At 75.6% G+C, this 111271-nt stretch carries 113 protein-coding genes (2 of these 113 running past the window's edge); 57 read left to right on the top strand and 56 right to left on the bottom strand.

Annotated features, from left to right (window positions below):
- From BLQ97_RS11280 to BLQ97_RS11325, 10 genes are all read right to left on the bottom strand, one after another.
- Positions 1-56, bottom strand: the 5' portion of a protein-coding gene (locus tag BLQ97_RS11280; protein ID WP_091365982.1) for an acyl-CoA dehydrogenase family protein. 1111 nt of this gene lie to the left of the window's left edge; 56 of the gene's 1167 nt are visible here — the first part of the coding sequence; its start codon is at positions 54-56; its stop codon lies beyond the left edge, outside the window.
- Positions 57-66: 10 nt separating this feature from the next.
- On the bottom strand, positions 67-1734 hold the full coding sequence (locus tag BLQ97_RS11285) for an AMP-binding protein (protein ID WP_091365983.1): 1668 nt from the start codon (positions 1732-1734) through the stop codon (positions 67-69).
- Positions 1735-1825: 91 nt separating this feature from the next.
- Positions 1826-2542: an ABC transporter ATP-binding protein gene (locus BLQ97_RS11290; RefSeq protein WP_091365984.1), complete on the bottom strand. Its 717-nt coding sequence runs from the start codon at positions 2540-2542 to the stop codon at positions 1826-1828.
- Positions 2526-3332, bottom strand: a complete 807-nt coding sequence (locus tag BLQ97_RS11295; protein WP_091365985.1) for an ABC transporter ATP-binding protein — start codon at positions 3330-3332, stop codon at positions 2526-2528. Before BLQ97_RS11295 ends, BLQ97_RS11290 begins: the two co-directional genes overlap by 17 nt.
- Positions 3329-4282, bottom strand: coding sequence for a branched-chain amino acid ABC transporter permease (locus BLQ97_RS11300; protein WP_091365986.1), 954 nt, complete (start codon positions 4280-4282; stop codon positions 3329-3331). Before BLQ97_RS11300 ends, BLQ97_RS11295 begins: the two co-directional genes overlap by 4 nt.
- On the bottom strand, positions 4279-5169 hold the full coding sequence (locus tag BLQ97_RS11305) for a branched-chain amino acid ABC transporter permease (protein ID WP_091365987.1): 891 nt from the start codon (positions 5167-5169) through the stop codon (positions 4279-4281). Before BLQ97_RS11305 ends, BLQ97_RS11300 begins: the two co-directional genes overlap by 4 nt.
- A 65-nt stretch (positions 5170-5234) precedes the next feature.
- Positions 5235-6443, bottom strand: a complete 1209-nt coding sequence (locus BLQ97_RS11310; RefSeq protein ID WP_175471689.1) for an ABC transporter substrate-binding protein — start codon at positions 6441-6443, stop codon at positions 5235-5237.
- A 308-nt stretch (positions 6444-6751) separates the two neighbouring features.
- The gene (locus BLQ97_RS11315; protein WP_217637155.1) at positions 6752-8218 is read right to left on the bottom strand and encodes an aldehyde dehydrogenase; all 1467 of its coding nucleotides are present in this window, start codon (positions 8216-8218) and stop codon (positions 6752-6754) included.
- Positions 8219-8245: 27 nt separating this feature from the next.
- Positions 8246-8692: a nuclear transport factor 2 family protein gene (locus tag BLQ97_RS11320; RefSeq protein ID WP_091365990.1), complete on the bottom strand. Its 447-nt coding sequence runs from the start codon at positions 8690-8692 to the stop codon at positions 8246-8248.
- Positions 8693-8700: 8 nt separating this feature from the next.
- Positions 8701-9822: an NDMA-dependent alcohol dehydrogenase gene (locus tag BLQ97_RS11325; RefSeq protein WP_091365991.1), complete on the bottom strand. Its 1122-nt coding sequence runs from the start codon at positions 9820-9822 to the stop codon at positions 8701-8703.
- Between the two features lie 292 nt (positions 9823-10114).
- Here BLQ97_RS11325 and BLQ97_RS11330 point away from each other — a divergent pair, with 292 nt between their 5' ends.
- Complete coding sequence (locus BLQ97_RS11330) at positions 10115-11056, top strand: alpha/beta hydrolase (protein WP_091365992.1); 942 nt, start codon at positions 10115-10117, stop codon at positions 11054-11056.
- A gap of 28 nt (positions 11057-11084) precedes the next feature.
- Complete coding sequence (locus BLQ97_RS11335) at positions 11085-12752, top strand: flavin-containing monooxygenase (protein WP_091365993.1); 1668 nt, start codon at positions 11085-11087, stop codon at positions 12750-12752.
- 125 nt (positions 12753-12877) lie between these two features.
- On the opposite strand, the gene BLQ97_RS11340 is transcribed toward BLQ97_RS11335, so the two are convergent.
- From BLQ97_RS11340 to BLQ97_RS11350, 3 genes are read right to left on the bottom strand one after another with little or no spacing between them, the layout of a single operon-like run.
- Positions 12878-13705, bottom strand: a complete 828-nt coding sequence (locus BLQ97_RS11340; RefSeq protein WP_091365994.1) for a mycofactocin-coupled SDR family oxidoreductase — start codon at positions 13703-13705, stop codon at positions 12878-12880.
- 35 nt (positions 13706-13740) lie between these two features.
- Entirely contained in the window at positions 13741-14784 is a 1044-nt protein-coding gene (locus BLQ97_RS11345; RefSeq protein ID WP_091365995.1) for an LLM class flavin-dependent oxidoreductase, read from the bottom strand.
- A gap of 27 nt (positions 14785-14811) precedes the next feature.
- Positions 14812-15942: an acyl-CoA dehydrogenase family protein gene (locus BLQ97_RS11350; protein ID WP_091365996.1), complete on the bottom strand. Its 1131-nt coding sequence runs from the start codon at positions 15940-15942 to the stop codon at positions 14812-14814.
- Between the two features lie 130 nt (positions 15943-16072).
- Here BLQ97_RS11350 and BLQ97_RS11355 point away from each other — a divergent pair, with 130 nt between their 5' ends.
- From BLQ97_RS11355 to BLQ97_RS11365, 3 genes are all read left to right on the top strand, one after another.
- On the top strand, positions 16073-17263 hold the full coding sequence (locus BLQ97_RS11355) for a thiolase family protein (RefSeq protein ID WP_091365997.1): 1191 nt from the start codon (positions 16073-16075) through the stop codon (positions 17261-17263).
- A gap of 16 nt (positions 17264-17279) precedes the next feature.
- On the top strand, positions 17280-18047 hold the full coding sequence (locus tag BLQ97_RS11360) for an SDR family NAD(P)-dependent oxidoreductase (protein WP_091365998.1): 768 nt from the start codon (positions 17280-17282) through the stop codon (positions 18045-18047).
- Positions 18048-18117: 70 nt separating this feature from the next.
- On the top strand, positions 18118-18888 hold the full coding sequence (locus BLQ97_RS11365) for a crotonase/enoyl-CoA hydratase family protein (RefSeq protein ID WP_091365999.1): 771 nt from the start codon (positions 18118-18120) through the stop codon (positions 18886-18888).
- A 3-nt stretch (positions 18889-18891) separates the two neighbouring features.
- Here BLQ97_RS11365 and BLQ97_RS11370 read toward each other — a convergent pair whose 3' ends face one another.
- Positions 18892-19650, bottom strand: coding sequence for a FadR/GntR family transcriptional regulator (locus tag BLQ97_RS11370; protein WP_091366000.1), 759 nt, complete (start codon positions 19648-19650; stop codon positions 18892-18894).
- Between the two features lie 188 nt (positions 19651-19838).
- Between BLQ97_RS11370 and BLQ97_RS11375 the strand changes: the two genes are divergently transcribed.
- Both BLQ97_RS11375 and BLQ97_RS11380 read left to right on the top strand, forming a co-directional pair.
- Positions 19839-21215: a threonine/serine exporter family protein gene (locus BLQ97_RS11375; protein ID WP_245692079.1), complete on the top strand. Its 1377-nt coding sequence runs from the start codon at positions 19839-19841 to the stop codon at positions 21213-21215.
- Between the two features lie 110 nt (positions 21216-21325).
- On the top strand, positions 21326-21952 hold the full coding sequence (locus tag BLQ97_RS11380) for a hypothetical protein (RefSeq protein ID WP_091366002.1): 627 nt from the start codon (positions 21326-21328) through the stop codon (positions 21950-21952).
- Positions 21953-22001: 49 nt separating this feature from the next.
- On the opposite strand, the gene BLQ97_RS11385 is transcribed toward BLQ97_RS11380, so the two are convergent.
- The gene (locus BLQ97_RS11385) at positions 22002-22718 is read right to left on the bottom strand and encodes a DUF4383 domain-containing protein (RefSeq protein WP_091366003.1); all 717 of its coding nucleotides are present in this window, start codon (positions 22716-22718) and stop codon (positions 22002-22004) included.
- A 322-nt stretch (positions 22719-23040) separates the two neighbouring features.
- Between BLQ97_RS11385 and BLQ97_RS11390 the strand changes: the two genes are divergently transcribed.
- Positions 23041-23244: a cold-shock protein gene (locus BLQ97_RS11390; RefSeq protein ID WP_073420333.1), complete on the top strand. Its 204-nt coding sequence runs from the start codon at positions 23041-23043 to the stop codon at positions 23242-23244.
- 133 nt (positions 23245-23377) lie between these two features.
- Here the strand turns inward: BLQ97_RS11390 and BLQ97_RS11395 are convergent, their stop codons facing one another.
- Complete coding sequence (locus BLQ97_RS11395) at positions 23378-23836, bottom strand: hypothetical protein (RefSeq protein WP_091366004.1); 459 nt, start codon at positions 23834-23836, stop codon at positions 23378-23380.
- Positions 23837-24005: 169 nt separating this feature from the next.
- Between BLQ97_RS11395 and msrB the strand changes: the two genes are divergently transcribed.
- Entirely contained in the window at positions 24006-24398 is a 393-nt protein-coding gene (gene msrB / locus BLQ97_RS11400; protein ID WP_245692080.1) for a peptide-methionine (R)-S-oxide reductase MsrB, read from the top strand.
- Between the two features lie 111 nt (positions 24399-24509).
- Here the strand turns inward: msrB and hemQ are convergent, their stop codons facing one another.
- From hemQ to hemE, 4 genes are read right to left on the bottom strand one after another with little or no spacing between them, the layout of a single operon-like run.
- Positions 24510-25226, bottom strand: coding sequence for a hydrogen peroxide-dependent heme synthase (hemQ, locus tag BLQ97_RS11405; protein ID WP_175471690.1), 717 nt, complete (start codon positions 25224-25226; stop codon positions 24510-24512).
- 7 nt (positions 25227-25233) lie between these two features.
- A complete protein-coding gene (locus tag BLQ97_RS11410; protein ID WP_091366007.1) occupies positions 25234-25695 on the bottom strand; it encodes a hypothetical protein in 462 nt (153 codons plus the stop codon).
- Positions 25696-25733: 38 nt separating this feature from the next.
- Positions 25734-27101 (bottom strand): protoporphyrinogen oxidase, encoded by a 1368-nt coding sequence (gene hemG / locus BLQ97_RS11415; protein WP_091366008.1) that lies wholly within the window; start codon positions 27099-27101, stop codon positions 25734-25736.
- On the bottom strand, positions 27098-28153 hold the full coding sequence (gene hemE, locus BLQ97_RS11420) for a uroporphyrinogen decarboxylase (RefSeq protein WP_175471691.1): 1056 nt from the start codon (positions 28151-28153) through the stop codon (positions 27098-27100). The genes hemG and hemE overlap by 4 nt, the downstream gene beginning before the upstream one ends.
- Before the next feature lie 104 nt (positions 28154-28257).
- On the opposite strand from hemE, the gene BLQ97_RS11425 reads away from it, so the two are divergent.
- Positions 28258-28896 (top strand): DUF3000 domain-containing protein, encoded by a 639-nt coding sequence (locus BLQ97_RS11425; protein ID WP_091366400.1) that lies wholly within the window; start codon positions 28258-28260, stop codon positions 28894-28896.
- Between the two features lie 207 nt (positions 28897-29103).
- Positions 29104-30255 (top strand): HRDC domain-containing protein, encoded by a 1152-nt coding sequence (locus BLQ97_RS11430; protein ID WP_245692081.1) that lies wholly within the window; start codon positions 29104-29106, stop codon positions 30253-30255.
- Between the two features lie 121 nt (positions 30256-30376).
- On the opposite strand, the gene BLQ97_RS11435 is transcribed toward BLQ97_RS11430, so the two are convergent.
- The 3 genes from BLQ97_RS11435 to BLQ97_RS11445 all read right to left on the bottom strand — a co-directional run bounded on the left by BLQ97_RS11435 (position 30377) and on the right by BLQ97_RS11445 (position 33684).
- Positions 30377-31663 (bottom strand): sugar ABC transporter permease, encoded by a 1287-nt coding sequence (locus BLQ97_RS11435; RefSeq protein WP_091366010.1) that lies wholly within the window; start codon positions 31661-31663, stop codon positions 30377-30379.
- Between the two features lie 2 nt (positions 31664-31665).
- Positions 31666-32472 (bottom strand): ATP-binding cassette domain-containing protein, encoded by an 807-nt coding sequence (locus tag BLQ97_RS11440; RefSeq protein ID WP_245692082.1) that lies wholly within the window; start codon positions 32470-32472, stop codon positions 31666-31668.
- A 102-nt stretch (positions 32473-32574) separates the two neighbouring features.
- Positions 32575-33684: a sugar ABC transporter substrate-binding protein gene (locus BLQ97_RS11445; RefSeq protein ID WP_091366012.1), complete on the bottom strand. Its 1110-nt coding sequence runs from the start codon at positions 33682-33684 to the stop codon at positions 32575-32577.
- A gap of 250 nt (positions 33685-33934) precedes the next feature.
- Between BLQ97_RS11445 and BLQ97_RS11450 the strand changes: the two genes are divergently transcribed.
- Positions 33935-35152: a thiolase family protein gene (locus BLQ97_RS11450; RefSeq protein WP_091366013.1), complete on the top strand. Its 1218-nt coding sequence runs from the start codon at positions 33935-33937 to the stop codon at positions 35150-35152.
- Positions 35149-37236: a 3-hydroxyacyl-CoA dehydrogenase NAD-binding domain-containing protein gene (locus BLQ97_RS11455; protein ID WP_091366014.1), complete on the top strand. Its 2088-nt coding sequence runs from the start codon at positions 35149-35151 to the stop codon at positions 37234-37236. Before BLQ97_RS11450 ends, BLQ97_RS11455 begins: the two co-directional genes overlap by 4 nt.
- Before the next feature lie 318 nt (positions 37237-37554).
- On the opposite strand, the gene dxs is transcribed toward BLQ97_RS11455, so the two are convergent.
- Positions 37555-39471: a 1-deoxy-D-xylulose-5-phosphate synthase gene (gene dxs / locus BLQ97_RS11460; protein WP_091366015.1), complete on the bottom strand. Its 1917-nt coding sequence runs from the start codon at positions 39469-39471 to the stop codon at positions 37555-37557.
- 188 nt (positions 39472-39659) lie between these two features.
- Here dxs and BLQ97_RS11465 point away from each other — a divergent pair, with 188 nt between their 5' ends.
- A complete protein-coding gene (locus tag BLQ97_RS11465) occupies positions 39660-40844 on the top strand; it encodes an ROK family transcriptional regulator (RefSeq protein WP_091366016.1) in 1185 nt (394 codons plus the stop codon).
- A 45-nt stretch (positions 40845-40889) separates the two neighbouring features.
- Here the strand turns inward: BLQ97_RS11465 and BLQ97_RS11470 are convergent, their stop codons facing one another.
- The 5 genes from BLQ97_RS11470 to BLQ97_RS11490 all read right to left on the bottom strand — a co-directional run bounded on the left by BLQ97_RS11470 (position 40890) and on the right by BLQ97_RS11490 (position 45538).
- Positions 40890-41258, bottom strand: coding sequence for a hypothetical protein (locus tag BLQ97_RS11470; RefSeq protein WP_091366017.1), 369 nt, complete (start codon positions 41256-41258; stop codon positions 40890-40892).
- Positions 41259-41324: 66 nt separating this feature from the next.
- On the bottom strand, positions 41325-41552 hold the full coding sequence (locus tag BLQ97_RS11475; RefSeq protein ID WP_091366402.1) for a DUF4177 domain-containing protein: 228 nt from the start codon (positions 41550-41552) through the stop codon (positions 41325-41327).
- 36 nt (positions 41553-41588) lie between these two features.
- A complete protein-coding gene (locus tag BLQ97_RS11480; protein ID WP_091366018.1) occupies positions 41589-42158 on the bottom strand; it encodes a histidine phosphatase family protein in 570 nt (189 codons plus the stop codon).
- A gap of 52 nt (positions 42159-42210) precedes the next feature.
- Positions 42211-43503 (bottom strand): class I SAM-dependent RNA methyltransferase, encoded by a 1293-nt coding sequence (locus tag BLQ97_RS11485; RefSeq protein WP_091366019.1) that lies wholly within the window; start codon positions 43501-43503, stop codon positions 42211-42213.
- A complete protein-coding gene (locus BLQ97_RS11490; RefSeq protein ID WP_091366020.1) occupies positions 43496-45538 on the bottom strand; it encodes an APC family permease in 2043 nt (680 codons plus the stop codon). The genes BLQ97_RS11485 and BLQ97_RS11490 overlap by 8 nt, the downstream gene beginning before the upstream one ends.
- Positions 45539-45703: 165 nt before the next feature.
- Between BLQ97_RS11490 and BLQ97_RS11495 the strand changes: the two genes are divergently transcribed.
- Entirely contained in the window at positions 45704-46369 is a 666-nt protein-coding gene (locus tag BLQ97_RS11495; protein WP_091366021.1) for a potassium channel family protein, read from the top strand.
- Entirely contained in the window at positions 46369-47037 is a 669-nt protein-coding gene (locus tag BLQ97_RS11500; protein ID WP_091366022.1) for a potassium channel family protein, read from the top strand. Before BLQ97_RS11495 ends, BLQ97_RS11500 begins: the two co-directional genes overlap by 1 nt.
- 3 nt (positions 47038-47040) lie before the next feature.
- On the opposite strand, the gene BLQ97_RS11505 is transcribed toward BLQ97_RS11500, so the two are convergent.
- The 7 genes from BLQ97_RS11505 to BLQ97_RS11535 form a co-directional block, all read right to left on the bottom strand.
- Positions 47041-47880 (bottom strand): DUF3159 domain-containing protein, encoded by an 840-nt coding sequence (locus BLQ97_RS11505; protein ID WP_245692083.1) that lies wholly within the window; start codon positions 47878-47880, stop codon positions 47041-47043.
- Positions 47877-48254: an OB-fold nucleic acid binding domain-containing protein gene (locus BLQ97_RS11510; protein ID WP_091366405.1), complete on the bottom strand. Its 378-nt coding sequence runs from the start codon at positions 48252-48254 to the stop codon at positions 47877-47879. Before BLQ97_RS11510 ends, BLQ97_RS11505 begins: the two co-directional genes overlap by 4 nt.
- Entirely contained in the window at positions 48251-49048 is a 798-nt protein-coding gene (locus BLQ97_RS11515; RefSeq protein ID WP_091366023.1) for an alpha/beta hydrolase family protein, read from the bottom strand. Before BLQ97_RS11515 ends, BLQ97_RS11510 begins: the two co-directional genes overlap by 4 nt.
- Positions 49045-49803: a DUF3710 domain-containing protein gene (locus BLQ97_RS11520; protein ID WP_091366024.1), complete on the bottom strand. Its 759-nt coding sequence runs from the start codon at positions 49801-49803 to the stop codon at positions 49045-49047. The genes BLQ97_RS11515 and BLQ97_RS11520 overlap by 4 nt, the downstream gene beginning before the upstream one ends.
- Position 49804: 1 nt before the next feature.
- Positions 49805-50260 carry a dUTP diphosphatase gene (gene dut, locus BLQ97_RS11525; RefSeq protein ID WP_091366025.1) on the bottom strand — a complete coding sequence of 152 codons (456 nt, stop codon included), beginning with the start codon at positions 50258-50260 and terminating at the stop codon, positions 49805-49807.
- Between the two features lie 50 nt (positions 50261-50310).
- Positions 50311-51204, bottom strand: a complete 894-nt coding sequence (locus tag BLQ97_RS11530; RefSeq protein ID WP_091366026.1) for a hypothetical protein — start codon at positions 51202-51204, stop codon at positions 50311-50313.
- 184 nt (positions 51205-51388) lie between these two features.
- Positions 51389-51691: a DUF4193 domain-containing protein gene (locus BLQ97_RS11535; RefSeq protein WP_091111521.1), complete on the bottom strand. Its 303-nt coding sequence runs from the start codon at positions 51689-51691 to the stop codon at positions 51389-51391.
- Positions 51692-51988: 297 nt separating this feature from the next.
- Here BLQ97_RS11535 and BLQ97_RS11540 point away from each other — a divergent pair, with 297 nt between their 5' ends.
- Both BLQ97_RS11540 and BLQ97_RS11545 read left to right on the top strand, forming a co-directional pair.
- Positions 51989-53035: a phosphotransferase family protein gene (locus BLQ97_RS11540; RefSeq protein ID WP_091366027.1), complete on the top strand. Its 1047-nt coding sequence runs from the start codon at positions 51989-51991 to the stop codon at positions 53033-53035.
- Between the two features lie 70 nt (positions 53036-53105).
- The gene (locus BLQ97_RS11545) at positions 53106-53642 is read left to right on the top strand and encodes a LytR C-terminal domain-containing protein (protein WP_091366028.1); all 537 of its coding nucleotides are present in this window, start codon (positions 53106-53108) and stop codon (positions 53640-53642) included.
- A gap of 58 nt (positions 53643-53700) precedes the next feature.
- On the opposite strand, the gene BLQ97_RS11550 is transcribed toward BLQ97_RS11545, so the two are convergent.
- Complete coding sequence (locus tag BLQ97_RS11550) at positions 53701-54510, bottom strand: inositol monophosphatase family protein (protein ID WP_245692084.1); 810 nt, start codon at positions 54508-54510, stop codon at positions 53701-53703.
- 61 nt (positions 54511-54571) lie between these two features.
- Here BLQ97_RS11550 and ppgK point away from each other — a divergent pair, with 61 nt between their 5' ends.
- From ppgK to BLQ97_RS11575, 5 genes are all read left to right on the top strand, one after another.
- Complete coding sequence (gene ppgK / locus BLQ97_RS11555; protein ID WP_217637156.1) at positions 54572-55318, top strand: polyphosphate--glucose phosphotransferase; 747 nt, start codon at positions 54572-54574, stop codon at positions 55316-55318.
- Positions 55319-55673: 355 nt separating this feature from the next.
- Positions 55674-57035 carry an RNA polymerase sigma factor gene (locus BLQ97_RS11560; RefSeq protein ID WP_091366031.1) on the top strand — a complete coding sequence of 454 codons (1362 nt, stop codon included), beginning with the start codon at positions 55674-55676 and terminating at the stop codon, positions 57033-57035.
- Between the two features lie 499 nt (positions 57036-57534).
- Positions 57535-57759 carry a DUF7455 domain-containing protein gene (locus BLQ97_RS11565; protein WP_091111865.1) on the top strand — a complete coding sequence of 75 codons (225 nt, stop codon included), beginning with the start codon at positions 57535-57537 and terminating at the stop codon, positions 57757-57759.
- A 137-nt stretch (positions 57760-57896) separates the two neighbouring features.
- The gene (locus BLQ97_RS11570) at positions 57897-60206 is read left to right on the top strand and encodes a VanW family protein (protein WP_091366032.1); all 2310 of its coding nucleotides are present in this window, start codon (positions 57897-57899) and stop codon (positions 60204-60206) included.
- An 83-nt stretch (positions 60207-60289) separates the two neighbouring features.
- Entirely contained in the window at positions 60290-61366 is a 1077-nt protein-coding gene (locus tag BLQ97_RS11575; RefSeq protein WP_091366033.1) for a YihY/virulence factor BrkB family protein, read from the top strand.
- 78 nt (positions 61367-61444) lie between these two features.
- On the opposite strand, the gene BLQ97_RS11580 is transcribed toward BLQ97_RS11575, so the two are convergent.
- Positions 61445-61672: a DUF3039 domain-containing protein gene (locus BLQ97_RS11580; protein WP_091366034.1), complete on the bottom strand. Its 228-nt coding sequence runs from the start codon at positions 61670-61672 to the stop codon at positions 61445-61447.
- Positions 61673-61763: 91 nt separating this feature from the next.
- Here BLQ97_RS11580 and BLQ97_RS11585 point away from each other — a divergent pair, with 91 nt between their 5' ends.
- Together BLQ97_RS11585 and BLQ97_RS11590 are read left to right on the top strand one after the other, a co-directional pair.
- Positions 61764-62714 carry a pseudouridine-5'-phosphate glycosidase gene (locus BLQ97_RS11585; protein ID WP_175471692.1) on the top strand — a complete coding sequence of 317 codons (951 nt, stop codon included), beginning with the start codon at positions 61764-61766 and terminating at the stop codon, positions 62712-62714.
- Positions 62715-62728: 14 nt separating this feature from the next.
- The gene (locus BLQ97_RS11590) at positions 62729-63589 is read left to right on the top strand and encodes a carbohydrate kinase family protein (protein WP_245692085.1); all 861 of its coding nucleotides are present in this window, start codon (positions 62729-62731) and stop codon (positions 63587-63589) included.
- A 3-nt stretch (positions 63590-63592) separates the two neighbouring features.
- On the opposite strand, the gene BLQ97_RS11595 is transcribed toward BLQ97_RS11590, so the two are convergent.
- From BLQ97_RS11595 to BLQ97_RS11610, 4 genes are all read right to left on the bottom strand, one after another.
- A complete protein-coding gene (locus BLQ97_RS11595) occupies positions 63593-63958 on the bottom strand; it encodes a DUF3099 domain-containing protein (protein WP_245692086.1) in 366 nt (121 codons plus the stop codon).
- Between the two features lie 173 nt (positions 63959-64131).
- On the bottom strand, positions 64132-64731 hold the full coding sequence (locus BLQ97_RS11600) for an HhH-GPD-type base excision DNA repair protein (RefSeq protein WP_091366412.1): 600 nt from the start codon (positions 64729-64731) through the stop codon (positions 64132-64134).
- Positions 64732-64766: 35 nt separating this feature from the next.
- Entirely contained in the window at positions 64767-66506 is a 1740-nt protein-coding gene (locus BLQ97_RS11605) for a hybrid sensor histidine kinase/response regulator (RefSeq protein WP_091366035.1), read from the bottom strand.
- 7 nt (positions 66507-66513) lie between these two features.
- Positions 66514-67209 carry a response regulator transcription factor gene (locus BLQ97_RS11610; RefSeq protein ID WP_217637157.1) on the bottom strand — a complete coding sequence of 232 codons (696 nt, stop codon included), beginning with the start codon at positions 67207-67209 and terminating at the stop codon, positions 66514-66516.
- Positions 67210-67825: 616 nt separating this feature from the next.
- Between BLQ97_RS11610 and BLQ97_RS11615 the strand changes: the two genes are divergently transcribed.
- A complete protein-coding gene (locus BLQ97_RS11615) occupies positions 67826-68542 on the top strand; it encodes a GAF and ANTAR domain-containing protein (protein WP_091366036.1) in 717 nt (238 codons plus the stop codon).
- 134 nt (positions 68543-68676) lie between these two features.
- Here BLQ97_RS11615 and BLQ97_RS24215 read toward each other — a convergent pair whose 3' ends face one another.
- Positions 68677-68799, bottom strand: coding sequence for a hypothetical protein (locus tag BLQ97_RS24215; protein WP_281181401.1), 123 nt, complete (start codon positions 68797-68799; stop codon positions 68677-68679).
- Positions 68800-68904: 105 nt separating this feature from the next.
- Here BLQ97_RS24215 and BLQ97_RS11620 point away from each other — a divergent pair, with 105 nt between their 5' ends.
- Positions 68905-70062 (top strand): amidohydrolase family protein, encoded by a 1158-nt coding sequence (locus BLQ97_RS11620; protein ID WP_091366037.1) that lies wholly within the window; start codon positions 68905-68907, stop codon positions 70060-70062.
- On the opposite strand, the gene BLQ97_RS11625 is transcribed toward BLQ97_RS11620, so the two are convergent.
- Complete coding sequence (locus BLQ97_RS11625) at positions 70035-71201, bottom strand: MFS transporter (protein WP_091366038.1); 1167 nt, start codon at positions 71199-71201, stop codon at positions 70035-70037. The two genes, BLQ97_RS11620 and BLQ97_RS11625, sit on opposite strands and share 28 nt — an antisense overlap.
- A gap of 98 nt (positions 71202-71299) precedes the next feature.
- On the opposite strand from BLQ97_RS11625, the gene BLQ97_RS11630 reads away from it, so the two are divergent.
- Complete coding sequence (locus tag BLQ97_RS11630; protein ID WP_091366039.1) at positions 71300-72241, top strand: NAD(P)H-binding protein; 942 nt, start codon at positions 71300-71302, stop codon at positions 72239-72241.
- Positions 72238-73008 carry a CPBP family intramembrane glutamic endopeptidase gene (locus BLQ97_RS11635; RefSeq protein WP_175471693.1) on the top strand — a complete coding sequence of 257 codons (771 nt, stop codon included), beginning with the start codon at positions 72238-72240 and terminating at the stop codon, positions 73006-73008. Before BLQ97_RS11630 ends, BLQ97_RS11635 begins: the two co-directional genes overlap by 4 nt.
- A gap of 30 nt (positions 73009-73038) precedes the next feature.
- Here BLQ97_RS11635 and BLQ97_RS11640 read toward each other — a convergent pair whose 3' ends face one another.
- Positions 73039-73371: a hypothetical protein gene (locus BLQ97_RS11640; RefSeq protein WP_091366040.1), complete on the bottom strand. Its 333-nt coding sequence runs from the start codon at positions 73369-73371 to the stop codon at positions 73039-73041.
- Positions 73372-73468: 97 nt separating this feature from the next.
- Between BLQ97_RS11640 and dtd the strand changes: the two genes are divergently transcribed.
- The 4 genes from dtd (at position 73469) to BLQ97_RS11660 (ending at position 76554) form a co-directional block, all read left to right on the top strand.
- Positions 73469-73900 carry a D-aminoacyl-tRNA deacylase gene (dtd, locus tag BLQ97_RS11645; protein ID WP_091366041.1) on the top strand — a complete coding sequence of 144 codons (432 nt, stop codon included), beginning with the start codon at positions 73469-73471 and terminating at the stop codon, positions 73898-73900.
- 236 nt (positions 73901-74136) lie between these two features.
- Positions 74137-75120: an RNA polymerase sigma factor SigB gene (sigB, locus tag BLQ97_RS11650; RefSeq protein ID WP_091366042.1), complete on the top strand. Its 984-nt coding sequence runs from the start codon at positions 74137-74139 to the stop codon at positions 75118-75120.
- A gap of 175 nt (positions 75121-75295) precedes the next feature.
- Positions 75296-75847, top strand: a complete 552-nt coding sequence (locus BLQ97_RS11655; protein ID WP_091366043.1) for a TIGR03086 family metal-binding protein — start codon at positions 75296-75298, stop codon at positions 75845-75847.
- 62 nt (positions 75848-75909) lie between these two features.
- Positions 75910-76554, top strand: a complete 645-nt coding sequence (locus BLQ97_RS11660) for a dihydrofolate reductase family protein (RefSeq protein ID WP_091366044.1) — start codon at positions 75910-75912, stop codon at positions 76552-76554.
- 37 nt (positions 76555-76591) lie between these two features.
- Here the strand turns inward: BLQ97_RS11660 and BLQ97_RS11665 are convergent, their stop codons facing one another.
- Positions 76592-79282 carry a bifunctional acetate--CoA ligase family protein/GNAT family N-acetyltransferase gene (locus BLQ97_RS11665; protein WP_091366418.1) on the bottom strand — a complete coding sequence of 897 codons (2691 nt, stop codon included), beginning with the start codon at positions 79280-79282 and terminating at the stop codon, positions 76592-76594.
- Positions 79283-79367: 85 nt separating this feature from the next.
- Positions 79368-80549: an acetoin utilization protein AcuC gene (locus BLQ97_RS11670; RefSeq protein WP_091366045.1), complete on the bottom strand. Its 1182-nt coding sequence runs from the start codon at positions 80547-80549 to the stop codon at positions 79368-79370.
- Between the two features lie 192 nt (positions 80550-80741).
- On the opposite strand from BLQ97_RS11670, the gene BLQ97_RS11675 reads away from it, so the two are divergent.
- Both BLQ97_RS11675 and BLQ97_RS11680 read left to right on the top strand, forming a co-directional pair.
- On the top strand, positions 80742-81449 hold the full coding sequence (locus BLQ97_RS11675) for an iron-dependent transcriptional repressor DtxR (RefSeq protein WP_091366046.1): 708 nt from the start codon (positions 80742-80744) through the stop codon (positions 81447-81449).
- 124 nt (positions 81450-81573) lie between these two features.
- On the top strand, positions 81574-83661 hold the full coding sequence (locus BLQ97_RS11680) for a S9 family peptidase (protein ID WP_091366047.1): 2088 nt from the start codon (positions 81574-81576) through the stop codon (positions 83659-83661).
- A gap of 6 nt (positions 83662-83667) precedes the next feature.
- On the opposite strand, the gene BLQ97_RS11685 is transcribed toward BLQ97_RS11680, so the two are convergent.
- From BLQ97_RS11685 to BLQ97_RS11695, 3 genes are all read right to left on the bottom strand, one after another.
- Complete coding sequence (locus BLQ97_RS11685; RefSeq protein ID WP_091366048.1) at positions 83668-84762, bottom strand: DUF4192 domain-containing protein; 1095 nt, start codon at positions 84760-84762, stop codon at positions 83668-83670.
- Between the two features lie 140 nt (positions 84763-84902).
- Complete coding sequence (locus BLQ97_RS23310) at positions 84903-85661, bottom strand: hypothetical protein (protein ID WP_091366049.1); 759 nt, start codon at positions 85659-85661, stop codon at positions 84903-84905.
- A gap of 54 nt (positions 85662-85715) precedes the next feature.
- Positions 85716-86009: a Dabb family protein gene (locus tag BLQ97_RS11695; RefSeq protein WP_091366050.1), complete on the bottom strand. Its 294-nt coding sequence runs from the start codon at positions 86007-86009 to the stop codon at positions 85716-85718.
- Between the two features lie 72 nt (positions 86010-86081).
- Between BLQ97_RS11695 and BLQ97_RS11700 the strand changes: the two genes are divergently transcribed.
- The 5 genes from BLQ97_RS11700 to BLQ97_RS11720 are packed head-to-tail and all read left to right on the top strand — an operon-like array spanning position 86082 to position 90912.
- Positions 86082-87335, top strand: a complete 1254-nt coding sequence (locus BLQ97_RS11700; RefSeq protein WP_175471694.1) for a glycosyltransferase family 4 protein — start codon at positions 86082-86084, stop codon at positions 87333-87335.
- A complete protein-coding gene (locus tag BLQ97_RS11705; RefSeq protein WP_091366051.1) occupies positions 87329-88087 on the top strand; it encodes a class I SAM-dependent methyltransferase in 759 nt (252 codons plus the stop codon). The genes BLQ97_RS11700 and BLQ97_RS11705 overlap by 7 nt, the downstream gene beginning before the upstream one ends.
- A gap of 49 nt (positions 88088-88136) precedes the next feature.
- Positions 88137-89162 carry a prenyltransferase gene (locus BLQ97_RS11710; protein ID WP_245692088.1) on the top strand — a complete coding sequence of 342 codons (1026 nt, stop codon included), beginning with the start codon at positions 88137-88139 and terminating at the stop codon, positions 89160-89162.
- On the top strand, positions 89159-90019 hold the full coding sequence (locus BLQ97_RS11715) for a glycosyltransferase (RefSeq protein ID WP_245692089.1): 861 nt from the start codon (positions 89159-89161) through the stop codon (positions 90017-90019). The genes BLQ97_RS11710 and BLQ97_RS11715 overlap by 4 nt, the downstream gene beginning before the upstream one ends.
- The gene (locus tag BLQ97_RS11720) at positions 90016-90912 is read left to right on the top strand and encodes a glycosyltransferase family 2 protein (protein ID WP_091366053.1); all 897 of its coding nucleotides are present in this window, start codon (positions 90016-90018) and stop codon (positions 90910-90912) included. The genes BLQ97_RS11715 and BLQ97_RS11720 overlap by 4 nt, the downstream gene beginning before the upstream one ends.
- A gap of 151 nt (positions 90913-91063) precedes the next feature.
- Here BLQ97_RS11720 and BLQ97_RS11725 read toward each other — a convergent pair whose 3' ends face one another.
- The 4 genes from BLQ97_RS11725 to BLQ97_RS11740 form a co-directional block, all read right to left on the bottom strand.
- Positions 91064-91390, bottom strand: coding sequence for a TraR/DksA family transcriptional regulator (locus tag BLQ97_RS11725; protein ID WP_091366054.1), 327 nt, complete (start codon positions 91388-91390; stop codon positions 91064-91066).
- A complete protein-coding gene (locus BLQ97_RS11730; protein WP_091366055.1) occupies positions 91387-91992 on the bottom strand; it encodes a class I SAM-dependent methyltransferase in 606 nt (201 codons plus the stop codon). Before BLQ97_RS11730 ends, BLQ97_RS11725 begins: the two co-directional genes overlap by 4 nt.
- A gap of 77 nt (positions 91993-92069) precedes the next feature.
- Positions 92070-93353: a YibE/F family protein gene (locus BLQ97_RS11735; protein WP_245692091.1), complete on the bottom strand. Its 1284-nt coding sequence runs from the start codon at positions 93351-93353 to the stop codon at positions 92070-92072.
- Between the two features lie 45 nt (positions 93354-93398).
- Positions 93399-93893, bottom strand: coding sequence for an STAS domain-containing protein (locus BLQ97_RS11740; RefSeq protein WP_245692092.1), 495 nt, complete (start codon positions 93891-93893; stop codon positions 93399-93401).
- Between the two features lie 131 nt (positions 93894-94024).
- On the opposite strand from BLQ97_RS11740, the gene BLQ97_RS11745 reads away from it, so the two are divergent.
- The 6 genes from BLQ97_RS11745 (at position 94025) to BLQ97_RS11770 (ending at position 98778) form a co-directional block, all read left to right on the top strand.
- Positions 94025-94516, top strand: a complete 492-nt coding sequence (locus BLQ97_RS11745; protein WP_091366056.1) for an Hsp20/alpha crystallin family protein — start codon at positions 94025-94027, stop codon at positions 94514-94516.
- Between the two features lie 118 nt (positions 94517-94634).
- A complete protein-coding gene (locus BLQ97_RS11750; protein WP_245692093.1) occupies positions 94635-95030 on the top strand; it encodes a MerR family transcriptional regulator in 396 nt (131 codons plus the stop codon).
- A 33-nt stretch (positions 95031-95063) separates the two neighbouring features.
- A complete protein-coding gene (locus tag BLQ97_RS11755) occupies positions 95064-95372 on the top strand; it encodes a metal-sensitive transcriptional regulator (protein WP_091366057.1) in 309 nt (102 codons plus the stop codon).
- A gap of 28 nt (positions 95373-95400) precedes the next feature.
- A complete protein-coding gene (locus BLQ97_RS11760; RefSeq protein WP_091366058.1) occupies positions 95401-95610 on the top strand; it encodes a heavy-metal-associated domain-containing protein in 210 nt (69 codons plus the stop codon).
- A gap of 25 nt (positions 95611-95635) precedes the next feature.
- Entirely contained in the window at positions 95636-96511 is an 876-nt protein-coding gene (locus BLQ97_RS11765) for a hypothetical protein (RefSeq protein ID WP_091366059.1), read from the top strand.
- The gene (locus tag BLQ97_RS11770) at positions 96508-98778 is read left to right on the top strand and encodes a heavy metal translocating P-type ATPase (protein WP_281181403.1); all 2271 of its coding nucleotides are present in this window, start codon (positions 96508-96510) and stop codon (positions 98776-98778) included. The genes BLQ97_RS11765 and BLQ97_RS11770 overlap by 4 nt, the downstream gene beginning before the upstream one ends.
- Positions 98779-98793: 15 nt before the next feature.
- On the opposite strand, the gene BLQ97_RS11775 is transcribed toward BLQ97_RS11770, so the two are convergent.
- Positions 98794-99576: a DUF899 family protein gene (locus tag BLQ97_RS11775; protein ID WP_091366060.1), complete on the bottom strand. Its 783-nt coding sequence runs from the start codon at positions 99574-99576 to the stop codon at positions 98794-98796.
- A gap of 230 nt (positions 99577-99806) precedes the next feature.
- Between BLQ97_RS11775 and BLQ97_RS23315 the strand changes: the two genes are divergently transcribed.
- Positions 99807-99944 (top strand): hypothetical protein, encoded by a 138-nt coding sequence (locus BLQ97_RS23315; RefSeq protein WP_175471695.1) that lies wholly within the window; start codon positions 99807-99809, stop codon positions 99942-99944.
- A gap of 151 nt (positions 99945-100095) precedes the next feature.
- Positions 100096-100320 (top strand): hypothetical protein, encoded by a 225-nt coding sequence (locus BLQ97_RS11780; protein ID WP_091366061.1) that lies wholly within the window; start codon positions 100096-100098, stop codon positions 100318-100320.
- Between the two features lie 16 nt (positions 100321-100336).
- Here the strand turns inward: BLQ97_RS11780 and BLQ97_RS11785 are convergent, their stop codons facing one another.
- Entirely contained in the window at positions 100337-100939 is a 603-nt protein-coding gene (locus BLQ97_RS11785) for a TetR/AcrR family transcriptional regulator (protein ID WP_091366062.1), read from the bottom strand.
- A gap of 217 nt (positions 100940-101156) precedes the next feature.
- Here BLQ97_RS11785 and BLQ97_RS11790 point away from each other — a divergent pair, with 217 nt between their 5' ends.
- The 9 genes from BLQ97_RS11790 to BLQ97_RS11830 form a co-directional block, all read left to right on the top strand.
- Positions 101157-102017 (top strand): ABC transporter substrate-binding protein, encoded by an 861-nt coding sequence (locus tag BLQ97_RS11790; RefSeq protein ID WP_217637158.1) that lies wholly within the window; start codon positions 101157-101159, stop codon positions 102015-102017.
- Positions 102014-103117, top strand: a complete 1104-nt coding sequence (locus BLQ97_RS11795) for an amino acid ABC transporter permease (RefSeq protein ID WP_217637159.1) — start codon at positions 102014-102016, stop codon at positions 103115-103117. The genes BLQ97_RS11790 and BLQ97_RS11795 overlap by 4 nt, the downstream gene beginning before the upstream one ends.
- On the top strand, positions 103114-103857 hold the full coding sequence (locus BLQ97_RS11800; protein ID WP_091366063.1) for an amino acid ABC transporter ATP-binding protein: 744 nt from the start codon (positions 103114-103116) through the stop codon (positions 103855-103857). Before BLQ97_RS11795 ends, BLQ97_RS11800 begins: the two co-directional genes overlap by 4 nt.
- Entirely contained in the window at positions 103857-104624 is a 768-nt protein-coding gene (gene ddaH / locus BLQ97_RS11805) for a dimethylargininase (RefSeq protein WP_091366064.1), read from the top strand. The genes BLQ97_RS11800 and ddaH overlap by 1 nt, the downstream gene beginning before the upstream one ends.
- A gap of 133 nt (positions 104625-104757) precedes the next feature.
- On the top strand, positions 104758-105927 hold the full coding sequence (locus BLQ97_RS11810) for an acyl-CoA dehydrogenase family protein (RefSeq protein WP_091366065.1): 1170 nt from the start codon (positions 104758-104760) through the stop codon (positions 105925-105927).
- Positions 105924-107978 carry an acetate--CoA ligase family protein gene (locus BLQ97_RS11815; protein WP_091366066.1) on the top strand — a complete coding sequence of 685 codons (2055 nt, stop codon included), beginning with the start codon at positions 105924-105926 and terminating at the stop codon, positions 107976-107978. Before BLQ97_RS11810 ends, BLQ97_RS11815 begins: the two co-directional genes overlap by 4 nt.
- A complete protein-coding gene (locus tag BLQ97_RS11820; RefSeq protein ID WP_217637160.1) occupies positions 107975-108790 on the top strand; it encodes an SDR family oxidoreductase in 816 nt (271 codons plus the stop codon). The genes BLQ97_RS11815 and BLQ97_RS11820 overlap by 4 nt, the downstream gene beginning before the upstream one ends.
- The gene (locus tag BLQ97_RS11825) at positions 108787-110400 is read left to right on the top strand and encodes a 5-guanidino-2-oxopentanoate decarboxylase (protein ID WP_091366067.1); all 1614 of its coding nucleotides are present in this window, start codon (positions 108787-108789) and stop codon (positions 110398-110400) included. Before BLQ97_RS11820 ends, BLQ97_RS11825 begins: the two co-directional genes overlap by 4 nt.
- A protein-coding gene (locus BLQ97_RS11830; RefSeq protein WP_091366068.1) for a Glu/Leu/Phe/Val family dehydrogenase crosses the window boundary here: on the top strand, positions 110397-111271 show its 5' portion. The gene runs 343 nt beyond the window's last position; the window shows 875 of its 1218 coding nt (coding positions 1-875); the start codon lies at positions 110397-110399; its stop codon lies off the right edge, out of view. The genes BLQ97_RS11825 and BLQ97_RS11830 overlap by 4 nt, the downstream gene beginning before the upstream one ends.

The raw sequence follows: 111271 nt of genomic DNA on the forward strand, positions 1-111271 counted from the left end.
ATCGCCCGGACGGCCTCGCGGATCTCGCGGTGGGTGGGGTCCTCGGTGAAGTCCACGGCGGTCTCCTCAGCGGGCGCCGGCCGCCGCGGGGGCGGCGGTCCGGTCGTGGGTGTCGGGGGTGACGCCGTCGGCGCGCAGTACGGCCTTCTGCACCTTCTCCGACGGGGTCTTGGGCAGCGCGTCGACGAAGCGGACGTAGCGCGGGACGGCGAAGGCCGGCACCCGGCCGGTGCACCAGTCCCACAGCTCGGCGGCGGTGACGCCGGGGCCCGCGGGGTCGGCGACGACGAAGGCCATCACCTCGTCCTCGCCGGCCTCGGAGTCGGCCGCCACCCCGACGACGGCGACCTCGAGGACGCCGGGGTGCGACAGCAGCCCCTGCTCGACCTCGTAGGAGCTGATGTTCTCCCCGCGGCGGCGCAGCGCGTCCTTGTAGCGGTCGACGAAGTAGAACCAGCCGTCGGCGTCCTTGCGCAGCGCGTCGCCGGTGTGGAACCACAGGTTGCGCCAGGCCTCGGCGGTCTTCTCCGGCATGCCGAAGTAGCCCAGCGAGCAGGTCCACGGGTGGCGCGGCCGGACGACGAGCTCGCCGACCTCGCCGTCGGGCACCTCGCGGTCGGTCTCGGGGTCGACCAGCCGGACGTCGAACCAGTCGGCGGCCTGCAGCCCGGCGGCTCCGGCGGGCCGGTCCTCGCCGTAGGGCGACAGGATCGGCGCGCTGGTCTCGGTGAGGCCGAAGACCTCGGTGAACGCCTCGATGCCGTAGCGGGCCCGGAACGCCTCGACGATGGAGCTCGCGGTGGGTGCGGCGAAGACGGTGCGCAGCACGTTGTCGGCGTCGTCGGGGCGCTCGGGCTGCTTCCAGACGAAGTCCATCATCACGCCGATGAGGTTGGTGGCGGTGACGCCGGAGTCGCGCAGCTGGTCGACCCAGCGGCTGGCGGAGAACCGCGGCCGGCAGACCAGCCGGGCGCCGGCGATGAGCGCCGGGTAGGCCGCCATGAACTGCGCGTTGCCGTGGAACAGCGGGGTGCAGGTGAAGTAGGTGTCCTCCGGCGTCAGCCGCTGCAGGCTGACGACCTCCTGGCCGAAGAAGTACATCTGCGCGTGCGGCATGGCCACGCCCTTGGACGGGCCGGTGGTGCCGGAGGTGAAGAAGATCGAGGCCAGGGAGTGCGGCGGCGGGGTGGGGAACGCCGCGCCCGGCCGGGCGCCGACGGCGAGGTCCTCCCACGGGTCGGCGGCGAAGCCGGCCTCGCGCAGCAGCGCCAGGGCCTGCTCGCGGCTGCCGGTGTCGACCACGAAGAACCGCTCGACCACCCGGGCGGCGTCCCCGATCGCGGGGAACTTGGCGGCGTGCACGTCGTCGACGACGGCGAACCGGGGTGCGGCGGTCCGCACCTGGTGCTCGAGGAAGACGCCCTCGTAGGCGGTGTTGACCGGCACCTCGACCGTGCCGCCGACGCCGGTGCCCAGCCAGGTGCGCAGGAACTGCGAGGAGTTGGCCGCCATGACGAGCACCCGGTCGCCGGTGCGCGCGCCGGCCTCGGCCAGCCGGTCGGCCACCGACTCGGCCTGCTCGAGCGCCTGGGCGTAGGTGAGGGTCAGGTCCTCCTCGGGCAGCTCGAGGAACACCGCGTCGGGACGGTGCCCGGCGTGGTGGCGCAGCACCGTCGCGAGGGTCCAGTCAGCCTGGTCCGGGAAGGCCGGCACGAGGTCCGTGTAGTAGCGCATCTCTCCCCTACCGACGCCGGTCCCGCCCCTCGGCGGGAGTGAACCCAGCTAATCATGTGCATGGTTGTTTGACCAGTGCCGGGCCGCCCGGTCAGTCGACCAGCGCCGCCTCGCCGAGGAAGGCGCGCAGCACCGAGGCGTGGGAGCGGGCCTGGCCGGCCGGGCCGGTGAACACCACCTCGCCGCGGGCCATCGCGACGACGTCGTCGGCGACCTCGAGGCCCATCTCGGCGTTCTGCTCCACCAGCAGCACCGACAGCCCGTCGTCGGCCATGGCACGGACCGCCTCGAGCACCGACTCGACCATCGTGGGGGCCAGCCCCATCGAGGGCTCGTCGAGCATGATCGCCCGCGGCGAGCTCATCAGCGCCCGGCCGAAGGCGAGCATCTGCTGCTCCCCGCCCGACAGCAGCCCGGCCGGGCCGCCGCGGCGCTCGCGCAGGATGGGGAACATGCCGTAGACGCGGTCGAGCGCCGTGCCGGACCGCTCGCGGGAGACCGTGTAGCCACCGAGGACGAGGTTCTCCTCCACGGTGAGCGGCGCGAACACCCGGCGCCCCTCGGGGACGAGCACCGTGCCCGCCCGCACGATCCGGTGCGGGGCCAGGCCGGTGACGTCGCGCCCGTCGAGGGTGACCCGCCCGGCGTGCACCTTCACCAGCCCGGCGGCGGCGCGCAGCGTGCTGGTCTTGCCCGCGCCGTTGGCGCCGAGCACCAGCGTGACCCGGCCGGGCGTGGCCGACAGGCTCACCCCGCGGACCGCCTCGGCCGTCGCGTACCGGACGTGCAGGTCAGCGATCTCCAGCACGGTGCCCCCTCTTGCCCAGGTACGCCTCCTGCACGGCGGGGTCGCGCACGACCTCGCGGGGGGCGCCCTCGGCGATCGGCCGGCCCTGGTTCATCGCCAGCAGCCGGTCACAGGTGTCGACCATCATCGAGACGTCGTGCTCGACGAGCAGCTGGGTGAGCCCCTCGTCGCGCAGCCGGCGCAGCAGGCCCGCGACCTCCAGCCGCTCGGGCTGGTTCATCCCCGCCGTCGGCTCGTCGAGCATGAGCACCCGGGGCCGGCCGGCCAGCGCCCGGGCGATCTCCACCTTCCGGGCGGTGCCGTAGGACAGCTCGCCGGGGCGCAGGTCGAGCAGGTCGCCGACGCCGGTGCGCTCGATCGCCTCCTGCACCGCCGGGGGCACGCTGCGCCGCACCAGCTCGCGGAGCCGGGCGCCGCGGCCCAGCCGCAGGTCGGCGCCGAGCTGGACGTTGCCCAGCACGGTGAGGTCGGGCAGCAGCCGCACGGTCTGGAAGGTGCGGGCGATGCCGCGGTGCGCCAGCCGGGACGGCGGGGTGCGGCCGTAGTCCGCGCCGTCGAGGGTCAGCCGGCCGCGGGTGAGCGGCACCAGCCGGGTGAGCGCGGCCAGCAGCGTGCTCTTGCCCGACCCGTTCGGCCCGAGGATGCCGAGGATGCGGCCGGTCTCGAGGGTGAGGTCGACGCCGTCGACGGCCTTGATGCCGCCGTAGTGCACGGCCACGTCGCGGCCCTCGAGGACGGCCTGCCCGGTGACCGGCGCCGCGCCGGCGGCCCCGCCGTCGACGGCGGTCACGACCGCACCTCCGCCGCCGGGCCGCCCAGGGCGGCGAGCTGCTGCTCGGCGTCGGCCGCCACCGGGGCGGCCGGCGCGGCCGCGCCCTCGGGCGGGACGCGCCGGCGGGAGGCCCGCAGCCGGCGCCAGCCGTCCTGCGCCAGCCCGAGCAGCCCGCCGGGCACCCAGACGGCGGCCGCGGCGACGAGCACGCCGTAGACGACCAGCTGCCAGTCGCCGACCACCTGCAGGACGCTGGGCAGCCAGGTGAAGATCACCGCGCCGATCGCCGCGCCGGCCCAGGACAGCGCCCCGCCGACGATGATCATCGTCAGCGCGGTGACCACGAGGTGGAAGCCGACCGTCTCCGGCGACACCGTCGTCCGCAGCAGGGCGTTCATGCCGCCGGCGCAGGCGCCGAGCGCGCCGCTGACCACGAACACCCGGCGGCGGACCCGGGTGACGTCGATGCCGAGGGAGACCGCCAGGTGCGGGTCCTCCCGGACGGCGTCGACGCGGCGGCCGTAGGCGCCCCGCTCGCTCGCCGCCAGCAGCAGCACCACGACCACGCTGATCGCCACGACGTGCGTGGTGGTCAGCGTGCTGATCGCGCCGAACAGGCCGGTGGCCCCGCCGGTGAGCTCGCCGCCGTTGGTGGCCAGGACGCCGAGGAACAGCGCGAAGGAGATGGTGGCCATGCCGAGGTAGAGCCCCGACAGCCGGGCGACCAGCAGCGCCAGCAGGTAGCCGACCACGGCCGCGAGGACCACGCCGGCGCCGATGGCCAGGACCGGGGCGAGCTGCGCGCGGATGGTGAGGATGGCCGCGGTGTAGGCGCCGATGGCGTAGCTGCCGACGCCGGCGAAGGAGAACACCCCCGCCCGCAGCGGCACCTGGATCGACAGCGCCAGCAGCAGGCTGATGAAGGTCGACTGGACCAGCACCAGGTGCGAGACCCACCAGGCGTTCACGTGCGACGGACCTCCTGTCGGCCGAGCAGGCCGTTGGGCCGGACGAGGAGCATGAGGAAGATGACGCCGAAGGCGATCGCCGGCGCCCACGTGCCCGAGGTGGTGACCAGCACCAGCGTCTCGATGCCGGCGAGCACCATGGCGCCGATGACGACGCCGGCGATGCTGCCGACGCCGCCGAGGATGATCGCGGCGAAGGCCTTGAGCAGGAACGCGTCACCGGTCTCGGGCGCGATCGAGCCCAGGTAGTAGGTGAGCAGCACGCCGGCCAGGCCGGCCAGGCCGCCGGCGACGGCCATGGTGAGCAGGGCCAGCCGGCGGCGGTCGACGCCCATCATCGAGGCGACCTCGGCGTCGACGCCGATCGCGCGCAGCGCCAGGCCGGGCCGGGCCGCGCGCAGCCACCAGCCGATGACGGCGGCCAGGCCGAGGGCGGCGACCAGCGTGACGAGCTGGACGTTGCTCAGCCGGACGAAGCCCAGGTCCCAGGTGCTCACCCGGAAGGTGCCGGCCGAGTAGCCGAAGGGCACGCTGCCGGTGAGGCGCTGGGCGACGGCGAGCGGGATGATCGCGATGCCGATGCCGCCGACCAGGATCTGCATCTCGGCCTTGCGGTGGTCGGTGGCCCGGCGCTGGATCGGCTCGAAGGCCAGCACCTGCACCAGCAGCGAGAGCACCGCGCCCACCGCGGCGCCGACCGCCAGCATCGCCGGCATGGGCAGCGCGACCTCCTGCACGAGCAGGTGGGCGGTGAAGGCCGCGAACACGAAGATCGAGCCGTGGGCGAAGTTGAGGATGCCGATCGTCCCCCACGCCAGGCTCATCCCGAGGGCGAACAGCAGGTAGAGCGACCCGAGGGTCAGCGCGTTGAGCAGGTCCTGTGCCATGGAGGTCCTCCCTCCCGGACCGGTGCCGGCGGTCGCGCCGCCGGCACCGGTGGGCGGTCAGCGGGTCAGGAGCCGGCCTCGACGGGGACCTCGGCGCTGCCGTCCCAGCGGACCAGCACGCCGGGGACCCGGGCGTCGTTGCCCTCGAAGGTGATCTCCCCCTGGGCGCCGTCGAAGCCCTCCTCGGCGACCGCGGCCAGGCCCTGCTGGATCGCGGCACGGTCGGCGCTGTCGGCCTCGGCCATGCCCCGGGCCAGGAACCACATCGCGTCGTAGGCCTCGGCGGCGTAGTTGTTCGGCGTCTCGCCGTCGTACTTCGCGCGGTAGGCCTCGACGAAGGCCCGGGTGCCCTCGTCGTCCTGGTCGGGGGTGAAGTTGGTCGGCCACACGAAGCCCGCGGCCTCCTGGCCGGCCGAGGCGAGGTTGCCCGCACCGGCCGCACTCATGCCGATCAGCTCGCCCTGGTAGCCGGCCTGCCGCAGCTGGGTGATCGCCACCGGGTACTGCGGGCCCTGCACCATGAGGAAGGCCGCGTCCGGGTCGGCGCCGGCGATCTGCGAGGCCGGGGTGGTGAAGTCCTGCTGGGTGGCCTCCACCCCGCCGGTGCTCACGACCTCGAAGCCGTGCTCGTCGGCCAGCTGCGGGACGACGTCCTCGCCGAGCTGCACCAGCGTCGGGTTGCCGCTGTTGAACAGCACCGCGGCGGAGGTGACGCCCTGCTCCTCGGCGTAGTCGCCGGCGATGTCGAAGTAGGACGCCGCCGGCGGGGTCAGCCGGAACGTGTAGTCGCCGATGACGACGCCCTCGCTGCCCGACTGCACGTAGACCGTGGGCATGCCGGCCTGGTCGACGATCGGCGACACCGCGGTCGACGACGCGCTCGCCGAGGGGCCGAGGATCGCGGCGTAGGACGGGTCGGCGATCGCCTGACTGGCGAAGCTGGCCGCCTCCTGCGGGCTGGCGGCGGAGTCGCGGTAGTCGACCTCGACGGTGGTGTCGCCCAGCAGGCCGTCGGCCTCGATCTGCTCGATCGCGAGGTCCACGCCCTTCTGCGCGTTCGTGCCGGCGAAGGACACCGGGCCGGTGAGCCCGTTGACCGACATGACCTTCACCGTGTCGGGCAGGCCGCCACCGCCCTCGCCGCCCCCACCCGAGGCGCTGCCGCCGGAGGACCCGGACCCGGGCGAGCTGCACGCCGCGACGCCGAGGACGAGCACGAGCGCGCCGGCGCCGTGCCCCACCCGTCGCCGTCCGCTCTGGAGCTCGCTGACCATGGACGCCTCCCGAAGGCTTGTAATCATGTGCAGGGTTAGCAGGACTGTAACGACGGCCACAGGGGCTGTCCAGACCCTGCGCACGGTTTCGCCGGCCTGGGGACGACGCCTCGCCCGCGCTAGGTGCACACCCGGCGGGTGTGGGGGTGCGACAGGCGCGAGGCGTGCACACACCGCGGCAGCACCCGCGCCCCGGACGCAGCGCGGCTCCGGTCCCGAGGGACCGGAGCCGCGTGACGGACTGGAACGGCCACCCTCCAGGGGCCCACGCCGAGCCTGCGAGGTGTGGGGGGGAGGGTGGTCCTTCCCTAGATGCCCTGGATCATCTTCGTCTCGAGGAAGCCGGAGATGCCCTCGGGACCGCCCTCCCGGCCGAGGCCGGACTGCTTGTAGCCGCCGAAGGGCTGGGTGACGCACATGCCCCAGTCGTTGACGTAGATCTGGCCGGTGCGCACCCGCCGGGCGATCGCCTCGCCGGCCTCCTTGTCCGCGGTGAAGACCGCGCCGGAGAGGCCGTACTGCGAGTCGTTGGCGATCCGGACGGCGTCGTCGACGCTGTCGTAGGGGATGACCACGATGACCGGGCCGAAGATCTCCTCCTGCGCGATCCGCATGGCGTTGTCGACGTCGGCGAACAGCGTCGGCTGCACGTAGTAGCCCTTGTCCAGCCCCGGCGGCCGCCCGCCGCCGGTCACCAGGCGGGCACCCTCCTCGATGCCGGTGCGGATGTAGCCCTCGACCCGCTCGCGCTGGCGCTCGGCGGCCAGCGGGCCGAGCACGGTGCCCTCCTCGCGGGGGTCGCCGACCGGCACCGACTCCATGATCGCCCGGACCTGCTCGACGACCTCCTCCTGCTTCTCGCGCGGGACCACGAGGCGGGTGAGCGCCGCGCAGACCTGCCCCGAGCTGCCGATGCCGGCGAAGGTGACCGTCTGCGCGACCGCGGAGACGTCGGCGTCGGGCAGCACGATGGCCGCCGACTTGCCGCCGAGCTCCAGGGTCACCCGGGCGATCCGCTCGGCGCACAGCGCCATGATCCGGCGGCCGGCCGCCGTCGAGCCGGTGAAGGACACCTTGTCGACGTCGGGGTGCTTGACCAGGTGCTCGCCGACCTCGCGGCCGCCGGGCAGCACGCTGATGACGCCGTCGGGCAGGCCCGCGGCCTCCAGCGCCTCGGCCAGGATCATCACCGACACCGGGCCCTCGGGCGCCGGCTTGAGGACGACGGTGCAGCCGGCCGCGAGCGCGGGCGCGATCTTCAGCGACGCCGTGGCGACCGGCCCGTTCCACGGGATGATCACCGCGGCGACCCCGACCGGCTCCCGGACGATCGTCGCCTCGCCGCCGCCGGCCACCTGCCGCCGCTCCTCGAGCTGCAGGGTGCCGGCCAGCGTCGCGGCGTCGTCCCACATGGCCGTGGCGTTGGCGTGGAAGGCCTTGCTGATCATGGCGGGGGCGCCGATCTCGATGGTGAAGCTGCGCTCCATCTCCGGGATCCGCTTGCCGACCTCCTCCCCCACCCGACGCAGTGCCGCGGCCCGCTCGGCCGGCGACATCCGCGGCCACGGCCCCTCGTCGAAGGCCCGCCGCGCGGCGGCGACGGCGGCGTCCATGTCGGCGGGGCTGGCGTGCGGGACGGTGGCGACCACCTCCTCGGTGACCGGGCTGACGACCTCGATCACCTCGTCGGTGGCCGGCGGGACCCAGTGCCCGCCGATGAAGAGCTTGTCGAACGAGCGCACGCCGGTGCCGGCGCGCTCCTCCACTGCGGTCACGGTCGTCCTCCTGGGGTGGCGGGGCGGTCAGGCATCGAAGCCCTCGAGCTCTGGCGGGGTGAGAGCGGAGATGCGCCGGCCGGCGATCCGCCAGCCCTGCGGCGTGCGGCGGTAGGTGTCCTCGTTGAGCGCGATCGCCTTGAAGGCCGCACCGCTCTTCGTGTGGCCCTCGGAGAACACGTAGTTGGTGCCGGTCGCCGTCTCGCCGTCGTCCGCGAGGTCCACGACGTGGTTGGTGATGACGTGGAACTGGTCGGCGATGGCGGCGGCGTCGCGCTCGAAGAAGCCGAGGATCGCCGCGCGCCCCTCGAACCGCTCGAGGCCGACGGGGGTGGCGTCCCAGACGGCGTCGTCGGTGAAGGCCGAGACGGCCTCCTGCGGGTCGAAGCGGTCCAGGCCGCGGGCGTAGAGGTGCGTCGCCCGCTGGATGTCGAGCACGTCGGCGACCCGGGTGTCGGGCCGGGTGAGGGTCATCGCGGGCCTCAGTCGTCGTAGACGATGACGCCGCGGATGTTCTTGCCCTCGCGCAGGTCGGCGAAGGCCTCGTTGATCTGCTCGAGCTTGTACGTCCTGGTGATCAGCTCGTCGAGCTTGAACTGGCCGCTCTTGTACATCTCGGCGATCAGCGGGATGTCGTTCTTCGAGTTCGTCGTGCCGTAGAGCGAGCCCTGCAGCCGCTTGCCCGACATCGCGAAGCTGAACAGGTCGAACTGCACGTCGCGCTGCAGCACCGGCGCGGCCGCCGTCAGCACGATGACGCCGCCGCGGCGGGTGAGCTGGTTGGCCTGCTCGACGATGTCCCCGCGGGCGACGTCGACGGTGATGATGACCCGGTCGGCGCCCTGGCCGTTGGTCATGTGCTCGATGACCTTCTGGGCCTCCTCGAAGGAGCCCACCGAGTGGGTGGCGCCGAACTGCTTGGCCTTCTCCTGCTTGAGGGGCACCGGGTCGACGGTGACGATGTTGCGCGCCCCGCGGTGCACCGCGCCCTGCACGGCGTTCATGCCGACGCCGCCGGTGCCGAAGACGACGACGGTGTCGCCGAGCTGGATCTCCGCGGCGTAGACCGCCGAGCCCCAGCCGGTGGGGACGCCGCAGCCGATGAGCGACGCGGGCATCAGCGGGATCGACGGATCGATCTTCACCGCGGAGTCGACCGGCACGGTCACGTAGGGGCTGAAGGTGCCCAGGTAGCTCATCGCGCCGACGCCCTGGCCGCGGGCGTGGATGCGGTGGGTGCCGTCGGGCGCGTACCCGGCGAGCACGCCGGCGCCCAGCTCGCACATGTTGCCCCGGCCGGCCACGCACATCCGGCACCTCCCGCAGGAGGGCAGGAACGACAGGACGACGTGGTCGCCCTCGGCGAGCTCGGTGACCTCCGGGCCGACCTCGGTGACGACGCCGGCGCCCTCGTGGCCGCCGATGATCGGCGCCCAGCCCAGCGGGATGTCGCCGGTGTCGAGGTGGTCGTCGCTGTGGCAGATGCCCGACGAGGTCAGCTTGACCATCACCTCCCGGCGCTTGGGCGGGTCGAGCTCGATCTCCTCGACGCTCCACCCCGAGTGCGTCCCGGGCTCCCACAGCAGTGCTCCGACGGTCTTCACGGCGCTCCCTCGAGTGGCTGGTCCCGGGGCGTCCTCGCACCCGGGGCGTGCGGTGGGCCGCGGCGGCAGGTGAGGCGCGGCGGGCGGCCCGGCGTCGTGACCGTAGCCACACCGCGCGGCCGGACGGAAGAGTCTCTGCGCATCTTTCGCAGGTTCACGGCAACGCGCCGTCGAGGGCTTGTCCCACTGCTAACTCTGTGCCTAGTTTGTGTGGCCTCAGTCACCCCGGCGACCCGACGGTCGTCCGGTCCCGCGATGCAGATCCGCGGTGCGCGGATCCCCTGGAGGCGAGATGGCCCTCGACGAGGCGACGACGAAGCTGCTCGAACAGCTGGCCGAGAGCGGCACCAAGCCGCTGCACGAGATGACCCCGCAGGAGGCCCGCGGCCTGACCGCGGCCCTCGGCGAGATGTACGGCCCCGGCCCCGACATGCACCGGGCGGAGATGACCAGCGCGCCGGCGGACGACGGCCACGCCATCCCCCTGCACGTGCTCGTGCCCAGCGAGTCGCCCCGCGGCGTGGTCGTCTACTACCACGGCGGCGGCTGGGTGATCGGCGCGCTGCCCGAGTTCGAGACCCTCGGCCGCACCCTCGCCCAGCGCACCGGGTGCGCGGTCGTGCTCGTCGACTACCGGATGGCGCCGGAGGACCCCTACCCCGCGGCGGCGGACGACGCCTGGGCCGCGCTGCGGTGGGTCGACGCGCACCTGGAGGAGATCGCCGGGGCCCGCGTGCCACTGGTCGTCGCCGGCGACAGCGCCGGCGGCAACCTGGCCGCGATCGTCGCGCACAAGGCCCGGGACGCCGGCGGGCCGGCGCTCGCCCTGCAGCTCCTGGTGTACCCGGTGACCGACGCGGACCTGGACAACGAGAGCTACCGGGACCCGGCCAACCAGCTGATGCTCAGCCGCGAGTCGATGGTCTGGTTCTGGGACCTCTACGCCCCCGAGCACGCCATGCGGCAGAACCCCGACGCCTCCCCGGCCCGGCTCCCCGACCACTCCGGCCTGCCGCCGGCCGTCGTCCTGCTCGCCGAGCACGACGTGCTGCGCCAGGAGGGCCAGGAGTACGCCGACGCGCTCGCCAAGGCCGGCGTCCCGGTGCAGTCCCGCGTCTTCGAGGGCCAGATGCACGGCTTCTTCACGATGGTCAACGTGCTCCCCGGCAGCGAGGCCGGGATCGCCTACGCCGTCGAGGCGATCGACCGCCAGCTCACCGCCCAGCCCGCCTGACCCGCCCTCCCGAGAGGAACACGAGCACATGTCCCAGACGCACGAGCAGCCCTCGCACGCGGTGAAGGGCGTCCCCGAGGTCGACGCGGTCGTCGTCGGCGCCGGCTTCTCCGGTCTCTACCTGCTGCACCGACTGCGCGGCCTCGGCCTGCGGGTCCAGGTGTTCGAGAAGGGCGACGGGGTCGGCGGCACCTGGTTCTGGAACCGCTACCCCGGCGCCCGCGTCGACGTGAAGAGCATGGACTACAGCTTCTCCTTCGACTCGGAGCTCGAGCAGGAGTGGGAGTGGACGGAGAAGTACCCGCCCCAGGAGGAGCTGCTCCGCTACGTCAACCACGTCGCGGACCGCTTCGACCTGCGCCGGGACATCAAGTTCAACACCCGGGTCACCGAGGCGGTGTTCGACGAGGACGTCGAGCGCTGGCACGTGCGCACCGACCAGGGTGACCAGCTCTCGACCCGGTACGTGGTCATGGCGACGGGGTGCCTGTCGGCGTCCAAGGTGCCGGAGGTGCCGGGGCTCGACCTGTTCCGCGGGCGCTGGTTCCACACGGGCCACTGGCCGAAGGAGGGCGTGGACTTCAGCGGGCAGCGGGTCGCGGTCGTCGGCACCGGCTCCTCCGGCGTCCAGTCCATCCCGCTGATCGCCGAGCAGGCCGTCGAGCTCACCGTGTTCCAGCGGACGCCGAACTTCGTCGTCCCGGCGCACAACCACCCGATCGACCCCGACCACCAGCGGTCGGTCAAGGCGGAGTACGACCGCCACCGGCAGGCCAACCGGGAGTCCGGCTTCGGCATCGCCGTGCCGCCGGCGACCAAGGGGGCGTTCGAGGCGACCGAGGAGGAGCGCCAGGCGCTCTGGGAGCGGGCCTGGTACGACCGCGACAACAGCCTGGTCACCTTCCTCACCGGCTTCACCGACATGATCACGAGCAAGGAGGCGAACGACACCGCGGCGCAGTACGTCCGGGACCGGATCGCCGAGATCGTCGAGGACCCGGAGACCGCCGCCGCGCTGCAGCCGCACGACCACCCGTTCGGCACCAAGCGGCCGTGCCTGGGCACGAACTACTACGAGACCTACAACCTGCCGCACGTCCGGCTGGTCAACGTGCGCAAGACGCCGATCGTGGAGATCACCCACCACGGGCTGCGCACCACGCAGGAGGACTTCGAGTTCGACGACCTGGTGTTCGCCACCGGCTTCGACGCGATGACCGGCGCCCTCACCGCGATCGACATCCGCGGGCGCGGCGACGTGGCGCTGAAGGACAAGTGGCACGCCGGGCCGCGCACCTACCTGGGCATCCAGGTCGCGGGGTTCCCTAACCTGTTCACGATCACCGGCCCGGGCAGCCCGTCGGTGCTGTCGAACATGATGGTCTCGATCGAGCAGCACGTGGAGTGGGTCACCGACGCGATCGCGGCGATGGAGGCGGAGGGGCTCGCGACGATGGAGCCCACGGTCGAGGCCGAGGACGCCTGGACCGCGCACGTCGACGAGGTCGGGCACATGACGCTCTACCCGACGGCCGACTCCTGGTACATGGGCTCGAACGTGCCGGGCAAGCCGCGGGTGTTCATGCCCTACATCGGCGGCGTCGGCCCGTACCGGCAGAAGTGTGACGAGGTCGCGGCGAACGGCTACGAGGGCTTCGTCCGCCGTCCCGCCCGGGTGGCCGCCGGCATGAGCTGACCCCCGCCCGCTGTCGACCTGGTGCTGTCTCGAGCGGGTGGAGGCGGCAGCAGGTCGACACCGGGCGCGGTCCCCGACGACGAGGGGGCGGGAGCCGCGGCTCCCGCCCTCTCGTCGCGCTCGGCTCAGACGAGCAGCGTGCCCATGTCCACCGGCAGCGCGGTGCCGGTGACGAACTTCGCCTGGTCGGAGAGCAGGAACAGGACGGCGTCGGAGATGTCGCCGGGCTGCACCGGGCCGTGCTCCATGACGTTGGCCATCCACCCGGGCGGGGCGTCGGCCTGCAGGTCCCGGGTGAAGAACTCGTTGCTGATCATCGGGGTGTCCACGCCGGCCGGGATGACCGTGTTGACCCGGATGCCGTACCGGCCCAGCGCCATCGCGTAGTTGCGCATCAGCGCCAGGACGCCGGACTTGGCCGCCCCGTACGCCATGTGCCCGGGGTTGAGCATCTCGGTCTTGTACGCGACCCCGCGGAAGCTCGACGTCGACCCGGTGATGACGACCGCGCCGCCGCGCCCGCGCTCGACCATGCCCGGCGTCACCGCGCGCAGCGTGAAGAAGACGCCCGAGAGGTTGGTGGCCACGGTGTCGAACCACGCCTCCAGCCGCTGCGCGTGCGGGCCGGTCGAGGGCAGGATGCCGGCGTTGGCGCAGACCAGGTCGATCCCGCCGAACTGCTCCTCCACCTGCCGCACGGCCGCCTCGACCTGCTCGACGTCGCGCACGTCGCCCTGGATGCCGAGGAACTGCCGGCCGTGCTCGCGCACCAGCTTCTCGGTCTCGGCCAGGTCGTCGGGCGTGGACATCGCGTACTGCACCGAGTCGAACTGCCGGCAGACGTCGACCACCGCGACGTCGGCACCCTCCGCCGCCAGCCGCACCGCGTGCGAGCGGCCCTGACCGCGCGCGCCGCCGGTGACCAGCGCGACCTTGCCGTCGAACCGTCCCATGTCCGTCCTCCCTGTCTCGTCCGGCCGTGCCCGCGTCAGGCGATCGCGGGCACCGGTTCGGGCGCGGGGGTCGGCAGCGCGCGGATGGCCGGCACCACCTCCCGGCCCAGCCGCTCGATCGCGGCGATGGTCTCGTCGGCCGACATCGACGGCCACTGCGGGCGCAGCAGCAGCGGGTCGACCGGGAAGCGGGTGCACAGGTCGGTGAGCTGGGCGACCACCTCGGCGTCGGTGCCGACGACGGCGTGCTGGGCGACGGTGGCGAGGAAGTCGCGGTCGAGGGTGTCGGCGTCGCCGGCGTACGTCATGCCCTTGCTCGCGTAGGACAGGTACTTGCCCTTCGACACCCGCGCGTACTCGACCAGCGCCTCGTCGCGGGAGTCGGCGACCAGCACGTTGCGGCGCACCGGCTGCGGGCCGAAGGGCTTGCCGCGGGCGGCGAAGCCCTCGCGCACCGCGGCGAAGCGCTCCTCGATCTCCTCGTAGGTGGCCTCAGGGGTCACTGGGAAGCCGTCGCCGAACCGGCCGGCGCGCCGCGCGCCCGCGACGCTCTGCGCGCCCACCCAGATCGGCGGGTGCGGGTCCTGGACCGGCTTGAGGTGCGGCTTGACGCCCTCGAGCTGCCAGAACCGGCCGTGGTGGGTGACCTCGTCCTGGGTCCAGAGCTTGACCAGCAGCTCGAGGATCTCGTCGGTGCGCGCGGCCCGCTCCTTGAACGGGATGCCGAGGTAGTCGAACTCCTCGGGGCGGTAGCCGATGCCGGCGCCGAAGACCAGCCGGCCCTCGGTGACGACGTCGAGGGTGGCGAGCTCCTCGGCCAGCAGCACCGGGTGGTACAGCGGCGCGATCATGATCTGGGTGGCCAGCCGGGTCTCGCGGTCGCACTCGGCGGCGAGCCGGGCCAGCAGCGGCACCGGCTGCAGCCAGCGCAGGTCCCCGTAGAGGAAGTGCTGGCCGATGGCGATGTAGCTCATGCCGGCCTGCTGGGCGGCGGCGACGATGCGCCGCACGTCGTCGAACTGCTGGGCGGGCGGGACGGAGCTCGGGACGTCGGAGAGCAGCATGCCGACGGCGACCATGGCGGGCCTCTTCTCTGGGGTCGGAGGTCAGCGGGCCGGACGGGTCAGCGTCTTGGCCAGCTGGCCGAGCAGCACCTCGTTGCCGCCCTCGTAGATGCGCATCGGGCGCGCGTTGCGGTAGAGCCGCTCGATCGTGGAGCCGGTGACGACGCCGAAGCGGCCGGTCATCTGCACGCACCGGTCGGCCACGCGCGAGGCGGTCTCGGTGGCCGCGACCTTGGCCATCGACGACCAGTGCAGCGCACCCTGCGGGTCGGCGGCGGCCTTGGTGGCCGCGGAGTAGGTGAGCAGCCGGGCCTGCTCGACCTCCATCCAGCAGGTGCCCAGCATCTGCGGGATCGGGCCCAGGCGGGCCAGCGGCTGGCCGAACTGCTCCCGGCCGGTGGTGTGCGCGACCGCCTCGTCGAGGGCGGCCTGCGCCAGGCCCACCGCGGAGCCGGCCACCGACACCCGGAAGGAGGCCAGCGTCTGCAGCACCAGGGGGAAGGCCTGGCCGGGCTGCCCGACGCGGGAGTCCAGCGGCACCCGGACGCCGTCGAAGCGGACCTCGCCGATGACGTGCGGGGCGATGAGGTCGGGCCCGGAGGTCACGGTGACGCCGGGGGTGTCGGCCGGCACGAAGACCAGCGAGAAGCCGGCCTCCTCCTTGGCGAGCACGGTGAAGAAGGCCGCCGCGGGGGCGTTGGTGATGAACGACTTGTGCCCGTCGAGCACCAGCTCGCCGTCGCGCTCGGCGACGGTGGTGGTGATCGAGCGCAGGTCCGAGCCGACGTCGGGCTCGGTCAGGCACAGCGCGGCGACGGCCTCGACGGAGAGCACCCGGGGCAGCCACTCCTCCTGCACCCGCGCGCTGCCGGCCACCGACAGCGCGTAGCTGCCGATCCCCTGCATCGCGAACAGCGAGTCCAGGTGCGCCGACACCCCGCCGAAGGCCTCCCGGACGACGGTGACCGCGAGCGGGTCGACGGTCTCGCTCGCCCCGCCGTGCGCGGCCGGCACGGTGACCGACACCAGCCCGCTGGCCTGCAGCGCCTCGCGCATGACCGGGTCGACGTCGGTGGCGGCGTCGGCGTCCCCGGCGTGCCAGCGCACCTTGTCGGCGGTCTGCCGGGCCCGCTCGAGGAGGTCCCGGTGGGCGGCCGGCAGCTCGAAGGACATCCTGGCTCCTCTCGGGTGCACCCCGCGGGGCGCGGCAGACGCGGCTCGGCGCCGACGTCCGGACGTATCCATGTTATTGGTGTTCATGGTTATTGTGTCAACGACCACACCGACCTGAGGAGGCGGTCCCGTGCCCGCTGCCGTCGTCGTCGACGCCGTCCGCAGTCCGATGGGCCGCGGCAAGCCCGGAGGGGCGCTGTCCGGCCTGCACCCGGTCGACCTGCTCGCCCAGGTGCTGCAGGCCCTGGCCGCGCGCACCGGCCTCGATCCCGCCACCGTCGACGACGTCCTCGTGGGCTGCGTCGGCCAGAACGGCGAGCAGTCGGCCACGCCGGGCCGGCAGGCGGTGCTCGCCGCGGGCTGGCCGGAGTCGGTGCCCTCGGTGACCATCGAGCGCAAGTGCGGCTCGGGCCAGCAGGCGCTGGACTTCGCCGTCCAGGGCGTCGTCGCCGGCGCCTACGACGTGGTCGTGGCCGCCGGCGTGGAGTCGATGAGCCGGGTGCCGATGGGCTCGGCGCGCGGCGACGCCGACCCGCACGGGCCGCGGGTCACCGAGCGGTACTCCCCCGGCCTGGTGCCGCAGGGCATCTCCGCCGAGCTCGTCGCCGACAAGTGGGGCCTGACCCGCGAGCAGCTCGACGCCTACGCCGCCCGCTCGCACGCGCGCGCCGCCGAGGCCGCCGCGGCCGGCGTGTTCGACCGCGAGCTCGTCCCGGTGACCACGCCCGACGGGGTCGTCGCCGTCGACGAGACGATCCGGCCGGGCACCACCCCGGAGAAGCTGGCCGGCCTGAAGCCCGCGTTCGCCGGTCACCCGCTGGCCGCCCGGTACCCGTCGGTGGACTGGAAGATCACCGCCGGGAACTCCTCGCAGCTCACCGACGGCGCGGCCGCGGTGCTGGTCATGAGCGAGGAGCGCGCCGCCGCGCTCGGGCTGACGCCGCGGGCGCGGGTGGTGGCCAGCGCGGTCACCGGCGACGACCCCCTGCTCATGCTCACCGGGCCGATCCCGGCCACCCACAAGCTGCTGGCCCGCTCCGGGCTGTCCCTCGACGACGTCGCCGCCGTCGAGGTCAACGAGGCCTTCGCCTCGGTGCCGCTGGCCTGGCAGGCCGAGTTCGGCGTCGACGACGACCGGCTCAACCCGCGCGGGGGCGCCATCGCCCTCGGGCACCCGCTGGGCGCCTCCGGCGTCCGGCTGGCCACCACGCTGCTCGGGTTCCTCGAGGACACCGGGCAGCGCTACGGCCTGCAGACCATGTGCGAGGCCGGCGGCATGGCCAACGCGATGGTGCTCGAGAACCTCTCCGCGAAGAGCTAGGGAAGGGCTGATCGGCATGGACGTCACTGCAGGGTCCGCGGTCGTCACCGGCGGGGCCTCGGGCCTCGGCCTGGCCACCGCCCGCCGGCTGGTCGAGCGCGGCGTGCCCACGGTCCTCGTCGACCTGCCGACCTCGGCCGGCGCCGAGCGGGCCGAGGAGCTCGGCGGCAAGACCCGCTTCGCCGCCGCCGACGTGACCGATCCCGACGCGGTCGCCGCCGCGGTCGCGCAGGCCGACGAGCTGGCCCCGCTGCGCACGCTGGTGCACTGCGCCGGCCGCGGCGGCGCGATGCGCGTCGTCGACAAGGAGGGCAGGCCCGGGTCGCTCGAGTTCTACGAGTCGGTCGTGCGGGTGAACCTGATCGGCACGTTCAACGTGCTCAGCCAGGCCGCGGCGCGGATGGCCGCGCACGAGCCGGTGGACGGCGAGGAGCGCGGCGTCTGCGTCCTGACCGCCTCGGTGGCCGCGTGGGAGGGCCAGATCGGGCAGCTGCCCTACGCCTCGGCCAAGGCGGGCATCGTCGGGCTGACCCTGGTGGCCGCCCGCGACCTGGCCAGCAAGCAGATCCGGGTGGTGACGATCGCCCCGGGCACGTTCGACACCCCGATCCTCGCCCGGCTGCCGGAGAACGTCCGCGACTCCCTCGGCCAGATGACGCCGCACCCCCGGCGGCTCGGCGTGCCCGACGAGTTCGCCCGCCTCGCGCTGGCCATCGTGGACAACCCGATGCTCAACGGCGAGACCATCCGGCTGGACGGCGCGATCCGGATGCAGCCCAAGTGAGGAAGCACCGCAGCGAGCGCCAGCGAGCGAGGAGCGGAGCGAACGTGCTGCGGAGCAGCCGGATGACACAGTGACCGGAGAGCCGGAGGTCCGGGTCGAGCGCGACGGCGCCGTCCTCGTCGTCACCATCGACCGGCCGCAGGCCAAGAACGCGATCAACACCGCGGCGGCCGAGGGCATCGGCGCGGCGATGGAGCAGCTGGACACCGACGACTCGCTGTTCGTCGGCGTGCTCACCGGCGCCGGCGGGGTGTTCAGCGCCGGCATGGACCTCAAGGCGTTCCTCGCCGGGGAGAAGCCGCACGTGCCCGGCCGCGGGTTCGCCGGGCTGGTCGAGCGGCCGCCGGCCAAGCCGCTGATCGCCGCCGTCGAGGGGCCGGCGCTGGCCGGGGGCTTCGAGATCGCGCTGGCGTGCGACCTCGTCGTGGCCGGCGAGGGCGCCTCCTTCGGCCTGCCCGAGGTCAGGCGCGGGCTGCTCGCCGGCGGCGGCGGGCTGCTGCGGCTGCCGCGCAAGGCCGGGCTGCCCAAGGCCACCGAGTGGGCGCTGACCGGGGACCGGGTGAGCGCGGCGGAGGCGCACGCCGCCGGGGTGGTCAACCGGCTGGTGCCCGACGGGCAGGCACTGACGGCGGCGCTGGAGCTCGCCCGGCAGATCGCCGGCAACGGCCCGCTGGCGGTGCAGGGCACCAAGCGGATCCTCGCCGAGGGTCCCTCGTGGCCGGCCGCGGAGGCCTTCGCCCGGCAGTGGGAGGTCTACGCGCCGATCCGCGCCTCCGAGGACGCGAAGGAGGGCGCGCGGGCCTTCACCGAGAAGCGCGCGCCGGTGTGGCGGGGCCGCTGACCCTCACTGCCAGCTGATCACCTGGTCCATCAGCTGCGGGTGCCGCTGGGTGACCCAGTCGGCGTACTCCTGCATGTGCTCGCGCATCAGCGCCTCGGCGGCGTCGGCGTCGCCCTCGGCGATGGCCCGGGCGATCGCGGCGTGCACCTCGAGCACGTGCCGGCGCTCGTCCTCGGGCGAGAGCAGGCCGGTGACCTGGTCGCGGAACACGTCCTCCAGCGAGACGCTCACCAGGTTGAGCACCGGGTTGCCCGACATGGAGGCCACCCCGCGGTGGAAGTCGGTGGTGGCGGCGTAGTAGGCCGAGTCGTCCTCGACCGCGGTGGTGTCCGGGTCGGCCACCTGACCCACCAGCTCCTGCCCGCGGCGCTCGGCCGCCAGCCGCGCCATCATCGGCTCGAGGACCAGGCGGGCCTCGATCAGCTGCCCGAAGGTCATCCCGCCGAGGTGGAAGAACAGCGTCGACATCCGGCCGTAGTCGCGGGTGCCGACCTCGATGACCATCGGCCCGCCGTTGCGGCCGGGCTTCATGGTGATCAGCCCGTGCACCTCGAGGATGCGCAGTGCCTCCCGCAGCGAGCCGCGGCCGACCCCGTAGTCCTCGAGCATCTGGGCCTCGGAGGACAGCAGCGTGCCCGGCGGCAGCTTCCGGGACACGATCTCGTGCACGATCTCCTGCGCCAGGGCCTCCGCGACCTTGGCGCCACGCTTGATGGGGCGCGGGGCCGATCCGTCGGCTCGGGGTCGCGCACTCACTGTCATGGAGCAAGCGTAGGCCGGTGAGCGCCAGAACCTGATACTGGTTCGGCCGGATGCCCCGTTGGGGTCGCCCCACCACCGGCCGGCGCCCCTGTCGCGCACGTCATGGCCGACCCGCCGTGCCTCGCGGCGGCCGGCCCGCCCGACCCACCTACCGTGGACGGGTGCCCACCTGGCCCTCCGGTCGTCCCGTGCCCCACGCGCGCATCCCGGACCGGGCCTGGCGGGCGATCGCCGGCACCGGCCCGCCGACCGCGCCGATCGGGCTGCGCGCCCAGGCCAGCCGGATGGACGAGCTCACCGTGCACGCCGCGCTGGGGCTGGCCCTGCGCATCGGGGCGTCGATGCTCGCCGTCGGGGCGTCCGCGGCCGACGCGACCGCGACGGTGCTGCGGGTCGCCGCGGCCTACGGGCTGGGCCACTGCGCGATCGACATCACCTTCACCTCGATCACGATCAGCTTCGACCGGGAGGACGCGGTGCCGCTCACCGCGATGCGGGTGGTGAACACCAGCCGGCTGGACTACACCCGCCTGCAGGGTGTCACCGACGTGGCCCGGGCGGTCGGCGCCGGGGACGTCGACGTCGAGGAGGCGCACCGCCGGCTGGACCGCGTGGTCTCCGCGCCCGCCACCTACCGCCGCAGCGTGAGCGCGCTCGGCTGGGCCGGCGTGGCCGGCTGCTTCGGGCTGGTCCTCGGCGGGGGCTGGCGGGAGGCGCTGCTCGCGGCGCTGACGACCGCCCTGGTCGAGCAGGTGATGCGCGTGCTCAACCGGCGGAGCCTGCCGCTGTTCTTCCAGCAGGTCGCCGGTGCCGCGCTGGCCACCGGGGTCGCCGTCCTCCTGCTCGTCTCGGACGTCGAGGTGCAGACCTCACTGGTCGTCGCGGCCGGCATCGTGGTGCTCCTCGCCGGGCTGTCGCTGGTCGGCGCGGCCGAGGACGCCATCAGCGGGTTCCCGGTGACCGCCGCGGCCCGGGCCTTCGAGGTGGTGACGCTGACCACCGGGATCGTCGTCGGCATCGCCGGCGTGCTCGACCTGGCCCGGCGCGCGCAGCTGCCGCTGACCGTCGTCGACCCCTCGGCGTCGCCGGTCCCCGTCCCGGTCGCGCTGGCCGCGTCCGCCGGGATCGCCGGGTTCTGGGCCCTGGCCAGCCTCGCCCGACCGCGCGCCGTGGCCCTGGCGGCGCTGGCGGGGGCGCTGGCCTGGACGACGTCCTGGGCGGCCGGCCAGGTGGGGGCCGGGCCCGCGCTGGCCAGCGGGGTCGCCGCCGTCGTCCTCGGGTTCTGCGGGGAGGTGCTGACCGAGCGGCTCCGGGTCCCCCCGCTGCTCGTCGCCGTCTGCGGCATCGTGCCGCTGCTGCCCGGGCTGGCCGTCTACCACGGCCTGTTCACCATCGTCGTCGACGCACGGATCGACGAGGGGCTCGGCGCCCTCGTCGGGGCCGCCGCGGTCGGGCTCGCGCTCGCCGCGGGCGTCACGCTGGGCGAGTACCTCGGCCGGCCGTTCGGCGGCGAGCGGGACCGCTACGACGAGCGGGTCCGCCGGCGCGCCATGACCACCGACTGAGGCCCCCCTCCGGGGCCCGAGGGCCGTTGCCCCCCGCCTCCCGCGGGAGGACGCTCGACCGCGCGGCGGGGCCGCAGGGGCGTCGCCGCGCGGTCCGAGAGGAGAACGGCATGTACGCCCGATCCACCACCATCCGCGCCGGCTCCGGCTCGCTCGACGACGCGATCGCCTACATGCGCGACGAGGTCTGGCCGGCGATGCAGGACATGGCGGGCTGCGTGGGCCTGTCGATGATGTGCGACCGGGAGACCGGCCGGTGCATCGCGACGTCGGCCTGGGAGGACCAGCAGGCGATGTGGGCCAGCGCCGACCGCATCCACCCGATGCGGGAGCACCTGGTGCAGCACTTCGGGGCGAGCGACGACATGGAGGTGCAGGAGTGGGAGATCGCCGTCCTGCACCGTGAGCACGCCGCCGCGGAGGGGGCCTGCGCCCGGATCACCTGGACCCGCGGCGAGCCGGGCCGGGCCGACCAGCTGCTCGACATGTACCGGTCGAGCCTGATGCCGCGGATCCAGGAGATGCCCGGCTTCTGCAGCCTCAGCATGCTCGTCGACCGGGACAGCGCCCGCGCCGTCGGCACGGTCGTCCTCGACGGGCGCGAGCACCTCGAGCAGACGCGGGAGCAGGCCCGGATGCTGCGCGAGGAGGGCGTCCGCATCCTGGGCGTCGACGTCCTCGACGTCGCGGAGATGGACCTCGTCCTCGCCCACCTCCGGGTGCCCGAGACCGTCTGACCTCGAGGCACCCGGCCGCGGGAGGGGCCCGGTGCGGGCTCCTCCCACCTCAGCCGAGCCGGCGCGTGCGGTCCTCGTCGAAGGACGTCCACACCCGCCGGCGGTCGGCCCGGCTGGTCACCCGGGCCATCGCGGCCACCCGGCGGCGCTGGTCGAAGGAGGCCACGTGCTGGACGACGGCGACCTCGGCCTCGCGCATCGCCCGCTCGACGGCGAACTCCGCCGGGGTCGACGGGTACTCGTGGTCCTCGACGGGGTCCTCCTCGAACGCGTGCGGGTGCGCGTACGGGCTGTCCTCGGGCAGGTGGCCGCCGATCCGGCCGTAGGCGCCGAGCATGAGCAGCAGCAGCCCGACGACGACCGAGAACACGACGTTGCGGAACTCGAAGGCGAGGAGGTTGAGGCCGGTCCGCAGGACGGCCAGGTTGACCAGCGCGGACAGCAGGAACAGCGAGCCGACGACGATCATCACGGTCGAGGCGACGCGGGGCCCCCTCGCCGCGGCGACGGCGAGCACCAGCGCGACGACCACCGACAGGAGCGAGAGCAGGCCGTTCGAGGACAGGCCGAGGATGCGCTGGCCCTGGGTGGAGAAGAAGTCGAGGCCGCCGGCGAAGCCGAGGACGCCGAAGACGAGGAGGAACAGCGCCACGAGGACGGCACCGGTGCGCTGCACGACGAACACGCGGGCGCCGAGGCTGCGCCGTTCCCGCGGCGGCGCGGAGCGCGCGGCGGGGCGGTGCGGGAGGTGGAGTCGCAGGGTCATGGTCAGCTCCCGATGGCGGAGGTGCCCCCATTCTGCGCCCCTCCCCGGCGCCCGGCGGGAGTCCCGTCGTCCTTTCTCCGACCGCCCGCGGCGCCCCGGCCACAGCTCTCGGCCGGACCGCGACGGGGACGACCCGGGCGATCCGGTCGTGCACAACAGACCTGCGGCGGGGGGCCTCACTCGGGCGGGTGGAGCGCACCTCGCGGAGGACCGAGCAGCCCCGTCCCGCCACGGAGCCGTCGCGGCAGCTAGGGTCGTGTCCGTCGGGAAGGCCCTGCGCACTGGCAGGACCCCGATGCACCACCTCAGCTAGGAGCGAGCAATGCCCGAAGGAACTGTCAAGTGGTTCAACGCGGAGAAGGGGTTCGGCTTCGCCACCCCTGACGGTGGCGGACCGGATGTGTTCGTCCACTACTCGGCCATCCAGACCAGCGGGTACCGCTCGCTCGACGAAGGCCAGCGGATCTCGTTCGACGTCGAGCAGGGTCAGAAGGGCCCGCAGGCGGCGAACGTCACCCCGCTCTGATCTCCTGATCAGCTCAGCGCCCCCGTCCGGTCCGCCGGGCGGGGGCGCTGCCGCGTCCGGAGCCGGCCGGCGGGACGAGCGTGTGCGCCCCCGCCCCGCTCCCGGCCGTGGAACGGGGCGCCGGCGCACCCGCTCAGTGGGCCCGCGGGACGTAGCCGCCGATCAGCGCCTGCATGAACAGCGCCCCCGCGTCCGGCCCCACCGCCTGCGCGGCGTCGGCGAAGGCCCGCCAGCGCTGCCGCTCGACGTCGGTGGGCGCCCTCTCCGCCCGGGTGGTCGCCTGCTCGAGCAGCCGCTCCCACTCCCCCTGCGGCGTCGGCCACAACCCCGCCAGCCGCCGCGCCTCGGCGGAGATGCCGGTGATCCGCACGATGTCGCCCGCGTGGTTGGTCAGCGGCTCGACGTAGCCGGCGGCGGCGAGCGCCTTGGCCGCGGCGACGACGTCGGCCTTCGGCAGCCCGCTGCCCGGCACCACGGAGCCCAGCAGGTACGGCGCGCCGCCGTGCTTCGGCTCGTCGACCAGCCGGGCGATGGTCCGCAGCACCGGCAGGTCGCGGGTGAACCAGACGTCGGGCAGCGGAGGAGGGCTCACCGGCCCAGTCTCCGCCGGGCGCGCCGGCGCCCCGCCACCCGGGTCACGGGGTGGCGGGGCCTGGTGAGCGGCGGGCCCGGGAGGCGGGCCTCGGGCGGTGCGCGCGGGGAATCCGCCCGCCGTCCGCGTCGTTCCCCCGGGCATGACGACGTCCGCTTCGCAGCCGAAGGTGACCAGGACCGACGAGGAGTGGCGGGCGCAGCTCTCACCGCAGGAGTACGCCGTCCTCCGCCAGGCCGGCACCGAGCGCCCGTGGACCGGCGAGTACGTCGACACGAAGACCGTCGGCGTCTACACCTGCCGGGCCTGCGGCGCCGAGCTGTTCCGCTCCGAGACCAAGTTCGACTCGCACTGCGGCTGGCCGTCCTTCTACCAGCCGACGTCGGCCGACAATGTGGTGCTCCGCGAGGACCGCAGCCTCGGGATGCTGCGCACCGAGGTCCTCTGCGGCAGCTGCCACAGCCACCTCGGCCACGTCTTCGACGACGCCCCGCAGACCCCGACCGGCGACCGCTACTGCATCAACAGCGTCTCGATCCGGTTGGTCCCCGCGGAGGGCTGAGCTGCCGAGGTGCGCCGTCCTACCGCACCGCAGCGCGTCCTACCGCACGGTGCACGGTGCGGTAGGACGCGCCACGATCAGGTCACCTGATCATCGCCGCCGCCCTCCGCGTCAGGGCAGGTCGGCGACGAGCTCCGCGACCGGCTTGCGGGTGCCGGTGTAGAAGGGCACCTCCTCGCGCACGTGCCGGCGGGCGCGGCTGGCCCGCAGGTCGCGCATCAGGTCGACGATGCGGTGCAGCTCGTCGGCCTCGAAGGCGAGCATCCACTCGTAGTCGCCCAGACCGAACGACGCGACCGTGTTCGCTCGCACGTCGGGGTAGGGCCGGGCCTGCATCCCGTGCTCCTTGAGCATGTCCCGCCGCTCCTCGTCGGGCAGCAGGTACCACTCGTAGGACCGCACGAACGGGTAGACGCAGACGTAGCGGCGCGGCTCCTCGTCGGCCAGGAACGCCGGGATGTGGCTGCGGTTGAACTCCGCCGGCCGGTGCAGCGCCATCTGCGACCAGACCGGCTCCAGGTGCCGGCCGAGCGCGGTGCGGCGCAGCCGGGTGTAGGCCTCCTGCAGCGCCTCGGGCGTCTCGGCGTGCCACCACACCATGAGGTCGGCGTCGGCGCGCAGACCCGACACGTCGTAGGTCCCGCGGACGACGACGCCCTTGCCGGCCAGCTCCTCGACCAGCCCGGCCACCTCGTCGGCCACGGCGGTGCGCGGCTCGTCGCCCAGCGGCCGCGCCAGCCGGAAGACCGACCACATCGTGTAGCGGATGAGGGCGTTGAGCTCGTTCGCCCGCTTGCCGGTGCTCTTGGTCCCGGTCTGCTCGGTCATGTCCCCATCATCGCGCGCGGGGCGGGCGCCCTGCCGGGACGCCGGGTGTGGCGCGGACCGCAGCGGCGGCGAGGGCCAGCACCAGGGCGTCCTCGGCCAGCGCCGCCGGCAGCGCGCCGAGCCGGGGCGCCGCCACCCGCCGCCAGCGCGCCCCGCCCAGCGTCCCGGCGGCAGCGCCGGCGACCCCGGCGAGCGCCGGCAGCAGCCACTCGCTCCCGTCGCGCCGGGCCAGCAGCCACCCGCCGGCCGCGCCGGAGGCCAGCCGGACGACGACGCTCGGCGGGACGGTCCGGTCCGGCGTCGCTGGCAGCTTGTCGGCGACCAGCTCCCCGGCGACGGCGGCGAGCGCGGCCGCCCGGGCCGGCCGGCGGGTCGGCGAGGTGAGCACGGGACCGGCGACGCCCAGGGCGCTGCGGCCCCCGGCGGCGGTCCCGAGCAGGGCGGCGCGCAGGACGGCGGAGGAGGTCACGGGGGCAGCCTGGCAGGCCGTGGTCCGGGAGGCACTGCTCAGGCCAGCGCGTCGACGGCGCGGCGGGCACTGCGGATGCAGGCGGGCACGCCGACGCCGTCGTAGGCGGCACCGGCCACCGCCAGGCCCGGCACCGCGGCGACGGCGTCCCGGACCGCCACCACCCGCTGCGGGTGGCCGACCAGGTACTGCGGCAGCCCGCCGCCCCAGCGCACCAGGTGGGCCGCCAGCGGCTCGGGGCGCTCGAGGCCGAGCAGGTCGGCGACGTCGGCCACCACCGCGGCGGTGAGGTCGTCGTCGTCGCGCTGCAGCTGCGCCTCGTCGCCGTAGCGGCCCACCGACGCGCGCACCCGCAGCAGGCCGCCGGCGGAGAGGTGCGGCCACTTCGACGAGGAGACGGTCACGCCCTTGACCAGCCGCCCGGTCACCGGCGGCACGAGCAGGCCGGAGCCCGCGGCCACCTGCTGCGCGGGGAAGGCCATCGCCACCACGGCCATCGACGCGTACGGGATCCCGCGCAGCGGCTCGACGGCGTCCGGCGCCACCCCCGCCAGCAGCCGCGCCGCCTTGCCCGCCGGCGCGGCGACGACGACGGCGTCGGCCTCGAGCACCTCCGGCGCGGCCACCGGCCCGACGGCGACCTCGAGCCGCCCGCCGGCCCGGCGGATCGCGTGGGCCGGCGCGCGCAGCCGCACCTGCGCGCCGGAGGCGTCGACCAGCGCCTGCGGCAGCACGCCGATGCCGCCGTCGACGGTGACGAACACCGGCCCGTCGGCGTCGCCGCGGCTGCGGGCCCCCGCGTCGCGGGCGGCGACGGCGGCGGCCAGCACCGAGTCGGCGCGGGCGAGCTGGGCCGCCAGCGCCGGCATGGTGGCGGCCAGCGAGAGGTCGTCGGGCCGGCCGGCGTAGACGCCGCCCAGCAGCGGCTCGACCAGCCGGTCGACCACCTCGTCGCCGAGCCGCTCGCGCAGCAGCGCCCCGACCGACACGTCGCCGTCCAGCCGCAGCGGCGGCAGGGCTGCCTCCGCCCGCACCCGCTCGACGCCGCCCGGGGTGAGCACGCCCGCCAGCCCGTCGGCCGACGTCGGCACCCCCTGCACGGTGCCCGGCGGCAGCGGGTGCCGGCCGTCGGGCAGCACGATGGACGCCTGGGTGGTGGCGGGCGCCACCAGCCGCTCGCCCAGCCCCAGCGCCTCGACCAGCTCGACCGCCTCGGGCACCCGCGCCAGCACCGCCTCGGGCCCGGTGTCGTACCACTGGCCGGCGAGCTCCAGCCGGTCGACCTTGCCGCCGACGCGGCCACCGGCCTCCAGGACGACGACCTCGTCGCCGGGCCGGCGCCGGGACCACTCGAAGGCGGCGGTCAGCCCGGCGATGCCCGCGCCGACGACGACCAGCCGCCTCATCGTGCCGAGAGCTCGTGCACCAGGTCGACGACGTGGGTGAGCACGCCCGGGTCGGTCTCGGGCAGCACGCCGTGGCCGAGGTTGAACACGTGGCCGCGGGCGGCCCGGCCCTCCTCGACCACCCGGCGCACCTCGCGGTCGACGCTCGCCCGGTCGGCCAGCAGGACGGCGGGGTCGAGGTTGCCCTGCAGCGAGCGGGCCGGGCCCACCCGACGGGCCGCCTCGTCCAGGGGCACCCGCCAGTCGACGCCGACGACGTCGGCCCCGGCGTCGCCGATCAGCGCGAGCAGCTCGCCGGTGCCCACGCCGAAGTGGATGCGCGGCACGTCCCGGTCGCCGAGCCCGTCGAACACCGCGCGGGAGTGCGGCTGCACCCGCGTGCCGTAGTCGGCGGCGGAGAGGACGCCGGCCCAGGAGTCGAACAGCTGCACCGCCGCGGCGCCGTTGTCCACCTGCGCGCGCAGGAAGGTCGCCGCCGACACCGCCAGGCGGTCGAGCAGCCGTGACCACGCCTCCGGCTCGGCGTACATGAACGCCTTGGTGCGGGCGTGCTCCTTGGACGGGCCGCCCTCGATCAGGTAGGTGGCCAGGGTGAACGGCGCCCCGGCGAAGCCGATGAGCGGGGTGGGGCCGAGCTCGGCGACCAGCCGGCGCACCGCCGTCGCCAGGAAGTCCAGCCGGTCGGGCTCGAGGTCCGGCAGCGCGTCGACGTCGGCGACGGTGCGCACGGGGCTGGCCACGACCGGGCCGACGCCGGGCTTGATCTCGATGTCGACGCCGGCCACCACCAGCGGCAGCACGATGTCGGAGAACAGGATCGCCGCGTCCACCCCGTGCCGGCGCACCGGCTGCAGGGTGATCTCGGTGACCAGGTCGGGGTCCTGGCAGGCCTGGAGCATCGCCGTCCCCGCGCGGAGGGCGCGGTACTCCGGCAGCGACCGGCCGGCCTGGCGCATGAACCACACCGGCGTGCGGTCGACCGGGAGGCCGCGCGCGGCCCGGACCAGGCCCGACTCGGCGGGGGACGGGGCGGCGGCGGCAGCGGCGGTCACGACGGTCCATCCTCCCAGACCGGCGGGTGCTCCCCCACCGCGCTGCCCGGTGCCCGCCGCGGCGCGTCCGAGACAGACGGGGCGCGGGGCCCTACCCTGCGGTCGTGGAGCCACGCAGCCTGGCGGGTCGGAGGGACGACGCCGGCACCCGCGCGGGGTCCGGGGACACTCCCCCGCCCGCCGGGTTCGTGGCCGCCCTGGAGTCGCTGGCCTCCCTGCGGGTGCGCCCGGAGATCGTGCTGGAGCGCATCCCCGCCCCCCAGCGGCTGGCGCCCTTCGCGCACGCCCTCGGCGCCCGGGTCACCGAGCTCGACGGCGACGAGGAGGTCGAGGTCGCCGCCGCCCGGTTCATCGTGCTGCACGACCCGGCCGGTCACGAGGCCTGGGCGGGCACCACCCGCTGCGTCGGCTACGTCTCGGCCAGCACCGACGAGCACATGGTCGACGACGCGATGTTCTCCGAGGTCGCGTGGAGCTGGCTGACCGAGGCGCTGGCCGGCTGCGGTGCCGCCGCGCACGCGCTCGGCGGCACCGTCACCCGCACCGCCTCCACCCGCTTCGGCGACCTCGCCGGCCCCGAGCACTCGGTCGACGTGGAGATCCGCGCCTCCTGGACGGCGGAGGACACCGCGCTCGACCGGCACCTCGACGCCTGGCTGGAGGTGCTGGCCAACGCGGCCGGACTGCCCCCGCCGGGGGTGGCGATGCTGGGCCCCTCCGGCCCGGTGGCCGACGGCAACTAACATCGGCGGGGTGGGGGTTCGCCCCCGGGTCCGCGCCGGCCGGCTCGATCCGCCCGGAGGCCGGGGGACCGGCCGCGGACGCACGGACGACACGGCCGAGAAGGTGGACGGCAACTGAGCACCGAGCCCCTGCCCGACGCTGCGGACGACGGCAGCGACGAGCCCGCCCCGACCCCCCTGCTCGCCCCGCGCGACGGCCTCCCCCCGGTGATCGAGACCCCGGCGGCGCTGGCCGCCTACGCCGACGCGCTGCGGGCCGGCAGCGGACCGGTCGCGGTCGACGCCGAGCGCGCCTCCGGCTACCGCTACGGGCAGCGCGCCTACCTCGTGCAGCTGCGCCGCGCCGGGACCGGCACCGGGCTGGTCGACCCCGTCCCGCTGGGCGACCTGTCCGCGGTGCAGGACGCGATCGGTGACGAGGAGTGGGTGCTGCACGCCGCCAGCCAGGACCTCCCCTGCCTGGCCGAGGTCGGCATGGTGCCCGCCCGCATCTTCGACACCGAGCTGGCCGCGCGCCTGGCCGGGCTGCCGCGGGTCGGGCTGGGCGCCGTCGTCGAGTCGCTGCTGGGGTACTCGCTGCAGAAGGGCCACTCGGCCGCCGACTGGAGCACCCGGCCGCTGCCCGAGGAGTGGCTGGTCTACGCCGCCCTCGACGTCGAGGTGCTGGTCGACCTGCGCGACGCGCTGGCCGCCATCCTCGAGGAGCAGGGCAAGACCGAGTGGGCGCGGCAGGAGTTCGCCGCCGTGCTGGCGGCCGGTCCCCCGGCGCCGAAGCAGGACCCGTGGCGGCGGACGTCGGGGGTGCACGGGCTGCGCAACCGCCGCCAGCTGGGCATGCTGCGCTCGCTGTGGCAGGCCCGCGACGACCTGGCCCGCCGGCGCGACGTCGCCCCGGGGCGGGTGCTGCCGGACTCCGCGATGGTCTCCGCCGTCCAGGCCGACCCGCAGACGGAGGCCGCGCTGCTGGAGCTGCCGGTGTTCCGCGGCCGGGCCAACCGCAAGCTGGTGGGCACGTGGTTCGGGGCGCTGACCCGCGGCCGCGCGCTGTCCGACGACGAGCTGCCGCCGCACAGCCGCCCGGGCGACGGGCCGCCGCCGGCCAACCGCTGGGCCGACCGCGACCCGGCCGCGGCCACCCGCCTGGCGGCGGCCCGCACCGCGCTGGCCGAGCTGTCGCAGAAGCACGCCGTGCCGGTGGAGAACGTCCTCTCCCCCGACCTCGTGCGCCGGCTGATGTGGGCCCCGCCGGAGCCGCGCGACCCCGGCACGATCGCCGCGGCGCTGCGCGCCGGCGGTGCCCGCGAGTGGCAGGTCGAGCTCACCCGCGACCTGCTCACCGACGCCGCCACCCGCGCCTGATCGCCGGAGGGCCCGCCGTCCGGAACCGGACGGCGGGCCCCGCGTGGTGACGTGTGGGAACGGCCCCCTCGCAGGGCCCCGCCGCGAGCGTGCGAGCGGTGGGGTGCGAGGGGGTCCTTCCTCAGTGGCCGGTGGCCGCCGCCCGCCGCCGGGCCAGCGCGTCGACGCTGGCGGCCAGCAGCAGCACGCCGCCGGTGATGATGAAGTTCAGGTACGCCTCGGTGCCCAGCAGGCCGAGTCCGTTGGCGATGATCGCCACCACCAGGCCGCCCAGGACGGCGTCTCGCACCCGTCCCCGGCCGCCGAAGAGGCTGGTGCCACCGATGACCGCGGCCCCCACGGCGTAGAGCAGCGTGTTGCCGCCGCCGGACCCCGGCGCCACCGAGCCGAGCCGGGCGGCCGCGACGATGCCGCTGATCGCCGCCAGGGTCGAGCCGATGACGAACACGGCCACCCGGATCCGGGTGACGTTGATGCCGGCGCGCCGGGCCGCCTCGGCGTTGCCGCCGACCGCGTACACGTGCCGCCCGAAGCTGGTGCGGCCGAGCACGAAGGTGAGCAGCAGCAGCAGGAGGACGACCAGCGGGATCGCGTAGGGGATGCCGGCGAGGACCACGCCGACGGCCGGCGCCCGGTCGACGCTCAGCACCGCCGTCACCAGGACGACGACGGCCGCGATGACGCCGATGCGCACCAGCACCACGGCGAGCGGGGCGTGGGCGAGGCCCCGCGCCTTCTGCACGCGGAACCGGTTGAGCTGCAGCGCGGCGTACACGGCGATGGTGAGCAGCGCGAGGACCCAGCCGAGGGCGACCGGCACGTTCTTGTCGCTGATCGCCGAGATCACCGGGTCGCGCACCGGCACGGTGCCGCCCTCGCCGATGAGCCGCAGCGTGAAGCCCTGCCAGCCCAGGAACAGCGCGAGGGTGACCACGAACGACGGGATGCCGACCATCCCGACCAGGCTGCCGGTGAACAACCCGATCACCACGCCGGTGACGATGGCGGCCAGCACCGAGACGTACCAGGGCGCGCCGGCGTCGGCGAGCAGCTTGGCCATGACCGCGGCGCAGACGCCGCTGACCACACCGGCGGACAGGTCGATCTCGCCCAGCAGCAGGATGAAGACCAGCCCCATCGCCAGGATGATGATCGGCGCCGCCTGGTCGGCCAGGTTGGCCATGTTGCGCGGGGTCAGGAAGGTCTCCGGCCGCAGCGCGAAGAACAGCAGGCCGAGGACGACGATGCCGAGGATGGCCGGCAGGGCGCCGAGGTCCCCGCCCCGGACCCGGTCGACGTAGGCCCGGACCGTCGCGCCGAAGGAGTCCGCGCTGCGGTCGGCCTCGAAGCCGGACGGGGCGCCGCCCGGCTCCTGCGCGCTGGTGGGGGTGGACAGCGTGCTCGACATGCTCAGACCTCCACCGCTGCGGCGTCGGCGGGTGCGATGCCCAGGTTGCCCGAGCGGCCCGCCGTGATGAGCTCGATGACCTGCGGACGGTCGACCTGGGAGATCGGGACGTCGGCCGCCATCCGCCCCAGGTAGAGGGCCGCGATCCGGTCGGACACCTCGAAGACGTCGACCATGTTGTGGCTGATGAAGACCACCGCGTGCCCGGTGTCGGCGAGCCGCCGGACCAGGTCGAGGACCTGCCGGGTCTGCGCGACGCCGAGGGCCGCGGTCGGCTCGTCGAGGACGACCAGCTTGGACTCCCAGAGCACGGCCTTGGCGATGGCGACCGTCTGCCGCTGACCGCCGGAGAGGCTGGAGACGAGCTGGCGCACCGACTTCAGGGTCCGGACGGAGAGCTTGCTCAGGGTGTCCCGGGCCGCCTCCTCCATCGACGTCTCGTCGAGGAGGATGCCGTTCTTGCGCTCGCGGCCGAGGAACATGTTCTGGACGACGTCGAGGTTGTCGGCCAGGGCGAGGTCCTGGTAGACGATCTCGATGCCGAGCGCGGCGGCCTCGCGCGGGCCGCCGACGGTGACCGGCTTGCCCTCGAAGAGGAACTCGCCGGAGTCGATCGCGTGGATGCCGGCGATGGACTTGATGAGCGTGGACTTGCCCGCCCCGTTGTCACCGACCAGCGCGGTGACCTGGCCGGGGTAGACCTTCATGTGCACGTCGTGCAGGACCTGGATGGCGCCGAAGCTCTTGTTGACGCCGCGGAGCTCCAGGGTGGGGGTGCCGTCCTCGGGACGGTCGGTGGGTGCGGACACGCCGGGCCTCTCGGTCGAGCTGGGTGGGGCGGGGTGGAGCGGGAACAGGGCGGCGGCAGCCGCCGGGGCGCCCATCATCGGCGCCCCGGCGGCTGCTGACCACTACTCGATCCCGAGCTCCGAGCACGCGGCGGCGAAGTCGCCGGTGCACAGCTCGTCGGCGGAGACGAACTCGTCGTCCACGACGTCCTTGACGTTGTCGCGGAAGATCGCCTGCGGGGTGAGCAGGACCGACGGGACGTCCCGGCCGGCCTCGGTGTCCTCGACGGTGCCGGTGGTCTCGCCCTCCTCGCCGTTGAGCAGCGCGACGGCCAGCTCGGCCAGCGCGTTGGCCTCCTCGCGGACCGACTTGTAGACCGTCATGCACTGGTCGTTGTTGAGGATGTTCTGCAGGCCCTCGACCGTGGCGTCCTGACCGGTCACGTTGTTCGCGCCCGCGGCGTTGTTGCGCCCGAGGATCTGGATCACCGAGTTGGCCAGGCCGTCGTTCGCGGCCAGCACACCCTGGATGTTGCCGCCGTTCTGGGTGTACATCTGCTCGAAGATCGTCGCCGCCTCCTGGTTGTCCCACTCGGGGACGGCCTGCTCGGCGACCTGGGTGTACTGGGTCAGCGGGTCGAGGATCTCGTGGGCGCCCGAGGAGAACAGCGTGGCGTTGTTGTCGTCCGGCGAGCCGTTGAGGAAGGCGATGTTGCCCTGGGTGACGCCGTTGGCCTCCAGGCACTGCTGCAGGCCCTGGCCCTGCAGCCGGCCGACCTCCGTGTTGTCGAAGGAGACGTAGTACTCCGCGGAGCCGCCGAGGGTCAGCCGGTCGTAGTCGATCGTCTGGACGCCCTCGTTGGCCGCCTGCTCCTGGATCTGCGCACCCGAGGCCGAGTCGAGGTTGACGATCGCCAGGACGGTGGCGCCCTCGGTGATCATCTGCTCGGCGATGGTGGCCTGCCGCTGGGCGTCGCCCTCGGCGTTCTGGATGTCGTACTCGACACCGGCCTCCTCGAAGGCCGCCTCGAGGTAGGGGCGGTCGAAGTTCTCCCACCGCACCGAGGACTCGGTGTCGGGGAGGATGACGCCGACCCGGCCGGCGGACTCGCCGCCACCGCCACCGCCGCCGCCGGAGCCGGAGTCGCCGCCGCCGCTGTCGCCGCCGCAGGCGGCCAGGCTGAAGACGAGGGAGGCCGCGAGGGCCGTCATGAGGGTGCGCCGTCGCGCCATGGGGGTCCACCGTTCTGTCGGGAATGCGCAGAAGTGCGGCGGTCAGGATGCGCGCTGTGTCACAGCGGGTGCAAGAGGCCGCCGACGGCGTTGCCGGACCGTGACCTCGACGGGTGACCCGGGCGGGTGCCCCCCACGGCGGGTGACGCCTCCCTCCCCGGGCCGTGTCCCGCTCGACCCTGCGGTTACCGGCGGGTAACTTGACCGGTGCCGAGCCGTACCGGCCGGTACCGATCCCCGCGGAGGTCCTGTGTCATCTCGAGAGCGGCCACGCCCGCTGCGTGAGGTCGTCTTCGTCGACGGCGTGCGCACCCCGTTCGGCAAGGCCGGCCCGACGGGCGTCTACGCCGAGACGCGCGCCGACGACCTCGTCGTCCGCGTCATCCGCGAGCTGCTGCGCCGCAACCCGGCCTTGCCGCCCGAGCGGGTCGACGAGGTCGCCATCGCCGCCACCACCCAGATCGGCGACCAGGGGCTGACCATCGGCCGTACCGCCGCCCTGCTCGCCGGGCTGCCGAGGTCGGTGCCCGGCTACGCGATCGACCGGATGTGCGCCGGCGCGATGACCGCCGTCACCACCACCGCCAGCGGCATCGCGTTCGGCGCCTACGACGTCGCCATCGCCGGCGGGGTGGAGCACATGGGCCGCCACCCGATGGGCGAGGGTGCCGACCCCAACCCGCGGTTCTTCAGCGAGAAGCTGGTCGACGAGTCCGCGCTCGTCATGGGCGCCACCGCCGAGAACCTGCACGACCGCTTCCCGCACCTGACCCGCGAGCGGGCCGACGCCTTCGCGCTGGCCAGCCAGCAGCGGTACGCCAAGGCCGTGGCCAACGGGCAGATCGGCCCGGAGCTGGTGCCCGTCGCGACCCGCTCGGCCGAGCACGGCTGGGGCCTGGCCACCGCCGACGAGCCGCCGCGGCCGGGCACCACGCTCGAGGGCCTGGCCGGGCTCAAGACGCCGTTCCGTCCCCACGGGCACGTGACCGCCGGCAACGCTGCGGGCCTCAACGACGGCGCCACCGGCTGCATCCTGGCCGCGGAGGAGGTGGCCGCGGAGCTGGGCCTGACCGCCGGCATGCGGCTGGTCGGCTACGGGTTCGTCGGCGTCGAGCCCGAGGTGATGGGCGTGGGCCCGGTCCCCTCGACCGAGCGCGCGCTGGCCCGCACCGGCCTGACCATCGACGACATCGGCCTGTTCGAGCTCAACGAGGCCTTCGCCGTCCAGGTGCTGGCCTTCCTCGACCACTTCGGCATCGCCGACGACGACCCGCGGGTCAACCCGTGGGGCGGCGCCATCGCCGTCGGCCACCCGCTGGCCTCCTCCGGCGTGCGGCTGATGACGCAGCTGTCCCGCCAGTTCGCCGAGCGGCCCGACGTCCGCTACGGCCTGACCGCCATGTGCGTGGGCCTGGGCATGGGCGCCACCGTCATCTGGGAGAACCCGGCCTGGGAGGGCACCGAGTGAGCACCGCCGTCTTCGCGGACGAGGTCGTGACCGAGGCGCGGGTCCGGTACCTGCGGGTGCCCGGCCTGGCCGGCGAGATCGCCCTGGTCACCCTGGACAACGGGCACGACCACACCCGGCCGTCGACCTTCGGTCCCGGCGGGCTGGCGTCGCTGGACGCCGCGCTCGACGAGATCGCCGCGCACACCCCCGCGCCGGCGGCGATCGCCGTCACCGGCAAGCCGTTCGTCTTCGCCGTCGGCGCCGACCTCTCCGGCGTCCCGGCGGTCACCTCGGCCGACCAGGCGCGGGAGATGGCCGAGACCGGGCACCGGGTCTTCCGCCGGCTGAAGGACTCGGCGATCCCGACGTTCGCCTTCGTCAACGGCGTCGCCCTCGGCGGCGGCCTGGAGCTGGCGCTGCACTGCTCGTACCGGACCATCGCCTCGACGGCCGTGGTCGCCTTCCCCGAGGTGTTCCTCGGGCTGGTGCCCGGCTGGGGCGGCACCCAGCTGCTGCCGGACCTGATCGGCATCGACGCCGCCGTCACGGTGGTCGTCGAGAACGCGCTGGCGCAGAACACGATGACGCCCGCGCCGAAGGCCGCGAGGCTCGGCATCGCCGACGCGGTGTTCGAGCCGGCCGACTTCCTCGAGCGGTCGCTGGAGTGGGCGGCCGGCGTGCTCGCCGGCTCGGTCGCCGTGTCGCGTCCCGAGGTGGACCGCACCGCCTGGGACGGCGCGATCGAGCGCGCCCGGGCGGTCGTGGCCGGGCGGACCCGCAACGCGTCCCCCGGCGCGGTCCGGGCCGTCGAGCTGCTGGACCTCGCCCGCCACGGGGTCGACGGCGAGGCGTTCACCGCCGGCACCGCGGCCGAGGACGACGCCCTGACCGACCTGCTGACGAGCGACCCGCTGCGGGCCTCGCTCTACTCGTTCGACCTGGTCAACAAGCGGGCGAAGCGGCCGGCCGGCGCCCCGGACAAGGGCCTGGCGCGGAAGGTGACCAAGGTCGGCGTCGTCGGCGCCGGGCTCATGGCCTCGCAGCTGGCGCTGCTGTTCGTGCGGCAGCTGAAGGTGCCGGTCGTGCTGACCGACGTCGACCAGGCCCGCGTGGACAGGGGCGTGGCCTGGGTGCACGGCGAGCTGGAGAAGCTCGCCGCGCGCGGGCGGCTCTCTGCCGACCGGCTCAACCAGCTCACCGGCCTGGTCACCGGCTCGCTGTCCAAGGACGCCTTCGCCGACGCCGACCTCGTCATCGAGGCCGTCTTCGAGGAGCTGTCGGTCAAGCAGCAGGTGTTCGCCGAGGTCGAGGCGATCGTCTCGCCCGAGTGCGTGCTGGCCACCAACACCTCCGCGCTGTCGGTGACCGAGATGGCCTCGGAGCTCGAGCACCCGGAGCGCGTGGTGGGCCTGCACTTCTTCAACCCGGTGGCGGTCCTGCCGCTGGTCGAGGTGGTGCGCGCCGAGCGGACCGACGACGCCACGCTCGCCACCGCCTTCGCCGTCGGCAGGGCGCTGAAGAAGTCCTGCGTGCTGGTCGCCGACGCCCCGGCGTTCGTCGTCAACCGGCTGCTCACCCGCTTCCTCGGCGAGGTCACCTCCGCCGTCGAGCAGGGCACGCCGGTGGCCGTCGCCGACCGCGCCCTGGACCCGCTGGGCCTGCCGATGTCGCCGTTCGAGCTGCTCACGTTGGTGGGCCCGCCCGTGGCGCTGCACGTCGCCGAGCGGATGCACGAGGCCTTCCCCGACCGCTTCGCCGTCGGCGAGGGGCTGCGGCGGATGGTGGAGCTCGGCAAGACGTCGGTGTACTCCGAGCCGGGCGTCGTCGACCCCGACCTCGCCGGCATCGACGCGGGCGACTCCCCGCTCACCGGGGAGCAGGTGCGCGAGCGGGCGGTGGAGGCGCTGGCCCAGGAGATCGGGCTGATGCTCGACGAGGGCGTCGTCCAGGCGGTGCAGGACGTCGACCTGTGCATGCTGCTGGGCGCCGGCTGGCCCTTCTGGCTGGGCGGGATCTCGGCGTACCTCGACCGCACCGGCGTCTCCGAGCGGGTGACCGGCGCGCGGTTCCTGCCCCGCGGGGTGGCGTCGCTGCCGGCCTGAGCGGCGCACTCCCCCGGAGGCGCACGGATGACGGCCCGGGTCCCCCTGTGGGGCCCGGGCCGTCCCGCGTACCCATCCGGCGGCCCGACCGCGCGCCGTGGTGCCCGACCTCGCGCTGCGCGGTGAGGTCGGGCACCACGCGGCGAGGGCGGCACCCGGCGCGGCACGACGACACCCCCCCGGCCGGCCTCGGGCGCGGGCCGTCGCTCGTCCTACCGCACCGCAGCGCGTCCTACCCGACGTCCCACGGTCGGGTGGGACGCTCGATGATCAGGTCACCTGGTCATCGCCGCGCCCCAGCGGGACGGGAGGGTCCTCCTACGGCCGGGGGTCCTCGACCGGCTGGGCGGCCGCCTGCTCCTCGCGCTCGGCGAGCACCGCGGTCCACTCGGCGATCCGGCGGGCGACGTCCTGCTCGGTGAGCCCTACGTCCGCCAGCACCTGGCCGCGGCTGGCGTGCTCGAGGAACGCCTGCGGCAGGCCCATCGCGCGCACCGGGACGTCGTGGCCGGCGTCCTGCAGGGCCTGGGTCAGCGTGGTGCCCAGCCCGCCGGCCCGGCCGCCGTCCTCGACCGTGACCACCAGGCGGTGGCCCGCGGCGAGCTCGACGAGCTCCGCGGGGACCGGCACCACCCAGCGCGGGTCGACGACGGTGACCTCGATGCCGTGGTCGGCGGCCCGCTGGGCGGCGGCCAGGCACAGCGGCACCATCGAGCCGACGGCGACCAGCAGCACCTCGTCGCGCTCGCCGCGGCGCAGCACGTCGACCGGCCCGCGCCGCTCCAGCGCCGGGATGTCGACCGGCGGCGGCCCCTTGGGGAAGCGCACGACCGTCGGCCCGTCGGTCACCTCGACGGCCTCGCGCAGCGCCTCCCGCAGCGTCGGCTCGTCGCGCGGCGCGGCCAGCCGCAGCCCCGGCACCACCGGCAGGATCGACATGTCCCACATGCCGTTGTGCGAGGCGCCGTCGGTGCCGGTCACCCCGGCCCGGTCGAGCACCACGGTCACCGGCTGGCGGTGCAGCGCGACGTCCATGAGCAGCTGGTCGAAGGCGCGGTTGAGGAACGTCGAGTAGACGGCGACCACCGGGTGCAGCCCGCCCATCGCCATGCCCGCGGCGCTGGTGAGCGCGTGCTGCTCGGCGATGCCGACGTCGAAGGTGCGCTCGGGCCAGCGCTCGGCGAAGGCGGCCAGGCCGGTCGGGTGCAGCATCGCCGCGGTGACGGCCACGACGTCGGCCCGCTCGGCGCCGATGCGCACCAGCTCGTCGGAGAAGGCCGCCGTCCAGTCGCGGGCCGCGCTCGGGCTGGCGCCGCTGTCGGGGTCGAACACACCCGTGGCGTGCCAGGCGTCGATCTGGTCGGTCTCGGCCGGCGGGTAGCCGAACCCCTTGGTGGTGACCGCGTGCACGATGACCGGGCCGCCGAAGGACCGGGCGCGGCGCAGCGCCGACTCCATGGTCTCGACGTCGTGCCCGTCGACCGGGCCGATGTACTTCAGGCCGAGATCCTCGAACATGCCCTGCGGCGTCAGGACGTCCTTGAGGCCCTTCTTGATGGCGTGCAGCGCGTCGTAGAGCGCCGAGCCGACGACGGGGGCGCGGTGCAGCGCCTGGCGCACCTGCAGCAGCGCCTGCTCGTAGCCCGGCCGCAGTCGCAGCGTGCCGAGCGCGTCGGCGACGCCGCCGATGGTCGGCGAGTAGGAGCGGCCGTTGTCGTTGACGACGATGACCACCGGCCGGTCCTGGGCGGCGGCGATGTTGTTCAGCGCCTCCCACGCCATGCCGCCGGTGAGCGCGCCGTCGCCGACGACGGCGACGACCGGCCGCGAGTCGCCCCGGACGGCGAAGGCCTTGGCCAGCCCGTCGGCGTAGGACAGCGCCGTCGACGCGTGGCTGTTCTCCACCCAGTCGTGCTCGCTCTCGCCGCGGCTCGGGTAGCCCGACAGCCCGCCGCGCTGGCGCAGCCGGTCGAAGCCCTCGACGCGGCCGGTGAGCATCTTGTGCACGTAGGCCTGGTGGCCGGTGTCGAAGACGATGGGCTCGCGCGGGGAGGAGAACACCCGGTGCAGCGCGATGGTCAGCTCGACCGTGCCCAGGTTGGGGCCGAGGTGGCCGCCGGTGCGCGCGACGCTGGTGACGAGGGCGTCGCGGATCTCGGCGGCCAGCGCGGGCAGCCGGTCGGCGGGCAGCGCCCTCAGGTCGGCGGGGTCTCGGAGCGAGCGCAGGAGCGACACGGCGGCGCGGTGTCCTCTCTGTCGGCGGCAGGGGCACGGCACGGGAGGGCCGCCGACCCACTGTAGTCGCGCCGCGGCGGGTGCCTCCGGGCGAGCGCGGAGCGGGCGCTGCCCCGCCCGGGTCACGCCTCGGCGTCGGACTTCCGTCGAGCGTTGACAGAAGCGGGGCGGCCCCCGACCATCCCCGCATGGACCCCCGGCCGTGGCTGCCCGACCTCACCGGGCCGCCGCGCCGGCTGGTCGAGGCGCTGCGGCTGGGTGGCCCGGCCACCCGCGCCCAGCTGGTGGAGCAGACCGGCCTGTCGCGGGCCACCGTGTCGGGGTACGTGAGCGACCTGGTGGGCCGCGGCCTGGTCTCGCCGTCCGACGCCGCCGACGCGCAGCCCACCGGCGGGCGCCCGGCCGGCCTGGTGCGGCTGACCCGCCGGGCCGGCGTGGTGGTCGGAGTGGACATCGGCCGCACGCACGTCCGCGTGGCCGTCGCCGACCTCTCCCACGAGGTGGTGGGCGAGCACGTGGGCCCGCTGGCCGTCGCCGACCTCGAGGCCGGCGCCGTCCTCGACACCGTGGCCACCCGGGTGTGCGCCCAGGTGCAGGAAGCGGGTGCGACCCTCGCCGACGTCGCCGGGATGGTGGTCGGGCTGCCCACGCCCCTGGTGAGCGGCGCGGCGACCGTCGCGGCCACCGTGGCGCAGTCGAACATCCTGCCGACCTGGTCGGGCAGCGCCCCGGCCCTGGAGCTGCGGCGGCGGCTCGACGTCCCGGTCATCGCCGACAACGACGCCAACCTGGGCGCGCTGGCCGAGGTCCGCTGGGGCGCCGGCCGCGGCTCCCGCTTCACCGTCTACCTGAAGATGGCGACCGGCGTGGGCGGGGCGCTGGTCCTCGACGGCCACCTGCTGCGCGGCGTCGGCGGCACCGCCGGGGAGATCGGGCACGTCAGCCTCGACCCCGCGGGCGCGCTGTGCCGCTGCGGCAACCGCGGCTGCCTGGAGCTCACCGCCGGCGGCGGCGCCCTGCTCGACGCCATCCGCACCGCCGCACCGCAGTACGGCGACCTGCCGGCCCTGGTGGCCGGCGCCGTCGACGGGGACCAGGCCTGCCGGCGGCTGGTGGCCGACGCGGGCACCTCCGTGGGCGTGGTGCTCGGCGGCCTGGTCAACACGCTCAACCCCGACCGCATCGTCGTCGGCGGCGAGCTGGGCGCCGCCGGCGACCTGCTGCTCGACCCGCTGCGGCGGGCGCTCGCCCAGTCCGCCATCCCCGCCGCGGCCGAGCGCCTCGACGTGGTCCCCGGTTCGCTCGGGGCCCGCGCCCAGGTGCTCGGCGCGCTGGTGGTCGCGCTCCGGGAGGCCGACCGGCTGACCGGCTAGGGCCCCGGGGGCCCGTGCCCACCACCGGGCCCCCGGGTGCCGCCCTCAGAGCCGGGGCACCCAGACCTCCCCGCGCAGCGCCCCCGCCACCACCTCGACGCCACGCCGGGCCGCCACGAGGCGCGCGCCCTCCCGCTCGTAGGCGGCGACGGCGGCCTCGATCGCGTCGGGCGGCAGGTCGTCGGCCAGTTCCACCCGGACGGTGCGCCACCCCTCCCGCGCGGCCTCGAGCCCGGCGCGCACGTGGTCGGCGGCGAACCGGGCGAGCAGCACCGGGTAGCGGCGCAGCACCGCGTGCGCGCGGTAGTCCGGCGGGACCAGGTCGAACAGCCAGGCCACCGCCGTCGCCTCCCAGTCGGGGGCGCCCGGCGGGCGGACCTGCTCCGGCCAACCCGGAGGGACGTCGGCTCCCACGGCGGGGAGTCTGCCGCACGTCGAACAGGCGTTCGACCCGACGGGCGGGCCGTCACCCGATCGTGATCACCCCGAGGGGCGCTTGAGCCAGAACTGCTCGAACCCCCAGGTGCCCGCCCCGCTGGAGTGGTAGCTGACCAGCTCCCAGCCCTCGCCCCCGAGCCGGTTGAGCACCGAGCTGGTGTCCCCCTGCTGCCGCTCGAGCCGGCCGCCGGGGAGCTTGACGCTCACCCCCGCCCGCTGCGACTCCGCGTCGTTGGCCGTGATGACCGAGGCGTACTCCCAGGTGGTCACGCCGCCCACCGTAGCCGGGGCGGCCGCGGCGTCCGGTCAGCCGGGAGGGCCGACCCGCACCCACGGGCGGGTGATCCGCCGGGTGACCGGGTCGTAGGCGAACACGCTCCCGTGTCCCGGCTGGCCCAGCCGCCGGTCCGCGGGCACACCGAGCAGCGCGCACAGCAGCAGGGTGCCGACGCCGCCGTGGCAGACCAGCGCGACGTCGCCGTCGGCCCCGGCCACCGCCCGGCCGGCCGCGGCCACCACCCGCCGCTGCGCGTCGACGGCCCGCTCCCAGCCCCGGGCGCTCTCCTCCGGCCGGGCGAAGAAGGCCTCGGCGGCGGCGTCGAACTCCTCGGACGGCAGGAAGCCGGTGGCCGACCGGTCGGTGCCCCCGAGGCCCGCGTCCACGGCCACCGGCAGGCCCACGGTGGCCGCCAGCGCCGCCGCGGTCTGCACCGCCGTGCGCTCGGTGCCGGTCACCACCCGCCCCAGCCGCGGGACCCACGGCTGGGCGAGCAGGTGGCGCAACCGCTCGCGGCCGGCCTCGGACAGGCCCCACTCCGGGACCGGCACCTGCGGCTCGACCCGGACCTCGGGGTGGGTGACGACGTGGACCAGCACGCCGCACTCCTACCGTGCCGGACCCCGCCGCGGCCTCACCCGCGGGAGGAGGTCAGCCGGAAGGGGTGAACAGCGCCACGCACTCGACGTGCGCGGTCATCGGGAAGGCGTCGAACCCGCGCAGCTGCGCCAGGCGGTACCCGGCGGCGGCGAACGCAGCGGTGTCGCGGCCGAGCGAGGCCGGGTCGCAGGCCACGTAGACCACCGCGCGCGCCCCGGTGCCGGCCAGCACCCGGCTCACCGCGGGCCCGGCACCGGCCCGCGGCGGGTCCAGGACGACGACGTCGGGCGCGCCCCCCAGCTCCTCGAGCAGCCCGGTGAGGCCCTCGGCGTCCACCTCGCCCTGCCAGACCTCGGCCTGCGGAAGGCCGGCGAGGTTGGCCTCGGCCGCCGCGCACGCCTCGGCGTCGGCCTCCACGCAGACCACCCGGCCGGCCTCCCCCACCGTGGGCGCCAGCGCCCCGCCGAACAGGCCGGCGCCGGCGTACAGGTCGAGCACGGTCTCCCCGGTGCGCACGCCGGCCGCCCGGGTCACCGCGGCCACCAGCGCGTCGGCCGCCGACTCGTGCACCTGCCAGAAGCCGGTGCCCTCGACCTCCCAGTCCCGGCCGCCGGCGCGCCGCCCGGCCCGCCCGGCCGGCGCGGCCGGCCCGTCCGCGCCCGGCCGCAGCACCCGGGTCGACGTCGGCACGCCGCGGCGGTCGAGCCGGGTGGTGGTGACCGCGCCGGCCGAGTCGACGGAGACGTCGACCGCCCCGGCGCCCGGCCACCGCCGGGCGAGCACCGCCCGCGCGGCGGGCTCCACGGTGATCGGGCAGTCCTCCAGCGGGACGACGTCGTGCGAGCGGTGCCGCCGCAGCCCCGGCACGCCGTCGCGGCCGACGGCGAAGCGGGCCCGCGACCGCCAGCGCAGCGGCCCGCCGGGCAGCGGCTCGACGGCGAGGTCGCGCAGCACCGGGTCGGCGGCGTCGAGCCCGCCGAGCCGGGTCAGCTGCTCCCGGACGACGTCGGCCTTGAGCCGCAGCTGCCCCTCGGGCGCGACGTGCTGCCAGTCGCAGCCGCCGCAGCGCCCGGGCCCGCTGTAGGGGCAGGGCCGCTCGACCCGGTCGGGCGCGGCCTCGAGCACCTCGACGGCGTCGGCGCGGCAGTAGCCGGGCTGGCGGTCCTCGGTGACCCGGGCGACGACCCGCTCCCCCGGCAGCGCGTGCCGGACGAACACCACCCGGCCCTCGGCGCGGGCCACGCAGTGCCCGCCGTGCGCCACCGGACCCACGGTCACGGTGAACTCCCGGCCCACCCAGCCCAGGCCCCGGTCCGGGGCCCCGCCGCGGCGCCGCTCAGCCATAGGGCGTCGCGTCGACGTGGTCGTCGGTCAGGCCGCGGCGCAGGTCGCCGGGCATCGGGCCCAGCCGCCGGTCGTCGTCGCCCCGGCCGACCGAGCTCTCCAGCTGCCACGGCACGGTGGTGATCATGACGCCGGGCTGGAACTGCAGCCGGGCGCGCAGCCGCAGCGCGCTCTGGTTGTGCAGCACGTTCTCCCACCAGTGGCCGACCACGTACTGCGGCACGAACACGATGACCAGCTCGCGCGGGCTCTGCCGGCGGATCGCCTTGACGTAGTCGACCACCGGGCGGGTGATCTCGCGGTAGGGCGACTCGAGCACGGTGAGCGGCACCGGGATGTCGTAGCGCTCCCAGTCCGACTGCAGCCCGCGGGTGTCGGCGTCGTCGACGTTGACCGTCAGCGCGGTGAGCACGTCCGGCCGGGTCGCCCGGGCGAAGGCCAGCGCCCGCAGCGTCGGCTTGTGCACCTTGGAGACCAGCACGATGGCGTGCACCTTGCTGGGCAGCAGGCGGGCGTCGCTGTCGGGCACCAGCTGCTCGGCGACGTGCGAGTAGTGCCGGTTGATCGCCTTCATCAGCAGGAACAGGACCGGCATCACGAGGATCACCAGGTAGGCGCCGCGGGTGAACTTGGTGATCACGATGATCACCAGCACGACGGTGGTCAGCGTGCCGCCGATGGTGTTGATGACCTGGGAGCGGCGCATCCGCCGCTTCTCGGCGTCGTCGGTGGACAGCCGGATCTCCCGGTTCCAGTGCCGCACCATGCCCCACTGGCCGATCGAGAAGCTGGTGAAGACCCCGACGATGTACATCTGGATCAGCCGGTTGGGGTCGGCCTGGAACGCGACGAGCAGCAGCGCGGCGAACCCGGCCAGCAGCAGGATGCCGTTGCTGTAGACGAGCTTGTCGCCGCGGGTGTGCAGCTGGCGGGGCAGGAAGCGGTCCTGCGCGAGCACCGAGCCCAGCAGCGGGAAGCCGTTGAAGGCGGTGTTGGCGGCCAGCACGAGCACCAGCGCGGTGACCGCCTGGATGTAGAAGAACCCGACCGACTGGGCCCCGCCGAAGGTGGCCGCGGCCAGCTGGGCGATGACGGTGCGCTGCGGGTCGGTCTGGCAGTCGCCGGGGAAGCCGACGAGGTCGCAGGTGTTCTCCGCGTACCGCACCTCGCCGAGCAGGGCCAGCGCGGTGACGCCGGCGAACATCGTCGCGGCGATGCAGCCCATGAGCGCCAGCGTGGTGGCGGCGTTCCGCGACTTGGGCGGCTTGAAGGCGGGCACGCCGTTGGCGATCGCCTCGACCCCGGTGAGCGCGGTGCAGCCGGAGGCGAAGGCGCGCAGCGCGAAGAAGACCAGGGCCACCCCGCCCAGGCCGTCGTAGCCCGGCTCGGGGGCGATGGACCACCCGGCGCTCTCGGCGACGACGGGCGAGTCGGTGAGGAAGTCGCGGACCAGCCCGGTGACGATCATGACCATGATCCCGGCGACGAACAGGTAGGTCGGGACGGCGAAGGTCTTGCCCGACTCCCGGACGCCGCGCAGGTTGGTGGCCGCGAGCAGCGCGACGAGCCCGACGGCGATGAGCACGCGGTGCTGGTTGAGCACGGGGAACGCGGAGATGATGTTGTCGGTGCCGGCCGAGACCGAGACGGCGACGGTGAGCACGTAGTCGACCAGCAGCGCGCTGGCCACCGTGAGCCCGGCGAACTGCCCGTGGTTCTTCATCGCGACCTCGTAGTCGCCGCCGCCCGAGGGGTAGGCGTGCACCACCTGCCGGTAGGACAGCACCACCGTGGCCAGCAGCAGCACGACCACGACGGCCAGCCACGGCGCGAGGAAGAGGAACGCGGTGCCGGCGAGGGTCAGCACGATGAGGATCTCCTGGGTGGCGTAGGCCACCGAGGAGAGCGGGTCGCTGGCGAAGATGGGCAGCGCCAGCGACTTGGGCAGCAGCGACTCACCGGCCCGGTCGCTGCGGACCGGGCGGCCCAGGACGAGGCGCTTGGGGAGTTGTCCGAGGTCGGACAGGCGGGGCACGGCGGCGATGGTACGGACGCCGGGGACCCGTCGCCGCCTCCTGCGAGCGGGTCCTCCCCCCGGGTGTGGCGTCCGGCACGCGCCCCGGACCCGGGCCGCGCGGGTGTAGCTTCGCGCCCGGTACGCGGGCCGCCGGCGCCCGCGCGGACGACTCGGGAGGGGCACGTGCACGTGGTCGTCATGGGCTGCGGCCGTGTCGGCTCGGAGATCGCCCGGCGGCTGGAGCGGATCGGCCACAGCGTCGCGGTCATCGACCAGGACCCCGAGGCCTTCCGCCGGCTGGGCCCGGAGTTCACCGGCCGCCAGGTCACCGGCCTGGGCTTCGACCGGCAGACGCTGCTCGACGCCGGCATCGACTCCGCGGGCGCCTTCGCCGCGGTGAGCAGCGGCGACAACTCCAACATCATCAGCGCCCGGGTGGCGCGGGAGACCTTCGGCGTCCAGCACGTCGTGGCGCGGATCTACGACTCCAAGCGCGCCGAGGTCTTCGAGCGGATGGGCATCCCCAGCGTGGCCACCGTGCCCTGGACGGTGAACCGGCTGCTGCGGGAGCTGCTGTCGGTCAAGGTCAGCGAGCTCTGGCGCGAGCCCACCGGCCGGGTGCTGCTGATGCGGGTGACCGTCACCGACGGCTGGGTGGGCCGCAAGCTCGCCGAGCTCGAGGCCGCCTCCGGCGCCCGGGCGGCCTGGCTGGTCCGCTTCGGTGAGGCCCAGCTGCCGTCGGCCTCCACCGTGCTGCAGGACGGCGACCAGCTCGTCGTCGCGGCCACCGACGAGATCTCCGACCGGGTGCACGCCACGGTCGAGCACCCCGAGGGGAGGCGCGCCTGATGCGCGTGGCCATCGTCGGCGCCGGCGCGGTCGGCCGCTCGATCGCCGGTGAGCTGCTCAACAACGGGCACACCGTGATGCTCATCGAGAAGGACGGCCGCAAGGTGCGCACCCGCGCGGTGCCCGGCGCCGAGTGGGTGCAGGCCGACGCGTGCGAGGTGTCCTCCCTCGAGGAGGCGCAGCTGGCCACCTGCGACGTCGTGGTGGCCGCCACCGGCGACGACAAGGCCAACCTGGTCGTCTCGCTGCTGGCCAAGACCGAGTTCGCGGTCAACCGCGTCGTCGCCCGGGTCAAGGACCCGCGCAACGAGTGGCTCTACACCGAGGCCTGGGGCGTCGACGTCGCCGTCTCCACCCCGCGGGTGCTCGCCGCGCTGGTCGAGGAGGCGGTGACCGTGGGCGACGTCGTCCGGCTGATGAGCTTCCGCAAGGGCGCGGCGAACCTGGTCGAGATCACCCTCGCCGAGGACACCCCGTGGGCCGGCCGGCCGCTGCGCGACGTGCCGCTGCCGCGGGAGACCGTGCTGACGGCGCTGCTGCGCGGCGACCGGGTGATCACGCCCTCGCCCGACGAGCCGCTCGAGGTCGGCGACGAGCTGCTGTTCGTCACCCACGCCGACGTCGAGGAGCAGCTGCAGCAGGTGCTCTCCCCCGCCGGCGTCCTCTGAACGTCAGTCCGGCGGCGTGGCCGGGTCGGCCTCGACCCGGTGCCGGTGCAGCCGGGCGACCACCCACAGCGTGACCGCCAGCGCGGCCGCGGTCACCGGCAGCCCGAGCACCAGCGAGGCGACCCCGAGCAGGCCCTCCTCGTTGGCCAGGTACAGCGGCGTCTGCACCGCCACGCGCAGCAGGAACGTGACCGCCCACATCACCGTGAGCCAGCCGTAGGCGCGCACCACGCGCGGGTCGTCGCGCCAGTGCCGCTCGGGCTCCGGGTCCACCCGGCGGCCGTCCGGGGCGGGCTCCGGCGGCGGCCGGTGGTGCAGCCGGGCGCGGGCGGTGTCCACCCGCCGCCGCAGCCCGGGCAGCGAGTGCGCGGCCATGGACCCCAGGTGGCTGGGTGCCAGGAACTCGGCGAGGACGCCGACCAGCGGCCAGCGCAGCGGCACCGACCCGAGCAGCACCACGCCGATGACGGCGTTGCGGATGATCCCCGGGACGAAGTAGTTGCGCGCCTGCCCGGACGCCGCGGCGATGGCCACCGCGACGGCGACGCCGAACAGGCCGCTGAACGCCTGCTGCAGGCTCTCCCGCCGGGCCAGCCGGAACACCACGACGAGCACGGCGACGCCCAGGGCGCTCCAGATGCCGGTGCGCAGGCCGCCGACGGCGTTGGCGACGATGAACGCGATCGTCGGCAGGGAGGCGTCGACCATCCCGCGCCAGCCGCCGAGCTGGTCGAGGACCATGTGCCGGTCGAAGGTGAGCGGCCGGGCGTCGGCCTCGGGCGCGCCGTGCGGTGCTGCTCCCCCCGGGTCGTGCCGGCCGTCGTCGTCGGCCGCCGGCGTCACCCCGCGCTCAGCTCGTACCAGGGGTTGTAGATGACCTTGCGGCCCTCGAAGTTGCCGAACCGGCCGCGCGCGGTGAGCGTGCGCCCCGGCTCGATGCCGGGGATGCGGCGGCGGCCGAGCCACACCAGGGTGACCGAGCCAGAGCCGTCGAACAGCTCGGCCTCGAGGGTCGGCACCGTCTCGCGCGGGGTGTAGACCACCGACCTCAGCCGCCCGGTGACCGTGACCACCTCGCCCCTGCGGCACGCGCTCACCGGCTCGCAGCCGGCGCGGTCGGCCTCGGCGCGCAGCTCCTGCGCGTCGATGGTGGAGTCGTCGGCGGTCAGCCGCTGCAGGGTGCGCGAGAGCCAGCCGCCGGGACGCGTCTGTGTCACGCCCCCAGGGTAGTGCTGCCCCCGCGGCCGGTGCGGCGCCGCCCGAGCCACTCCCTCGCCCGGGCCCACTGCTCACCCGAGGGGTCGATCGGCTCCATGTGCCCGCCGGGGACGGGCAGCACCGTGACCCGGTCCCCGGCCGCGCCCGCGGCCGCGGCGTACCGCTGCGACTGCTCGAGCGGGACGACGTCGTCCGCGGTGCCGTGCACGCAGAGCACGTCCGCGCCGGTGGGCAGCAGCCGCACCGGGTCGGCGGCGGCGTAGCGGGCGGGCACCTCGCCCGGCTCGCCGCCGAGGAACTCCTGCGTCGCCCCGCTGCCCAGTCCCTGTTCGGCGGCGCGGACCAGGTCCAGGACGCCGGCCTGCAGCACCACTGCGGTCACCCGCACCCGCGGGCCGGCGCCCGGGGCGCCCGCGGGCAGCCGGGCCCGCCCGGCGGCCCACGCGGCGAGGTGGCCGCCCGCGGAGTGCCCGACGACGGCGACCTCGGTCAGGTCGAGGCGGGCCGCGTCCTCCAGGTCCGGCAGCGCTTCGAGCGCCGCGGCGACGTCCTCGAGGGTGGCCGGCCAGCCGCCGCCGGCACCGACCCGGCGGTACTCGACCGCCACGGCCGCCCAGCCGGCGGCGGCGAGGTCGGCGGCGAGGGGACGGGCCAGCTCGACGCCGCGGGCGGCGCGCCAGAAGCCGCCGTGCAGCACGACCGCCACGGGTGCGGGACCGTCGCCCGCCGGGAGGGTGAGCTCGAGGAACTGGTCGGGGTGCCCGCCGTACGCGGCGGGGACGGGGATGCTCACCCGGCCGGCTCGGGCGGGGCGGCGTGCCGGCCCCCGGGCCGCTGCGGCGCGGCGGCCGGCGGCGGGGCGGCGCCGGGCCGGCCGGCCTGCTGCTGGCGGGCGAGCTGGGCGGCGGCCTGCGGGGGCAGGGACAGCGGCAGCTGCTCGCGCACCGGCATGGGCTCGGTGCCGCGGACGACGACGACCTTGCGGAACACGTCCTCGAGGACCGCCGCGGCCTCCGGGCTCTCGGCGGCCGGGCCGCTGATCATCCCGCGGAGGAACCAGCGCGGGCCGTCGACGCCGACGAAGCGGGCGGCGCGGCGGACCGGCTGGGGCGGCGGTCCCCCGGGCTGCGCCGGCGGGGTGACCACGATGCTGCCGGCGAGCTCGGTGCCGAAGGGGCCGTCGACCTCCTGCAGCCGGGCACCCTGGCCGGACGCGCCGCGGGCGAGGTCGGCGCGGACGTCGTCCCAGATGCCGGCGGCCCGCGGCGCGGCGAAGGCCGAGACCTGCAGCAGCGAGTCGCCGTAGCGCAGCGTCGCGCCGATGACCTTCTGCTGCTGGTTGACGTCGACCCGCAGCTCCGTGCCGGGGACGGCGGGCAGCCGCAGCGAGCCGAGGTCGACACGGGCGGTGCCGTCCTCGGGGGCGTCGGCGGCGTCGTAGGGGCCGGTGGTCTCGGCGACCTCGCGCTCGCGGTGCTGCGGCTCGGGCGGGACGCCGCGCTCGCGCAGGCTGCGGTCGATCCGGTTGCGCCGTCGTCCGAAGGGCATCTCAGGCCTCCTGTCCCGCACCGGTGGACCCGTGCCCGGCCTCGCCGCGGGCGCTCTCCGGCAGTTCCTCGACGGGGACGAAGCGGGCCCGCACCACCGGCTGCACCACGAGCTGGGCGACCCGGTCGCCGCGGCGCAGCGTGACCGGGGTGGCCGGGTCGAGGTTCACCAGGTTGACCTTGATCTCCCCGCGGTAGCCGGCGTCGATGGTGCCGGGCGCGTTGACCACGCTGACCCCGTGCCGGGCGGCCAGACCCGAGCGCGGGTGCACGAACCCGGCGTAGCCCTCGGGGATGGCCACCGCCACGCCGGTGCCCACCAGCGCGCGCTGCAGCGGGGCGAGCTCGACGTCCTCGGTGACGGTCAGGTCGGCGCCGGCGTCGCCCGGCAGCGCGTAGCGCGGGGGCGCCGCCCCCGCCGCGGTGAGCCGGACGGGGACGTCGAGGGGGTCGACCACGACGGCGACCCTAACGGCGCCGACGGGGGTCCGGCCGACCGGCCGCGGGCTCAGGAGCCGGCGCGGCGCAGGTCGGCGCGGACCCTCCGGGCGAGGGTCTCGGTGGCCTTGAGGTTGCCCCGCCCGCCGAGCGCGGCACCGACGAGCAGCGGTGCCGCCGACCCGACGTTGCGCAGCATCCGGCGGGACAGCCGGCGCCGCAGCGCCCGGAAGCCCGCCGTCCCCAGCACCGCGCCGACGCCCTGCTGCGTGGTGCCCTCCACGGAGCGCTGCTGGGTCCAGCTGGACAGGTAGGCCAGGGCCCGGTCGCGGGGGTCGCCGGGCGCCGGGCGGCCGGCCAGCTCGTGCAGCTCGCCGAGGAGCACCACCTCGACCGCGGCCACGAGCAGCGTCTCGGCACCGAGCTCCAGCGGCAGGGCGACCAGCGACGGCGGGGCGAACCAGTGGGCGGCCGACAGGCCGCCGGTGGCCGCGCCGACGGCGGCCGTGACCCGGGAGGCCCGGGTGACGAGGGCGTCGGCGATCTCCTCGTCGCTGCGCCCGGGGTGCGCGGCCCGCAGCCGCGCGGCGTCGCGGATGGGCAGCCGGGGGGCCGCGGCGGCGAGCAGGTCGCCGAGGACGGTGCCCGGCGAGCGGCTCTCGTCGTCGGCCGCGGCGGGCGCGTCACCGCGGCGGGTGGCCGCCGAGGCGACCGCGCCGAGGACGTCGCGCAGCGTGCCGGCGGCCGAGCGCCGCTCGCCGTCGGGCGCGGCGTCGTCCGGCGCGCTGCCGAGCAGGCCGGCCACGGCGTCGGCGACGGCGCGGGCCGCCCGGCCCAGGCCGGAGTCCTCGGCCAGCCAGGCCGGCCCGCCCGCCGCGGCGTCCCCCGCCGTGACGGCGGGCTGCACCGGCCGCGGCGGCGGGACGTCCCGCGGTGCGGCCCTGCGGTCCCCGTGCTCGCTCATCGCCTGTCCTCCTGGTGGGTCACTGGAGCGGCCCCGCTGCAGGGGCCCGCGCCGAGCGTGGTGACGTGCTGGAACGGCCCCCTCGCAGGGCCCCGCCACCGAGCCTGGTGACGTGCTGGAACGGCCCCGCTGCAGGGGCCCGCGCCGAGCGTCAGCGAGGCGTGGGGGGCAGCGGGGTCCTTCTTCAGGCGGCGCAGTCGCGGCAGTAGAGCTGGTCGCCCTTGGTCGCGGCCAGCCGGCTGCGGTGCTGGACCAGGAAGCAGCGCGAGCAGGTGAACTCGTCCTCCTGCTTGGGCAGCACGCGGACGGTCAGCTCCTCGTTGGACAGGTCCGCACCGGGCAGCTCGAGGCTCTCGTTGAAGTCGGTCTCGTCGACGTCGACCGAGGCGGACTGCGCCTCGGCGCGCCGCGCCTTGAGCTCCTCGAGGGAGTCCTCGCCGAGCTCGTCGGCCTCGTTGCGGCGCGGGGCGTCGTAGTCGGTGGCCATGGGGTGTGCCCCTCCTCCGGGGTTCTCGCGGGCGGAACGCGCCCGCATCGTGCGACGGCGGCGAGGAGCGCCACCGTCCGGTCCGGCCGCCGGGGCGGCCGTGGGTTCCGGGACCGGCGTCCGCTCCCGGCGACCCCCCGTGGTCGGCCGGGTGCGGGACCGGCAGCCCCCCAACGCCGTGCGGCCCCGGTTTGTGCCCGCCCGCGCGCGGGCGACACGCGGAGTCGCGGTGGGCTCCGCGACGGGGTCCGGACGGGCCGGTGGGGAGGCGGAGTGCCGGAGGTTACCCTGCGCCCCGTGTCGAGTCCCGTGGGTGCCGATCCCGCCGTCGTCGGCCCGTACCTCGCCTCCGTCCTGGGCGACGACCGCTGGCGGGAGGTGACCGTCGAGCTCATCGCCGCCGGCATGTCCAACCTCACCTACGTGGTGACGCCGGCCGGGGGGACGCCGGAGGAGTCGGTGATCCTGCGCCGCCCGCCGACGGGCGCGGTGCTCGCCACGGCGCACGACATGGCACGGGAGCACCGCGTGATCAGCGCGCTCGGCGGGACCCCCGTCCCGGTGCCGCGGACGCTGCACATGTGCACCGACACCGCCGTCCTCGGCGCTCCCTTCTACGTCATGGAGCGGGTGTTCGGCCTGCACGTCGTCGACCGCATCCCGGCGGGGTACGCCGACGAGCCGGCCCAGCGCCGCGCGATCGGCGAGGGGCTCATCGACGTGCTGGCCGACCTGCACGCCGTCGACCCCGGGGCCGTGGGCCTGGGCGACTTCGGCCGGCCGGAGGGCTTCATGGCCCGCCAGGTGCGCCGGTGGACGCAGCAGTGGGAGGCCACCCGCGACCGCGACCGCCCCGGTCTCGACGCCCTCGCCGCCCGGCTGGCCGAGACCGTCCCGGCGAGCCAGCGGACCGGGATCGTGCACGGCGACTTCCGGCTGGACAACTGCCTGCTCGACCCCGACCGGCCCGGCGGCGTCCGCGCGGTCCTGGACTGGGAGATGTCGACGCTCGGCGACCCGCTGGCCGACCTCGGGATGCTGCACGTCTACTGGCCCGAGGCCGGCGAGCCGAGCGTCGCCGGGCAGAGCACGGTCACCGCCCTCGAGGGCTTCCCCAGCCGCGCCGAGGTCGCGGCGCGCTACGCCGAGCGCAGCGGCCTCGACCTGGCCGACCTGCACTGGTACGTCGGGTTCGCCTACTTCAAGTTCGCCGCGATCGTGGCCGGCATCGTCGCCCGCTCGGCCGCCGGCGCGATGGCCGGCAAGGACACCGCCGGGTACGCCGACCGGATCGACCCGTGCGTCGAGCGGGGACGCGCCGCACTCGACGACGGTGTCCTCTGAGGCCCGCGGCCGACCGTAGGATCCGCGCGACCCGGCGAGACCTGCCGGGCCGCCGGCGAGGAGGACGACCGTGAGCGTGGCAAGCGAGACGCCCCCGGTGCGCCCCCGGAAGGACCGCCGGCTGATCCCGCCGCTGGTCTTCCTGCTCGTGCTCGCGCTCGCCGCGCTCGGCGTGTGGTGGAAGGTGCTCTCCGACGCCAGCGCCCGGGAGGAGGCCACCGACGCCGCCTGCGCGACCGCCGAGGCCGCCCCGCCGTCGCTGGACCCCTCGACGCTGTCGGTGCGCGTCTTCAACGCCACCGACACCGCGGGCCTGGCCCAGACCGTGGCCGGGGAGCTGCAGCAGCGCGGGTTCGTCGTCGACGAGGTCGCCAACGACCCGAGCGGCCGCGAGGTCACCGGCCCCGGTGAGGTGCGCTTCGGCCCGGCCGGCCGCGACGCGGCCGCCTACCTGGCCCTGTTCCTCCCGGGCTCGGGCAGCTACCAGGACACCCGGGCCGACGCGCGCGTCGACCTGGTGATCGGCCCGGACTTCCAGCGGCTGGCCTCGCCCGAGGAGGTCGCGGCCACCCTCACCCCCATCGCCAGCGCCGAGGCCGCCTGCTGACGGCCCCCTCGCAGGGGCCCGCCGCGAGCGTGCGAGCGGTGGGGGCGAGGGGGTCCTCTCAGTGGAGGCGGTCGAGGAGGGCGAGGAACGGCTCCGCCACCGTCTCCGGGACGGCGACGGCCATCGGCTCGGCGAACGGCCGGCCGGGCAGGCCGGTGACGACCAGTCCCGCCTCGGCGGCCACCAGCGCACCGGCCGCGTGGTCCCACGGCTTGAGGTCGAGCTCGTAGTAGGCGTCCACCCGCCCGGCGGCCACCGAGCACAGGTCGAGGGAGGCGCAGCCCTGGCGGCGGATGTCGCGCACCTCCGTCAGCAGCTGCGCCACGACCGCGCCCTGCGCCCGCCGCTGCTCCACCCGGTAGCCGAAGCCGGTGGCCACCAGCGTCTGGCCGAGGGAACCCGGCCGGTTCCCCGTGAGCCGCCGCGGTCCGGGGTCGGCCGGCGTGGACAGGAAGGCCCCGCCGCCGGCGGTCGCGGTGAACAGCTCGCCGGTGGGCACGTCGAGCACCGCCCCGGCCACCGTGGCGCCGTCCACCTGGGCGGCGATGGAGACCGCGTAGCCGCGCAGGCCGTAGAGGAAGTTCACCGTCCCGTCGATCGGGTCGACCACCCACCGCACGCCGCTGGTGCCCTGCCGGTCGGCGCCCTCCTCGCCGAGCAGCCCGTCGTCGGGCCGCGCGGTGAGCAGCCGCTCGGTGATCAGCCGCTCGGTGGCGGTGTCGACGGCGGTGACGACGTCGGTGGGGCTGGACTTGACGTCGACGGCGGCCGCGGCCGACCCGCGCTCGCGGGCGACCAGGGCGGCCGCCTCCCGGGCGGTGGCGACCGCGAGGTCGAGCAGGGCGGCGGACGGGGGCAGGGCACTCACCCGGGCGATCCTGCCCGAGCGGCCGCCCCACCGTGCGGCGCCGGTCACTAGGGTGACCGCCGTGCAGCAGGGCTTCGGGGTGGACATCGGTGGCAGCGGCATCAAGGGCGGCCTGGTCGACCTCGCGCAGGGCGCGCTCGTCGGCGAGCGGGTGCGGGTGGAGACGCCGCAGCCGTCGACGCCGGAGGCGGTCTACCGGGAGGTGGCCGGCATCGTGGCGACCTTCGGCTGGACCGGCCGGATCGGCGTCACCTACCCCGGCGTGATGAAGCGCGGCGTCGCCTACACCGCCGCGAACATGGACCACGGCTGGATCGGCACCGACGTCGACGCCGGGATGACCGCGCTGGTCCCGGGCACGGTCGAGACGCTCAACGACGCCGACGCCGCCGGGCTGGCCGAGATGCGCTACGGCGCCGGCCGCGACCGCCGCGGCGTCGTCCTCATGCTGACCTTCGGCACCGGCATCGGCAGCGCCCTGTTCGTCGACGGGCACCTGGTGCCCAACACCGAGTTCGGCCACATCCAGGTCGACGGTCACGACGGCGAGAAGAAGGCCTCGGCCGCCGCCAAGGACCGCGAGGACCTCAGCTACCCGCAGTGGGCCAAGCGCGTCGACCGCTACCTCGACGTCCTCGAGGCCGGGCTGTGGCCGGACCTGATCATCGTCGGCGGCGGGGTGAGCAAGAAGGCGCACAAGTGGGTGCCGCTGCTGACCACCCGGACCGAGGTCGTGCCCGCGCAGCTGCTCAACGACGCGGGCATCGTCGGAGCGGCCCTCACCGCCGCCGAGCGCATCGACCACTGAAGGAGGACCCTCCTGCCCCCCGGGCCGGCAAACGCTCGGCGCGGGCCCCTGCAGGAGGGCCGTTCCCGGCGCGACGACGCGTCGGTCACCCTGCGGAGGGACCGGCTGACCTGGGGTGGTGTGGCAGCCCGTCCGGGCGAGCACCACCGCGATGGCGGTGGTCACACTCCGTTCCGCCGCTACAATGGAGGAGCCCCAGCACGTCGCCACCCAGCCGGGAGTCATCCCCCGCCCGCGCCGCGGTCAAACCCCGCGCCGGACCGGCGGCACTCCCCGCTCCGTGGTCACCGACCGGGGCCGCTGCCCGGAGCTCCACCCGCTCCCGGGGACGCACCCAGCACGGGAAGGAACCTGAGTGCCCGCCGACAAGCCAGCACCGGACGCCGCCGCGAGCACCACCCGCTCGAAGACGGTCGCCGCCGGTCCCCGGGCCTCCCGGACCAGCGCACCCGTGGGGGTGGCAGCGGACGCGTCCGCGGCCAAGCCCGCGCGGAAGAAGGCCCCCACCAAGGCCCCGGCCGCCAAGGGCGTCCGCAAGCCGGCCATCAGCCCCTCGCCGGGCAGCGGCGAGGGCGCGGTGCTGACCGCCGTCGCCACCGAGGACTCCGCCGTGGCGGTGGTCGACGCCGGCGCCGAGGGCCTCACCCTCGACGAGACCGTCGTCGCCGGGCCCGACGGGGCCGAGGCCGCCGACGCGCCCGCGGAGGAGGCCACCGCCGAGGGCGGCGACTTCGAGTGGGACGACGAGGAGGAGTCCGAGGCGCTGCGGCAGGCCCGCAAGGACGCCGAGCTCACCGCCTCGGCCGACTCCGTCCGCGCCTACCTCAAGCAGATCGGCAAGGTCGCGCTGCTCAACGCCGAGGAGGAGGTCGACCTCGCCAAGCGCATCGAGGCCGGCCTCTACGGCGCCGAGCGGCTGCGCGCGGCCGAGGAGGAGGGCCAGAAGCTCTCCCCGCAGATGCGCCGCGACCTCAACTGGATCGTCCGCGACGGCGAGCGCGCCAAGAACCACCTGCTGGAGGCCAACCTCCGCCTCGTGGTCTCCCTCGCCAAGCGCTACACCGGCCGCGGCATGGCGTTCCTGGACCTCATCCAGGAGGGCAACCTCGGCCTCATCCGCGCCGTGGAGAAGTTCGACTACACCAAGGGCTACAAGTTCTCCACGTACGCCACCTGGTGGATCCGGCAGGCGATCACCCGCGCCATGGCCGACCAGGCCCGCACCATCCGCATCCCGGTGCACATGGTCGAGGTCATCAACAAGCTCGGCCGCATCCAGCGCGAGCTGCTCCAGGACCTGGGCCGCGAGCCCACCCCGGAGGAGCTGGCCAAGGAGATGGACATCACCCCGGACAAGGTGCTGGAGATCCAGCAGTACGCCCGGGAGCCGATCAGCCTCGACCAGACCATCGGCGACGAGGGCGACAGCCAGCTCGGCGACTTCATCGAGGACTCCGAGGCGGTCGTCGCCGTCGACGCGGTCAGCTTCACCCTCATGCAGGACCAGCTGACCAGCGTGCTGCAGACGCTGTCGGAGCGGGAGGCCGGCGTCGTCCGGCTGCGGTTCGGCCTGACCGACGGCCAGCCGCGCACGCTCGACGAGATCGGCCAGGTCTACGGGGTCACCCGCGAGCGGATCCGGCAGATCGAGTCCAAGACCATGTCGAAGCTGCGCCACCCGAGCCGCTCCCAGGTCCTGCGCGACTACCTGGACTAGCAGAAGGACCTCGCTGCCCCACACCGCTCGCACGCTCGCGGCGGGCCCCTGCAGCGAGGCCGGCCTCTCAGCTCGCTGACGGCCCCCGACCTGCGGGTCGGGGGCCGTCCGCCGTCCGGGTGACCCCCGGGTGCCCGTCGTGTCGCGGCCAGGTGTCGTCCCGGTCGCGCTGAGGTCACGATCTCACCCGCCCGGGCGGGCGGCGCGGTGTACGACGGCAGCGGCCGGGTAGACGGCGTAGCGTGGAGGACGTCGAGACAGCAGCGGACCCACGAGCCGGAGACCTGCCGGCGCACGGAACGACCAGCACCACCCAGACACACCGTTACCACCCAGTGACGTCCCTGCTGACCCCCACCCACCCGCCCCACCGGTCACCCGCCCCCCATCCCGGGCGAGTCGGCCGACGGATCGGGAGGAACGGGAACACCGGGGCTCATCCTGGCGCTGTGCAGGAGGCCGATCCGCAGCCGCGGGTCCGTGCGGTAGAGAGCGAGTGATGACCCAGATGACCCAGACGCTGACGACGACCCCCGCCGCCGACGACCTGGTCGTGCCCTTCCACTGCGACCGGTGCGGCGCGCTGGCCAAGGTGCGTGTCGTGCTCGCCAGCGGCAGCGACCTCGTCTTCTGCGGGCACCACGCTCGCGAGTACGAGTCCAAGCTCCGTGACATCGCCGTCGACATCATCGAGACGGACGGCGAGCAGCACCTCGCACGCTGAGAGAGGCGCTATCGTCGCTCCCTGCGATGAAGCCCTCACCCGACGACGCCGCCGGCGTCCCCGTTCCGCCTGACGCGGACGGGGAGCCGGCGGCTCCGTCGTTGTCGGGGACCCCCGGTCGACACGAGGACCCCGAGATGCCGCAGCACCCCGCCCCGCCCGCGCCCGCCCCGGACACCGCCGTTCCCGGCGAGCTCTCCGACGACACCCGCCCGGTCCCCCGGGACCGCGGTCCCGTCGGTCCCGACGCGCCGCCTCCGCCGGCGGTGCCGGCCGTCCCGTCCACGGCGCCGGAGGCCCCGGGCACCGCCGCCGAGGCGCCGCGGGTCGCGCCCACGGCCGGCGACACGCCCGGACCGGACGGCAGCCCGTCACCGGCCCCGGCACCCGACCCGGCACACGGCACCGTGGCGCTCCCCGACGGCCCGGTGGACGCGCACCCCACCGAGCCCGTCCCCACCGAGGCCGTCCCCGCGGACGCGACGGCGCGCCTCGACCCGGCCGCCACGCCGCCCGCGGCGCCCGGCGCCCCCGCGGTCCCGCCGTCCCCCCGCACGGACGGTCCGGGAGACACCGCCGGCCCGGGAGACACCGCCGGCCCGGGAGACACCGCCGGCCCGGCAGGTGGCGACGGCCCCCGGCGCCGCGGCTGGCGGCGGCCGGCCGTCCTCGCGCCCGTGGCGGTGCTCGCCGCGCTCGGCGTCGCCTACGGGGTCGACCTGCTGGTCGCCGGCGACCACGTCCCGCGCAACACCGTGGTGGCCGGGGTCGACATCGGTGGCCTCTCGCCCGCGGCGGCCGCCGAGCGGCTCGAGGAGGACCTGGCGCCCCGGGTGACCGCCGACCACGTGGTCGTGGCCGACGACGTCGAGACCACCCTCTCCCCCGCCACCGCCGGCCTCACCCTGGACGTCGAGGGCACCGTCGACGCCGCCGACGACCAGCCGCTCAACCCCTGGACGCGCCTGGTGTCGCTGGTCAGCGAGCGCCGGGTCACGCCGGTCATCACCGGCGAGGAGACCTCGCTGACCGCGCAGGTCGACACCATCGCGACCCAGGTCGACCGCGTGCCGGTGGACGCCTCCATCGCCGTCGAGGGGACCACCCCGACGCTGGTCGAGCCGGTCGACGGCCGCACCCTCGACCGGGAGGGCGCCGCCGAGGCGATCACCGCCGCCCTGGCCGCCGGCGGGGACCCCGCCACCCCGATCGAGCTGCCGGTGGAGGTCCTCCCGGTGCGGGTCGGCACCGAGGAGGCCGAGCGGGTCCTCGAGGAGACCGTCACCCCCGCCCTCGCCGCGCCGGTGACCGTGCGCAGCCAGGACGGCGCGGCCTCCGTCGACGTCCCGGTGGAGGCGATCGCCGCCTCGCTGACGTTCACCCCCGAGGACAGCGGCGAGCTCACCGTCGGCGTCGACCCCGCGGCACTGCAGACGGCGATGGGTGAGGACTTCACCGCGTTCGGCACCCCCGCGCAGGACGCCCGCTTCGAGATCGCCGGCGGCAGCGTCCGGGTCGTGCCCTCGGTGGACGGGACCGGTGTGGACCCGGCCGTGCTCTCCACCGAGCTGCTGGCGGTGCTGCCCGACCCCGCGCCGCGCACGGTGACCGCCGAGCTCGGCCCGGTGCCCGCCGAGCTGACCACGCAGGAGGCCGAGGCCCTCGGGATCCGCGAGGAGGTCAGCTCGTTCACGACCACCACGGGCAACAGCGCCAGCGGCACCAACATCCGCGTGGTGGCCGAGGAGGTCGACGGCGCGCTCGTGCTGCCCGGTGAGACCTTCAGCCTGAACACCTTCACCGGCCCCCGCGGGACCGCGCAGGGCTACGTGCCCGCCAACGTGATCAGCGGCGGCGCCCTGTCCACCGCGGTCGGCGGCGGCATCAGCCAGTTCGCCACGACGATGTTCAACGCGGTGTTCTTCGCCGGGCTCGAGGACGTTTACCACAAGCCGCACAGCTTCTACATCAGCCGCTACCCGGCCGGGCGCGAGGCCACGGTGTACGAGGGCCAGATCGACCTGCAGTGGCGCAACGACACCGAGACCGGCATCTACGTCGACACCCAGTGGACGCCGGGCGCCTCCGGCGGGTCGGTCACCGTGACCTTCTACGGCACGCGCTACTACGAGGTGGAGGCCGTCGAGGGGCCGCGGCGCAACGTCCGCGAGCCCGCCGTGCAGGACAAGGTGGACGACGGCACCTGCATCTCCCAGGGCGGCGCCCAGGGCTTCGACATCACGGTGACCCGCGTCTTCCGCGACCTGCAGACCGGCGCCGAGGTGCGGCGGGAGTCCTTCGACACCCGTTACGCCGCCGAGGCGGTCATCCGCTGCGTCCCGCCGCAGCCGGACCCGGCCGCACCGGTGCCCGCCCCGGAGGGCGCCCCGCCGCCGGCCGCGCCGTCGGCTCCCGGCCGCCGGCCGGGGCACCGCCGGACCCGCTGAGCACCTCGCCCGACCGGGCGACGACGGGCGTCCCCGGCCGCGCGGCCCGGCGGGCGCCCGCGTCGGGCGTGCACACTGGGCCGGTGAGCACCGTGCGGGCCGGCGGGCCGCCCCGCGCGGACGGGGCGGCCGGTCAGCCCACCGACGGCCCGCCGGCCCCGGTCGTGACCGCCTCGGGGGCGAGCCGCGCCGACGTCCCGCCGCCCGGACGCCTCGACCACTGGCCGGCCGTGGTCCGCGTGCCGCTGCAGGTGCTCGGCCGCACGGTGGCCAAGGCGTGGCAGGACCGCATCCTGGGGCTGTCCGGCGAGGCGGCGTTCTGGCAGATCCTGTCGGTGCCGCCGCTGCTGATCGCCCTGCTGGGCTCGCTGGGCTTCCTCGGCGACTGGATCGGCGCGGCGGCGGTGCAGACCGTCGAGGACACCCTGGTCGACGCCTCCAGCCAGGTGGTGACCGCCGACGTCGTCGACTCGCTGGTCCGGCCCACCCTCAACGACATCCTGACCTCGGGCCGGCTGGACGTGGTCAGCCTGGGCTTCCTGCTCACCCTGTGGGCCGGGTCGTCGGCGACCGCGACGTTCATGAACACGATCGTCATCGCCTACGACCAGCGCGACGTCCGCGGCCCGATCCGCACCCGGCTGATGGCGCTGGGACTGTTCGTCGTGGGCCTGGTGCTCGCGGTGCTCATGCTGCCGCTGCTGGTGCTCGGGCCCGGCCTGCTCGTCGCGGTGCTGCCGCAGGACTGGCAGGGCACCGCCACGGTGCTGATCAACGCGGTGTACGTGCCGCTCGTCGTCGTCGGCCTGGTGCTGGCGCTCACGAGCTTCTACCACGTGATCCTGCCCCGGCGGCTGCCCTGGCACCGGCACCTGCTGGGCACGGTGCTGGCCGTCGGGTTCTTCGTCGTGGCGGCGACCGTGCTGCGGCTCTACGTCTCCGACATCCTGGTCGCCGCGCTGCCCTACGGGGCGCTGGCCACCCCCATAGCGGCGCTGCTGTTCCTGTTCTTCTTCGGCATGGCGGTGCTGCTGGGCGCCGAGCTCAACGCCGCCGTGCAGGAGCGCTGGCCCGCGCCGCTGCGCCGGCACACCCGGCGGGCCCAGCGCCGCCGGGCCGCTGAGCTGCAGGCCGAGGCGAAGCGCCTCGGCCTCGGGTGAGGCGGTGAGGCGCTGGAACGGCCTCCCTGCAGGGCCCCGCTGCGAGCGGAGCGAGTGGTGGGGGGCAGGGAGGTCCTTCTACTCGCGGAGCTGCTCGTAGACCTCCTTGCAGGCCGGGCAGACCGGGCTGCCGGGCTTGGGGCTCTTGGTCACCGGGAACACCTCGCCGCACAGCGCCTCGACCAGCGTGCCCATGACCGCGCTCTCGGCGATCTTGTCCTTCTTGACGTAGTGGAAGACCTCGTTGGCGTTGCCGGTGTCGCTGTCGCGGACGTCGGGCTTCTCGAGGAGGTCGGAACTGCTCACGGGCTCTCCCAGGGTCGGGTCCAGGTGGCGGCGGGGGCGCGGCGCCGAGGGAGGAGCCGGACGCTCCCCGCCCACCGACCATGATGGCAGGGTGTCCGTCGAACCCACCTCCACCGGCCGCCACGCCGTCGGCTCCCCGCTGCGCCTCTCCCCCGAGGTCGACGAGGCGCTGACCGCCGGTGCCCCCGTCGTCGCGCTCGAGAGCACGCTGCTGGCCCACGGCCTCCCCCGGCCGGACAACCGCGCGGCCGCCGACGACGTCGAGGCCGCGGTGCGGGCCGGTGGTGCCGTGCCGGCGACCGTCGCGGTGCTCGACGGCGTCCCGCACGTGGGCCTGACCGCCGAGCAGGTCGACCGGGTGTGCCGCGACCCGGACCTGGCCAAGCTCGGCGTCCGCGACCTGCCGGTGGCCGCCGCGCTGGGCCTGTCGGGCGCCACCACCGTCTCCAGCACCGCGCTGCTGGCCGCCGCCGCCGGGATCGGCGTGTTCGCCACCGGCGGGCTGGGCGGGGTGCACCGCCAGTCGGCCGAGACCTTCGACGAGTCGGCCGACCTCACCGCGCTCTCGCGGACCTCGCTGGCCGTCGTCTGCGCGGGCGTGAAGTCCATCCTCGACGTCCCGGCGACGCTGGAGCGGATGGAGAGCCTGTCGGTGACCGTCGTCGGCTACCGCACCCGCACCTTCCCCGGCTTCTACGTGGCCGACTCGGGCTCACCGGTCGAGTGGTCGGTCGACTCGCCCGAGCAGGCCGCCGCGGTGCTCGCCGCCCGGCGCGAGCTGGCACCCGGCGCCGTCGTCGTGGCCAACCCCCTGCCGGCCGACGAGCAGCTCGACCCGGCGCTGCACGACCGGGTCATCGCCGATGCGCTGGCCGCCGCCGAGGCCGCCGGGGTGCGCGGCAAGGCGGTGACGCCGTTCGTGCTCGACCACCTGCACCGGGCCAGCGAGGGCGCCACGCTCGCGGTCAACGTGCGCCTCGTGCTGCGCAACGCCGAGCTCGCGGGGCGGATCGCCGCCGCGCTCGCCGGGCAGGCGCGCTGAGCACCGCGCGGCCGGTGGTCGTCGTCGGCGACGTCGCCACCGACGTCGTCGCCGTCCTCGCCGGGGAGCCGGCACCGGGGTCGGACCGGCCGGCCACCATCCGCACGCGGGGCGGCGGGGCCGGCGCCAACGTGGCCGCCCACCTCGCCGCGCTCGGCGTGCCGGTGCAGCTGGCCGGCTGCGTGGGCGACGACGCCGCCGGGACGGCACTGGCCGGCGAGCTGGCCGCGGCCGGCGTCCGGACGGCGCTGCGCCGGGTGGCCGGGGCCGCCACCGGCACGATCGTCAGCCTGGTCGAGCCCGGCGGGCAGCGCAGCATGCTGGCCGACCGCGGCGCCAACCTGGCGCTGCACGCGGGCGACGTCCCGGCGCCCGCCCCGGGCGGGCACCTGCACCTGTCGGGCTACACGCTGCTCGACGAGCGGCCGCGGGCCGCCGGGCTCGCCGCGCTGGCCGCGGCGCGCGCCGCCGGGTGCACCGTCTCGGTGGACCCGGCCTCGACCGGCCCGCTGGCCGCCTCCGGGGTGGACCGCTGGCTGGCCGACACCGCCGGCGTCGACCTGCTGCTGCCCAACGCCGACGAGGCGCGACTGCTCACCGGCTGCGCGGACGCCGTGGAGGCCGCACGGGCACTGGCCGCCCGGCACGCCGCGGTGGCGGTGACCCTGGGCGCCGAGGGCGCGCTGTGGGCCTCGGGCGACGAGCTGGTGCACCGCCCGGCGCACCCGGCCGCGGTGGTGGACACCACCGGTGCCGGCGACGCGTTCACGGCCGGCCTGCTGGCGGTGTGGCTCGCCGGCGGCGACCCGGTGACCGCGCTCGACGCCGGGCTGGCCCGGGCCGCCGCGGTGGTCGGGCGGCCCGGCGCGCGCTGAGGCTCAGCCGTCGATGACCCGGCCGCCCTCGATCACCCGGCGCTCCCGCGGCGGGGCCTCCAGGATCCGGTCGGGCCGCGGCGCGACGTAGCGGTGGGCGTCGAGCTTCTTCTTCGGCGGCCGGTCGTTGGCCATGACGACGGCGATCCAGGGCAGCACCGTGCCGAGCACGGCAAAGATGATCATCAGCCAGACGGTCTGGTAGAACACCGCGGCCAGCACCAGGCTGATGCCGCGGACGGCCATGGTCAGCACGTACCGCCGCTTCCGGGCCGCGTGCTGCTCGACCAGGCTCGGTTCGGCCTGGGTGATGAGCACCGGCTCGGCCTTGCGGGGTCGCGCGGACTGCTGGCTCGAGGCCACGAGCACCCTTCCCTCCGCGGGCCGGGGCGGAGACGGCACGGTGTCGCCTGCGAGGAACCAGTTGCCCGTCATCCGGTGGCGGGCAATCCGGCGTCTCCCGGTCCGCCCTCCATCGTGCCACTCGCACCGGGTCCGTGCAGGGCCCTCCGCGGACGATCCGGTGCTGGTCGAGGGCGCGGTCAGCGGGCGGCGGCGGCGGCCTTCGCGGCCTTCTTGGCCTCCTGCTTGGCGGCCCGCACCTCGGCCAGCGACTCGGGCCCGGTGATGTCGGCGACCGAGCGCCGGGAGCCCTCCTCGCCGTAGGAGCCGGCCGCCTCCCGCCACCCGGGCGGGGTCACGCCGTACTGCTTGCCGAGCAGCGCGACGAGGATCTTCGCCTTCTGCGCGCCGAAGCCGGGCAGCTCGCCGATCCGGCGCAGCAGGGTGGCGCCGTCGGGGACGCCGTCCCACAGCCCCTCGGCGCGGCCGTCGTAGCGGTCGACCAACAGCCGGCACAGCGCCCGCGCCCGGGCCGCCATCGACCCGGGGTAGCGGTGCACCGCGGGCGGCCCGGCGAACCAGGCGGCCAGCGCGTCGGGGTCGGCGTCGGCGACGGCGGCGGCCGACAGCCTGTCCGTCGCGGGGTCGAGGCCCATCCGCTCGGCGAGCAGCCGGGGCCCGGCGAAGGCCCGCTCCATGGGGAACTGCTGGTCGAAGAGCATCCCGAGCACGAGGGCGAGGGGGTCGCGGCCGAGCAGGTCGTCGGCGGCGTCGTCCTGGGTGATGCGGAGAGTCGGCACGCCGCAGATGGTGCCGCAGGGCGAACCGGGCGCACTCACCCCGCGTCCCCACCGTGTTCCTCGTCGACCGGCTCCGCAGCGCTCAACCGGGCTCCGCGCTCCGCCGCGTCTCCGGCCAGCGAGCGGAGGAGCTGGTCGAGGTCGTCCATCCCGAGCGGCTTCGTCAGGTGGCGGTCGAACCCTGCCTCACGGGCCCGCACCCGGTCCTCCTCCCGGCCGAACCCGGAGACGGCGACCAGGCCGGTCGAGCGGTGGGCCCGCGAACCGCGGAGCCGCCGGGCCACCTCGTACCCGTCGATGCCCGCACCGAGCGCGATGTCGCAGAGCACGACGTCGAAGGGTTCCTGCGCGGCGGCCACTCCGCCCTCCCCGCTGGAGGCGAGCGTCACCTCGTGCCCGAGTTCCCGCAGGAGGGACGCGTAGAAGCGGGCCAGGTCCTCGTTGTCGTCGATCACCAGGACCCGCAACGACGCCGTCGGCGCAGCGGTTGAGGGCGCGGCCCCCTGGTCGGCGCCCTCCTCCGAAGACGTGAGGACCGGGAGTCGGACGCTGAACACGGCTCCTCCGACGGCCGGGTCGCTGCGCGCGGTCACCGTGCCTCCGTGCGCCTCGACGATGCCGCGGACCACGGCCAGCCCCAGGCCGAGGCCCTCGGGGGCGCCCCGACCGGGATCAGCCGCCCGGGTGAACGGCTCGAAGAGCGAACCGGCCAGGTCGGGGGGCAGCCCCGGCCCGGTGTCGCGGACGCGCAGTTCGGCGACCTCTGCGTGGGCGGCGAGCTCGACGGTGATCGCGGCCCCGGCGGGGGTGTACTTGTAGGCGTTGTCGAGCAGGTTGGCGATGGCCTGGGCGAGTCGCACGGGATCGCCGCTGACGATCACCGGCGTGCTCGGAAGGTGCAGTCCGACCGGTCTGCCCGCGGTCCCTCGGGTGGACCCGGTGTCGTGGACGGCTTGCTCCACCACTGCGCGCAGGTCGATCCGCTGTCGCCGCACGGCCAGGCGTCCGGTGAGACCGCGGGCCGCGTCGAGCAGGTCGTCGCTCATCCGGGTCAGCGCCCCGCTTTGTCGGTCGAGCACGTCCAGAGCCGGGTGCCCGGACAGATCCAGCGCCAGCACGTCGAGGGCCGCCCGGACCGCTGCGAGCGGATTGCGCAGCTCGTGCGACAGGGTGGCCAGGAACTGGTCCTTCGCGCGGGTCTGCGCTCGGAGGGCCGCCGTGGTCATCTCGAGCTGGTCGTTGAGCTCGCGCAGGCGCTGGTTGGCGTCCTGGACCTCTCGGGCCCGGGTGAAGAGGTCGGCCTCCATCTGCTCGAGCCGGGTCAACAGCGCGACCTCCCACCGCTGCCGCTCCTGGCCGGCCTCGCGGAGCCGCACCAGGTCGGTGACGTCCTGGACCCGGTGGATGACCACCGCCACCCGGCCGTCGTCGTCGAGCACCGGGGTGTTCACCGGACTCCAGTACCTCGTGACGAAGGTGCCGTCCGGCGCGCGGACGTCGTAGCGCTGCAGCGCGAGCGCGTCCGGGGAGCCGGTGCGCACGACCGTCTCCAGCGACCGGCGCAGGTTCACCACCCCGTCTGCCAGCGGGTCGTCGGGGTTGTCGGGGAACACGTCGAACATCGGCCGGCCGACCACGGCGTCGGGGTCGACGAACGTGGCCTCGGCGTAGGCCCGGTTGACCGCCAGGATCACGAAGTCCGCCGTCATGACCAGGTAGGGCGATGGCGACGCCTGGAACAGCGCCCGGAAGTCCAGCTCGTGCGCCGACGTCATCGCCGACTCACGGGTCCAGCCGGTAGCCGACGCCGCGCACGGTCACGATCCGCGGCGTCGTCACCTCGGCACGCTGCAGCTTCTGCCGCAGCCGGTAGACGTGCTCGGCCACCGTGGACGCGCTCTGCCGGTCCGCGCCTCCACCCCACACCCGCTCCAGCAACTGCTCCGGTGAGAACACCTGCCGCGGGGAGGCGGCCAGAAAGGCCAGCAGATCGTGTTCCAGGGGTCGCAACGGCAGGAGCTCGCCCTTGACGGTCGCCTCGTGGGCCGCGGTGTCGATCACCAGGTCCCCCACCTCCACCGACGCGGTGGGGCGGGCGTCCGACGACCGGCGCAGCACGGCGCGCAGGCGAGCCGCCAGCTCCGGGAGCGAGAAGGGCTTGACCACGTAGTCGTCGGCGCCCAGCTCCAACCCCAGGACCCGGTCGCTCTCCCGGCCGCGGCCGGTCAGCACCACCACGGGCACCGCCCGCCCGGACCGCCGCAAGCTGCGCAGCAGGTCCAGACCGTTGCCGTCGGGCAGCCCCAGATCGAGGACGACCGCGTCCACCGCACGGTCGTCGAGCCGCTGCATCCCGGTCCGGCCATCGCCGGCGAGCACGACGTCGAACCCCTCGCGGCGCAGGAACTCCTCCGCCATCACCGCGAGATCCCGCTCGTCCTCGACCAGGACGACCACCGGCCGGACGAGCGGCCCCACCGTGCTCCCCCCTCCGCCGGATCCGTTGATCCGACGTTGACCCGACGACCGGACTCAACCCATCCGGGGACCGTACAACCGCCCTGGTGGGCCGGATGCCGCTCCGCACCTGACGAGGCAGGTCCGGCACCGACCCGCCGGCCCGGATCCCCGGACCCGCCACCGCGCCGAGTACCCGCTCGCGCTTCGTCCACCCGAGCGGATCACGATGACCCATCCCGACCTTCCCGACGATGCCGCAGCTGCTCGTGCCCCGAGCCGTCTGCACGACGGCGGGTCGACCCAGCCTGCGGTCGAGCGCGCGCTCGGCGGGGCCGGCCAGCCGGTCGACGCGCACGTCGCTGAGGCGAGGGAGGCGCGCCGTCGCGCCGACGAGATGCTGCAGGCCGCTCAGGAGGCCACGCGCAAGGCGCAGCTGGCACGGGAGAGGGCGGACGCGTTGGACGAGCGGGCCGCACTGCTCGAGGCCAGGTCCCTGGCCCGGTTGACGCAGAGGACGCGCGCCTCGGTGCCGATCAGACCCGGCCGTGCCGTGGCCCGTCATCCGAACCCGGCGCCTGCGAACCCCGCCGAGGCGTTGGAACGACTGGGACGGCTGTCCCCGCGCGAGCTGTCGATGGACAGCTTGCTGCAGACGGTGGCCGAGCTCACCAAAGCCGTGATGCCCGGTGACCCCGAGGCCTCGGTGTCCTTCCTGGTCCGCGACCGCCCCACCACGCTGGTGAGCACCGGCCGGCTCGCCGACGACCTCGACGAGCGCCAGTACGAACGTGACCACGGACCCTGCCTGCACGCCGCCCGCACCGGTCACATGATCCTGATCACCGACACCCGCACCGAGACCCGGTGGCGGGACTACCTGCCACGCGCGGTCGAGCGCGGCTGCCTCAGCTCCCTGTCGGTCCCGCTGCCCATCGACCAGGAAGACCGGGTCACCGCGACGTTGAACATCTACGCCCGCCAGGCCGACGCGTTCGACGAGGACAGCCGTGCCCTGGCCAGCCGCATCGCGCCCTACGTCGCCGTCGCCGCCGGCAACCTGCACCTCTACCAGCGCGCCCGGGACAAGGCCGACAACCTGCAGATGGCGCTCGACTCCCGCGCCGTCATCGAGCAGGGCAAGGGAGTGCTCATCGAGCGCTACAAGCTGACACCCGACCAGGCCTTCCAGCTGCTGGCCCGGGCGTCGATGAACGGCAACCGGAAGCTGCGCGACGTCGCCGACCACCTCATCCGCACCGGCGAGCTCCTCGGGACGGCGCCGCACGGCGACGACGGCCGCCTCGGCCCTCGCCGCGGGCACCGCGGCCGAGAAGCCCCGGAGCACCCCTGATCAGCCGCTGGTCGGGAGGAAGGCAGGCGATGACACAGGACCAGGTCGTCGCTGCCACACTCGCCGCCGGCCGACCATCCGGTGGCGCGGCACCCGCCGATCGCGGCGAGCGGAGATCGGGCGGAGCGGTGGCGTCACGCTCCACTGCTTCGTCGACGCACGTGCTGGTCGAAGAGCATCCCGAGCACGAGGGCGGGCGGGTCGCGGCCCAGCAGGTCGTCGGCGGCGCCGTCCCGGGTGGTGCGCAGGGTCGGCACGCCCGCATCGTGCCCCACCGCTTCCCCGGGAGGCGCCGCCCGGCCGCGGGTGCTCCGGGGCTTCCGGCACTGGCGTCCCGGCGTCGGCCTGCCACGGTGCTCGGCATGATCGCGCTGCGCGCCGACCGGGTGTACCGCGGACCCGGCGCCTGGGGTCCCGGTGCCGTGCTCGTCGAGGGCGGCGTCGTCGCCGACGTGTGCACCGACGGGGGCGGCCTGCCGCCCGACGTCACGGACCTCGGCGACGTCACCGTGCTCCCGGGTCTGGTCGACTGCCACGTGCACCTGGGGTTCGACTGCTCGGCCGACGTGGTCACCCCGCTGCTCCACGACGGGAACGACGTCCTGCTGCGGCGGATGGCGGACCACGCGCGCACCGCCCTGGCCGCCGGCGTCACGACGGTGCGCGACCTCGGGGACCGCCGGTTCCTGTCCCTGGCGCTCCGCGACGCGCTGCGGGCGGAGCCGTCCTCGGGTCCGGAGCTGCTGGTGTCGGGACCGCCGCTGACCAGGACCCGCGGGCACTGCTGGTTCCTGGGCGGTGAGGCCGACACGACCGAGCAGCTGCGCGCCGCCGTCCGCGACCGGGCCGAGCGCGGCTGCGACGTCGTGAAGGTCATGGCGACCGGCGGGGCCCTCACCCCGGGCTTCGGCCTCCACGAGTCCCAGTACGACGTCGAGCACCTCGCTGCCGTGGTGGCGGAGGCCCGTGCCGTCGGGCTGCCGGTCGCGGCCCACGCGCACGGTCCGGCGGGCATCCGGGACAGCGTGGCGGCCGGCGTGGACAGCGTCGAGCACTGCTCGTGGTTCACCGCCGACGGCGTCGACGTCGACTGGGGCGTCGCCCGGCGGATGGCCGACGACGGCGTCGTCGTGGGCGCCACGCTCGGCCGGCGGCCCGGTGCCGCGCCCCTGCCCGCGGTCGCCCAGCGCCTGGAGGGCTACCTCGCCACGGTCGCCGACCTCGTCGGTCTGGGGGTGACGGTGGTGGCCGGCACGGACGGCGGCGTGAGCCCGGGCAAGCCCCACGACGTCCTGCCCCTCGGCATCGTCGCGCTGACCGACCGCGGGGTCGCCCTCGACGACGCGCTGGCCACCGCGACCACCTCGGCCGCCGCGGCGTGCGGCGTCGGCGGGCGCAAGGGCCGCCTCGCGCGGGGGTACGACGCGGACCTCCTAGTCGTGCGGGGCGACCCCCGCCGCGACCCGGCGGCGCTGCTCGAGGTCGACCGCGTCTACCGCGCCGGAGTCCGCGTCCGCTGAGGAGGTCTGCGGGGGTCGGGCAGCGTGCGGAACAGCAGCCAGGTCAGCGCCTGCACCGCGACGAGCGGCGCCAGGGCGGTCTGCAGGGAGGTGGCGTCGGCGATGCTGCCGAGCAGGGGGCTGGCCAGGCCGCCGATGCTGACGGTCAGGCCGAGGGTGATCCCGCTGGCGGTGCCGATCCGCGAGGGTAGGTAGTCCTGGGCGAGGGTGACCTGCAGCGAGAAGGGGACGTAGAGGCCGGCCGAGGTGAGCGCCACGAAGGGGTAGAGCGCGGGTCCCGGCACGAACACCACGCCGGCGACCGCGCCGATCGCGAGCAGGTACGACCAGCGGCAGACCGCGACCCGGCCGAAGCGGTCGGCCAGCGCGCCGCCGAGCACGGCGCCGACCGCGCCGCCGGCGTAGAGCACGAACAGCGCCGCGGTGCCCGCCGCGGTGCCGCCGCCCGTGCGCTCGGCGGCGTGCAGCGAGAGGAACGTGCTCAGCCCGACGAAGACGACCGAGCGGCAGACCACGGCCAGCGACAGCCGCACGAAGGACGCCCGGTCGTCCTCCCGGACGGCGGCCGCCGCAGCGTCCCCGGCGGCCCGCCACCGGTGCAGCGCGGACAGCACCGGCAGGAACACCGCGATGCCGGCCAGGGCCGGCAGCACCAGCAGCGGGGTCAGCCGCAGCCCGCCGGTGCCCACGACGGCGGCGACCAGCAGCGGGGACGTCGCGAAGCCCAGGTTGCCGCCGACGGAGAACCAGGCCATCGCGCTGTGGCTGTTCCCGCTGGCCAGCCGGGCCACCCGGGCGGACTCGGGGTGGTAGGCGGCCACCCCCACGCCGGAGACCGCGACGCACGCCAGCGTGAGCGCGTAGGAGCCGCCCAGCCCGCTCAGCGCGATGCCGAGGCCGCCCAGCAGCGTGGCGACCGGCAGCAGCCAGGGCATCGCCCGGCGGTCGGTGAGGAGACCGAACGCAGGCTGGGCGACCGACGACAGCACCGAGGCGGCGAGCACCAGGCCTGCGGCGGCGGCGTAGTCGTAGTCCCGCTCGGCGACGAAGTACGGGACCAGGGCCGCCACGGCGCCCTGGTAGACGTCGACGCAGGCGTGGCCGACGGACAGCAGCGCGATCGACGTCCTCCGGTGCACCCCGCCATGCTCGGGGCGCGGCCGCCTGTCGGCCCGGCGCGCTCGCGCGCGGGCCCGGCGCGGTGGCGCGCCGCGCCCGCCCGGGTGAGGCTCCACCGGTGAGGATCCTGGTGACGGGGGCGTCGGGCTTCGTCGGCAGCCGGCTGGCCACCGCGCTGGACGCGGAGGGCCACGACGTCCGGGCGATGACCCGGCACCCGGAGCGCTACCGCGGGGCGGGCACCCCGGTCGCCGGCGACGTCGGCGACGAGGAGTCGCTGCGCGCGGCCCTGGACGGCTGCGAGGCGGCGTACTACCTGGTGCACTCGCTCGCCGACCCGGACTTCGAGCGCACGGACGCCGCGGCCGCCCGGGCCTTCGCGCGGGCGGCGGCCGCGACGGGCACCGGGCGCATCGTCTACCTGGGCGGCCTGGGCCGCGACGCGGACACCCTCTCCCCGCACCTGCGCAGCCGCCGCCAGGTCGAGCGGCTGCTGGGCGAGACCGGCGTGCCGGTCACCGTGCTGCGCGCCGGCATCGTCGTCGGCCACGGCGGCGTCTCGTGGGAGCTGACCCGCCAGCTGGTGGCCCACCTGCCGGCGATGGTCACCCCCCGCTGGGTGCGCACCCGGACCCAGCCGATCGCGGTCGCCGACGTCATCCGCTACCTCGTGGGCGTGCTCGGGGTGCCGGGGACCGCGGGCCGGGTGTACGAGGTGGGCGGCCCCGAGGTGCTGTCCTACCTCGAGATGCTCACCCGGGTGGCCCTCGTCCAGAACCGGCACCTCTTCGTCGTCCCGGTGCCGCTGCTCAGCCCGCGGCTGTCCTCCCGCTGGCTGGCGCTGGTCACCGACGTCGACGTCGCGACCGGCCGGTCGCTCATCGACTCGATGACCAACGAGGTCGTCGTCACCGACGACTCCATCCGCTCGGTGGTGCCCTTCGAGCCGATGGACTACGACCGGATGGTCCTCGAGGCGCTCGTCGAACGGGCCCACGAGCACCGGCGGCAGGGCCGCGGGCAGCGGGCCGGGTGGCTCAGCCGCGGAGCCCGCCGGTGACCGCGGCGCGGCGCGGGCTGCACGGCCCGGTCGTCCGGTGGCTGCGACGGACGCTCGTCGACCGGGTGCCCCGCGACCACCGCGAGTCCGACGCCGCCTTCCGCCGCCGGCGGCGGATCACCGCCGGCACCGCGGTGACCGGCGCCACCCTGCTCGGGGTGTCGCTGTCCCAGCCGCCGGACTCGCCGCGGTTCTACGGACTGACGCTCGCCGTCGCCGGCACCTGGGTGGCCGGCGGGCTGGCCTCCGGGCCGCTGCACCTGGGCTGGACCTTCGGCCGGGACACCGCGCTCCGGCGTCCGCTGGCCACGCCGCTGCTCACCGGCGTGGCCGCCTTCGGCGCGTTCTACGGCGCCGCGCTGGTCGCCCGGCGGATCCCGGTCCTCGACCGGGCCCTCACGTCGGTGCTCCGCTACGCCCACCAGGGGTCCTTCCCGCTGGTGCTGACGACGACGCTGGCCAACGGCGTGGCCGAGGAGGTCTTCTTCCGCGGGGCGCTGTACGCCGCGGTCGGCGTCGACCGGCCGGTGCTCACGTCGACGGCCGTCTACGGGCTGGCCACCACCGCCACGCGCAACCCGGCGCTCGTGCTGGCCAGCATCGTCATGGGCCTGCTCTTCGGGCTGCAGCGGCAGGCCACCGGCGGCATCCAGGCACCGGTCCTGACCCACCTGGCCTGGTCGGTGCTCATGCTGCGCCACCTCCCCCCGCTGTTCGCCGACCGGCCCGCGCTCGACGACCCCCGGCCGGGCCCGGGGCCCGGCTGAGCGGCGGGCCCGCCCGCCGCGCCGGAGGCCTCAGAGCTGCAGGACCGCCGCGGCGGTGAGGTAGGCCGCGGACACCCCTCGGGGGTCGTGCAGGTCCCCGGGGTCGGCCACGGCCGCCCGGGCCCGGGCCCGCAGAGCGGTCCCGGGGTCCTCGGCGACCAGGTCGGCGCAGAGCCCCTCGACGGCGACCCGGGTGTCGTGCCCGTCCAGGTCGTCGAGGACGAGGCCGTCGTGCAGCAGCTGCGCCACCTCGCGGAACACCTCACGGGCCGCCTCGGGGTCCACGCCGGGGCGCGACCGGGCGACCTCCTCCGCGGCCGCCAGGAAACGGTCGAGGTACGGGCCCGCCGAGCGCGCCGACACGCCGGGAGCATCCCAGCGCACCCCACGGGCGGGCAACGCGATCGCGCCCCCGGCCACCGCGGGGGTGGTCCCGCAGGGGATCGCGGAGGATGGGCCGGTGCGGGCGGTGCTGAGCAGGGTGTCGTCGGCGTCGGTGACCGTCGACGGTGCCGTCGTCGGGGAGGTCGGCCGGGGGCTGCTGGCGCTGGTCGGCGTCGGCCGGGACGACGACGCCGGCCGCGCGCGGGCGCTGGCCCGCAAGGTGCACGAGCTGCGGGTGTTCCCCACCGACGACGGCGCCCGGTCGGCCGCGGACCTCGGCCTGCCGGTGCTGGTGGTGAGCCAGTTCACCCTCTACGCCGACACGCGCAAGGGCCGGCGCCCCTCCTGGGACGGCGCCGCACCCGGCGAGCTCGCCGAACCGCTGGTCGCGGAGGTCGTCGCGGAGCTGCGGCGACGCGGCGGCACGGTCGAGACCGGGGTGTTCGGAGCACGCATGGCGGTCGCTTCCGTCAACGACGGACCGATGACCTTGCTGCTGGAGGTCTGACCCCGCGACCGGGTGGGTACCGATGGTGACCGAACACACCACCTGTGGTCCCGCTGTGAATCCCGGGGGTGTGGAACACGGTCCCCGTCGTGACCGTTGGACGGGGCGTAACACAACGGACCACAACGCACCACCCAGCGAGGTGCTCCGCCGGACACGGAGCCCCACCCGTCCGGATGCCACCGCCCACCACACCGGCGGTGCATCCGGACCAGACGCAAGGACGAAGACAGACCGTGACGCTCCTCCAGTCTTCCCCCAGTGACGCCCTCGAGGTCCGCGCGCCGCGCCGCGAGCCGGACACCAGTGGACTGGTGTCGACCGACCTGGTGCGCGTGTACCTCAACACCATCGGCAAGACCGCCCTGCTGACCGCCGAGCAGGAGGTCGAGCTCGCCAAGCGCATCGAGGCGGGCCTCTACGCCGAGCGGCTGCTCGGCGAGCGGCAGCTCACCCCGGCCGTCGCGCGCGACTACAAGGCCCTCGCGGCCGACGGCAAGGCGGCCAAGCGCCACCTGCTGGAGGCCAACCTCCGGCTGGTCGTGTCGGTGGCCAAGCGCTACACCGGCCACGGCATGACGTTCCTGGACCTCATCCAGGAGGGCAACGTCGGCCTCATCCGCGCCGTCGAGAAGTTCGACTACACCAAGGGCTTCAAGTTCTCGACCTACGCGACGTGGTGGATCCGCCAGGCGATCACCCGCGCGATGGCCGACTCCGGCCGCACCATCCGGCTGCCCGTGCACCTGGCCGAGCAGGTCAACAAGGTCGTGCGGACCCGCCGCCGGGTGCACCAGGAGCTCGAGCGGGAGCCCACCGCCGAGGAGCTCGGCCTCGAGCTCGACATGACGCCCGAGCGGGTCACCGAGCTGCTCGAGTACTCCCGCGACCTGGTGTCGCTCGACCAGACCGTCGGCACCGACGAGGAGTCCCGCCTCGGTGACTTCATCGAGGACGCCGACGCCGCGGTGGCCGAGGACGCCGTCGCCTTCCAGATGATGAAGGGCGACGTGCGCACCGTCCTGTCCACGCTGGAGGACCGCGAGCGCGACGTGGTCGTGCTGCGGTTCGGTCTCGACGGCGGCCAGCCCCGCACGCTCGAGCAGATCGGCAAGCAGTTCGGTCTCTCCCGTGAGCGGGTCCGGCAGATCGAGCGCGAGACGATGGCGAAGCTGCGCGACCCGCAGCGCGCCGACGCCCTGCGCGACTACCTGGCCTGAGCAAGGACCTCCTCGCCCCCCCGACCCCCGCTCCGCTCGGGTCGGGCCCCTGCGAGGAGGCCGTTCCAGCCACCTCCGAGAGCCGGCTCCCCCTGGGGGAGCCGGCTCTCGGCGTTGACAGGGGTCCTCCACCGGGCCAGAGTCATCGTCAACCGATCGGTTGAGGAGGCAGGTCATGGCGACGACGGCGGACCGGTGGCGGCGGCTGGCCGACGACCTCACCCGGCGGGTCGACGGCGTCCCGCCCGGCCGCTGGGACGACCCCGCGCCCTGCGAGGGCTGGGTGGCCCGCGACGTCGTCCGGCACCTCGTCGAGTGGATGCCGGCGCTCTACCTCCCGGCGGTGGACCTGCCGGTGCCCGACCTCCCCTCCGTCGACGAGGACCCGGCCGCGGCCTGGCGGGCCGCCGACGCCGCGATCCGGGCCCTGCTCGCCGACCCGGACCTCGCCCGCCGGCCCACCAGCACCCGCGCCGGGGAGATGCCGCTGGAGGACCTGGTCGCCATGACCGGCCTCATGGACCTGCTGGTGCACACCTGGGACCTCGCCCGCGCCACCGGCCAGGACGAGACGATCGACGCGGACGAGGCGTCGGCCTTCCTCGCGGGCATCGAGCCGTGGGACGCCGCGCTGCGCAGCAGCGGCTACTACGGCCCGCGGGTGACGGTGCCCGACGACGCCGACGACCGGGCGAAGCTGCTCGCGTTCACCGGCCGCCGTCCCTGAGCCGTGGCGATGAGTTCCGGCGGCGCCGGCGGTCAGCCCGTCGTCGACACCGGGGAGGAACCGTGGGCCAGCTGCTGAGGGTGCAGAACTTCACCGTCTCGAGCGACGGGTACGGCGCGGGCGAGGGACAGAGCCTGCAGCGACCGTTCGGGCACGCCGACCCGCGGGAGCTGATGGCGTGGGCCCTCGCCACCGCGAGCTTCCCCGGGCGCAGCGGGCCGGGCGGCAGCCGCGGCCTCGACGACTACTTCACCCGCGACTTCGCGCACGGCATCGGCGCCGAGATCATGGGCCGGAACAAGTTCTCGCCCCAGCGCGGTCCCTGGCCGGACCTCGAGTGGCAGGGCTGGTGGGGCGACGAGCCGCCGTTCCACACGCCGGTCTTCGTGATGACCCACCACGTGCGGCCCTCGTTCACCCTGTCGGACACGACGTTCCACTTCGTCGACGGCGACCCGGCCACGGTGCTGCAGCAGGCCCGCGCGGCGGCCGGCGGCGCCGACGTCCGCCTCGGGGGTGGTGCCTCGGTGATCCGCCAGTTCCTCGACGCCGACCTCGTCGACACGCTGCACGTCGCCGTCGCACCCCTCGAGCTCGGCGCCGGTACGCGGCTGTGGACCTCACCCGACGAGCTGCTCGACCGCTTCCACCGCGAGGTCGTCCCCAGCCCGAGCGGGGTCACCCACCACCTGTTCTGGCGCCGGTGAGCCGCGGGACCGGGTGGCGGGGCTCCTCGACGGCGGCTCAGTACAGGTCGCGCATCCGGCGGGCGCCGGGCTCGACGCGCGCGGTGGGCGGGCCGACCCGCGCGGTGCCCCCGGCGACGACCAGCGAGCGGCCGCCGTGCCAGGGGTTCGCCGGGCCGACGATCACCGGTGACAGGCTCAGGCCGAGCACCTCGGGCAGGTCGTCGGCCAGCCGCGCCACCCGCAGCAGCAGGTCCTCGAGCGCGGCGACGTCGACCGGCTCGGCCCCCCGCCAGCCGTCCAGCAGCGGCCAGGCGCGCGGGGCGCGCACCAGCTCGGCGGCGTCGAGGTCGGTCAGCGGCAGGGTGCGGTAGGCGCGGTCGCCGAGCAGTTCGGTGGCCACCCCGCCGACGCCGAAGCTGACCAGCGCGCCGAACGACGGGTCGTCGAGCACCTCCACCACGGTGGCCACGCCCGGCGCCGCCATCTCCTGCACGATCACCGGGTCGCCGGCCGGGATGGCGGCGTAGGCGGCCCGGACGGCGGCGGCGTCGGCCAGGTCCAGCCGCACCCCGCCGAGGTCGGTGCGGTGCCGCAGCCAGGGCGCGGTGGACTTGAGCACCACCGGGTAGCCGACGGCGTCCGCGGCGGCGACCGCCTGCTCGGCGTCGGTGACCACCCGCGTCCCCAGCAGCGGGATGCCGTAGGCGCCCAGCAGGGCCAGCGTCTCGTCGTCGGTGAGCGGCCGGCCGCCCGCGCTGTCGGCCAGGGCGCCCTGGACCACCGAGCGGGCGCGCTCCTCGTCGACGTCGGGCAGCTCGGGCACCGTGCCGACCGGCCGCTGCCGCCAGCGCGCGTACTCGGTGACCCGGGCCAGCGCGATGACCGCGCGCTCCGGCGTCGCGTAGGAGGGCACCGAGCCGCGGGCGGGCATGCCGGCGGCGTCGGGCAGGGTCAGCTCGGGCAGGAAGCCCTCGGCGGAGAGGAACGTCGCCACGACCGGCTTGGCCGAGCCGACCGAGACCTCGCGCAGCGCCCGGCCGTACTCCTCGGGCGGCGTGCGCACCAGCGGCGGCAGGAAGACGGCCACCACGGCGTCGACCCCGTCGTCGTCCACGGCCGCCTGCAGCGCGGCGCGGAACTCCTCCGGGCTGCCGCCGGTGCCGATGTCGACCGGCGCCTCGTGCGCCAGGGTCAGCCCCTGGTCGAGGACGGCGTCGGCGACCAGCACGCCCAGCGCCGTCGAGTTGCCCACGACGGCCACCCGGTCGCCGGCCGGCAGCGGCTGGTGGGCGGCGAGCATGCCGACCTCGAACAGCTGCGCCACGGTGTCCACCCGGATGACGCCGGCCGAGGTGAACAACGCGGCCACCGACTGCTCGGGGACGGTCACCGAGGTGCCGGCCAGGCCCGGCGCGAGGCCGCCGTGCCGGCCGCTCTTCACCGCCACGACCGGCTTGGTGCGGGCCACCGAGCGGGCCAGGCGGGCGAACTTGCGCGGGTTGCCGAAGCTCTCCAGGTGCAGCAGCACGACCTCGGTGCCGGGGTCGGTGGCCCAGTACTGCAGTAGGTCGTTGCCGCTCACGTCGGCGCGGTTGCCCGCCGAGACGAAGCTGGACAGGCCGATGTTGCGGCTGCGCGCCCGCTCCAGCAGCGCCACGCCCAGGGCCCCGGACTGGGCGAAGAAGCCGACCCGCCCGCGGCCGGGCACCTGCGGCGCGAGGCTGGCGTCGAGCCGCACCGCCGGGTCGGTGTTGACGATGCCCAGGCAGTTGGGGCCGACGACGCGCATGCCGGAGGCGCGGGCGGCGGCGACCAGCCGGCGCTCGGTGTCCCGGCCGGCCGGGCCGGTCTCGCCGAAGCCGCCGGAGATGACCACCAGGCCGCGGACCCGCTTGCGCCGGCAGCTCTCGACCACCCCGGCCACCTCGTCGGCCGGCACGGAGACGACGGCGAGGTCGACGTCGTCGGGGATGGCCTCGATCGAGGCGAAGGCCGGCACCCCGCGCACGTGCCGCACCTTCGGGTTGACCGGGTAGATGGGGCCGTCGAAGCCGTACTCCAGCAGGTTGCGCAGGACGGCGTTGCCCACCTTGCCCTCGTCGTTGCTGGCGCCGACCACGGCTACCGACGACGGGGTGAGCAGCCGGGCGATGGAGCGCGACTCGCTGCGCTGTTCGCGCTCGTGGGTGACCGCCAGCGAGTCCTCGGTGAGCGCGATGGGGAAGGTCAGGTGGACCACGCCGTCCTCGTAGGACCGGCTGGCCTGGTACCCGGCGTCGAGGAAGACCCGCACCATCCGCGCGTTCTGCGTCAGGACCTCCGCCACGAAGCGGGTGATGCCGCGCTCGCGGGCGGCCGCGGCGAGGTGCTCGAGCAGCACCGAGCCGAGCCCGCGGCCCTGGTGGGCGTCCTCGACGAGGAAGGCGATCTCGGCGTCGGTGGTCCCGGGCAGGCGGTCGTAGCGCCCGACGGCGATCAGCTGGTCGCCCAGCAGCACGACGAAGGCCACCCGGTCGGAGTGGTCGACGTGGGTGAACCGGTAGAGGTCGCGGTCGGAGAGCCGCTTCATCGGCCCGAAGAAGCGCAGGTAGCGGGTCTGGTCGGAGCTGCGCTCCATCAGGCCGGTGAGCCCGTCGGCGTCCTCCGGGCAGATCGGGCGCAGGTGCACGGTGCCGCCGTCGGCGGCGATGATGTCGGCCTCCCAGTGCGCCGGCGGCCGCGGCGCGGCTGCTTCCTCGTTCGTCATCAGGTCCACGGTCGGCCGCCCAGCAGGGGCCCGCCCCGAGCCTGCGAGGGGTGGGGGGCCGGGTGGTCCTTCGAGGGGTCCTTCCTCAGTCACGGGGGTCGTCCGGGTCGAGGCCGAAGTACGGGAAGGACGCCCGGCGGGTGCGGGCGATCGCACGGTCGACGCGCGACTCGGTGAACGGGTCCCACGCGGAGAAGCCGGTCCAGCCGCCCTCGGTCATGTGCGTCGGCGGCCGGGCGCGCAGCCCGCGGGCCACCACGTCGTCGCGCCAGGCCTGCGGGATCTCGGTGACCGGGTCCACCCGCTCCCCGGACGCCTCGGCGATCAGGTGCGTCCAGGCCCGCGGGACGCAGCGCACCAGCCCGTAGCCGCCGCCGCCCAGGGCCAGCCACCGGCCCTCGCACAGCTCGTGCGCGAGCTCGTGCACCGCCGTGTAGCCCGCGCGCTGGCCGTCGATGGTGAGGCCCAGGTCGGCCAGCGGGTCCTCGTGGTGGGCGTCGCAGCCGCACTGGGTGACCAGGATCTGCGGCCGGAAGGCCCGCAGCACGCTCGGCACGACGGCGTGGAAGGCGCGCAGCCAGCCGGAGTCGTCGGTGCCGTTGGGCAGCGCCAGGTTGACCGCGCTGCCCAGCGCCTTGTCGGGGTCGCCGGTCTCCTCGGGGAAACCGGTGCCCGGGAACAGGGTCAGCGGCGTCTGGTGGATGCTCACCGTGAGCACCCGCGGGTCGTCGTAGAAGGCGGTCTGCACGCCGTCGCCGTGGTGGACGTCGAGGTCGACGTAGGCGATGCGCTCCCAGCCCCGGCGCAGCAGCCACGCGATGGCGATCGACGCGTCGTTGAACACGCAGAACCCCGACGCGCGGTCCCGCATCGCGTGGTGCAGGCCGCCGGAGATGTTGACCGCGTGCTGCGCCCGGCCCTCGTGCAGCAGCTCGGCGGCGCGCACGCTGCCGCCGACGATGAGCGCCGCGGCGTCGTACATGCCCTCGAAGACGGGGTTGTCCGGGGTGTGCAGCCCGTGCCCGACCTCGGCGTCGGTGGGCGCCCGCCGGACGGCCTCCAGGTACTCGGGGTCGTGGCACAGCGTCAGCAGGTCCGGCCCGGCCGGGGTCGGTGCGACGACCTCCAGCCGGTCGCTCGCCAGCACGCCGAGGCCCTCGGCCAGCCGCATCGTCAGGTCCAGCCGCACGGGGTGCAGCGGGTGGTCGCCGCCCATCGTGTAGCCGAGCAGCGCGTCGTCCCAGACGACGGCCACCGCGTCGCTCACGGGCTCCTCCTGTCGCCGCCGTCGCCGGTCCGGGCGTCCGCTCCGGGCCGGCCGGGGCAGGCCGGCGCGGCCGTTCCCCTGCGGCGGGACGCTACCGCCGGGACCGGGTCGCCGCCCTGCTCACGGTCCTCGGCGTGATCCGGGCGGCACGACGCCGGGCCGTACGATCGGGCACGACACGGAGGAGTGCCAGTGAACGACCTCATCGACACCACCGAGATGTACCTCCGCACGATCTTCGAGCTGGAGGAAGAGGGCATCGTGCCGCTGCGGGCGCGGATCGCCGAGCGGCTGCACCAGAGCGGCCCGACCGTCAGCCAGACCGTCGCCCGGATGGAGCGCGACGGGCTGCTGACCGTGGAGGGCGACCGGCACCTGCAGCTGTCCGACCAGGGCCGGCAGCTGGCCACCGCCGTCATGCGCAAGCACCGGTTGGCGGAGTGCCTGCTCGTCGACGTCATCGGCCTGGACTACGCCGACGTCCACGAGGAGGCCTGCCGCTGGGAGCACGTGATGAGCGAGGCGGTCGAGCGCAAGCTGCTCACCCTCCTCGGCAACCCCTCGGTCTCGCCGTTCGGCAACCCGATCCCGGGCCTGGACGCCCTGGGCGGGGAGACCTCCGCGGTGCTCGACTCGCTCACGCTGCTGTCCACCTCGGCCACCGCCGAGGGCCGCCGGGTGGTCATCCGGCGGATCAGCGAGCAGCTGCAGGAGGACGCCGACCTGCTGCGCGTGCTCGCCGAGCGCGGCCTGCGCCCCGGCGCCACGGTCGTGGCGACGTCGAGCAACGGGACGATCAGCCTCGACGGCCAGCCGCTGCCCCACGGTGTGGCCCAGCACGTCTTCGTCGCCGCCCCGGACGAGGAGCTGACCCCGGCCGAGGCCGCCGCGCAGCTCTGAGCGCCCACCTCGGCACGAGGCCCGCTGCCCCCCGGCGCCCGGAATCCGCTCCGGCGGTCCCGGGCGCCGCGGTGTCTACGGTGGTCGGCACCGCCCCAGCGCCCCCGACCCGCGAGGAGACCCGGTGAGCCAGCCCGACGCCCCGACCGGCCCACCGGCCACCCCGGCCGACGACCCGGGACACCCCTTCGCCCGGCTGGCCGACTTCGTCGCCGTGCCGCGCGTCGCCGGGCTCGCGCTCTCCCCCGACGGGCGCCGGCTGGCCATCGCGGTGCAGACCCTCGACGCCGAGCGGAAGAAGTGGCTCCCGGCGCTGTGGGAGGTCGACCCGGAGGGCCGGCGCCCCGCGCGCCGGCTGACCCGCAGCGCGCCCGGCGAGTCCGCGCCGGAGTTCGCCGCCGACGGCAGCCTGCTGTTCCTCTCCGCCCGGCCCGACCCGTCGGCCACCGGCGGTGCCGAGCCCGAGCGGGCCCTGTGGGTGCTGCCGCCCGACGGCGGGGAGGCCCGCCCGGTGGTCACGCGGCCCGGCGGCGTGGGCGGCTTCGCAGTGGCCGCCGACACCGGCGAGGTGGTGGTGGTGGCCTCGGCGATGCCCGGTGCCGCGGACGCCGCCGACGACGAGCGGCGCCGCACCGCCCGCAAGGACGCCGGCGTCTCGGCGATCCTGCACGAGGCCTACCCGGTGCGGTACTGGGACAGCGACCTCGGCCCGGCCGTCCCGCACGTCTTCTGGGCCGGCGCGCTGCCGGCGGACGACCCCGCCGGGCAGCCGCCCGAGCCCGTGGAGCTGCGCGACCTCACCCCCGACGCCGGCCCGCCCACCGGCGCCGGGGAGTCGGTCACCCTCTCCCCCGACGGCCGGCTGGTGCTGCGGGTGGACTCCGTCCCCGACGGCCCGGCCGGGCGCCGCGACCGGCTGGTGCTGGTCGACACCGGCTCCGGGGAGAGCCGGGTGCTGGTCGACGACCCGCTGGCCGACGTGCACTCCGCCCGCTTCTCCCCCGACGGCGCCGCGGTGGTCTGCGTCCGCGAGACGCTCACCACCTACGCCGAGCCGCCGGACTACACGCTGCTCGTGGTCGACGTCGCGAGCGGTGAGGTCCGCGACCTCACGCCCGGCTTCGACCGCTGGCCGAGCGCGCCGCAGTTCGGCGCCGAGGGCGACGCCGTCTACTTCCTCGCCGACGACGACGGCCGGCACGCCCTTTTCCGTGTGGAGCTCGGCGGGGGCGAGCCGGTGCGGCTGACCACCGACGGCGCCTACAGCGACCTGCAGGTGGCCCGCGACGGCAGCGCGCTGTACGCGCTGCGCTCGGCCTACGACGAGCCGCCCGCGCCGGTGCGGCTGGACCCGCGGGCGACCGGCCAGCACCCCGCGCCGCTGCCCCACCCCGGCGCCCTCCCCCCGCTGCCCGGGAGCCTGCACGAGGTGCGCGCGACCGCCGCCGACGGCGCCGAGGTGCAGTCGTGGCTGGTGCTGCCCGAGGGCGCCAGCGCCGAGGACCCGGCGCCGCTGGTGCTGTGGATCCACGGCGGCCCCCTGATGAGCTGGAACTCGTGGTCGTGGCGCTGGTGCCCGTGGGTGCTGGCCGCCCGCGGCTACGCCGTGCTGCTGCCCAACCCGGCGCTGTCGCAGGGGTTCGGGCAGGACTTCGTCCGCCGCGGCTGGGGCGAGTGGGGCGGCGCGCCCTACACCGACCTGATGGCCGCCGTCGACGCCGCGCTGGAGCGGCCCGACCTCGACGCGGAGCGGACCGCGGCGATGGGCGGCTCCTTCGGCGGCTACATGGCCAACTGGGTGGCCACCCAGACCGACCGGTTCCGGGCGATCGTCACGCACGCCAGCCTGTGGGACCTCGACTCCTTCGTCGGCACGACCGACGCCGGCTACTACTGGGAGAAGGAGTGGGGCGACCCGCTCGTCGAGCCCAAGCGCTACGAGCAGAACTCCCCGCACCGGTTCGCCGACGCCATCCGCACGCCGGTGCTGGTCATCCACGGCGACAAGGACTACCGGGTGCCGATCGGCGAGGGCCTGCGGCTCTGGTACGACCTGCAGAAGCGCGGTGTGCCCTCGCGGTTCCTCTACTTCCCCGACGAGAACCACTGGGTGCTCACGCCCGGCAACGCCGCGGTCTGGTACGAGACGGTGCTCGCCTTCCTCGCCGAGCACGTCCTCGGGCAGGAGTGGCAGCGGCCCGACCTGGTGTAGGCGGGCTCACCGGGCGTCCTGGCCGGAGGTCAGCGAGTCGCTGATCAGGACGCGCAGCTCCGCCGGGGGCAGGCAGGCGGCCAGCCCCTCGGCGAGCAGCCGGGGCAGTGTGGCGCCGGGGTCGGCGGCCAGCGCCCGGTCGAGGGCGACGTTGGCCGTGGCGCCGTCGCCGCGCAGCCACGCGCTGACCGCCAGCAGGGTGGCCGGGACGCAGTCGAGCGGGACGGGGGCGCGGCGGGTGCACTCGGTCCACAGCACCTCGGCGGCCGCGGCGTCCTCGCCCAGCGCGGTGGCCAGCGCGCGGTCGCGCACCTCGGTCAGGGTGAGCGCCCAGAGCACCCGGGCCACCCGCGCGTCGGGCAGCCGGGTGGCGGCCGTGGCCGGTCCCGGGCGGCAGGCGGCCACGGCGTCGGCGACCGCGGCGTGGCACTCACCGGCGAGCACCGACCGCCCGGCCGCGCGCAGCCGGGTGGCGTGCTCCCGCCCGGCGCGCAGGCACGCCTCGGCCATCGCCGCGGCGCCGGCGCCTCCCGCGGGCGGGGCGATGCGGGCGGCCAGCGCGTCGCGGTCGGCCGCGAGCACCGCGCCACCGGCCACCGCAGCGGCGGCCAGCGGGCTGGCGCCGCCGGGCAGCGGGGTGCCGGCCCCGGGTGCGCAGCACGGGTACGGGCAGTCGTAGTCCCACCACCGGCCGGCGCGCACGAGCAGCGCCTCCCGGACGGGCACGTCGTGCGCGTCGAGGGCGAGCACCACCTCGTGCACGAGGTCGCGGTGCGGCAGGTCGGCGTCGGGACCCGGGCCGGCGGCATCGTGCGGCACCGGGGTCCAGGGGCGGTCGGGCGCCTCGGACACGACCGCCAGCAGCACCGCGGCCGGGTCGTCGGTGGCCAGCTTGGCGGCCAGGGCGCGGGCCAGGGCGGCGGCGTCGGCGGGCCGGGGCAGGTCGGCGCGCACGGTCAGGCCGACGCGGCTGCCGCCGGTGCCGCGCAGGGCGACGAGCACCACCGACTCGGTGGGCCGGAAGCCGAGCAGGTGGGGCAGGGCGGCGGCGACCTCGCCGGTGTCGCCGAGCCGGATGAGGGGCATCGGGGGTTCGTCCATCCGGTCGACCCTGGAGGTCGAGGGTGCTGAACGGCGGTGGTCGAGGGGTCCTGTGGACCGGCCATCGGCTGTGGACGGCCGGCTCCGTTCCCGTCACCGCCCCGAGCCTGCGAGGGGTGGGGGGCGAGGGGGTCCTTCGATCAGTCGAGGCTCTCGGCCTGCGTCTCGTAGGCCTGCTGCAGCAGGGCGCTGAAGGCGGTGGGATCGAGGGTGCCGCCCTGGGTGTCGGTGCTCACCAGGACCACGGCGCGCTCGCCGTCCTGCACCACGCCGACCAGCGCCGGGACGACGAGCTGCTGCCCGTCGGGCCCGACGGCGGTGGTGGTGAACGCGGTGCCGCCCGTGCCGTCGCCGAGGTCGGGGAGGTCGAGCGGGCCGTAGTCGATCTGCACGGTGCCGACCTCCGGCGGGGTCACCTGCACCGAGTCGCACCCCGCCGGCCGCTCACCGAGGCCCGCGAGCGCCTCCCCGGCGGGACCGCCGGAAACCAGGGCCTGCACGGTGGTCGTCGTCCCGAGCACGGCGACCTGCGCGGCGACGTCCTCGTACTCGTCGAAGGACGGCTGGCTCTGCTGCACGAGCGCGGCGCACTCCGGCGGGTCCACCTGCAGGCCGGCGGCCGACCCGCCGGCCAGCGCGGCGCCCTGCTGGAGCTGCGCCTCGGTCACCGGGGTCACCTGGGCACCGGGCCCGAAGGCGTCGGCCGGCAGCAGCCCGGGCGCGAGGTCGGAGCCACCGGCCGCCGACGAGGACGCCGCGGACGACTCGGACGACGACGCCGAGGACGACGACGCGGAGGACGACGACGCGGACGGGGACACCTCTCCGCCGCAGGCGGCCAGCAGCGGCGCGGTGAGCAGGCCGGCGGCGGTGGCGAGGACGAGTCGGCGCGGGATCACGGCCGAACGGTAGGGCCGCCACCGCCGGGTGCCGGGCCGGGTAGTCCGATCGGGTCAGAGCTCGTACTGGACGGCGCTGCGGGCGGCCAGGATCGGGCGGACGTGCTCGGCGATGACGGCCAGGTGCGTCGGGTCCGACGCGTAGGCGCGGAAGGTCTCGGCGTCGGGGAAGTCGGCGACCAGGACGGTGTGCGCGTTGCCCTCGACCAGCCCGGCGTCGGGGGCCACGGTGAAGGCCAGCGAGCCGGGCACCTGCTCGGGCAGGCGGCGCAGCGCGGCGAGCGTCTCGGCCCGGCGGGCCTCGTCGGCGGTGTCGGACCAGGTGAAGTGGACGACGTGTCGGATCACGCCCCCACCCTGGCAGGCGCCGCGGGACACGGGCGAGCGGGCGGACGGTCCGGGGTCGTTAGAGTCCGGCGCATGGGACGACGGCTGCGCATCGCCCTGCTGTCGTACCGGAGCAAGCCGCACAGCGGGGGCCAGGGCGTCTACGTCCGCGCGCTGTCGCGGGAGCTGGCCGCGCTCGGCCACGACGTCGAGGTGCTCAGCGGCCAGCCCTACCCCGAGCTCGACGACGGCGTCGTGCTCACCCGGCTGCCCAGCCTCGACCTCTACCGCGAGCCCGACCCGTTCCGCACGCCGCGGCCCTCGGAGTTCCGCGACGGCATCGACGTCCTGGAGTGGGCGGCGATGTGCACCGCCGGGTTCCCCGAGCCGCTGACCTTCAGCCTCCGCGCGGCCCGCGAGCTGCTCCCCCGCGCGCACCGCTTCGACGTCGTGCACGACAACCAGAGCCTCGGCTACGGCCTGCTGCGCCTGGTCCGCGCCGGCGTCCCGACGGTGGCCACCGTGCACCACCCGGTCGCCATCGACCGGCAGCTGGAGCTGGCCGCCGCGCCCACCCTGCGCCGCCGCCTCACGCTCGGCCGCTGGTACGGGTTCACCGCCATGCAGGCCCGCGTCGCCCCGCGGCTGGACGCGGTCACCACCGTGTCGGAGAGCTCGCGGCGCGACATCGAGACGCACCTGGGCGTCCCGGCGGCCGGCGTCGAGGTGGTACCGGTGGGCATCGACCCCGCCGTCTTCACCCCACCGCCGGCCGGCCGGCCGCGCGACGGCGACTCGGTCGTGGTCACCACCAGCGCCGACGTGCCGCTCAAGGGACTGGTGCACCTGCTCGAGGCGGTGGCCAAGCTGCGCACCGAGCGGCCGGTGCGGCTGACCGTCGTCGGTACCGCCCGCCCCGGCGGCCCGGCAGAGGCGGCGCTGGACCGCCTCGGCCTGCGCGACGCCGTCCGCTTCACCGGGCCGCTGCCCGAGGCCGACCTCGTGCGGCTGCTGCAGTCGGCGACGGTGGCCGCCATCCCGTCGCTGTACGAGGGGTTCTCGCTGCCCGCGGTCGAGGCGATGGCCTGCGGGACGCCGCTGGTCACCACCGACGCCGGCGCGCTGCCGGAGGTGGTGGGCACGCAGGCCGGGCTCCGGGTGCGCGCCGGGGACGTCGACGAGCTGACCGCGGCGCTGCGGCTGGTGCTGGAGAACCCCTCGCTGCGCGAGCAGCTGGGCCGCGCCGGGCGCCGCCGCGTGCTGGCCTCCTACACCTGGCGCTCGACCGCCGAGCGCACCGCCGACTGGTACGCCCGTGTGCTGCAGGAGAAGGGCCGCCCGTGCTGACCGTCGACTACGACCTGCTCGACGTGCGCCCCGGGACGACCGTCCTGGACCTGGGCTGCGGCGAGGGCCGGCACGCGTTCGAGGCCTACCGCCGCGGCGCGCACGTCGTCGCCGTCGACTGGGGCACCGCCGAGGTGGCGACGACGAGGCAGTGGCTCGGCGCGATCGCCGAGGCGGGCGAGGCACCGGCGGGTGCGCGCTGCACGGTGGTGCGCGGCGACCTGCGGCACCTGCCGTTCCCCGACGCCAGCGTCGACCGGGTGATCGCCTCCGAGGTGCTCGAGCACATCCCGGACGACGCCCGCGCGATGGCCGAGATCGCCCGCGTCCTCAAGCCCGGCGGCACCGTCGCGGTGACCGTGCCGCGCTTCGGCCCCGAGCGGGTCTGCTGGGCGCTGTCGGACGCCTACCACGCCAACGAGGGCGGCCACGTGCGCATCTACCGGGGCGACGCGCTGCGCGCCCGGCTGGCGGTGGCCGGCCTCGTCCCCGGGAGACAGCACCACGCGCACGCCCTGCACGCGCCCTACTGGTGGCTCAAGTGCGCCGTCGGCGTCGACCGCGACCCCGCCGTCGTCCGGGCCTACCACCGGCTGCTGGTCTGGGACCTGGTGAAGCGGCCGTGGGTGACCCGGCTGGCCGAGCGGGTGCTCGACCCGCTGATCGGCAAGAGCCTCGTCGTCTACGCGGCCAAGCCGGGAGCGCCGGCGGCGACCCGCCCGGAGCGGGAGAAGACCGCTGCGCTCCGCTGAACTGCCCGAGCTGCCCGGGGTCCTCGACGGCGGCGCGGTCGGGCGCACGGTGGCCGCCATCGCCGCCGAGCAGCACCACGACGGCGCGCTGCCGTGGTCCCGGGGCGGGCAGCTGGACCCCTGGGACTCCGTCGAGGCGGCCATGGCCCTCGACGTCGGCGGCGAGCACGCGCGGGCGGCGGCCGCCTACCGGTGGCTGGCCGCGCGGCAGCGGCCCGACGGCTCCTGGGCCGCCGAGTACCGCGACGGCGCCGAGACCTCCCCCGCCGTGGAGAGCAACCACGCCGGCTACCTCGCCGTCGGCACCTGGCACTCCTGGCTGGCCAGCCGCGACGAGCGGCTGGTGGGCGAGCTGTGGCCGGTCGTGCGCCGCGGCCTGGACCTGGTGGTGCGCATGCAGCTGTCGTCGGGGGCGGTGAGCTGGGCGCTGCGCCCCGACGGCACCCCCGACGACACCGCGCTGCTGACCGGCAACGCCAGCCTCTTCCAGGCGCTGCGCTGCGGCGTGGCGCTGGCCGGGCTGGTCGGCGACCCGCAGCCGGACTGGGAGCTGGCCGTCACCGACCTCGGGACGGCGCTGCGCACCGACCCCGGCGCCTTCGCCGACCGGTCGCGGTACTCGATGGACTGGTACTACCCGGTGCTGGCCGGCGCGGTCACCGGCGAGGCGGCCCGCGCCCGGCTGGCCGCCGACTGGGACCGCTTCGTCGTCCCCGGCCTGGGCGCCCGCTGCGTCGCCGACCGCCCGTGGGTGACCGGCGCGGAGACCTGCGAGCTGGCGCTGGCCCTCGTCGTCGCCGGGCAGCCCGACGCCGCCCGGGAGCAGGTGGCCGCCATGCAGCACCTGCGCCACGACGACGGCTCGTACTGGACCGGGCTGGTCTACGCCGACGACGCCCGGTGGCCGGTGGAGCGGCCCACCTGGACGGCGGCCGCGGTGGTGCTGGCGGTGGACGCGCTCGCCCGGGCCACCCCCGCGTCGGCGCTGTTCGCCGACCCGGCCGCGCTGCCCGCCCCCGGCACCGTCGACGTCCCCGGTTCGGCCGCGCCGCTGCCGGGAAGGGGTGAGGCGTGACCGGCACGTCCGCACCCCCGGCCGCCGACGGCGTGACCGTCGTCGTGATGAGCCGCGACCGCCGCGAGGACCTGCTGGCCACCCTCCCTCGGCACGAGGCGCCGGTCGTGCTGGTCGACAACGGGTCGGCCGACGGCACGGTCGAGGCCGTCCGCGCCGCGCTGCCCGAGGTGACCGTCGTGCCGCTCGCGGACAACGCCGGTGCCCGCGCCCGCACGATCGGCGCCGGGGTCGCGGGCACCGAGTTCGTGGCCTTTGCCGACGACGACTCGTGGTGGGCGCCCGGCGACCTGGCCCGCGCCGCCGAGGTCATGCGCGCCCACCCGCGGCTGGCGGTGCTCAACGCCCGCGTGCTGGTGGGCCCGGAGGAGCGGCTGGATCCGCTGTGCGCGGAGCTGGCCACCAGCCCGCTGGGCACGCCGGCGCACCTGCCCGGGCCACGGCTGCTCGGCTTCCTCGGCTGCGCGGCGATGGTGCGCACCGGGGCGTTCCTGTCCGTCGGCGGCTTCGACCCGGTGGTGCGCTTCCCCGGCGAGGAGGAGCGGCTGTCCCTCGACCTGGCCGCGACCGGCTGGGACATCGCCTACGTCGACTCGCTGACCGTGCACCACCACCCCTCGCCCCGCCGGCACGACCCCGCGGCGCGGCGGACGGCCATCTGGCGGTCGAAGGTGCTCACCGCGGTGCTGCGGCTGCCGCTGCGCGAGGTCGCCGGCACCGTGGCCGCCGCGCTGCGCACCGGCGCGCCCGAGCGGCGCGGGCTGTGGCGGGCGCTGCCCGACCTGCCGGCCGCGCTGCGCCGCCGCCGGCGGCTCCCGGGACCGGTCCTGGCCGACCGGCGTCGGCTGGCGGCATGACGGACCCGCGGGTCGCCGTCGTCGTCATCACCCACCAGCGCCGCGACGAGGTGCTGCTGGCGCTGTCCCGGCTGGTCGCCCTGCCCGAGCGGCCGCACGTCGTGGTCGTCGACAACGGCTCGACCGACGGGACGGCCGAGGCGGTCCGGGAGGGCTTCCCCGGCGTGGAGCTGGTGGCCAGCCCGGAGAACCTCGGGGCGGTCGGCCGCAACGTCGGCGTCGCCCGGGTGACGGCGCCCTACGTGGCCTTCTGCGACGACGACACCTGGTGGGACCCCGGCTCGTTGCGGCACGCCGCCGACGTGCTCGACGCCCACCCGCGGCTGGCCGTGGTGACCGCGCGGATCGTCGTGGAGCCCGGGGCGCGCGAGGACCCGATCGTGGCCGAGCTGCGCGACTCCCCCGTCCGCGGCGCCCCCTGGCTGCCCGGGCCGGCGCTGGGGTCGTTCCTCGCCGGCGCCTCGGTCCTGCGGCGGGCGGCGTTCACCGAGGTCGGCGGCTTCTGCGAGCGGCTGTGGCTCGGCGGCGAGGAGGAGCTCATGGCCGGCGACCTCGCCGCCGCGGGCTGGGAGCTGTGCTACCTGCCGTCGCTGACGGTGCACCACCAGGCGTCGCGGGCGCGCGACGCGCACCGCCGGCGCCGCGACGGCATCCGCAACACCCTCTGGACGACGTGGTTGCGCCGCCCGCTGCGGCCGGCCCTGCGCCGCACGGTGCACCTGCTGCAGACCCTGCCCCGCGACCGGGTGACCGCGCAGGGGCTGTGGGCGGCGGTGCGCGGGGCGCCCTGGGTGCTGCGCGAGCGGCGGGTGCTGCCCCCGCACGCCGAGGCCCGCTTCGCCGCGCTCGACGCCGTCCAGAGGCGCTCCACCGCCCGCCGCTACGTCAGCTGAGGGTGCCCGCGGGCCGCCCGGTGTCGAGCTGGTGCGGTCTCGGGCGCGGTCGAGACAGCACCGCGTCGACACGCGGCGAGGTGCGGCTGGTCGCGGTCACCCGGCCCGCATGACGACGACGGGACGCACCTCGGCGCCGCGCCCCGACGGGTCAGGTCGCGCAGGTGATGCAGGTGCGGGCGGTGGGCCGGGCGGCGAGGCGCTCGGGGGCGATCGCGCCGCCGCAGGACTCGCAGCGCCCGTAGGTGCCGCCCTCGACGGCCTGCACCGCCGCCTCGGCGTCGGCCAGGCGCCGACGGGCGGCGGCCAGCAGCGCGGCCACCTGCTGGCGCTCGAAGGCGATCGTGGCGCCCTCGGGGTCGTGCTCGTCGTCGGCGTTGGACGCCTGCGAGGCGGCCACGATCTCGTCGAACTGGCGGGTCAGCGCCGCGATCTGCGCCAGGGCGGCGGCCCGCTCCGCGCCGAGCGGGTCGCTCACCGCAGGCGCCGCAGCAGCCGCAGCGACCCGGTGCCGGGCAGCTCGGTGAACGCGCCGGAGGCCAGCACCCGCCGGTACACGCCGAAGGGAGCCTGGCCGCCGTCGGCGGGGTCGGGGAAGACGTCGTGGATGGCCAGCGTCCCGCCGACCGCGAGCTTGGCCACCCACGCGTCCTGGTCGCGGCGGGCGGACTCCTCGGTGTGCGAGCCGTCGAGGAACAGCAGCGCCAGCGGTGTCGACCACAGCGGCGCGAGGGTCTCCGAGCGGGCGACGACGGCGACGACGACGTCCTCGGCCCCGGCGTCGGCGATCGTGCGGCGGAACCGCGGCAGGGTGTCCACCAGCCCCACCGCGGGGTCGACCAGCGACGGGTCGTGGTACTCCCAGCCGGGCTGGTGCTCCTCGGACCCGCGGTGGTGGTCGACGGTGACCACCTGACGGCCGGTCTCGCGGGCCGCGGCGGCGAGGTAGAGCGCCGACTTGCCCATCCAGGACCCGATCTCCAGCAGCGGCCCGGGCACCGCGACCGACCGCGCGGCCGCGTAGAGGGCGTGGCCCTCGTCGGCGGGCATGAAGCCGGGGGCCGCCTCGGCGGCGGACAAGAGTCGAAGGACCCCGTCCCCCTCCCGCCTCGCAGGCTCGGCGCGAGCCTCTGGACGGGGCCGGGAAGGACTCCTGTTCACCGGGCGAACCTCGCACGCAGCGCCGAGATGCGCCGCTCGGGGGCCGCGCCGGCCGCGGTGCCGGCCGCGGTGGCGAAGAACGCCCCGACCGCCGTCGTCACCGGGACCGCCAGCACCAGGGCGATCGCGCCGGCCAGCGTCCGGACCACCTCCTCGGCCACCACCGCGCTGGTGAGCGTGACCCCGGCCGGCCGGGAGTACAGCTCGAAGATCAGCAGCAGCGGCAGCGCCGCCCCGGCGTAGGCGAACACGATCGTGTAGACGGTCGAGGCGATGTGGTCGCGCCCCACGGCCATGCCGCGGCGGTAGAGCTCCGCCCAGCCCATGGCGGGGTCCACCTCGTGCAGCTGCCACATCGCCGAGGCCTGGGTGATCGTGACGTCGTTGAGCACGCCGAGCCCGGCGACCACACAGCCGGCGATGACCAGGCCGGAGAAGTCCAGCGTGGGGTCGTAGGTCGCCAGCGTGGTGGTCTCGTCGCTGGTCAGCCCGGTCAGCCGGGCCACCCCCACCGAGACCGACCCGAGCACGGTCACCAGCGCCAGGCCGAACAGCGTGCCGATCAGCGCCGTCGTCGTCCGGGCCGACAGGCCGTGCGCCAGGTACAGGACGACGAACATGATCGCCGCCGACCCGACCAGGCTGACCAGCGTCGGGGAGGCCCCGGTGAGCAGCGCGGGCATGACGAACTGCAGGAGCACGACGAAGGCGAAGGCCAGCCCGACGAGGGCCGCCAGCCCACGCAGCCGGGCGACCGCCACGGTGACCAGCGCGAAGGCGACGGCGAGCACGACCAGCGGCGTGGTGCGCGCGAAGTCGTAGAACTGGTAGCTCACGCCGCCGTCGGCACCGGCGTCGCGGGTGAGCACGACGGTGTCGCCCTCGGCCACCCCGTTGGCGACGACGTCGGCCTGCAGGTCGACCTGCTGGTAGTCGCCAGCCCCCTCGCCCTCGAGCACCTCGACGACGGCGGTGGCGCAGGTGGCCTGCCCGCCGCCGGAGTCGCCGCACGGGAGGGTCTGCAGCGAGACCACCCGCGCGTCGGGGTAGGTCTGGCCCGGGGGCAGGTAGGTCTCGGCGACCTGCTGCGCCTGCGTGGGCTCGTCGCCGGGCCAGAGCGCGACCAGGCCAATGACGGTGGCCAGCCCGGCCGGCACCAGCACCACCAGCATCAGCCAGACCGCGCGGCGGCGGCGGGCCAGCACCTCCGGGCTCGGGGGCGGGGCGTCCGGGTCGGGCCCGTGGGCGTGGGCGTGACCGTGCGAGGAGGAGGCGGGCACCCGGCCAGGCTAGGAGCAGGCGGGGGCGTGCCCCGCCCGACACCCTCAGGCGCTGCGGCCGCCCGGGCCGTCGGGCCGCGGCTGGGCGCCCGACGGCGGGGAGCCGCCGGCGCCGGCCGGCCCGTCGCTGTCGTCGACCACCTCGAAGCGCCGCCACAGGCCGGTCAGCTGCAGCGGCCGGGCGACGGTCGGCGGGGGCTCGACCAGCGCCACGGTGACGGCGCGCGGCTGGGTCATCCGCTGCAGCTGCACCAGCACGGCCATCCCGGCGGAGTTCATGAAGGTGACCCCGGACAGCTGCAGTTCCAGCCGGTGCAGGGTGGGCGTGGACAGCAGCTGGTCGGTGACCGCGCGGACCAGGGGGCGGCGGGCGGCCTCGGTGAGCTCGCCGACGACGGTGACGCACGAGACGTCGCCGTCGAGCGTGGCGGTCACCTGGGGCTCGGCACCGTGCTGTGCGTCCTGGGGGGCGGCGGCCGGGTCGCCGGCGGGGGCGTGCTCGTCCATGCCGGGGAACTGCCCCGCCCCCGCCGATCCCATGCGCCCGTCGGAACGAACTCGTGCGATGGATGTTTACACCCGTGCTCGGACGAGGTAATCTGCAGTCGCCACTAGAGGTTCCGACCTCGGGCAGCGAACACACCCACCGGATCTCCCAGGAGGTTCACGACATGGTGCTCACCGCCTACGACCCGTTCGCCACCACGTCCGCCGCCCTCCGCGCGCTGGACCAGCTCGCCGGCCGCACCGGCACCGCCCGCGCCCTGTCGGGCATGCCGATGGACGCCTACCGCGTCGGCGACAAGTTCGTCGCTCACTTCGACCTGCCGGGCGTCGACCCGGGCTCGATCGACCTGTCGGTCGAGGGCACGACGCTCACCGTCAGCGCCGAGCGCTCGGTACCCCAGCTGGAGAACGCGGAGTGGGCCGTCGCCGAGCGCCCCTACGGGGCCTACACCCGGCAGCTGGTCCTGGGCCGCAGCCTCGACACCGACCGGCTCGAGGCGAGCTACCACGACGGCGTGCTCACCGTGAGCATCCCGGTGGCGGAGAAGGCGCGCGCCCGCAAGATCACCGTCACCCGTGCCGACGTGCCGTCCCAGGTGGAGGGCCGGACCATCGAGCACGAGTCCGCCGAGGGCCAGAAGGCCGTCGAGCGGTGACCGGCGGGCCGACCCACTGAGCGGCGACCCGCACCCGGGGGCCGGGCCAGTCGTGGCCCGGCCCCCGTGCCGTTCCCGGGCACCCGTGCCCGTGCACCTGCCGACCGAGGAGGGGACCGTGGCCCCGGACAGCGCCCGCGCCCGGCCGGACGACGAGCCGGCCGACCCCGTCGGCGACGCCGTCCGCCGGCTCGACGACCCCGACTTCCCCGCGCTCACCATGAGCCAGGCCGCGGCGCTGCTCGGCGTCCAGGCGGCCTTCCTGCGCAGCCTCGACGGCTCCGGGGTCCTGCAGCCGCACCGCTCCCCCGGCGGCCACCGCCGCTACTCCCGCCACCAGCTCCTCCTCGCCGCCCGACTGCGCGGCCTGCTCGACGACGGCCACACGCTGGCCTCGGCCGAGGTGATCCTGGGCCTGCAGGACGAGCTCGCCGAGTCGCGCGCCACGACGCAGCGGCTGCGCGCCACGGTCGACCGGCTACGCGCCGACCAGGAGGACCCGGCCTCCGGGTGAACCCCTGGGGGGTAGGGGTGTACAGTCGGGGGCGTGAGCGATCCGGAGGCCCCCGGCCACGTCCACGGGTACATCCACCGCAAGGACGACCACCTCAAGCGCCTGCGCCGCATCGAGGGCCAGGCCCGCGGCCTGCAGCGCATGGTCGAGGACGAGAAGTACTGCATCGACGTCCTCACCCAGGTCTCGGCGATGACCTCGGCCCTGCAGTCCTTCGCGCTCGGCCTGCTCGAGGAGCACCTGTCGCACTGCGTCGCCGAGGCGGTCGCCAGCGGTGGCCCGGAGGCCGACGCCAAGGTGCGCGAGGCCTCCGCCGCGATCGCCCGGCTCGTCCGCTCCTGACCCGCCCCACCCCCCTGGAGGGACCCCCGTGAGCACCGCCAGCTACACCGTCGTCGGCATGACCTGCGGCCACTGCGTCTCCGCGGTGACCGAGGAGGTCGGCGGCCTGCCCGGCGTCACCGACGTCGCCGTCGACCTCGCCAGCGGTGGCCTGACCGTCACCAGCGACACCCCCCTCGACGACGACGCCGTCCGCGCCGCCGTCGAGGAGGCCGGCTACGAGGTCGCCGGCCGCTAGGCCGGCACCGCGAGGAGGAGGACCGGTGCACACCGCCGCCCGGCTCGGCGCCACCGCCGTGGGCCTGGCCGCCGTGCTCGGCGCCGGCTGGGGCGTCGGCGCGCTCGTCGGGCCGGTCGGCGCCCCGGCGTCCGCCGCCGAGCAGCACGCCGGCGGGGACGACCACACGGGCGGCGGCGACCACGCAGCCGCCGCACCGGCCGACACCGGCCTGCCCGCGGGCCTGGCCGTCTCGGCCGAGGGGCACACCCTCGACCTGGCCGCCGACGCGCTGCCCGCCGGCGACGCCGTCCCGCTGTCGTTCCGGCTGCTCGGCCCCGACGGCGCCCCGGTCACCGCCTTCGAGACGGTGCACGAGCAGGACCTGCACCTCGTCGTCGTCCGCCGCGACCTCAGCGGCTACCAGCACCTGCACCCCGAGCTCGCCCCTGACGGCACCTGGACGACGGCGGTGGCGCTGCAGCCGGGCAGCTGGCGGGTGCTGGCCGACGCCACCCCCACCGACCTCGGGCACGGCCTGGTCCTCGGCGCCGACCTCGCCGTCGGCGGGACGAGCGAGCCGGTGCCGCTGCCCGCGCCGTCGCCCACCGCCGTGGTGGACGGCTACACCGTCACCGTCGAGGGCGACCTGGTCGCCGGTCGGGAGTCCGAGGTGGTGGTGCGCGTCGCGCTCGGCGGCGTCCCGGTGACCGATCTCCAGCCGTACCTGGGTGCGCGCGGCCACCTGGTGGCCCTGCGTGCCGGCGACCTCGGCTACCTGCACGTGCACCCGACCGGCGCGTCCGGCGGCGAGGTGCGCTTCGCCGTGCGGGTGCCCGCCGCCGGGGCGCACCGGCTGTTCTTCGACTTCCGGCACGGCGACGTCGTCCGGACCGCGGCGGTCACGGTGGAGGCACGGTGAGCGGGCCCACGCAGATCGAGCTGTCGATCGGCGGGATGACCTGCGCGTCCTGCGCCGCCCGGGTGGAGAAGAAGCTCAACCGGATGGACGGCGTCACCGCGACCGTCAACTACGCCACCGAGAAGGCCCGGGTGCTCTACGACGGCGACGTCACGCCCGAGGACCTGGTCGCCACGGTCGAGAGGACGGGCTACACCGCCGCGCTGCCCGAGCCGCCGCGCACAGACGACACCGACACCGACGCCGCGGTCGACCCGCTGCGCACCCGGTTGCTGGTGTCCGCGGTGCTCACCCTGCCGGTCGTCGCGCTCGGCATGGTCCCGGCGTGGCAGTTCGAGTACTGGCAGTGGCTCTCCCTCACCCTGGCCGCGCCCGTGGTCGTGTGGGGCGGCCTGCCGTTCCACCGCGCCGCCTGGACCAACCTGCGGCACGGCGCGGCCACCATGGACACGCTCGTCTCGCTCGGGACGGGCGCGGCGTTCCTCTGGTCGCTGTACGCGCTGTTCCTCGGCACCGCCGGCGAGCCGGGCACGGTGCACGGCTTCTCCCTCGCCGTCACCCGCACCGACGGCTCGGGCGACGTCTACCTCGAGGCCGCCGCGGGCGTGACGACGTTCCTGCTGGCCGGCCGGTACGCCGAGGCGCGCGCCAAGCGGCGGGCGGGGTCGGCGCTGCGGGCGCTGCTGGAGATGGGCGCCCGCGAGGTCTCGGTGCTGCGCGGCGGGGTCGAGACGCGGGTGCCGGTGGAGGCCCTCGGCGTCGGCGAGCTGTTCGTCGTCCGGCCCGGGGAGCGGGTGGCCACCGACGGCGAGGTGGTCGAGGGCTCCTCGGCGGTCGACGCCTCGATGCTCACCGGCGAGTCGGTGCCGGTCGAGGTCGGCCCCGGCGACGCCGTCGTGGGCGCCACCGTGAACGCCGGCGGGCGGCTGGTGGTGCGCGCGACCCGCGTCGGCGCCGACACCCAGCTCGCGCAGATGGCACGCCTGGTCGAGGAGGCGCAGAACGGCAAGGCCGCCGTCCAGCGGCTCGCCGACCGCGTCTCGGGCGTCTTCGTCCCCGTCGTTCTGGCGCTGGCCGCCGCCACGCTCGGCTTCTGGATCGGCACCGGCGCGGGCCTGGCCGGGGCGTTCCCCGCCGCGGTGGCCGTGCTGATCATCGCCTGCCCGTGCGCGCTCGGGCTGGCGACGCCGACCGCGCTCATGGTGGGCACCGGCCGCGGCGCGCAGCTGGGCATCCTGGTGCGCGGTCCCGAGGTGCTGGAGTCGACGCGGCGGGTCGACACCGTCGTGCTCGACAAGACCGGCACCGTCACCACCGGCCGGATGAGCCTGGTCGACGTCGCCGCCGCCGACGGTGAGGACGCCGGCGACGTGCTCCGCCGAGCCGGTGCGCTGGAGGACGCCTCCGAGCACCCGATCGCCGCCGCGGTGGCCGCCGCCGCCCGCGAGCGCTGCGGGGAGCTGCCCGCCGTCGCCGGCTTCCGCGCCGAGGCCGGGCTGGGCGTGCGCGGCACCGTCGAGGGCGTCCCGGTGGTCGTCGGCCGGCCGTCACTGGTGGGCGCGCTCCCGCCCGGGCTGGCCGCCGCGGTCGCCGCCGCCGACGCCGCCGGGCGGACCGCCGTCGCCGTCGGCTGGGACGGCGCCGCCCGCGGGGTGCTCGTCGTCGCCGACACCGTCAAGCCGACCTCGGCCGCCGCGGTGCGCCAGCTGCGCGACCTGGGGCTGCGGCCGGTGCTGCTCACCGGCGACTCCGCGGCCACGGCCGGCGCGGTGGCCGCCGAGGTCGGGATCGACGAGGTGGTGGCCGAGGTGCTGCCGCAGGACAAGGTCGACGTCGTCCGGCGGCTGCAGGCCGAGGGGCGCACGGTGGCGATGGTCGGCGACGGCGTCAACGACGCGGCCGCGCTCGCCCAGGCCGACCTCGGGCTGGCCGTGGGCACCGGCACCGACGTCGCCATCCAGGCCAGCGACCTGACCCTGGTGCGCGGCGACCTGCGCGCAGCCGCCGACGCCGTCCGGCTCGCGCGGCGCACGCTGTCGACCATCAAGGGCAACCTGTTCTGGGCCTTCGCCTACAACGTCGCGGCGATCCCGCTGGCGATGGCCGGCCTGCTCAACCCGATGGTGGCCGGCGCGGCGATGGCGCTGAGCTCGGTGTTCGTGGTGACCAACAGCCTGCGGCTGCGCCGGTTCCGGCCGCTGCCGGGCAACGCCCACGCGGCGTCGGCGCTGCCCGCGGGCCGGGTCCGGGAGCACGCCGGGCGCTGACCGGGCGACGGCGCCTCAGGAGTGGGAGCCGTGCCGGCCGAGCGTCTGCACGGGGGTCGCGCCGGGGCGGGTCCACTGCGGCACGGGGCGGCTGGTCGGGCCCCAGGTGGCGGTGCCGTCGGCGTCCGTGCGCCAGTACCAGCAGGCGTGGCGCCCCTCGGGCCACCCTGCCGGCTTGTCCTCCCACGCCTCGCCGCGGCCGTAGGGCGTCCGGTCGAGCAGGCCGAAGGACCCGGCCACCGGCTCGTTCCCGCGCCCCGTCGTGGCGTAGGTGAGGAACGCGCGGTCGCCGTCGCGCAGGAAGCAGGTGAGGTACCCCATCTCCCCGCCGACCGGTTCCGCCACGTCGCGCACCGAGTACCAGGGCTGCGAGTAGCCCATGAACTCCACGTAGGCGGCCACCTCGGGCCACGCCCCCGTGGTGAGGACGGCGAACGAGACGCCGCGCGCGGCGAGGTACACGGTGTCCCTCAGCTGCCAGGTCGTCATGGTGCAGCCCTCGCACTGCCCCTGGTGCGGGGCGCCGTCGTACCACATGTGCTTGTAGACGACGAGCTCCTCGCGGCCCTGGAACAGGTCGAGGAACGGGACCGGGCCCTCGGCCCCCACGACCTCGACCGTCCCGTCGAACTCCACCATCGGCAGCCGCCGGCGGACCGCGGCGAGCGCGTCCCCCTCGCGGGTGTGGGCCTTCTCGCGGACCAGGAGCTCGTCCCGGGCGGCCTGCCAGGTGGGCAGGTCGACGACGGGCGGGCGGCCGGGCAGCGCGGTGGCCGGGTCGTGCGGGGTGGTCGCCATGGTGGCCTCCGGAGGTCCTCGTGCCGGGGGGGTGTCGGACGACGTCCCGTCCCGGTCACCAGGACGGACTCGCCACCCGGCCGGGACTCATCGCCCCGCGGGACTCATCGCCCCGCGGGACTCATCGCCCCGCGGGACTCCTCGGGCCGGTGTTCCGACCGGCCGGCCGGGGGTAGGGGGACCGCCCTGGCCGCCCGGACCCGGACGGCGACTCGCGACGGGAGGTCGGCGTGGCCGGCACGAGCGGCAAGGGCAGCGCGACGGCGAAGAAGGCGAACGCCAAGGCGGAGGAGGAGGGGGAGGAGAACCCCCGGAAGAGCTCCGCCGCGCAGAGCGAGCTGGGCAAGAAGGGCGGGAAGAAGTCCTGAGCCCTCCTCGACCGGTCCCGCGGTTCCGTCCTATGCCGTTCCGTTGACACACAGCGATGACGCGCCCAGGAGTGCTTGCCACCGGCCTCCGGGCCCCGTTGTCTGCTGGGACCGGCGCCGGGAGGCGGTGCCGCGGGAGGGGGAGCACGGGATGCCGATCTGGACGGTGCAGACCACGGGCGGCGAGGACGTGGAGGTCGAGGCCGGGCTGCTGGCGACGGAGAGCGGGGCCCTGGTCGCGCTGGCCGACGACGGCCTGCTCACCCGCGCCTGGGCCCCCGGCCAGTGGCGAACGGTCCGGCAGGTCAGCGACGCGGGTCCCCGGCCGGCGGACCGGTCGGAGGACGAGGTCCTGGTCGGGCTGCCCCGCGGCTGATCCAGCCCCTGCCGGGCTAGGCGGCCAGCCCGGCCGTCAGGGTGCGCAGTACCTGCTCGCAGACCGCCCGCATGCGCTCGAGCGTCATGCTGCGCGACCCGAGCAGCACCTGCAGCGCCAGGCCGTCGATCATCCCGATCAGGGCGTTGGCGACGACGACCGGGTCCTCGTCGCGGAACTGGCCGGCGACCTGGCCGTCGCGGACGATGCCGGCCACCAGGCGGCGCCACTCGCCGTAGACCTGTTCGTTGAGCTCCTGCAGGTCGGGGTCGTGCAGCGCCTCGACCCAGAGCTCGGCCCACACGTGCCAGGCGCGGACGGTCTCCGGGTCGCCGGGCAGGTAGGACTCCACGAAGGCCCGCAGCCGCTGCGGCGGGTCCGCGTGCTCCTGCAGCAGGTCGCGCCGGCGCTCCAGCGACCGGGTGAAGTTCCACTCGAAGGCCGCGCGCATGAGCGCGGTCTTGGTGTCGAAGTAGTAGTGGACCGTGCCGCTGCTGGTGCCGGCCCGGCGGGCGACGTCGGCGATGCGCAGCGACTTGAAGCCGATCTCGGACACCACCTCGCAGGCGGCGGAGAGGATCTGCTCCCGCCGCTCCGCCTCCACACTGGGTCTGGGCACGTCCCCTCCTCCCCCGCACCAGCACCGGTCCTGAACTGACTGGCCAGTCAACTTAGGGCCCGATCCCCTCGTCGAGCAATGCCCTCACCCCGATCGACGCGTCTCCTTGACAGCCACCCGTGATCCACGACACGCTCTCCGCCGCATTGATAACTGACGAGTCCGTCAACCACCGGAGGGCACCGTGCCGTCTGCCAAGAGAGCGCTCCTGGCGTCCGTGACCACCCTGACCGTCGCTCTCGTCGCCGGGTGCTCCGGCGGGTCCGGCGGCAGCGAGGCCAGTGCCGGCACCGACGAGGGCGGCGGCGGCTTCGGCGAGTGCGAGCTCTACGGCGAGGCCGGCTCCATCGAGCTGGAGCCGGTGACCGACGGCGTGTTCACCGTCCAGACCAACCTGCCCTCGCCGGGCTGGTGGAAGGGCGAGACGCCGGAGTCGATCACCGGCGGCTACGAGTACTGCCTCGCCGCGAACGTCGCCCACCGGGCGGGCCTGGACTCCCTGCAGGTCGACAACGTGTCCTTCGACGCGCTGGTCGCCGGGCAGACCCAGGACTTCGACATGGCGATGGCGCAGATCTCGGTCACCCCCGAGCGCGAGGAGGTCGTCACCTTCTCGGCGCCCTACTTCGACTCCAACATCGGGGTCCTGGCGCCGCCCGACGCCGGCATCAGCGCGGAGAACCTGGCCAGCAAGAAGATCGGCGTCCAGCTCGGGACGACGGCCGTCGAGTTCGCCCAGAACGAGCTGGCCCCGGAGCAGGAGGTCCAGGTCTTCCCGGACACCACCGCGCTGGTGACCGCGGTCAGCTCCGGCGTCATCGACGCGGCCGTCATGGACACCGCGATCCTGCTCGCGTTCGCGAAGAACTCCGGCGGCACGCTCGAGGTCGTCGGCCAGTACGAGAGCGGCGAGTCCTACGCGGCGATCTACCCCAAGGACTCGCCGAACGGCGAGGCCATCAGCGGGGCCATCGAGGCCATGCGCGAGGACGGCACGCTCGACGAGCTGTCGGCGACCTGGCTCGGCCCCGAGCTGGGCGGTGACCCGGCCGCCGTCCCGGTCTGGTCCGTGCAGTGAGCAGCAGCACCGTGACCAGCGGCGCGGAGACCGAGGCGGTCGTCACCGAGCCGACGCCTCCCCAGCGGGTCCTGCCGACCGCGGTCGTGGCGCTGCTGGTCGCGGTGCTGTGCGCCCTGGCGGCCGCGCTCGCGCTGTGGTCGCTGCACCGCATGCTCGAGCCTCCGGCCGGGGTGGACGCACTGCTCGTCGTGCTCGCCCTGGTCGCGCTCCTGCCGCTGGTGCCGGCCGTGCGCGCCTTCGGGGACGACCGCCGGCGCGGCCGGCACCTCGCCGCAGGCCGGCTCGCCCCGGCCCGGCACCAGGCGGCCTCCGGCCGGGAGCACGCGCACACCGCGATGGGCTACGCGCTCGCCGTCCTGATCTGCGCCGGGCTGGTGTGGTTCACCACGGCCAACGACGGCGCGATCACCAGGACGTTCCTGCGGTGGGAGTTCCTCCGGTCGAGCTTCGCCAACGTCCTCGACGCCTTCTGGATCAACGTCGAGGTCGCCGTCGGCGCCCAGCTGCTGGTCCTCGTCGTCGGCCTCGTGGTCGCGGTGATGCGGCTGCTGCCCGGCCGCGCCGGCCGGCCGCTGCGGTGGCTGGCGATCGCCTACGTCGACACCTTCCGCGCCATCCCCAGCATCATCACGCTCTACCTGGTCGGCTTCGGCCTGAAGCTCGCCCAGGTGCCGGTCTTCAAGGACCTCTCGCCGGTGTGGCTGGCGATCATCGCCCTGACGCTGACCTACTCCAGCTACGTCGCCGAGGTCTACCGGGCCGGCATCGAGTCGATCCACCCCAGCCAGTGGGCGGCGGCCCGCTCGCTGGGCCTGTCCTACGGGATGACGCTGCGCACGGTGATCGTCCCGCAGGCGGTGCGGCGGATCGTCCCGCCGCTGCTGAACGACTTCATCGGCCTGCAGAAGGACACCGCGCTCATCGGCGTCATGGGGGTCACCGACGCCTTCGCGCAGTCCCGGCTGACGGCCTCCAACGTCTTCAACCTCACGCCGGTCATCGTGGTCGCCGTCCTGTTCGTGCTCATCACGATCCCGCAGGCGCGCTACGTCGACCGGCTCCTGGCCAAGGAGCAGACCCGGACGGGGCGGTCATGACGTTCCTCGAGATCCACGACGTGCACAAGAACTACGGCGACCACGAGGTCCTGCGCGGGGTCAGCCTGGAGGTGGCCAAGCACGAGGTCGTCTGCCTCATCGGCGCCTCGGGCTCGGGCAAGTCGACCCTGCTGCGGTGCATCAACGCCCTCGAGCCGATCCGCTCCGGCGAGATCCGGGTGGCCGGCGACGTGGTCAGCGGCCTCGGGGTCGACGTCAACCGGCTGCGCCGCAACGTCGGCATGGTCTTCCAGTCCTACAACCTCTTCCCGCACATGAGCGTGCTGCGCAACGTCACGCTCGCCCCGGTCAAGGTCGGCGGGCGGTCGCGCGCCGAGGCCGAGGAGAAGGCGCTCGCGCTGCTCGACCGGGTGGGCATGAAGGACAAGGCCGGCGCCTACCCGGACGCGCTGTCCGGTGGGCAGCAGCAGCGGGTCGCCATCGTCCGCGCGCTGGCCTCCGACCCGCAGGTGCTGCTGCTCGACGAGATCACCGCGGCGCTGGACCCCGAGCTGGTGGGCGACGTGCTCGCCATCGTCCGCGAGCTGGCCCAGGACGGCCTGACCATGCTGCTGGCCACCCACGAGATGGGCTTCGCCCGGGACGTCGCCTCGCAGGTGTGCTTCCTGCACGAGGGCCGCATCCTCGAGCGCGGCACCCCCGCGCAGATCTTCGAGGACCCGCAGGAGGAGCGCACCCGCCAGTTCCTCGGCCGGGTCCTCGCCTCGGGGAGGCTGTGATGACCGGCCGCGGCACCGCGCTGGTCCGCCGCCCCACCCCGGACCTGGCGGAGGGCATCGTCACCCACCTGGAGCGGGTGCCGGTCGACACCGACCTCGCCGCCGAGCAGCACGCCGGCTACCGGGCGGCGCTGGCCGACGCCGGCTGGGACGTGCGCGAGGTCGAACCGGCACCCGGCTGCCCGGACGCCACCTTCGTCGAGGACTCGGTCGTCGTCGTGGACCGGCTGGCGGTGCTCACCCGCAGCGGCGCCCCGGCGCGCCGGGCCGAGGTGGCCGGCACCGAGGCGGCGGTGCGCGAGCTGGGCCTCGACGTCGTCCGCATCGAGGGCGAGGGCACGCTCGACGGCGGGGACGTCCTGCAGGTCGGCCGCACCGTCTACGTGGGCCGCGGCGGGCGCACCAACGCCGAGGGCATCCGGCAGCTGCGCGCGCACGTCGCGCCGCTGGGCCGCACCGTCGTGCCGATCGGGCTGCGCGCGGTGCTGCACCTGAAGTCGGCGGTGACCGCGCTGCCCGACGGCACCTTCCTCGCGCTGCCGGAGCTGCTGGAACCGGGGGTCCTCCCCGTCAGCCGGCCGGTCGACGAGGAACCCGGCTGCCACGTGGTCCCCCTCGGCGGGGACCGGGTCCTGATGAGCGCGGCGGCCCCGCGGACGGCCGACCGGCTCGCCGACCTCGGCTTCACGCCCGTGGTCGTCGACATCGGCGAGTTCGAGAAGCTCGAGGGCTGCGTGACCTGCCTCAGCGTCCTCGTGCCCGCCTGACCCGCTCCTCCCCCGCACCCCCTCCGGCCGGCGTCCGCGACGCCCGGCCTCCCCAGCGTGGCCCTGATCCCGTGGTCCTGATCCCGTGACCCGAGCCCCCGTGACCCGAGCCCCCGTGACCCGAGGAGACCGCATGACCCGCCCCATCCGCGACGGACTCGAGCTCACCGAGGAGCAGCGGGAGTTCGTCGCGCTGGCCCGCGACTTCGCCGCGCGGGAGATCCGGCCGCGCTCCCGGGCGGTCGACGAGGCCGACACCGAGTCGCCGCTGGACCTGTGGGAGAAGGCCGCCCAGGTGGGCCTGGCCTCGTACATGCTGCCCGCCGAGTACGGCGGCGGCGGGGTCACCGACCTCGTCACGCAGTGCCTCGTGCAGCAGGAGCTGTGCTACGGGGACATCGGCATCGGCAACTTCCTCACCTCGAGCGCCTTCTTCGCCGAGCCCGTCCTGGCCCTCGGCAGCGAGGAGCAGAAGAAGCGCTGGATCACCCCGCTCACCGGCCCGCGGCCGCCGGTGACCGCGGTCGCGGTCACCGAGCCCGGGGTGGGGTCGGACGCGGCGAGCCTGCAGACGTCGGCGGTCCGCGACGGCGACGAGTACGTGCTCGACGGGCAGAAGACGTGGATCTCCAACGCGCCCTACGCCGAGGCGTTCATCGTCTTCGCCACGGTGGACCCGGCGCTGCGCTCGCGCGGCGTCACCGCCTTCGTCGTCGACCGCACGACGCCCGGCGTCACGGTGGGCCGGCCGATGCGCAAGATGGGCCAGCGCGGCATCGTCAACGCGGAGGTCTTCCTCAGCGACGTCCGCGTCCCGCTGGAGAACCGGCTGGGCGAGGAGGGGCAGGGCTTCTACGGCCTGATGCGCACCTTCGACGGGTCGCGGATCCTCATCGGCGCCGGCGCGACCGGGCTGTCGCGGGCCGCGCTGGACGCGACGGTGGCCTACGCGCGGGAGCGCACCCAGTTCGGCCGGCCGATCATCGAGCACCAGGCGGTCGCCTTCCGGCTGGCCGACATGGCGGCCCGCACCGACGTCTCGCACCTGGTCACGATGCGCGCGGCCCGGCTCTTCGACGCCGGGATCCCGTGCGCGGCGGAGTCGGCCATCGCCAAGGTGACCGCCAGCGAGAACACCACCTGGGTGACGAACGCGGCACTGCAGACGCACGGCGGCTGGGGCTACAGCCGCGAGTACCTGCCGGAGAAGTGGCTGCGCGACGCCAAGCTCGAGGAGCTCGAGGAGGGCACCTCCGACATCCAGCGGCTGATCATCTCCCGGTCGCTCGCGGGCACGCCGTGACCGGCGACCTGTCGGTCTTCCGCGACCCCCGGTCGGTCGCCGTGGTCGGGGCCTCGCCCGACCCGGCCAAGTGGGGCTACTGGCTGGCGCGCGGCGCGCTGCAGGGCGCCGGCCGGCGGCCGGTGCACCTGGTCAACGCCCGCGGGGCGGTCATCGAGGGCACCCCGTCGGCGCCGTCGCTGCGCGACCTGCCCGCGGCGCCCGACCTCGTGGTGCTGTGCACGCCGGCCGCCACGGTGCCCGGCCTGGTCGACGAGGCGCTCGACCTCGGCGCCCGGGGCCTGCTGGCCATCACCGCGGGCATCGACCTGGCCCACGGGGAGCCCGGCCTGGAGCGGCGGCTGGCCGCCCGGGTGCGGGCCGCCGGCGCCCGGCTCGTCGGGCCCAACTGCCTGGGCGTGTACGACGCGGCCACCGACCTGGAGCTGGCCTGGGGCACCTTCACCCCGGGCCACCTGGCGGTCGTGTCCCAGTCGGGGCAGCTCGGCCTGGAGCTCGCCGGGCTGGCCGCGCACGCCGGGCTGGGCGTCTCGCGGTTCGTCTCCATCGGCAACCAGGTCGACGTCACCGCCGTCGAGGTGCTCGACGACCTGGTCGCGCACGAGGCCACCCGGGCGGTGGTCCTCTACCTCGAGGGCTTCGCCGACGGCCGGGCGCTGCTGGGCGCGATGGCCCGGCTGCGTGCGGCGGGCAAGCCGGTCGTCGTGCTCACCGTGGGCGCCAGCGCCGCGAGCCGGGCGGCCGCGCGGTCGCACACCGGGGCGCTGACCGCGGCGACCGAGGTGGTGGCCGCGGCGTGCCGGGCGGCCGGATCGGTCCTGGTGGACACCCCGGCGCAGGCGGTCGAGCTGGCGCACCTGCTGCTCGGCAGCCCGCTGCCTCCCGGGCGGCGGGTGGCGGTGGTCAGTGACAGCGGCGGGCAGGGGGCGCTGGCCGCCGACACCCTCGCCCGCGAGGGGCTCGCCGTCCCCCGGCTGAGCGCGGCGACGGCGGACGCCCTGGCGCGGTCGCTGCCCGCGACCGCCGCCGTCGGCAACCCCGTCGACCTCGCCGGCGCCGGCGAGCAGGACCTCGACAGCTACGGGCGCGTGGTGGAGACGCTGCTCGACAGCGGCGAGGTCGACGCCGTCGTGCTGAGCGGCTACTTCGGCTGCTACGGCGCCGACACCCCGCAGCTGGTGCACCGCGAGCTGGAGGTGGTCAAGACCCTCGCCGACGCCGCCCGCGTGCACGGCCGGCCGGTGGTGGTGCACTCGATGAGCCCCGACTCCGAGGCGGTGCGCACGCTGCGCGCCTCCGCCGTCCCCACCCTGCACACCGTCGACGCCGCGGCCCGCTCCCTGGCGCTGGCCGCCCGGCTGGCCGCGGGCAGCGGCGCCCCGGTGCCCGGCGCGGCCCCCGGCGCGGGGACCGGCGCGGCACTGCCCTACCTGGAGGCGCGCGCCCGGCTGGCGGCGGCCGGCGTGGCCTACCCGGGCGCCGAGCCGGTGCGGACGGCGGACGACGTGCGCACCGCCGCCGCGCGGCTGACCGCGCCCTACGTGCTCAAGGCCGGCTGGATCGAGCACCGCAGCGACGTCGGCGGCGTGGTCGCCGGGCTCCCCGACGCCGAGGCCGCGGTCGGCGCGCTGCGGGACCTCACCGCCCGGCTCGGGGAGGGCGGGTACGTGCTGGAGGAGATGGACACCCGGCCCGGCGTCGTCGAGCTCATCGTCGGCGCCCGCCGCGACCCGGCGTTCGGCCCGGTGGTGCTCGTCGGGCTCGGCGGCGTGCAGGCGGAGGTCTACCGCGACGTGCAGGTGGCCCTCGCCCCGGTCACCGCCGGGCAGGCCCGCGAGCTGCTCGGCCGGTTGCGCGGCGCGCCGCTGCTCACCGGCTGGCGCGGCGCCCCCGCCGTCGACCTCGATGCGGCCGCCGAGGTGGCGGCCGCGGTGTCCCGGCTGGTCGCGGAGCAGGCCGACGTGGCCGAGGCCGAGGTCAATCCGCTGCGCGTCGGGCCCACGGGGGCCGTCGCGGTCGACGCCCTGCTGGTCAGCGGGGCGGGCCGGTGACCGCCGTGACCGCGCCGGCCGACTTCGCCGGGCAGGTCGCGATCGTGACCGGCGGCGGGTCGGGCATCGGGCGGGCCGTCGCGCTGCGCTGGGCCGTCGGCGGCGGGGACGTCGTCGTCGTGGGCCGCCGCACCGGGTCGCTGGAGGAGACCGCCGGGCTGGCCGAGCGGTACGGCGTCCGCGCCGAGGCGGCGGCCTGCGACGTGCGCGACGCCGACGCCGTCGGTGCCCTCGTCGACCGGGTGGCCGCCGACCACGGCCGGCTCGACGCGCTGGTCAACAACGCGGCCGGCAACTTCGTCAGCGCCGCCGAGGACCTCTCGCCGGGCGGCTGGCGGGCGGTCGTCGACATCGTGCTCAACGGCACCTTCTACTGCACCCACGCCGCCGGCCGGCACATGCTGGCCGCCGGCCGGGGCGCGGTGCTCAACGTGATCGCCAGCTACGCCTGGCACGGCCACCCGGGCACGGTGCACAGCGCCGCGGCCAAGGGCGGCGTGCTCGCCATGACCCGCACGCTGGCCGCGGAGTGGGCCGGCCGCGGGGTGCGGGTCAACTGCCTGTCCCCCGGCCCGACGGAGACCGAGGGCGCCGGCGCGGCGCTGTGGCCGACCGACGAGGCCCGGCAGCGCGTGCTCGCCAGCGTGCCGGCCGGCCGGTTCACCACCCCGGAGGAGGTGGCCGAGTCGGCCGCGTTCCTGCTCGACGGCCGGCGCGCGGGCTACGTCACCGGCGACGTGCTCACCGTCGACGGCGGGCAGTGGCTGGGCCGGGCGGTCTACACCGACGGGACGCGGGGAGGCGGGGCATGACCGAGGTCAGCGGCGGGCAGGCGCTGGTGGCGGCCCTGGTCGCGCACGGCGTCGACACCGTCTTCGGCATCCCGGGGACGCACAACCTGGAGATCTACCGGCACCTGGCGCTCGCCGGCGTCCGGCACGTCAGCCCCCGGCACGAGCAGGGCGCCGGGTACGCCGCCGACGGGTACGCCCGGGTCAGCGGCCGGCCGGGCGTCGCCGTGGTCACCAGCGGGCCGGCGCTGCTCAACGCGGCCGCCGCGGTCGGCCAGGCGTGGTCGGACTCGGTGCCGGTGCTGGTCGTCTCCCCCGGCCTGCCGCTGCGCCACCCCGGTCTCGGCAACGGGCTGCTGCACGAGACCCGGGACCAGGGCGCGGCGATGGCCGCGGTCGCCGCGGCGAGCATCCGGGCCACCAGCGTCGCGGAGATCCCGGTCGCGGTCGCGCAGGCGTTCGCGCTGATGACCGCCGGCCGGCCGCGCCCCGTGCACCTGGAGGTCCCGCTCGACGTGCTGCTCGAGACCGGCCCGGCCGTCGCGACCCGCGCCCCCACCCCCGCGCCGGCCGTCCCCGCGGGCGCCGACCTCGCCGCGGCCGCCGCGCGGCTGGCCGGGGCCGCCCGGCCGGTGCTGGTCGTCGGCGGCGGGGCCCGCGGGGCCGCGGGGCAGGTGCGGCGGGTCGCCGAGCGGCTCGGCGCCCCGACGGTCACCACGACCAACGGCAAGGGCGTGCTGCCCGAGGACCACCCGCTGTCGCTGGGTGCGGGCCTGCAGCTGCCCGCCGTCCGCGACCTGGTCGCCGACGCCGACGCCGTCCTGGCCGTGGGCACCGAGCTGGCGCCGTCCGACCTCTGGTACGGGCCGCTGCCCCTGGAGGACCGGCTGGTCCGCGTCGACGTCGACCCCGTGGGGTGCGTCGTCAACGCCGTCCCGGCCGTCGCCCTCGTCGGCGACGCCGCGGCCACCCTCGACGCCCTGCTCGCGGCGCTGCCCGACGGCGACTCCCCCGGGTCCGCGGCCGCGGAGCGGGCGGCCGGGTGGCGTGCCCGCAAGGACGCCGACGCGCGGGCCGAGGGCGCGGAGTGGCTGCCGCTGCTCACCCAGCTGGCCGAGGCGCTGCCGCGCGAGGCGGTCGTCGGCGCCGACAACGCGATGGTCTGCTACTACGGCGCCCTGGCCAACCTGCCCACCCACCGCCCGGGGTCCTTCCTCTTCCCCACCGGCTTCGGCACCCTCGGCTACGGCCTGCCCGCGGCCGTCGGGGCGAAGGTGGCCGACCCCGGCGCCCCGGTGGTGGCCCTGCTCGGCGACGGCGGGGTCATGTTCACCCTCCCCGAGCTGGCCATGGCCGCCGACCTGCGGCTGCCGCTGCCGGTCGTGGTGGTCGACAACGCCGGCTACGGCGAGATCCGCAACGAGATGCGCGACCGCGACGACCCGGTGCACGCCGTCGACCTGCCCTCCCCCGACCTGGCCGCGGTCGGCCGGGCGCTGGGCTGCCACGGCGTCACCCTCGACGGCCCGGACGGGCTGGCCGACGCCGTCCGCCGCGCGCTGGCCGCCGACCGGCCGACGGTCGTGCACGTCCGCCACTCCCCTCCGACCGGCGAAGGAGCCGCCCGATGAGCGCCCCCCTGCTCGAGACCACCTGGACCGACCCGGTCACCGGCGTGAGGGGGTACGTCGTCCTCGACACCCTGGTGCGCGGGCTGGCCAGCGGCGGCCTGCGGATCCGGGAGGGCTGCACGCTCGAGGAGGTGCGCGGCCTGGCGCGGGGCATGACGCGCAAGGAGGCGCTGGTCTACGACCCGGCCGACCGCTACCTGCCCCTCGGCGGCGGCAAGGGCGGCATCGACCTCGACCCCGCCGACCCCCGCGCCGTCGACGTGCTCCGCCGGTTCCTCGCGGCCGTGCTGCCGGTGGTGCGCAGCCAGTGGAACACCGGGGAGGACTTCGGGCTGCGCCAGGAGACGATCGACGAGGTCGCCGCCGGGCTCGGGCTGCCCAGCACGGTCGAGGCGGTCTTCGCCACCCTGGACGACGCCGCCGCGGCTCGCCGCCGGCTGGCGCAGGCCTTCGCCGTCGACGTCGACGGGATCTCCCTCGGCGACCTCGTCGGCGGCTACGGGGTGGCCCGCACCGGGGTGGTCCACCTCGAGCGCACCGGCGTCCCGGTCGCCGGTGCGACGGCGGTGGTGCAGGGGTTCGGCTCCATCGGCGGGGCCGCCGCCCGGTACCTGGCCCGGGCCGGGGTGACGGTGGTGGCCGTGGCCGACCGGGCGGGCCTGATCCGCAACGACGCCGGCCTCGACGTCGAGGCGCTGCTCGCCGCGCGCGACCCGCTCGGCGTCGTCGACCGCTCGGCGCTGCGGCCCTCGGACACCACCGCCCCGAACGACGGGTGGCTCGCCGTCCCCTGCGACCTGCTGGTGCCCGCGGCGATGTCCTACGTCATCACCGCTGACGACGTCCCCCGGATCCGCGCCCGGGCCGTCGT

The sequence above is a fragment of the Geodermatophilus telluris genome (assembly GCF_900102745.1).
GTDB lineage: Bacteria > Actinomycetota > Actinomycetes > Mycobacteriales > Geodermatophilaceae > Geodermatophilus > Geodermatophilus telluris.

What these genes read in the sequence shown, in the direction of transcription:
- BLQ97_RS11330 (WP_091365992.1), top strand. Translation starts at nt 10,115, where the DNA reads ATGGCCCTCGACGAGGCGACGACGAAGCTGCTCGAACAGCTGGCCGAG.
- BLQ97_RS11485 (WP_091366019.1), bottom strand. Translation starts at nt 43,503, where the DNA reads ATGGCTGAGCGGCGCCGCGGCGGGGCCCCGGACCGGGGCCTGGGCTGG.
- BLQ97_RS11385 (WP_091366003.1), bottom strand. Translation starts at nt 22,718, where the DNA reads ATGACCCTGCGACTCCACCTCCCGCACCGCCCCGCCGCGCGCTCCGCG.
- BLQ97_RS11500 (WP_091366022.1), top strand. Translation starts at nt 46,369, where the DNA reads ATGCGCGTGGCCATCGTCGGCGCCGGCGCGGTCGGCCGCTCGATCGCC.
- BLQ97_RS11335 (WP_091365993.1), top strand. Translation starts at nt 11,085, where the DNA reads ATGTCCCAGACGCACGAGCAGCCCTCGCACGCGGTGAAGGGCGTCCCC.
- BLQ97_RS11570 (WP_091366032.1), top strand. Translation starts at nt 57,897, where the DNA reads ATGCCGCAGCACCCCGCCCCGCCCGCGCCCGCCCCGGACACCGCCGTT.
- BLQ97_RS11780 (WP_091366061.1), top strand. Translation starts at nt 100,096, where the DNA reads ATGCCGATCTGGACGGTGCAGACCACGGGCGGCGAGGACGTGGAGGTC.
- BLQ97_RS11535 (WP_091111521.1), bottom strand. Translation starts at nt 51,691, where the DNA reads ATGGCCACCGACTACGACGCCCCGCGCCGCAACGAGGCCGACGAGCTC.
- BLQ97_RS11775 (WP_091366060.1), bottom strand. Translation starts at nt 99,576, where the DNA reads ATGGCGACCACCCCGCACGACCCGGCCACCGCGCTGCCCGGCCGCCCG.
- BLQ97_RS11665 (WP_091366418.1), bottom strand. Translation starts at nt 79,282, where the DNA reads ATGACGAACGAGGAAGCAGCCGCGCCGCGGCCGCCGGCGCACTGGGAG.
- BLQ97_RS11350 (WP_091365996.1), bottom strand. Translation starts at nt 15,942, where the DNA reads ATGTCCTTCGAGCTGCCGGCCGCCCACCGGGACCTCCTCGAGCGGGCC.
- ddaH (WP_091366064.1), top strand. Translation starts at nt 103,857, where the DNA reads ATGACCGGCCGCGGCACCGCGCTGGTCCGCCGCCCCACCCCGGACCTG.
- BLQ97_RS11825 (WP_091366067.1), top strand. Translation starts at nt 108,787, where the DNA reads ATGACCGAGGTCAGCGGCGGGCAGGCGCTGGTGGCGGCCCTGGTCGCG.
- BLQ97_RS11530 (WP_091366026.1), bottom strand. Translation starts at nt 51,204, where the DNA reads ATGAGCGAGCACGGGGACCGCAGGGCCGCACCGCGGGACGTCCCGCCG.
- BLQ97_RS11620 (WP_091366037.1), top strand. Translation starts at nt 68,905, where the DNA reads ATGATCGCGCTGCGCGCCGACCGGGTGTACCGCGGACCCGGCGCCTGG.
- hemG (WP_091366008.1), bottom strand. Translation starts at nt 27,101, where the DNA reads ATGAGGCGGCTGGTCGTCGTCGGCGCGGGCATCGCCGGGCTGACCGCC.
- BLQ97_RS11685 (WP_091366048.1), bottom strand. Translation starts at nt 84,762, where the DNA reads ATGGACGAACCCCCGATGCCCCTCATCCGGCTCGGCGACACCGGCGAG.
- hemQ (WP_175471690.1), bottom strand. Translation starts at nt 25,226, where the DNA reads ATGACCGAGCAGACCGGGACCAAGAGCACCGGCAAGCGGGCGAACGAG.
- BLQ97_RS11305 (WP_091365987.1), bottom strand. Translation starts at nt 5,169, where the DNA reads ATGGCACAGGACCTGCTCAACGCGCTGACCCTCGGGTCGCTCTACCTG.
- BLQ97_RS11465 (WP_091366016.1), top strand. Translation starts at nt 39,660, where the DNA reads ATGGACCCCCGGCCGTGGCTGCCCGACCTCACCGGGCCGCCGCGCCGG.
- BLQ97_RS11745 (WP_091366056.1), top strand. Translation starts at nt 94,025, where the DNA reads ATGGTGCTCACCGCCTACGACCCGTTCGCCACCACGTCCGCCGCCCTC.
- BLQ97_RS11810 (WP_091366065.1), top strand. Translation starts at nt 104,758, where the DNA reads ATGACCCGCCCCATCCGCGACGGACTCGAGCTCACCGAGGAGCAGCGG.
- BLQ97_RS11370 (WP_091366000.1), bottom strand. Translation starts at nt 19,650, where the DNA reads ATGACAGTGAGTGCGCGACCCCGAGCCGACGGATCGGCCCCGCGCCCC.
- BLQ97_RS11655 (WP_091366043.1), top strand. Translation starts at nt 75,296, where the DNA reads ATGGCGACGACGGCGGACCGGTGGCGGCGGCTGGCCGACGACCTCACC.
- BLQ97_RS11700 (WP_175471694.1), top strand. Translation starts at nt 86,082, where the DNA reads ATGGGACGACGGCTGCGCATCGCCCTGCTGTCGTACCGGAGCAAGCCG.
- BLQ97_RS11520 (WP_091366024.1), bottom strand. Translation starts at nt 49,803, where the DNA reads ATGCCCTTCGGACGACGGCGCAACCGGATCGACCGCAGCCTGCGCGAG.
- BLQ97_RS11285 (WP_091365983.1), bottom strand. Translation starts at nt 1,734, where the DNA reads ATGCGCTACTACACGGACCTCGTGCCGGCCTTCCCGGACCAGGCTGAC.
- BLQ97_RS11720 (WP_091366053.1), top strand. Translation starts at nt 90,016, where the DNA reads ATGACGGACCCGCGGGTCGCCGTCGTCGTCATCACCCACCAGCGCCGC.
- BLQ97_RS11340 (WP_091365994.1), bottom strand. Translation starts at nt 13,705, where the DNA reads ATGGGACGGTTCGACGGCAAGGTCGCGCTGGTCACCGGCGGCGCGCGC.
- BLQ97_RS11380 (WP_091366002.1), top strand. Translation starts at nt 21,326, where the DNA reads ATGTACGCCCGATCCACCACCATCCGCGCCGGCTCCGGCTCGCTCGAC.
- BLQ97_RS11615 (WP_091366036.1), top strand. Translation starts at nt 67,826, where the DNA reads ATGGACAGCTTGCTGCAGACGGTGGCCGAGCTCACCAAAGCCGTGATG.
- BLQ97_RS11390 (WP_073420333.1), top strand. Translation starts at nt 23,041, where the DNA reads ATGCCCGAAGGAACTGTCAAGTGGTTCAACGCGGAGAAGGGGTTCGGC.
- BLQ97_RS11345 (WP_091365995.1), bottom strand. Translation starts at nt 14,784, where the DNA reads ATGGTCGCCGTCGGCATGCTGCTCTCCGACGTCCCGAGCTCCGTCCCG.
- BLQ97_RS11800 (WP_091366063.1), top strand. Translation starts at nt 103,114, where the DNA reads ATGACGTTCCTCGAGATCCACGACGTGCACAAGAACTACGGCGACCAC.
- BLQ97_RS11320 (WP_091365990.1), bottom strand. Translation starts at nt 8,692, where the DNA reads ATGACCCTCACCCGGCCCGACACCCGGGTCGCCGACGTGCTCGACATC.
- BLQ97_RS11445 (WP_091366012.1), bottom strand. Translation starts at nt 33,684, where the DNA reads ATGGCGCGACGGCGCACCCTCATGACGGCCCTCGCGGCCTCCCTCGTC.
- BLQ97_RS11360 (WP_091365998.1), top strand. Translation starts at nt 17,280, where the DNA reads ATGGACGTCACTGCAGGGTCCGCGGTCGTCACCGGCGGGGCCTCGGGC.
- BLQ97_RS11740 (WP_245692092.1), bottom strand. Translation starts at nt 93,893, where the DNA reads ATGGGATCGGCGGGGGCGGGGCAGTTCCCCGGCATGGACGAGCACGCC.
- BLQ97_RS11565 (WP_091111865.1), top strand. Translation starts at nt 57,535, where the DNA reads ATGACCCAGATGACCCAGACGCTGACGACGACCCCCGCCGCCGACGAC.
- BLQ97_RS11435 (WP_091366010.1), bottom strand. Translation starts at nt 31,663, where the DNA reads ATGTCGAGCACGCTGTCCACCCCCACCAGCGCGCAGGAGCCGGGCGGC.
- BLQ97_RS11310 (WP_175471689.1), bottom strand. Translation starts at nt 6,443, where the DNA reads ATGGTCAGCGAGCTCCAGAGCGGACGGCGACGGGTGGGGCACGGCGCC.
- BLQ97_RS11605 (WP_091366035.1), bottom strand. Translation starts at nt 66,506, where the DNA reads ATGACGTCGGCGCACGAGCTGGACTTCCGGGCGCTGTTCCAGGCGTCG.